Genomic DNA, 115,343 nt, shown 5'->3' on the forward strand with positions numbered 1-115,343 from the left:
TGGAGGCGCTCGCCGCCAAAAAGGCGCGCGGTGCCCAGCTGGGCAATCCCCAGAACATGACGCCGGCCATCAGCCGCCAGGGGCAAGCCGCCATGCAGCGCAATGCCCGCGAGCACCAGGCTAACCGGCAGGCGGCGCAGTTGGCCGACCTCTTGCGGACCAAGGGGCAGACCTTGTGGCAAATCGCGGTAGCACTCAACGCGACGGGCTACCGCACCCGGCGCGGCAAGGAGTTTCATGCCACTACCGTGTGGCGCTTGCTGCTCACCAGCTACTAAGTAGGTTTGCACTAGCTCTTCAAACTGGCTCTTGCTGGCTCTTGGCTCTGGCCGATGTAGTCAGGCCACCTCAGCCTGCTGGTTGGCTTGGGCAGAAGCGAAGCCGCCGGCCGCTTAATCTAAAATTGCTACGGCCCCGTCTTTGGCTAAGGCGTAGCTGGCAGCACCAGCACGGGGATGGGGCTGTGCAGCAGCACGTGCGCCGTTACGCTGCGGTGAAACAGCTCGCCTAGGAAGCTGCGGGGGCGCGCCACCAGCACCACCCAGTCGAACTCGCCGCCGGCCACGGCTTGCAAAATACCGCCCGCCGGCGTGCCGTGCACCAACCCCTGCGTGCGTACTGCGGTAGCCAGGCCAAGGGCGAGGCCTGTGCGCTCAAGCGTTTCGCTGACCGCGGCCCGGCCGGCAGCTAGGCTGGCCGGGTCGTGGCCGACGTGCAACACAGTAAGCTCCGCATGCAGCGCAGCGAATAGGTGCCGGACGAGTCCGGCCTGCGCTCCCAGGCTGAAATCTTCGCCATCGAGAGCTAGTAGTATGCGACGCGGCACGCGGCTGGCGGGGGCACGAATAGGCACCACCAACATGGGCTGCGGGGCGGTGCGCAGGATATCCAGCGCGGCGGTCGACACCAGCTCGTCGGGTATGGCCTCGGTATTGCGGTGGCCAAGAACGACCAGCGCGGGCTGGTAGCGGCGCAACGCATTGGCCACGGCGTCGGCTACCTGGCCGTGCGCCACTTCGGCCACCACCGGCGCGGTCAGCTGCCGGGTTAGGCTGGCCAGCGCCAGGTCGATGGCCTCCTGGCTGAGATTATTTACCCGGCCGGTCAGGTACTCGGGGTCGAGGAGCGAGTCGCGGCGCACGTGCAGCAGCACCAGCTGCGCGCCGCTGGCGCTGGCCAGCGCATCGGCGTAGGCCAGGGCGTGGTCGGCGGGTTGAAAAAAATCGGTGAGCACCAGCAGCGAAAGGGTCATTTGGCAGGGGTAGGGAAATGCGATACTGCCCGCAAAGGACCGGGCGCCCGCGCCCGGCCACCATGCATATTATCAGCTAGGCGCCTGATTTTAATCAGGCGAAAGACCGGCGTACTGATGGAAACTTGGCCTCGCTGCGGTGAAGTGCGCCGGGTGGCGGGCGGCAGCCACTGGTTCAAGCTTTCAACTGCCAAGCGCCATGCGGCGCCAGGGACACCGCATCTGTACTCTTTTCTGTCAACCATGAATGTGACCGTTTTCAGCACCCTGGACTTCGAGCGCCCCTTTTTGGAGCGGGCGAACGCGGGCCGGCACCAACTGCATTTTTACGAGGCGCCGCTAACCGACCAGACCGTGCCGCTGGCCCAGGGGTCGCTGGCCGTCAGCGTGTTTGGCGCTGATGACCTGTCGGCCCCCGTGCTGGAGCAGCTGGTGGCGCACGGCGTGCGCTACGTGGTGGTGCGCGCCACCGGCATCGACCAGGTAGACCTGCCGGCCGCCCACCGGCTGGGCCTGCGCGTGGCCCACGTGCCCAATTATTCGCCCTATGCCATTGCCGAGCACGCCGTGGCCCTGATGCTGGCCCTGGCCCGCCACCTGCGCCAGGCCGACCAGCAGCTGCGCGCCAACGACTTTTGCCTGGATAAGCTCATCGGCTTTGAGCTGCACGGCAAAACGGTGGGCATTGTGGGGGTAGGGCACATCGGGGCCGTGCTGGCGGGCATTCTGCACGGCTTCGGCTGCCGGCTGCTGGGCGAAGACGTGCAGCCCAACGACGAGCTGCGCCGCCGCTACGACCTGGAGTACGTGGCGCTGCCCGAGCTGTGCGCCCGGGCCGACATCATCAGCCTGCACGCGCCCTTAACGACCCAAACCCGGCACCTGTTTAATGACGAAGTAATGAGCCAGCTGAAGCCGGGTGCCATGCTCATCAACACCGGTCGGGGTGGCGTGCTCGACACGGCCGCCGCACTGCGCGCCCTCGACAGCGGCCAGCTCGCCTACCTGGGCCTCGACGTGTACGAGGCTGAGAAAGGGCTGTTTTTTACCGACCACACCCGCGACCCGCTGCGCGACGCCACGTTTGCGCGGCTGCTTACCTACCCTAACGTGCTCGTGACCGGGCACCAGGGCTACCTCACCCGCGAGGCCCTGACCACTATTGCCACGGCCGTAGCGGCCAGCCTCGACGCCTGGGCCCTGGACCAGCCCGCGCCGCACGAGCTGTAGAACCGGCTCTTTTTTTACCCTTATTCCGTACCCGTGGACCTCTATCACCTCATCTACCAAAGCCAGGCCCTGGGCGAATTCGGCGAGGCCGAGCTGGCGGCCTTGCTGCGGCGGGGCCGAACGCACAACCAGGACGCCAACATCTCGGGCGTGCTGCTGCACACAACCGACGGGCGATTCCTACAAGTGCTGGAAGGCCCCAAAACGGCCGTGCGCCACCTCTACTACCACCTTATCCTGTCCGATACCCGCCATTTTCACTGCCAAGTGATAAGCGAGGGGTCGTGCGACCGGCGCAGCTTTGCCGGCTGGGCAATGGGCTGCCGCCTGGCCCAGCTGGCCGACTTGCGCACGCTGCTGGGCGAAGCGCCGGCCGACGACCTGGGGCTCACCCACCGGCCCTACCCCCGCCCCCAGCTGCTGGCGCTGCTGGAGGGCTTCGTGGCGCAAGGCCCCGTCGAAACGGGGCAAGCACATGCGCTGGACAGCCAGCCAACCCGCCATTACTAACCCCACTTCGCCCGTGGCGCTCTTTCCTGACATTCGGCTGCTGGGCTGCTGCACTGGCTTGCTGCTGGCCACGCAGTGCGGCTCTACGCCCCCGCAAGAGCAGCTACCGACCACGCTGACCTTGGCTGTTAAAGCGCAGGATAACAGGTTTATAAACCCCATAATCCGGGCCTTGCTGGATACGGCCGCAGCTGGCAGCACTGGCCGCGCCGATGAGCAGCTAGGCTTGCAAGCGGGCGCGGAGGTACGGGCTTTCTACGGCGCGGCCTGCGCGCCCGCCTGGCTGGTGGCCGATAGCCTCGGGCCCGATGCTACGGTGGCCCTGGCGCTGCTGGCGCAGGCCCCCGCGCACGGCTTGCGCCCGACGGACTACGGCAGCGAGCGCCTTCAGCTCCTGCGCGATTCGCTGGCCCAGCCCGGCACGCCAATGGGCCGGGCCAGCCAGCGGGCGCGCCTCGACGTGTACCTAACCGATGCCGTGCTGGGCTTTATGCGCGATGTCGGCCGCGGCCGGCTGCACCGCTACACGGCTTCGATGAGCGAAAAGGCCGTCGGGCCGAGTGGCCAGCCGGCGGCCCGGCTGCGGGCGGCGCTGAGCCAGCACGCGGTGCCCGCCGCTATGCTGGCCGGCCAGCCCGCCAACCGCGAGTATCGCCAGCTGCAGCGGGCGCTGGCGCAGTGGCTGGCACTGCCCGGCGCTCCTGATTCGGCGGCTCAGCGGCGGGGCCGGTACGAGCAGGCGGCCGTCAACCTGGAGCGCTGGCGCTGGGACGCCCTGCCACCCACGCCCGACTATGTGCTGATTAACATTGCGGCCTGCGAGCTGCTGGTGGTGGTCCCCGACTCGGTGCCCCGCCGCTACCGGGTGGTGGTGGGCAAGCCCACCACGCCTACCCCCACCCTCAGCAGCAGCATCGACCACTTCACCCTGGCCCCCGACTGGCACGTGCCCCGCTCCATTGCCACCCGCGAGATGCTGCCCCGCCTCAAGCGCGATGCCAGCTACCTGGCCCAGCATAAGTATGCCCTCTACGATGCGCGCGGCCGGCTGCTCGATGCGCGCAGCGTCAACTGGGCCGGCGTCACGGCCCGGAACTTTCCCTACACCGTTCGCCAATCGGCCGGCTGCGATAACGCGCTGGGCAACATTGTGTTTCGCTTTACTAATCCGTACTCGGTATACGTACACGATACGCCGGAGCGCCAGGTATTTGCGCAGCCGTACCGCGCCCTGAGCCACGGCTGCATTCGCCTGCAAACCCCCTTCGAGCTGGCGGCCTACCTGCTGCGGCGCGGCGGCCAGCCGGTGCAGCTGCCCAGCGAGGCCGAGTGCGCCCGCCAGCCCCGCCCCCGCGATGTGCAGCTGCGCCGCCCCATGCCGCTGTTCGTGCGCTACGCCACCTGCACGGCCGAGGGTGGCCATCTGCGCTTTCTGCCCGACCTCTACCACCGCGACGAAGTAATCCGCCAGGGCTTGTTCGGGCCCAAGTCGTAGCCCGGCCTGGTGAACCCCTGCGGCCTTGAAGATTATGATAAAATTCTTCATATCAGTGCATTATTAATAAACGCAGTGGCTGAATGCTACTGACAATTTACAAGCGTTTCCGGTCAATGCGTAGCCGGTTAGCGCCTGGCCTACCCCCGGTTTTCCTGACGAAGCTCATGCCCAGGGCATGAGCTTCGTCAGGAAAACCGGGGGTAGGCGCAGCTACTTTTAGGTGGCCTGTTCTTTCCACTCCAATGACGCTTTCTCTCCCTAAAATAGTTGCCGCTACGCTGGTTAGGTGGCTGCCACTAGCCGCCGCGGCTCCAGCGTGCAGCACAGCACCCGCGCCAACACCCCAGCCGTGGTAGCCCCGAGGCCGGAAATACTGCCCTTGGGCCAACCGGCAGCGCGGCGTGGCGCAAAGCCTCGTGCCTGGGCAGGCAAGAAGCTCCTTTGGGTGCTTTGGGCGGCCCTGTTGCCGGGCCCGGCCGTGCACGCGCAGGCTATAGCAACCGCAGATGTGCCCCCGCTGGCTTACGGGGCAATGTTTCGGCAATATCCGCAGGCCCGGCAGGTGACCTGGCGAAGGTTTCAGGACTGGTACCAGGCCAGCTACTCCCAGGGCCACACCCGCCGGCTGGTGCGGTTCAACAGCAACGGCGATGTGGAGGCTACGGGCCAGGATATGGCGCTCAGTGCGCTCTCGCTCCCCATAAAGCACACCCTGGCCACGTACTACCCCACCCGCACCTTTTGCCGCGCCATAGAGGTGACCAATGCCCGGACCGGGGGTCTCACCTACGAGATGGCCACCTGCGAAACCGCCCTCAGCCGAACCGTCACGCTGACGGCCAACGGCCGGAAAATACCCCGTCCCGAATAGCCGGAGGGCATCCACTTTGCCCAAGGCGCTGGCCTGCGTGCTGGCCTGTGCGGCCGGCTGGCGCGGGGCAGCCACCGGGCGGCTACCTGACAAACATCAGGTAGTAAGACAATAATCATCAGGGCATTGCGGGGTAGAAGGGCGGAATTTTGTGGCCTGCTTACTTCCTCACCCCGGTCGGGCAGCGGCCAGCCTTTATTCCTTTTCCCATGCAAACCCTGGAAACCTTCGCGCCGTTTGCTACGGCCGACCACCTGTCGGACGCCGACATTACGGCCGCCATCGAGCTGTTTTTCATGACCAAAAAAGGTGTGCCCACCCACCTGATTGACGTGGCCGCCCACGACGGTATTGTGAAGCTAACGGGCATCACCGACAACCTGCTGGCCAGCGAGCGGGCCGAGGAAATCGCCCTGGCCGTGCGCGGCGTGCGGGGCGTGGTCAACGAGGTAATCATCAGCACGCCCGACGTGCCCAACAGCGAGCTGTACCAGGCCGTGACCCAGGCCCTGGCCACCGACCCTGCTACCACCGACTACAACGTGGCCTGCCGCGTGGCCGAGGGGGTAGTCACGCCCACCGGCGTGGTGCAGTCGTGGGCCGAGCAGCAGCTGGTGCTGCGCGTGCTGCGGGGCGTGCGCGGGGTGCGCCGCCTGGTAACCGATGAGCTGATTATTCGCTGGGGCGAAATGCAGAACTCGGACGAGGAAATCAGCGCCCAAATCCGCGAGCTGCTGGCCTGGGACATCCGGGTGTTCAGCGACCAGATAGTGGTGCGCACCAACGACCGGGCGGTGCACCTGAGTGGCACGGTGGGCACCGCCGCCGAGCGCGCCCAAGTAGTAGCCGTGGCCTACCAGGCCGGCGCGACCCGCGTCGATGCCCTCGACCTGTTTGTGGCCTACTGGGCCATCAGCCCCGAGCTGCGGCGCGAGAAATTTGCCCAGCGCGCCGATGCCGACATTGCCCAGGCCGTGCTCGACACCTTCCGCTACGACCCGCGCGTGCTGTCGTACCAGCCCGTGGTGGTGGTGCACGATGGCGTGGTAACGCTGACCGGCCAGGTGAGCAGCCTGCGCGCCAAGCAAAGCGCCGAGCACGATGCCCGCCACGTAGTGGGCGTCTGGAACGTATACAACCTGCTGAAGGTGCGCACCCGCTGGTTTACGCCCGATGTGGAGGTGCGCCAGGCCATTCTTGATGCGCTGGCGCGGGACCCTTACGTGAGCATCTTCGATTTTCGGGTGCGGGTGACCAATGGCCGGGCCCACCTCGATGGGCTGGTTAACAGCCACTTCGAGCACGCCCAGGCCGCCGAGGTAGCCAGCGGCGTAAGCGGCGTGGCCGAAGTTGAGAACAACGTGCGCGTGCTGGGCAGTACCGCTTTTGCCGGCCCGGCCGCCGCCTGGTACCCCGGCGCGCTGCGCCCGACTGCTCGTCCAAACTCCGATTTTGCCCTGGCTGAGCGCATCCGGACGCTGTTTTTCTGGTCGGCCAGCCTGCACAATCAAGACGTGGAGGTGCTGGTGGAAAACGGCCGCGCTACCCTCACGGGCACCGTCGATACGTGGCTCGACCGCGAGCAGGCCACCTTCGATGCCTACGAGGCCGGCGCCCTCGCGGTAGACAATGACTTACTAGTTTCCACCGCCAGTGGGCTATAGGGTAATGCCATGCGTTCTTCTTCTCGCACCAGCGCTACTGGCCTGCCGCGTGCGGCTAGCCGCCACGACCCCGGCACCGTGAGCCCGGCTACCCTGCACATTGCCCAGGAAGCCGACGCCAGCATGTCGCCCGATAGCTGGGAGTCCAATTACGCTCCGCCGGCTTTTGTAGCCGAAGCGTCGGCGGCCAGCCCCGTTTTCTCCGTGGCTGGGGCGTCGCCGGCTGCTTAGGCAGTTGGTGTTACGCAGTTTTTTTCGCCCTCGGTGTGCGCCTCACCCCCTAGCCCCCTCTCCGAAAAGGAGAGGGGGGAACCAGCTTTAGTTTAAAGCTATAAAAATCAGTAATTTATACTAACTTAACCCAAGTTGCGAGGCATGCTCCCCGGTCCGTCGGCGCGAGCCGGCCGACCGGTTGTCGTTGACAAATGCGAACTGCGCAACGACAACCGGTCGGCCGGCTCGCGCCGGCGGACCGGCCAGGCGGCCCCGCCAGCTGAAACTTTCGCCCGCTCCTTTTCGGAGAGGGGGCTAGGGGGTGAGGCGCATGTGAGAACGACCCGCCGGCGTAACATCAGTTAGGCAGCTGTGCAGCAGCACAGCTACTTAGGGTGGTTTTGCAACGGTAGGCGCGCAGCCAGCAAATTACCCGAAAATTCAACGTACCAGTCCCTACCCTCTATCCCCTTCCGAGCTATGAATTCCTCCATTCTCGTACTGGCCAATTTGCCGGAGGCCGCCGCTCACACGGCGCGCTATGCCGCCGCCCTGGGCCGCCCGCTGGGCCTGCGCCTAGCGCTGCTGCATTGCTACCTCTACCCGACACTGCTCGAACCAGAATTGGTGGGCGAAGTAGTGGAGCAGCTCGACCGCAACGAGGCCGAAACCCTGGCCGCGCTGCGCGCCCTGGCCAGCCGGCTGCCCGTGCCCGCCGAGGTAATAGAGGCAAGTGGACTGGTGGAAGACGACGTGGCCGCCGCCATTGGCCGCTACCAGCCGCTGCTGCTAGCCATGGGCCTGGGCTGCGCGTACGGCCTGCTCGATGAGCTGCTACGCAGCCAGGTGATGCCCGTGCTGCGGGCCACCGGCCGGCCGGTGCTGTTGGTGCCCGCCGCTCCGCTGGCTACGGCAGTGGCCCCGGTGGCCCCGCGCCGGGTGCTGCTGGCTGTCGATGGCGGGCCCTTTGCCCTGGCGGCGGCTTCCCTAAATCTGCGCCCGCTGCTGGCTTCCTGGGGGGCTGCGTACACGGTGGCGCACATTCTGCACGGCCCCGACGAGGCGGCCCGGTCAAGCCACCTGGCTTTGGCCGACGTGCAAGCCACTGGCCTGCTGCCGCCCGCCGCTCCGCTCCGACTATACCAGGAAATTTACGCCTCGCCGGTGGCGGGCATTTCGCAGGCCTTGGTCGACACCCGCGCCGACTTGCTGGTGCTCATTGCCCGGCCGCGCAGCTTTTTAGGGGCGCTGTTTCACCGTAGCGTTACGGCCGCTGTGCTACGCCACAGCCAGGTGCCGGTGCTGCTGCTGCCAGCGGTGGAATAGGGGGTAGGGCCGCCGCCAGTTCCTTCTGTTCGGTTTTCTCTTCTAAAAACAGGGATGCTACCCGACCTCCTCATTGCCCGCCCGGCATTGGCGCGCAGGGCCCCTGTTTTGAGGCCCTGGCCACCACTGGCCCCCTCAGGCTTGCCGATTTTGCGCCCGGCAAGTGGAGGCTTTTCTTGTCGCATCCGGCCGATTTCACTCCCGTTTTCACCCCCGAGCTGACCGGTTTTACCAAGCGCTAGGCCCTGCAATACGTGGGCGAGCACCTGCTGGCCCAGCTGCCCCCATTACCCTGGCCCAGCTCGATGTGCGCCTGGCCGACGAGTCGGGAAAGTAGCTGGACTTTCACCTGGCCGAAACCCACGTGTAAATAGCCCCGGCCACTTGCCAAAACCCCGGTTTCCCAGCAGCGGAAGCTGGGGTTTTGGGCTAGGTTAGAGCGCCACCCAACGCGTAACCTGACAAAAATCAGCCAACCAGCTAATTGTTGTCAGGGCCTTGGCAAGCCCTACCCCGGACCTTTATGCCCAGTCTGCCAACTGTCCTTAACGGGGCGGCGTCGGGCATTTGCGGCATAAAACACCTACTTTATGGACATGGATTTGCAAGGAAAAACGGCCCTGGTTACCGGGGCGGCGTCGGGCATCGGCCGGGCAGTAGCGCTGCTCTACGGGCAGCACGGGGCCAAGGTAATGGTGTCGGATATCGACGAAGAGCAAGGCCGGCAGGTGGTGGCCGAGCTGCAAGCCACCGGGGCCGAGGCCCGGTTCTACAAGGCCGACGTGGGCGACCCCGCCCAGTGCCACCAGCTGGTGCAGGAAACCGTGGCCGCCTTCGGCACCCTCGACGTGGCCTGCAACAACGCCGGCATCACCGGCGAGCTAAGCCTGACCGCCGACTACTCGCTTGAAGGCTGGCAGAAGATTATCAACGTGAACCTGAACAGCGTGTTTTTCTGCCTCAAATACGAGCTGGAAGTGATGCTGAAGCAGGGCCACGGCTCCATTATTAATATGTCATCCATTCTGGGGCAGGTGGGCACGCCCACGCTGGCGGGCTACGTCACGGCCAAGCACGGCGTGGTGGGCCTCACCCAAACGGCCGCCCAGGAGTACGCCGCCCAGGGCATCCGCATCAACGCGGTGGGCCCCGGCTACATCGACACGCCGCTGCTGGGCGCGTTTTCGGCCGAAACCAAGGCCGGGCTGGTGGCGCTGCACCCCATTGGCCGCCTGGGTACGTCGGAGGAAGTGGCCGAGCTGGTCATCTGGCTCAGTTCCGAAAAAGCGTCGTTTGTGACAGGCAGCTACTACCCCGTCGATGGCGGGTATTTGGCCCGTTAGGCTGCCTGTAAAACGGAGTGGCACTCCGTTTCTGTGCGAACGACTTGTTCAACGCCAAACGGAGTGCCACTCCGTTTTACAATCCTTCATTCCCTACCCCATGAAAATCGTCGAATCCACCCTGGAACAGGAACTCGCTGGCAGTCTGGAAGCTAGCCTCAGCGGCCTCACCGAAAAGCACGCCCGCCAGATGCATAAGGAGGTAACTGGCTCCGTGAAAAAACTGGCCAAAAGCTTTGCCCGCCTGCTGGCCAAGGAGCAGCGCGCCCGCGACAAGCAGCAGCGGCGGGCCACCAAAGCCTCGGTCGAAAACCTGGTGCTGAAGCTGCACGAAGTGCTCGGGACCCCGGCCGCCGCTCCCCTGCGGCGGGCCAGCGGCCAGTAGCCCGCCCCCCTTAGATGACTGATTCTTCCCCTTCCCCGGCGCGCGCGCGGCCCATCACTACGCTCTTCGTTGACATTGGGGGCGTGCTGCTCGGCCCCGGCTGGGGCCATGTTTCGCGGCGGCTGGCGGCCGATACCTTCGGGCTGGATGCGGCCGAAATGCAGCAGCGGCACCACCTGCTTTTCAGCACCTACGAGCTGGGCCGGCTCAGCCTGGCCGACTACCTCCGGCAGGTGGTTTTTTACCGGCCCCGGTCATTTAGCGAGGCTGATTTTCGGGAATTCATGTTCGCCCAGTCGCGGCCCTACCCCGAAATGCTGGCCCTGATACCGCAGCTCAAAGCCCGCTACCAGCTCAAAATAGCCGTGGTTAGCAACGAGGGCCGCGAGCTGAACGCGCACCGCATTCACACGTTCGGGCTGGCCGGCTTCGTGGATTTTTTCGTGTCCTCTTCCTTCGTCGGCCTCAGCAAGCCCGACCTCAACATCTTTCGCCTGGCGCTTGATTTGGCGCAGGTGCCGGCCGCGCAGGTACTGTACCTGGACGACCAGCCGCTGTTCGTCGGCATTGCCGCCGGCCTGGGCATTCAGGGGATTTGCCACCTCGACTACCCCACCACCTGCGCCGAGCTGGCCGCTTTTGGTCTGTCCGTGTAATGCGCCATCCCAGCAGTGGGGCGGGCATGCTTGCGCGGCTCGTCCACTAGCTTTTGCTGGCTGGTGAAGTCAAAACCGCCTAACCCCAAATCCTATGCAAACCAACACCTTAGCCCCGCCGGCCGTGCGCCTGGCCCCTACCCCCCTCACAGCGGAGGAAGTCGCCCTTATCGACGCCTACTGGCGGGCCGCCAACTACCTCTCGGTGGGCCAGATATACCTGTGCGACAACCCCTTGCTGCGCGAGCCGCTTACGCTGGCGCACATCAAAAAGATGCTGCTGGGGCACTGGGGCACCACGCCGGGCCAGAACTTCATCTACACCCACCTCAACCGGGCCATCAGGCAGCACAACCTGAACATGATTTACCTCTCGGGCCCCGGCCACGGCGGGCCGGCGGTGGTGGCGGGCACGTATCTGGAAGGCACCTACAGCGAGGTGTACCCCAATATCAGCCAGGATGAAATCGGGCTGAAACGGCTGTTTACGCAGTTTTCCTACCCCGGCGGCATCTCCAGCCACGCCTCGCCCCAAACGCCGGGCTCCATCCACGAGGGCGGCGAGCTGGGCTACTCGCTCAGCCACGCCTTCGGGGCGGTGTTTGATAACCCCGAGCTTATTGTGGCCTGCGTCATTGGCGACGGCGAGGCCGAAACCGGCCCGCTGGCCACGTCGTGGCACTCCAATAAGTTTCTCAACCCGGCCAGCGACGGCGCAGTGCTGCCCATTCTGCACCTCAACGGCTACAAGATTTCCAACCCCACGGTGCTGGCCCGCATCACGCACGAAGAGCTGGACCAGCTGTTGCGCGGCTACGGCTGGACGCCCTACTACGTGGAAGGCCACGAGCCCGCGCTGATGCACCAGGCCATGGCGGCGGCCCTGGAAGAAGTCGTTACCAACATCCAACAGATTCAGTATGAGGCCCGTGAGAACGGCGACCTCACCCGGCCGCGCTGGCCGATGCTGGTGCTGAAATCGCCCAAGGGCTGGACCGGCCCCAAGGAAGTGGACGGCGTGCCCAACGAGGGCACGTTCCGGTCGCACCAGGTGCCGCTGGCCGTGTCGGCCAGCGCGCCGCCCGCGCACCTGGCCCAGCTCGAAGGCTGGCTGAAAAGCTACCGGCCCGAAGAGCTGTTCGATGATGAAGGCAAGCTGCGGCCCGAAATAGCCGCGCTGGCCCCGCAAGGTACCCGCCGCATGGGCGCTAACCCCCACGCCAACGGCGGCCTGCTGCTGCACGATTTGCACCTGCCCGACTACTGCGACTACGCCGTGACGGTGCCCGCGCCGGGCGCCGTGGAGGCCAGCGATACTGGCACGGTAGGCAAGTTTTTGCGCGATGTGCTGCTGCTGAACGCCGCCCCGCGCAACTTCCGCGTTTTCGGGCCCGATGAAACGATGTCGAACAAGCTCGAAGCCGTGTTCGAAGCCACCAACCGCCAGTGGGACGCCGCCGTGGAAGTCAACGACGAGTTTCTGGCCCCCGATGGCGGCGTGCTAGAAATGCTGAGCGAGCACCAGTGTGAGGGCTGGCTGGAAGGCTACTTGCTCACCGGCCGCCACGGGCTGTTCAATTGCTACGAGGCGTTTGTGCACATCGTGGACTCGATGTTCAACCAGCACGCCAAGTGGCTGAAGCTGACGCTCGAAATTCCGTGGCGCCGCAAAATTGCCTCGCTCAACTACCTGCTCACCAGCACCGTGTGGCGGCAGGACCACAACGGCTTCACGCACCAGGACCCGGGCTTTATCGACCACGTTATCAACAAGAAAGCCAGCATTGTGCGGGTGTACCTGCCGCCCGATGCCAACTGCCTGCTCTCGGTGATGGACCACTGCCTGCGCAGCCGCCACTACGTGAACGTGATTGTGGCCGGCAAGCACCCCGCCCCGCAGTGGCTGAGCATGGACGCCGCCCGCACCCACTGCGCCGAGGGCATCGGCCTCTGGCCCTGGGCCAGCACCGACGCCGGCCAGGAGCCCGACGCCGTGCTCGCCTGCTGCGGCGACGTGCCCACCCTGGAAATTCTGGCCGCCGCCAGCATCCTGCGCGAGCACCTGCCGGAGCTGAAAATCCGGGTCGTGAACGTGGTCGATTTGCTGAAGCTGGAGCGCAGCACCGAGCACCCCCACGGCCTGGACGAGGCCGACTACGACGCGCTGTTTACCCGCGACAAGCCCGTCATTTTTGCCTTCCACGGCTACCCCTGGCTGGTGCATCGCCTCACCTACAAGCGCGCCAACAACCAGCACATGCACGTGCGCGGCTACAAGGAGGAAGGCACCATCACCACGGCCTTCGACATGACGGTGCTCAACGACATGGACCGCTTCCACCTGGCCATGGACGTGCTCGACCGGGTGCCCCAGCTCGGCAACAAGGGTGCCTACCTCAAGCAGCATCTCAAGGATAAGCTGGTGGAGCACAAGCGCTACATCGAAAGCCACGGCGAGGATATGCCCGAAATCCGCAACTGGCAGTGGAAAGCCTAGCGCCGGCTGCGTGAGTCAACCAGAACGTCATGCTTCGACAAGCGGCTGCCAGCTGAGGCATGACGCTCTGGTTGACTTCCCCAAACTTCTAAACAGCTTCCTCTCCCTACCCCCCCTTATCATGAAAAAAATAACGCACTTCCTGCCTTTGCTGCTCCTCACCGCCATCGGCAGCCCCGCTTATGCGCAGACTACCCCAAAGCCGGCGCACGCCGCAAAGAAGGCCCCGGCCGACTACTGCATGATGAAAAACGGCAAAATGACCATGATGAAAAATGGTAAAGCCATGCCCATGATGGCCAGCATGACCATGAGCGACGGCACCAAATGCCTCCCCGACGGCACCTGCCAGAGCAAGGACGGCACCACCCACAAAATGAAAGAGGGCGAATGCATGATGATGAACGGCAAGATGACTATGCATCCCGACTCAACCAGGCACCCCGGCATGATGAAAATGGGCAACATGAGAATGTAGGGGTAGGCGCGTGGCCGGCTCACTGGGCCGGGCGTCACCGTTGGCAGCGGGCCCGTAGCGGCCCGCTGTTTTTGTTACTTTTTAGCCGCCTCCGGCACACATGACGCATCAACCCGAACCCACGACCGCCCCACCAAAGCCCGCCCTAGCTACCCCGGCCAAGCCCGCCGCCCCAGCAGGGCTCCCGACTAAGCCCATGAGCCACAGCAAAATGGACCACCGCCAGATGGACCATAGCAAAATGGCCGGGCACGACCACGGGGCCATGCTGGCCGACTTTCTGCGCCGCTTCTGGGTGTGCGTGGCGCTGTCGGTGCCCGTCATCGGCTTGTCGAGGATGTTTCAGCAGCTGGTGGGCTACCACTTGGTGCTGCCCTATGGCACACCGGTGGTGCTGGTGCTGGCCACGGTCATCTACGGCTACGGCGGCTGGCCCTTCTTCAGCGGCACGGTGCGGGAGCTGCGCAGCCGGCAGCCGGGCATGATGTCGCTGGTGGCGGTGGCCATTACGGTGGCTTATGGCTACAGCGTGGTGGTGCTGCTGGGGTGGCTGCGGGGCACCGACCTGCTGCTGGAGCTGGCCACCCTCCTCGACATTATGCTGCTGGGCCACTACCTCGAAATGAAGTCGGTGGCCGGGGCCTCGCGGGCGCTGGAGCTGCTGGTGCAGCTGCTGCCCGCCGAGGCCCATCAAAAGCAGGGCGATGTCCTCAACGACGTGCAAGTGAGCGCCTTGGTGGTGGGCGACGTGGTGCTGGTGCGGCCCGGCGAGCGCATGCCCGCCGATGGCGAGGTAGTGGCCGGCAGCAGCGCCGTAAACGAAAGCATGCTGACCGGCGAGAGCACGCCGGCCCCCAAGCAAGCGGGGGCCAAGGTCATTGCCGGCTCGCTCAACGGCACGGGCGCGCTCACGGTGCGCGTCACGCACCAGGGCGCCGACAGCTACCTGAGCAAGGTGGTTCAACTGGTGGCCGAGGCTCAGAATACCAAGTCGCAAACCCAGACCCTGGCCGACCGCGCCGCCGGCTGGCTCACGGGCCTTTCGCTGGTGGCCGGCCTGGGCACGCTGGCCGCGTGGCTGTGGCTGGGCAAGGGCGCGGCCTTCGCCATCGAGCGCATGGTGACGGTGATGGTGACGGCCTGCCCGCACGCGCTGGGCATGGCCATTCCGCTGGTGGTGGCCATTTCTACCTCCATTTCGGCCCGCAAGGGCCTGCTCATCCGCAACCGCACGGCCTTCGAAGAGGCCCGCAAAATCACGGCGATGGTGTTCGACAAAACCGGCACCCTCACCGAAGGCTCCTTCGGCGTGACCCGCGTGCAGGTGCTGGCCGCCGGCCTCGACGAGGCTGCCCTGCTGGGCACCGCCGCCGCCCTCGAGCAACAGTCGCAGCACCCCATTGCCCAGGGCATTGTGGACGAAGCCAAGAAGCGCAGCCTGCCGCTACCGGCCATCCAGAATTTCAACTCCCTGACTGGCAAGGGGGTAGCTGCCACCGTAACTGGCCAGGCGGTAGTGGTGGCCAGCCCCGGCTATTTGACGGAAAAGAACATCGCCCTACCCCCCGCCGCCGTCAGCAACGGGGCCGAGACGGTGGTGTTTGTGCTAATTGAGGGACAGCTGGCCGGCTACATCGCCCTGGCCGACCGCATCCGCCCCGATTCCCAGGACGCCGTGCGGCGCCTGCAACAGCAGGGCATCAAGGTGTACATGGCCACCGGCGACAACCAGCAGGTGGCCGATGCCGTGGCCAAAACCCTGGGCCTCGACGGCGTGTACGCCGAAGTACTGCCCGGCCAGAAAGTTAAGATTATCAAAGACTTGCAGGCTAAAGGCCAGTTCGTGGCCATGACCGGCGACGGCGTGAACGACGCGCCCGCCCTGGCCCAGGCCAACGTGGGCATTGCCGTGGGCTCGGGCACCGACATTGCGGCCGAAACCGCCGACATCATCCTGGTCAACAGCCGGCCCACCGACATCACCAACCTGGTCGAATTTGGCAAGGCCACCTACGATAAGATGCGGCAGAACCTGTTCTGGGCCACGGGCTACAACGTCATCGCCCTGCCGCTGGCGGCGGGGGTGCTCTACCCGCATTTCGTGCTCAGCCCGGCCATGGGCGCGGTGCTCATGAGCGTGAGCACCGTTATCGTGGCCCTGAACGCGCAGCTGCTGCGCCGCAAGCTGGCGTAGCGCGCAGTAGGTTTTGGGGTGGCCCAGGGTTTTGCGGGCGCTGCGGAGGGGTAGGCGAACCGCTCTCATGTTAAGGCGAGCGCCAGCCGCGCACTTTGCCAGCGTCTCAAAAAACGGGCGTGGGCCGGAGCCACCGGCCACCGGCCCACGCCCGTTTTTCTCACCATCCTGGCCCATGACCATAACCTGAATTTCAGCTGATTCTGGTCATGCTTTCCGGCGCGACGCTGGCCGAACTTACCGCCAAAACCCGGCGCTCCGGCGGAGCCGGCAGCCGCTTGCTTGCCCATGAATGTTACCCGCTACCCGCTGCCTTGCCCGCCCGCCATGCCGCCCGGGCGCTGGTTGCTGCTCATCCTGCCGATGCTGGGTTTGCTGGCTGGCTGCCGCGACAAGGCCGAGCGCGTGAAACCAATCTGGTCGGCCATTTCGGAGTCGGTGTACGCGGCCGGCACGGCCAAAAGCGGGCGGCAGTACCAGGCGTTTGCCAGCGCGGGCGGCATTATCCAGACGGTTTTTGTGCACGAGGGCGACTCGGTGCGGGCGGGCACGCCGCTGCTGGCCATTGCCAGCGACGTGCCGCAGCTCACCCAGCAAAACGCCGCCCTGGCTGCCCGCTACGCTGCCCTGGCCACCAACCAAAGCCAGCTCGAAGAGGCCCGCCAGCGCATTGCCCAGCAACGCCGCACCATGCAGAACGACCTCTTGCAGCGCACCCGGCAGCGCCAGCTCTGGCAGCAAACCATCGGCACGAAGCTGGCGCTCGAACAAAAAGAGTTGGCCTACGCCGGCTCCAAAACCGCCTACGAGTCGGCCGTGCTTAGCTACCAGACGCTGAAAAAGCAGCTCGATTTTGCCGCCGCCCAGGCCCGCAAAAACCTGCAGATTGCCCAGAGGCAGGCCAGCGACTTCGTGCTGCGCAGCAAAATCGACGGCCTTGTGTACCAGCTCTACCGCGAAAAGGGCGAGGCCGTGACGCCCCAAACGCCGCTGGCCCGGGCGACGCCCGCCACTTCGTGCTCGAAATGCAGGTAGACGAGTCCGACATCGTGAAAATCCGCCCCGGCCAGCTGGTTTTGGTAACGCTGGACAGCTACAAAGGGCAGGTATTTACGGCCCGCGTCAGCACCATTTCGCCGATGATGAACACCGGCAGCCGCACGTTTCAGGTAGCTGCGGCCTTCGTGCGCCAGCCGCCGGTGCTGTACCCGTTTGTGAGCTTCGAGGCCAATATCGTGCTGCAAACCAAGGCAAAAGCACTCCTGATTCCGCGCCGCCTGCTGGTCGACGACTCCACGGTGCAGAAGGCCGATGGCCAGCTGGCGCGGGTGAAAACCGGCCTGCGCGACTACCAGATGGTGGAAATCCTGCGGGGCCTCACGCCCGCCGACGAACTCACAGCCCCCGCGAAATGAAACTGCCCCTGCTCTACGACGTGGCCCTGTCGCTGCTGCTGGCCCGCGGGCGGCAGTCGCTGGTGGCGGCCATCGGGGTCACGTTCAGCATCACCATGTTTATTGCGCTGCTCAGCTTCATGGCCGGCCTCAACCAGCTGCTCGACGGGCTGGTGGTCAACCGCACGCCCCACATCCGCCTCTACAACGAGGTGCAGCCGGCCCCGCAGCAGCCCATCGACCGGTACAGCGGCCTTGACGCTGTGCATGCGCGGCAGCACAATTTCATCCGCTCCATTAAGCCCAGCGACGAGCTGCCGCGCATTCGCAACGTCGGGGCCATCATCGCGGCCCTGCGCCGCGACCCGCGCGTGCGCGGCGTGGCCCCCAAAACCCAGGCCCAGGTGTTCTACAACGTGGGCACCATCAACCTCACCGGCACCATCAGCGGCATCGAGGTGGAGCAGGAAGACCGGCTCTTCGCCTTCGGCGACTACGTGACGACCGGCGACCCACTCAGCCTCAAAACGGTAGCCAACAGCATTATCCTCGGCAAAGCCGCCGCCGACATTATGCTGGTGGGCGTGGGCGACATTGTGCAAATCACGACCGTGAAGGGCAGCCACGTCCAGCTCAAGGTGGTTGGCCTGTTCGAATCGGGCCTGCTGGAGATAGATAAAGTACAGAGTTACACCTCCCTGTCCACGGCCCAAAAGCTGCTCGGCGAAGCCAACAACTACGTCACCGACGTGCAGGTGAAGCTCCACGATTTCAGCCTGGCCCCGCCGCTGGCCAAGGAATACGCGCAGCGCTACGAGGTGCAGGCTCTGGACATCCAAACCGCCAACTCGCAGTTCGAAACCGGCACCTTCATCCGCACCCTCATTTCGTACACCGTGGGCATTACGCTGCTGATTGTGGCGGGCTTCGGGATTTATAACATCCTGAACATGATGATTTACGAGAAGATGGACACCATTGCCATCCTCAAAGCCATCGGGTTTTCGGGGGCCGATGTGCAGCGGCTGTTCGTGGTGGTGGCGCTGGCCATCGGGCTGTCGGGCGGCGCGGCGGGGCTGCTGTGCGGGCTGGGGCTGTCGGTCCTGATTTCCTACGTGCCGTTTCACCCGGCCTCGCTGCCCACGGTGCACTTCTACCCGGTCAGCTTCAACCCGGTTTTCTACGGCATCGGGGCGGTGTTCTCGTTCATTACTACCTACCTGGCGGGGTATTTTCCGGCCCGCAAGGCCAGCCAGGTCGACCCGGTCGACATAATCCGAGGCAAGTAATATGAACACGCCCGCAATTGAAGCCCGCCAGCTTATCAAGTATTTCGCCGACCCCGTGCGGGTGCAGGTGCTGCACAGCGTGTCGTTTGCCCTGGGCCGGGGCGAGTTTGCGGCCGTGGTGGGCAAGTCGGGCTGCGGCAAGTCCACGCTGCTCTACATCCTCTCCACCATGGACACGGCCTACGAGGGCGAGCTGCTGATTGACGGCGAGCCCATGCGGGGCAAAAAAGAGGCCGCGCTGGCCCGCGTGCGCAACGAGCAAATTGGCTTCGTATTCCAGTTTCACTACCTGCTGAACGAGTTTTCGGTGCTGCGCAACGTGATGCTGCCCGCCGAAAAGCTGGGCAAATTACCGGGCCAGGAAATCGAGCACCGCGCCTACGAAAAGCTAAAAATCCTGGGCATCGAAAGCGAGGCGCTCAAGAAGCCCAACCAGTTGTCGGGCGGCCAGAAGCAGCGCGTCGCCATTGCCCGGGCCCTAATAAACGACCCGCTCATCATCCTCGGCGACGAGCCCACCGGCAACCTCGACCAGAAAAACGGTGAAATCGTGTTCGACATCTTCAAAGAGCTGGCCGAAACCTACCACCAGGCCCTGCTCATCGTGACGCACGACAACGACTTTGCCGCCAAAACCCACCGAATTATTGAGATGGAGGATGGACGCATTATCCAGTAGCGGCCAGTGGCGGAAGGAATTAACCTGAATTACTTAACTATCATTAATTCAACTAGTTAGCGATAAATGAAACCTGCCAGATTTTAACCCCCAATCCTATGAGCATAAGCACCTTAACCGCCACCGCCCAGGCGCTGACGACTCCCGGCAAAGGCCTGCTGGCCATGGACGAAAGCACCGGCACCTGCAACGCCCGCTTCGCCGCCCTGGGCATTCCCGAAACCACGGAAGCCCGCCGCGCCTACCGCGAGCTGCTGGTCACTACGCCGGGCCTGGGCGAGGGCATCAGCGGGGCCATTCTGTTCGATGAAACCATCCGGCAGCACACCGTGGCGGGCGTTTCGTTTGTAGAAACCTTGCAGCAGGCGGGCATCATCCCCGGCATTAAGGTGGACCTGGGCGCGCACGAGCTGGCCGGCTTTCCCGGCGAGCAAGTGACCGAAGGGCTCGACGGCCTGCGCCCGCGCCTGACCGAATACGCGGCGCTGGGGGCCCGCTTTGCCAAGTGGCGGGCGGTGCTCACCATCGGCCACGACCGGCCCAGCCGGGCCGGTATCGCGGCCAATGCCCACGCCCTGGCCCGCTACGCCGCTCTGTGCCAGGCGGCTGGCCTGGTGCCCATCGTGGAGCCCGAAGTGCTGCTGACCGGCCCCCACTCCCTGGCCCGATGCGCCACCGTGACCGAAGAAGTGCTGCACGAGGTATTCGCTCAGCTGCGTACCCAGGGCGTGGCCCTGGAAGGTATGCTGCTGAAGCCCAGCATGGTGCTGGCCGGCGCCGACTGCCCCAAGCAGCCCACCACCGCGCAGGTAGCCGATGCTACCGTGGCTTGCCTGCTGCGCACGGTGCCAGCGGCCGTGCCCGGCGTGGCGTTTTTGTCGGGTGGACAGTCGCCCGAGGCTGCCACGCGCCACCTGGCGGCCATGCACGAGCGGTTTGCCGGCCGCCTACCGTGGGCACTGACTTTTTCGTTTGGCCGGGCGCTGCAACAGCCGGCCCTGGAAATATGGGCCGGGCAGGCGGCCAACGTGGCCGCCGCCCAGCAGGCGCTGCTAGAGCGGGTGCGCGGCAACAGGGCGGCAATTACGGTGGGTAGCGCAGTGACTGCGTAATTGGCCCTGGTAGCTGACGCAATGCGCGTTCAACATCTTGACGATTTGGCGCTTGCATTTGCCTAGCTTACTCAAGTTGCGAGGCAACGACAACCGGTCGGCCGGCTCGCGCCAGCGGACCGGCTAGCTGGCCCCTCCAACTGAAACTTTCCCCCGCAGCCAGCTACGCTGCAACTTGAGTTAGCTTGGCTTGCAAGCGGCCCACCAGCTCGTGGCCTTTGCCTTCCACGTAGGTCAGGTCCTCGTCGGTGAGCTGGGTATACACTTGCTGGAGCTTGCCTTTGGGCTGGTTCTATTCGCCGCGTAGGTACAGGCGGTGGTCTACGCGCAGGTTGCGGAATTTGCGGCGGCGCTCACTACCTTTTTGCGAGTAGAGCAGGACCCCGGCGAGGGCGGTGAGCAGGACTTTACCGGTTTTGTTTTTAGGAGTTTCGCACGTCATGGGGAGCAGTCTAAAGAGGGGGTAGGAGGCCGCCGCCGGCCAACGGGCGTGCTGGCCGGCGGCAGTTTAGCAACGGTTCCGCCGCCGGCGGCCCGGCCAACCTGACTATCGTCAGGTCAGCGCCTGATGTTCGTCATGGGCCGGCCAGGGTGCCGGCCGGAACCTTGCAGGCAGGCAGCTGCTGCCCCACTGCCTGAAGTCACCGCCACATCTCGCTACCCCTTCCCGGCAACCCGCAACCACTTTTGATGGAGTATTACCTAACCCCCGTGGCCGAGGTGGCCGCCGCGCTGCACACCGCGCCCACGGGCCTCGATGCGCCCACGGCCGCCCGGCTCCTGGCCGAGCACGGCCCCAACCAGCTGGCCGACACCAAGCAAAAAACCTGGTGGCGCCTGCTACTGCACCAGTTCACGGACGTGATGATTCTGGTGCTGCTGGCGGCCGCCGTCATCTCGGCATTAGTAGGCGAAACGCAGTCGGCCTACGTCATTCTGGCCATTATTATCCTGAACGCGGTCATCGGTTTCGTGCAGGAATACCGGGCCGACAAGGCGATGGCCGCCCTGCAGCAGCTGGCCCCGCCGCAGGCCCAGGTGCTGCGCGCTGGCCAGCCCCAGGCCGTGCCGGCCGCCGCCCTCGTGCCCGGCGATGTGCTGCTGCTCGAAGCCGGCAACATCATCCCGGCCGATGTGCGCTTTTTCGAAACGCACGCCCTGAAAGTGGATGAGTCGTCGCTGACCGGCGAATCGGCCAACGTGCAGAAAAACCCCGACCCGCTGCCCCCCGGCGACTACCCCCTCGGCGACCGCCTGAACCTGGGCTACAAGGGCACCAGCGTCACCAGTGGCCGGGCCACGGCCTACGTGGTGGCCACCGGCATGGGCACCGAGCTGGGCAAAATCGCCGCCCTGCTGCAAACCGCCGAAACTCCGACGCCGCTGCAGCAGCGGCTGGGCACGTTTGGCAAGTGGCTGGCGGCGGGCGCGGGCGGCATCTGCCTGGTCTTTTTTGCGGCCGGCTGGTGGCGGGGCGAGCCACTAGGCAACCTGCTGCTGGTGTCCATCTCGCTGGCCGTGGCCGCCATTCCGGAGGCCCTGCCGGCGGTGGTCACCATCGCCCTGGCGCTGGGGGCCAAGCGCCTGGCCAAAGACCACGCCCTCATCCGCAAGCTGCCGGCCGTGGAAACGCTGGGCTCAGTCACCTACATCTGCACCGATAAAACGGGTACTCTGACCCTCAACGAGATGACGACCCAGGAGGTGTACGCCGACCCGGCGTTTAGCCTGCCGGCGCTGGAGAACACCGACGCCCTGCTCACCGCCATGGCCCTGAACACCGACGCCAGCCAGGGCCCCGACAACCAGTGGCTGGGCGACTCGACCGAAGTGGCGCTGGCCCGCTACGCCGCCGACCACGCCTACCCCCGCCCCGCGCTCGAAGCGCGGTTTCCGCGCCTCGCCGAGCTGCCCTTCGACGCCGAGCGCAAGTGCATGAGCACCCTGCACCAAACCAGCCAGGGCGTGCTGCTGCTCACCAAAGGCGCGCCGGGCGTGCTGTTTGCCCAGCTCGCCGCCGACCAAAAAGCCCAGCTGCCCGACCTCGAAAAGCGCGCCGACGCCCAGGCATCTCAGGGCTACCGCGTGCTGGCCTACGCCGCCAAAATGCTGCCCGCCATGCCCGGCAAGCTCGACCCGGCTACCCTCGAAACCGACCTGGCCTTCATCGGCTTCGCCAGCCTCATCGACCCCGCCCGCGAGGAGGCGCGCCAAGCCGTGGCCGACTGCCAGGCCGCCGGCATCATCCCGGTCATGATTACCGGCGACCACAAGCTCACCGCCCAGGCCATTGCCCGCAAGCTGGGCATCCTGGGCGGCCCCGACGAGCTGGTGCTCACCGGCCCCGAGCTCACGGCCCTCGCCGAGCCCGCCTTTGCCGCCATCGTGGAGCAGGTGCGGGTGTACGCCCGCGTCGACCCGGCCCAGAAGCTGCGCATTATCAGCGCCTTGCAGGCCAAGGGCCAGTTTGTGGCCATGACCGGCGACGGCGTGAACGACGCCCCGGCCCTCAAGCATGCCGACATTGGCGTGGCCATGGGCATCGGCGGCACGGAGGTAGCCAAGGAGGCCGCCCACATGATTTTGCTCGATGATGACTTCGCCACTATCGTGCTGGCCGTGAGGCACGGGCGGCGGATTTACGATAACATTCTCAAGTTTATCCGCTACATTTTATCGGGTAATGTGGGCGAAATCTGGGCCATTTTTCTGGCGCCGTTCTTCGGACTGCCCATCCCGCTGCTGGCCATTCAAATCCTCTGGATTAACCTGCTCACCGACGGCCTGCCCGGCCTGGCGCTGGCCTACGAGCCGGCCGAGGCCAACACCATGCAGCGCCCGCCCCGCCCCCCCAACCAGTCCATTTTCGCGGACGGCCTGGGCTGGTTTATCGGCTGGGTAGGGCTGCTGGTTGGGGCGCTCACGCTGGGCACCCAGGCCTGGGCCATCCGCGATGGCGACGCGCACTGGCAAACCATGACGTTCACGGTGCTCTGTTTCACGCAGTTAGGCAGTGCCCTGGCCATCCGCTCCTCGCGCGAGTCGCTGTTTACGCTCGGTCTTTTTTCCAACAAGCCCATGCTGGGCGCCGTGGCGCTGTCGGTAGCGCTCCAGCTACTGATTATCTACCTGCCGTTCCTCAATAAGATATTTACTACCAGCCCCTTATCCTGGTCCGAGCTGGGGCTGACGGTAGCCATTTCGAGCATCGCATTCTGGGCCATCGAGCTGCAAAAGCTCATCAGCCGGCGGCGGGCCGGGTCTTAAAGCCTATCCAAACAAGCTTTTGAAATGGAGAAAGTGTGCCCCTAAAGGGCGGCGAAGGAAAAGCTTCAGCCGGCGGGGCCGCCTGGCCGGTCCGCCGGCGCAAGCCGGCCGACCGGTTATCGTTGACAAATGCGGCCCCAGCAACGACAACCGGTCGGCCGGCTCGCGCCGGCGGACCGGGGAGCATGCCTCGCAACTTGAGTTAGTTACCACATCTATCCTATGGTCCTCCCCACTACCACCGCGCTCACGCCCGGCCTCTCTAGCGAAGCCGTGCTGGCCGCCCGCCTCGCTCACGGCCGCAACGTGCTGGCCGCCGCCACCCGCTCGGGGCTGCTGGCCACCCTGCGCGAAGTAGTGACCGAGCCCATGTTTTTGCTGCTGCTGGCGGCCTGCGCGGTGTATATCGGGCTGGGCGAAGGAGCCGAGGCCATCACGCTGGGCGTGGCGCTGCTGGCGGTGGCCGGCATCTCGGTGTACCAGGAGACCCGCAGCAACCGGGCGCTGGGCGCCCTGCGCGAGCTTACCCAGCCCCGGGCTCAGGTGCGCCGCAACGGCCTGGCAGCCAGCGTGCCGGTTGAAGACCTGGTAGTGGGCGACGCGGTGCTGGTGGCCGAAGGCGCCCGCCTACCCGCCGACGGCACCGTGACCGAGCTCAACGACTTCTCGGTGGACGAGGCCATTCTGACCGGCGAGGCCGTGCCGGTGGCCAAGGCCGTAGGCGACCCGGTTTTTGCAGGCACCAGCACCGTGGCGGGCAGCGCCTGGCTCACGGTTACGGCCGTGGGCACCAGCACCAAGCTCGGCCGCATTGGGCAAAGCATGCAAGCAATTGACACGGAGAAAACGCCCTTGCAGCTGCAGGTGCGGCAGTTTGTGCTGCGCATGGCCTGGGTGGGGGCAGGCGCGTTTGTGCTGGTGTGGGGCGTGAATTTCGCCCATTCCGGCAACTGGATTACGGCCCTGCTCTTTGGCCTCACGCTGGCTATGTCCATCTTGCCTGAGGAAATTCCGGTGGCATTCAGCAGTTTCATGGCCCTGGGCGCGGCGCGGCTGAGCCGGCTGGGCGTGCTCACCAAGCAGCCCCAGACCGTGGAGAGCCTGGGCTCGGCCACGGTCATTTGCGCCGACAAAACTGGTACCCTCACCCAGGAAGGCATGCGCGTGGCGCAGCTCTACGACGGCGCTACGGCCAGCCTCGTGCCGCTGCCCGGCCCGCTTGCATCCACCGCCGCCCAGGTGCTGGCCTGCGCCCGCTACGCCAGCGAAACTGAGCCCTTCGACGCCATGGAACAGGCCATTGTGGCCGCCTTCGCCGCCGCCGCGCCGGCCGAGGCCGCCGCTCCCAGCCCCATGCTGCACGAGTACCCGCTGGCTGGCACCCCGCCCATGATGACCCACGTGCGCCAGGTAAACGGCCGGCCCCTGGTGGCCGGCAAGGGCGCCGTGGAGCATGTGCTGGCCGTATGCCGCCCGGCCCCGGCCATGGCCGAAGAAATCCGGCGGGTCGCCAGGGAGCTGTCGGGCCAGGGCTACCGGGTGCTGGGTGTGGCGCGGGCGGCCCAGGCCGGTCCCGATTTTCCGGCCGCGCAGGATGATTTTGCCTGGGAGTTTCTAGGGTTGATTGCCCTCGAAAACCCACCCAAAGCCAACGCAGCGGCCGTTATCAAGAAGTTTCTGGCGGCCGGCATTCAGGTGAAGATGATAACCGGCGACTTTCCCGAAACCGCCCAGGCCATTGCCCGCCAGGTGGGACTGCCGGGGGCCGACACCCTGCTCACCGGGGAGCAGGTAATGGCGCTGAGCCCGGCCGACCTGCGCCCGCAGGCCGCCACCACGGCGGTATTTGCCCGCATGTTTCCGGAGGCCAAGCTCAAAGTGGTAGAAGCCCTGAAAGCCAACGGCGAAGTAGTGGCCATGACCGGCGACGGCGTGAACGACGGCCCCGCCCTCAAAGCCGCCCACATCGGCGTGGCCATGGGCCGGCGCGGCACCGAAGTGGCCCGCCAGGCGGCTTCCCTGGTGCTGGTCGACGACGACCTGGCAGGCATGGTCACGGCCATTGCCCAGGGACGACGCATTTACCAGAACTTCAAAAAAGCGGTGTTTTACGTCGTTTCCATTCACATTCCCATCGTGCTCACCGTCACGGTGCCGCTGCTGGCCGCCTGGCAGTTTGCCAACCTGTTTTCGCCAATCCACATCATCTTTCTGGAGCTGGTGATGGGGCCCACCTGCTCCATTGCCTTCGAAAACGAGCCCGCCGAAGCCGGCCAGATGCGCCAGCCGCCGCGCCCGCTCACCAGCACCTTCCTGGCCGGGGCCGAGCTGGGCCGCAGCGTGGCGCAGGGCCTGGGCATTGCGGCGGCCGTGCTGGCCGTGTACTACGTAGCCATGCGGCAGGGCGCAGCCCTGCCGGTGGTGCGCACGCTCACCTTTGCCACGCTGGTACTCAGCAACCTGGGCCTCACGCTGGTCAGCCGCTCGTTCACCCAATCCGTTTTACAGACGCTGCGCGTGCCCAACCGCATTCTCTGGCTGATGCTGGGCCTCACGCTGGCCCTGCTGCTGGTCACGCTATTTGTGCCGGCGGCGCAGCGGTTGTTCGGCTTCGCGCCGGTATCGGCGGGTGCGCTGGGCGGGTGCGCGCTGGCCGCGCTGGTGGGGGTAGGCTGGATGGAGGTATACAAGGCTATGCTGCGCAGCCGCACCAGATAGCAAATAATTGACTTATAGTACTTTAATATCGTGAGTCGTCATGTTCAGCCGTGTGATATATTCGGCCTGACTACTTGTGAGGCGCTACGTGCCGTTGGGCAGGCTGGTGGCTTTTCGCCCAAATGCTTCCTCTGATAAGCCTTGGGCAGCCGCCCTGACCAACCTGATAAAAATCAGCTTGCTGCTCGCCTTTCGTCATGCGCGCCAGAGGCGCAGCCTGATACTTTTGCTGCAGTGGCGGCCTGCTTTGCCGAGGTGCTTCTACTGCCTTTTGGCTGCCGCTTGGTGGCTGTCGGCATTGCGTTGGCCGAAGCGGGCAGCATCCCAAAATACTGCTCTGCTGGCCGGCCACCTTCCTTTTTCCTTACTGCCATGCTGAAACCAAGCTTTGTTGTGCTCACCACTGCCGCGCCCGACGACGACCCCACGCTGGCCTATGCCGCTGCGCTGGCCGCGCCGCTGGGGGCCACCCTGCACCTGGTGCACGTAGTGTCGATGCCGCCCATTGCGACGCTGGAGTACGGCCTGCCGCTGCTCGACACGAGCTACGTACCGGCCGTGCGGGATGGCCTACGGCTGGCCGCCGCCCGCCTGCCCGTGCCCACCACCGTGCAAGTGCTGGAAGACGACTGGCACGAGGCCCTGGCCCAGGTGCTGGCCGCCTACCAGCCGGCGCTGTTGCTGGCCGGCATCACCGCCACCGACGGCCCCTTCGACGAGCTGCTTAGCAACCGCGCCCTGCCGCTGGCGCACCAAACTGGCTACCCGCTGCTACTGGTGCCGCAGTACCTGCCCGCCGCTGCCCAGCGCCCGCCGCGCCACCTGCTGCTGGCCGTGGAGGACCAGCCCTTCCGGCTTACGCCGCCCACCCGGGCGCTGGCCCCGCTGCTCGATGCCCTGGCCTGCACCATCACGCCCCTGACGGTGCTACCCCTGCACCACCCCCTGGCAACTGGCGAAGCCGGGCTGCTCGCCGCCCAAACCTGCGGGCTGGCCGCCGCGCTGCCGGGCGCCAAGCTGCACCGGGTGGTGGGCGTGCGCCCCGCCACGGGCATCTGGCAGGCGGCAGACGAGCTGGGGGCCGACCTGGTAGCGCTGCTCGACCAGGGCCATGGCTGGGCACATAAGCTATTCAGCGGCAGCGTTATTGCCGATGTGCTGCGTTACTCCCAAGTGCCCGTGCTGCTGCTGCCCGTGGCAACGGACTAGCGCCCGGCGCTGATTAGCGCCGCCTCTGTTTCACGTTTTTTCCTTCCCTTGCCATGTCCCTGACGCTCGTTGTTTTTGCCGGTTTTTACGAGGCGGCCCGCCACGCGGAGCACTACGCCGATGCCCTGGGCCAGGCCCTGCACGGTAAGCTGGTGCTGCTGCACGTCAACCGCGCTTCGCTCTTCGACCCCTACCTGGTAGTGGGCGAGCGCTACCGCCAGGCCGAGCTAGCCACCGAAACCGACACCACGGCCGCCCTGCACCGGCAGGCGGCGGCGCTGCGCTCGCCGGCTACCGTGGTCGTCACCACCGACTTGCTGCCCGCCATCGCCCACGACCTGGCCACCGGCTACGAGCCGGCCCTGTTCGTGCTCAGCCAGCCCGACGCCGAGCACCCCGCCGCCAGCGTGGTAGCCGACTGCGCCGAACTGCTGCGGGCCGGCCAGCATGCGCTGCTGGCAGTGCCCCTCGCCACCCCAGCAGCAAAGGCTCCCCGGCGCATCCTGCTTGCTGCCGACCGCGAAGCCTTTGCCCTGGCCCCGGCGGCGCTGGCCCTCCGCGAGCTGCTTGCCCTACCCGGCACCGAGCTGCTCGTAGCCCACGTGTCGGCTGGGGTTGAGGATGATGCTGGCTGCGCCGCTGCCCTGCGCGCCGTGCAGGATAGCGGCCTCCTAGCCGGGCTGCCCATTCCCGAGCTAAGAGGCTATAATCAAGATGATTACGCCGAAGGCGTGCTGGATGCCGTGCGCAACACGCAGGCCGACCTAGTGGTGGTATTTGCCCGCCAGCGCAGCTACCTGAGCGAAGTATTTCATAGCAGCGTAACGGCCCGGCTATTAACCGATTGCCCCGTGCCGATACTGGTGCTGCCCACCACCCTGGCCACCGTGCCCGCCGCTGGGCCCGAGGTTTCGGCCACCGTAGTCCAGTCTGCCACCAGCGTGCTCCAGGGCCTCAGCCCAGCCTACTGAGGAGCAATTTCCAAGTTTAGGATACCCGCTCCGGTCCGACGCCGAAGGCGTCCGACCGGTTGTCGCGTGCGCCAGTCGCGCGCCGTGTGTGACAGTCGCGCGCCGCATGCGCCAGTCGTTCGGGTATCGTTGCCACGACAACCGGTCGGACGCCTCCGGCGTCGGACCGGAGCGGGTATCCTAAACTAAAAACCACAGCAAGACGAACAACCAGCTAACAACCAAGTAGTTGAATTTAAAATATCATGAAAAAAAAGCCCTCCACCCCAGCCCCCCTTACCCCCGCGCTGGCCACCGCAGCCCACGAAGGCACCCCCGCATACGGCGACTACGGCCACCAGCATGCCGCCCCCGCGCCCCTACCCCCCGACCACCGCGCCGAAGGCGGCAACGTGTACGACCTCACCAAGGAGCAAACTGCGCTGTGAACTGGCTGGCCTACAGGGGCCGGGTCAGGCGCACGCCGCCGTAGGCGTAGCCGTTTACGTTTAGGCCCTGAATGGGGGTTAGAGACAAGTCTTTGCCGTGCAGCTTCTTATAGAAGTGTAGCACCGCTACCCCTGCCGTGGCACCCACCGCGCAGCCAATGAGCGCGTCGGCAAAGTGCTGGGGGGGTAGGGCCGCGCCGTCGTACCCGGCGGCCGTGCGGTGCAGCCGGGGCACCAGCACGCCCACGGTGGCCCCCACGGCGTAGCCCACCAGGTTGTCGGTGAGGAAGTGCTTGCCGGCTTTGATGCGGAAGTAGGCCACCACCACCGGCACGGCCGCCGCCGCGCCCCACACGTAGGGCTGGACCCGCGAGCCAGGGTTGAAGTCGTGGAAAATCTGGGCCGCGAAAAACGTGGCCGTGGCCGTGTGGGCCACGTGCCCGCCAAAAAACGAGTTGGCCGCCACGGCCCCGCTGCGCCGGCTGCCGCCCGCTGCCCCGTAGAGGTAGGGCCGGTAGCGGTACACGGTACCCACGGTGAGCGTAAAGATGGCGGCCGTAGTAGCCATCGTTTCCAGGTAGAGGCCCGCCACCTGGCCGTAGCGGCCGTGCACGGGCGCATCGAAGGCCAGTAGGGCGGGCACCAGTACCAGGGTGCTATAGCAGAGCGCGTCGCTGGTTGCCTGAGCCCGCGCGCTGTAGGTGCCGGCCGAAAACCGGTCGAGGCCGGGCACGCGGGCGCGGTCCAGCGCCGCCAGCTCGGCGGCTGGGGCTACGCGCTTGTGCTGCACCAGGTAGAGGCCCGTGGCGCTCAGGCCCGCCAGCCCCAGCGTGATGGGCGCCTCCAGGACAAACCGGGTTTGGTAGGGCGACGGCGCCTGCTGGGCCAGGGCTGCCATGGCTGGCCCCAGCCCCAGCAGCCCGGCCAGGACGGGCACCGCTAAACGCTGCATGGGAAAATTGTAAAGACGAATACGCCGGCCGCGCACCACCGGAAGTTACCGGCAAGTACCGACCAGACGGGTGCGCCGGGGGTGATAAAAATCAAGCTTTCTGGTGATTTGTGTCAAGTGGGGGGGTAGGGAGAGGCGCTAGCTTTGAGCTAGTCGGTGTGACCAGGTAATCCTGATAGCTTACCCTCCGTAGCACCTCCCCCCTAGCCCCCTATCCAAAAAAGAGGGGGCTAGGGGGGAGGCTCACGCGCAGGCCGCCGGCCAGTTCCCCGCTCTTTCCCTATGCGCCACCGCCTCTTATCTGAATCTGCTACCCTCGTGCTCGACTACGACGCCTTAGACGACCTCCTGCACGCCCGCTGGGGCCCCGAGCAAACGCTGGCCTCGACCCAGGCTGGCTACGAGCAGATACTAACCGTGCTACCCACCCAGCACTGCCACCGCCTGCTCGACGACCGCCGCGCCGCGCACCTGATGTGGGACGAGCTGGCCACCTGGATGGCCACCGACTGGTACCCGCGTGCCCACGCGGCGGGCCTGCTGCGCCACGCCGTGGTGTTTGCCAACGACTTTTTCGGGCACCTCGCCACTGAGCTGGTGCTGGCGCGGGTAGCTGGCAACGGCCACCTCGTGGGCTTCAGCTCGGAGGCGGCGGCCCGCCAGATGCTGCTGGCCGCCTAGGCCCCGCGCCCTTTCCTGCCCGCACCCGCTATGCTGCTCGATACCAAGCTCCCGGCCGCCTACCTCTTCCGGGGCATCCGCCCCGACCTGGTGCGGGTGCTGCTGATTTCCAGTTTCTTTCACCTGCTCAAGCTCTCGATTGGGGCCTTCCTGCCGCCCGTGCCGCTGCAGCTGCCCACCATTCTGGGTAGCCTGATTTCGCTGCTGCTGGCCTTCAAAACCAACCAGTCGTACGAGCGCTGGTGGGAGGCCCGCAAGGTGTGGGGCGCCATCGTCAACGACTCGCGCGCGCTGGTGCTGCAAGCCAGCGGCTTCGTGCCCGATGCCGTGCTGGCCGCCGCCCCGTGGCCACTGCGCGCGCTGGCCCACCGCCAGATAGCCTGGTGCTACTGCCTCGGCGAAACCCTGCGCGGCCTCGACAGCACCGCCACCCTCACGAAGTTTCTACCCCCCGACGAGCTGGCGTACACGCACGACCAGGATAACAAGCCCCTGGCACTGCTGGCCCTGCACACGGCGCAGCTCAAAAAGCTCTACCAGGAGGGCGCGCTCAACGCCTACCAGCAGGTGCAGCTGGATGCCACGCTGCTGCGCCTCTGCGATGCGCTGGGCCAGGCCGAGCGCCTCAAGAGCACGGTATTTCCGGCCAGCTACCGGCGGCTGGTGCATTTTTTCATCTACCTGTTTCTGCTCACGCTCTCGCTGGGGCTGGTGCAGGCCATCGGGCTGTGGGAAATTCCGGTGCTGCTGACCACCGCCTCCACCTTCTTCCTGCTCGAGCGCACCGCCCGCTACCTGCAAGACCCCTTCAGCAACCAGCCCACCGATACGCCGGTCACGGCCCTGGCCCGCACCGTGGAAATCAACCTGCGGCAGCTGTTGCACGAAAGCGCCGTGCCCGCGCCGCTCGCCCCCGAAGCATTCTATTTGCTGTGAGGCGGCGGCTGGCTTTTGGGGTCGAAGCCCATTTATCCCTACCCCCCCGCCGCTGGCCAAGGCTACCAACTACCCTTGCAGGAGTAGTTCCCCCGCTCCTTTTCGGAGAGGGGGGTAGGCGCACGGTAGAACGACCCGCCTGCGTAACAGCAGTTACTAACGTGTCAAGCGCAAGTAGGCTGGGTGGGCAACCAGCTATTAGCCAGCGCATAAGACCAGTAGACTAAGAAAGACTAAATCGGGTGCGCGGCAGCCGGTTTCTGGCCGCCGATGGCTGGGCACAACGAGGGCCAGACGGAATCCGCCTGGCCCTCGGCTAGTAGCACTATAACTGGCTACGCCGCAGCGAGCTCGCCCACACCCAGGATTTCGCGGGCCCGCGCTATCTCGGCCGACGTGCCGTGCGCGATGAGCAGAAATTTACCGGCCTTGATTTCCGTCTCGTACTCCAGCACGCTGTTTTCTGGGATGCCGATGCTGGCCAGGGCCCCGGCCAGCGCACTGACGGAGCCGACCACCACCGCCCCTTCGAAGGCGGCTACCAGCGCTGCTATAAATGGCCCGGCAATAAGCAGCGGCCCTACCCCCGGCACCAGGAAAAACGCGGAGCCGAACAGCAGGCTCCAGATACTACCCCAGAATGCGCCGGTGCTGCCCCAGCTCAGCATCCGGTCGCCGAGATTATAGTAGCCCACCACCTTTTCCTCGGTGTGCATGCCCTGGCCCACGATGGAGAGGCGCTTCATATCGAAGCCGCTGGTTTGCAGTTCCGCCACGGCCTGCTCGGCCTGCGCGTGGGTGTCGTAGAGGACGGACAAGAGAGGTTCGTTATTCATTGGAAAGGGGATAATACCTGGTGAGTGCTGCCCGCCCGGGCCAACGAGCCCGGTGCTGGTAGAGCAGGACAAGATTACGCCCCGGCTTGAGGGGGCATCCTGACGAAAATCAGCCTGTGGGAGTGATAATTGATAGCTTCGCCCTCCGCGGCACCACACTGCTACCGCCCCTTCTCCTTTTTCAACGCCTCAAACCCGGCAACCACATCAAACAGCTCTTCGTCGATGGCGCTCTGCCGCTCGCGGTAGTACTGGTGCGAGAGGTCATCGAGCAGGGAGTTGATGTTTTTTTCGGCGCGCTGCATGGCTTGCAGGCGGCTGGCATTCTCACTGGCCAATGACTCGGCGCAGGCCTTGAACAGGGACACAAACAGCAGCTCGTGCAGCAGGGCCGCCAGCGTGGGGGGCCGCCCGCCCGCCACCTGGGGCACCGTGTTGGTGGGCCAGGCAAACTTCGCTATTTCTGCCCGCCACGCGGCGTCCAGCGGCAGCAGGCGCTGCTGCACGGGCTGGTAGCCAGCTGCTTCGGTAGGCTGGTTGTGAAAGATATAGAACTCCGTCAGCGCGCCTTTAGCCAGGCTCTGCTGGGCTTGCAGCAGTATTTTGCCCACCAGCGGCGTAACGGCTTTAATCGAGCCCGGCACCCCAAACCGGGAGGTGACCGGCAGGCCCCGGTCGGCCAGCAGCAGCTGCACCCGCTCGCCCACCGCCCAGACTTCCTGGGGCCCCGACAGGGCGTGCAGGGCCTGACCCACAAAGTCGGCCAGCGCGCCGTTGAAGGAGCCCACCAGGCCCTGGTCAGACCCAAAAACCAGGGCGCAAATGCGGGGCGGGGCGGCCTTGGGGGGGGTAGGCTCCGGGGCCCGCGGCCTGCGGGGCTCCGAGGCAAAGTAGGCCACCAGACCCAGCGCCACGGTTCGGTGATACTCCCCGAGCGCGCCCACCGCCAGCTCGTACTGGCCGATATTGGCCGCCGCCATGGCTTTCATGGTCCGCACCACGGATTTAATATCCTGGGCGCCCGCCATTTTGCGGGTCAGTTGTTCCAGCGTATCCATCGTTAGGCCGGTTGCGTGGGAGGTGCCGGGGGCTGGTCCTGAAAAGGGGCCAGCACCGCCTGGGCGTGGGCCAGCAGCGCGTCGTGGTCGGCCGGAAGCATGGGCTGCTCGGAGGCAAGGCGTTGCAGCAGGTCGGGGGGTAGGGCCTGGCTGCTTTGGCTGAGCTGGGTCTGGGCCGCGGGCATTTTCTCCACGGGCACCTGGTCGAAATAGCCGCTGGTGAGGGCCAGCAGCACCACCAGTTGCTCGGGCACCGATAGCGGGTGCAACTCCGACTGCTTGAGCCAGTACCGGATGCGCTTGCCGTGCTCGATAACGGTTTGGGTGTGCTCATCAAGCCGGGTGCCGAAGCGGGCGTAGTTTTCCAGCTCCTCAAACTGCGCGTAGGCCAGCTTCAGGGTGCCGGTGGTGGCGCGGTAGGCAGGCAGCTGGGCCTGGCCGCCCACCCGCGACACGGACTTGCCCACATCAACGGCCGGCAGAATGCCCGCCTCAAACAGCTTGGGCGAGAGGTAAATCTGGCCGTCGGTGATGGAGATGAGGTTGGTCGGAATGTAGGCCGCGATGTTCTGGGCTTCGGTTTCGATGATGGGTAGGGCCGTGAGCGAGCCGCCGCCCAGCGCCGGGCCCAGGTGCGTGGCCCGCTCCAGCAGGCGCGAGTGGATGTAGAAAATATCGCCCGGAAACGCCTCCCTACCCGGTGGCCGCCGCAGCAGCAGCGACAGCTCGCGGTAGGCACGGGCGTGGTTGGTAAGGTCGTCGTACACGATAAGCACGTCGCGGCCCTGCTCCATAAAGTGCTCGGCCACGCTGGTGGCCGCGTAGGGCGCAATGTATTTCAGGCCCGGCGCGTCGTTGCCTTCCGCCACCAGCACCACGGTGTAGGCCAGGGCCTGGTGCTGCCGCAGGGTAGCAATCACCTTCGCCACCGACGACGCCCGCTGCCCAATGGCGCAGTAAACGCACAACACGTTCTTGCCCTGCTGGTTGAGAATGGCATCGAGGGCGATGGCGGTTTTGCCGGTCTGCCGGTCGCCCAAAATCAGCTCGCGCTGGCCCCGCCCGATGGGAATGAGGGCATCGAGCACTTTCAGGCCGGTTTGCAGCGGCACGGCAACCGCGGCCCGGTCCATGATGGCCGGCGCGGGCCGCTCGATGGGCAGGCGCTTGGCGGCGCCGATGGGCGGCAGGTCGTCGAGCGGCTCGCCCAGCGGGTTGATGACCCGGCCGAGTAGCGCGTCGCCCACCGGCACGTCCATGACCCGGCCCGTGCGCTCCACCTCGTCGCCCACGTTCACCCGCGCGTCCTCGCCCAGCAAAATAACCCCGATTTCGTCGGCATCCAGGTTGTAGGCAATGCCATACAGGCCGCCGGGAAACGCCAGCAGCTCCTCAAAGCCCGCCCCCGGCAGCCCCGCCACCCGCACCACCCCCGCCGATACGCTGCTGACCGTGCCCAGCTCGCGGGGCACCAGCGCGGGCACAAACGCGTCGCTGGCCCGCAGCAGCTCGGCCAAGGTGGCGCTCAGGGGCTCGGGCAGCTTACTCAACGGCATGGGGCTCAGGGTTGGGCACGGGGGAGGGGGTAGGCGCGGGTACGGGCGCGGCTTTTTCCAGCGCTACCAGGTAGTCGGCCACGTCCCAGGCCAGCCGAAAGCCGTTCGCGTTCAGGCTGATGCCACTGATAAGGGCCGGGCTGGTGGTAAACACCAGGTTCGGGGCCGCCCCCAGCAGGCCCCCCAGCGTTGTGCCGATAGCGGCCCGCTGCTCATCGGTGAGGGCGAAGGCGCTCTGCACCTGCATCGGCTTTTTATCGGCTTGAAACGCGGCCAGCAGGGGCTGCCGGTCGGCGCGGCTCAGCTGTTGCAGGCGCTGCACGAATACGGCCACGGCCTGCGCTTCCAGGCTCGCCGAAGCCAGGTCGGCGAGGGCTTTTTTGGCCAGCGCAAAAACGGTTTGCCGGGTCTGGCGGGCCGTGTCGGCCTGCTGGGTGGCCTGGCTTTCCTGCAAGGCTTTCAGCTGCTTGGCGCGCTGGTCGTCGGCTTCCTGCCGGCCGGCGGCCAGCAGCTTTTGGCGCTGGGTTTCGGCGTCGGCCTCGGCGGCAGTGAGCAGGGCTTGCTTTTGGGCGTCGAAGGCCGCGGTTTTCCGGGTCAGCTCGTCGTGGGCAGCGTGGGCCTGGTCTTGCTGGGTTTTGGCGGCCGTGAGCTGCGCCGTAATCTGCTGCTCGCGCTGGTCCATGGCGGCCAGAATGGGGGCATATAAAAAGCGCTTCATCAACCACGCCAGCAGGGCGAAATTGAAGAGCTGCGCAATGACCGTGAACCAGTTAATCTGCATAACAGGCGCGTTAGTTGGCGATGACGTGGTTCCAGAACGGGTTGGCGAAAATGAGAATCATCGACACCACAAAGCAGTAAATGGCCGTCGATTCAATCATGGCCAGGCCCACAAACAGGGTGCGCGTAATGGTCGAGGAGGCATCGGGCTGCTGGGCCAGCGCGTTGAGGGCCGTGGCCACGGCCTTGCCCTCGCTAGCGGCCGGCATCATGGTGCCAAGGGCGGTAGTGAGGCCCGCCGTGATGATGGAAACGATGGCAATGAGGGTGATGCTGTCCATAATTAAGGTACTGATTGAAAGGTGTGTAGGGCACGCAAAACGCTCATGCTGCGCGCCGCGGAGTCGAAGCATAGCCGCTCCGTGTTTAGGCACTCTGAGCAGTGGCTTCCGCTGCTTTGGGAATTGGTTTGGCTACGGCCGCCGCGATGTACACCGTGGCCAGAATACTAAAGATGTAGGCCTGCACTATGCCCGTGAGCAGCCCCAGCAGGTTCATTAGTACAGGGAAAAACAGGGGCGTAATACTCAGCAAAATGGCTACGATGAGCCCCCCGCTCATGATGTTGCCAAACAGGCGCACGGCCAGCGCCAGCGTGCGGGTAACTTCACCAATGAGGTTGAAAGGCAGCATGATGAAGGTGGGCTGCACGTAGGTTTTCAGGTAGTGGCGCAGGCCCATCTGCGAAATACTGAAGGCCGGCACGGCCAGAAACACCGCCAGCGCCAGCGCCACCGTGGTCGAGAGCGAGCCGGTAGGCGGCTCGTAGGCCGGCAGCACAATGCCGACATTGGCAATGGCAATAAACAGAAACAGGGTGCCGATGAAGCCGATGTACTTGGCCGGCTGCGGCAGCCCCACCTGCTCGATTTGGCCGTTGATGCCCGACACGATTATTTCGAGCGCGCACTGCCAGCGGGCCGGGTGGAGGCCGGGTGTGAGGCGTCGGGTGCCCCAGGCCGCGGCCCCCACCATCACGAGCATAATGCCCCAGGTAGTAACCAGCGTGAGGTTGATGGTCACGAAACCAGCCTGCCAGAAGATGACCTCGTCGGAGCTAAGATGCATGGGGTAGGGAATTGGAAACAGGTGGGTTTGGGGGCCCCGCCGGCCGAGTGCCGGCCGCCACCAGGTAGCGCGCGGCCACAAAGCCGAACAGGCAGCCAAGCAGCGCCCGCCAGTCGCCCCCCCGGCCCACGTAATAAAACCCCGCCCCCGCCGCCCCCACGCGCAGCCAAAAGCTGCCCAGCACCCACAGGGCCGGCACGCGGGAGGCCAGGGCCAGCCGCACCGTTAGCCAGAGGCCGTAAAAAAACACGGTGCCCAGGGCCAGGCCGGCTACCAGGGCCAGGGCCATTCTTAGTGGTTCAGTCATCGGTTTTGGGCTTTGAGGGGGGAATTTCCTGGTCTTGCTGCTTCACCCAGACCCACGCCATAAGGCAGCCCGCCACCAGGCCCAGCAGCAGCAGCGTCAGGGTCCAGGACAGGGGGGCGGGCGCGGGCGCGTGCTTATCCAGCCACCGGCCCAGGGCCGCGCCGCCCAGCGTCGGCACCACCACCGTCCAGCCAATAATGCCCATCAGCGTCAGGCCGTGCCAGATGGCGGGGCTGCCGTCGGGCTCCGCGTTGCGCTTGCGGCGGGCCTTAGCGCCGACCAGGCGGCTGAAGGGTGACTCGGGGTGGGGGGTAGGGGGTAGCATGGCTAGGCAGATGGAAATTTTTCGAGCCGGGCGATAAAGCCGCGTTCCAACTGCGTCATGGCCCGGCGGGTAATGCGCTCGGCCTCGGCCTGCGCCACAAACTGCTTTTCGACCGCAGCTTGCAATTGCGCCAAATCAGAGCCGGCCAGGGCCTGCCGCACCGCCACCGACACCTGCGCCCCGGCCTTGGTCAGCACACCTTCATCCACCGCCACGTACTGCACCGGGCCGTTTTCCGTCTCATACGTCAAAATGCCGGGCACCAGCGCCGCCACGCAGTCGAGGCGGTGGGGTAGCAGGCCATACGCGCCTTCGCTCGTCTCAAACACCACGCGGCGCACCCCCGCCACATCGAGAAAAACCTCGGACGGCAGCAGCACTTTCACGCGCATCAGGTCATCGCTCATCGGTGGGGGTTGGGTAAGTAAGTAACTGAATTTTGATAATCAGTATCCTGTAAAAAGTCGTCTGCCATGCTTCGACAGGCGCAGTATAGCGTTCTTTATCAAACCTTTAGCCAGCACTAACTGCCACTGCTTTCGGCACTGCCGCCGCAGGCGGAGTAGCCGGCTTTGGCGCCTGGCCAGCGGCTTTCTTTATCACCTCCTCAATGGTGCCCACCATGTAAAAGGCGCTCTCCGGCAGGTCTTTAAACTCATCAGCCAGAATGCGCTCGCACCCGCTCAGGGCATCTTCTAGGCGCACATCAACACCGGGCAGGTTGCTGAACTGCTCGGTGGTGAAAAACGGCTGCGTCAGGAACCGCTCCAGGCGGCGGGCGCGGTCTACCAGGCTGCGGTCGGCGGGCGAAAGCTGCTCCAGGCCCAGCATGGCGATGATGTCCTGCAGGTCTTCGTACTGCGCCAGCACCCGCCTTATTTCCTGCGCCAGCGCATAGTGCCGGTCGCCGATGATGCCGGGGGTAGCCATTTTAGAATTCGACTGCAACAGGTCGATGGCCGGGTACAGGCCCTCGCTCGCCCGCTTGCGCGAGAGCACCAACGAGGCCGACAGGTGCGAAAACGCGTGCACGGCCGCCGGGTCGGTCAGGTCGTCGGCCGGCACGTACACGGCCTGAATGGAGGTAATGGCCCCGGCCTCGGTGTTGGCAATGCGCTCCTCCAGCTTCGAAAGCTCGGTGGCCAGCGTGGGCTGGTAGCCCAGGCGCGAGGGCATCTGGCCCAGCAGCCCCGACACTTCCATGCCCGCCTGCATAAACCGGAACAGGTTGTCGATGAGCAGCAGCACGTCGCGGTGCTCGTCGTCGCGGAAATACTCGGCGATGGTGAGGGCCGCGTGCCCTACCCGAAACCGGGCGCCGGGCGGCTCATTCATCTGCCCAAACAGCATCACCATATTTTTCAGCACGTCGGCCTGCTGCATCTCGTGGTAGAGCTCGTTGCCCTCGCGGCACCGCTCGCCGATGCCGCAAAACAGGCTCACCCCGTTGGTGTGGCCCACCATGTTGTGAATCAGCTCGGTAAGCAGCACGGTTTTGCCCACGCCTGCGCCGCCAAACAAGCCGGCCTTGCCGCCCCGCTCCAGCGGCACCAGCACATCAATGGCCTTGATGCCGGTGAGGAAGACCTCGGAGCTAGCCAGCCGCTGCGCCAGCGGCGGGGGCAGCTGGTGAATGGACCGCCGGGGCAGCGCGGGCAGCGCCGGCCCGTGGTCGATGGTGTTGCCAAACACGTCGAACATCCGGCCGATGATTTCCTTGCCCACCGGCACCGTAAGCTGCTGGCCAGTAGTCACTAGCTGCATGCCCCGGGCCAGGCCCTGGGTGGGGTTGAGGGCAATGCCGCGCACCGTGTGCTCGTCGAGCTGGGTCGCTACTTCAAGAGTGACCGGGGGCGCGGCGGTGGTGTGCAGCACGGCGTAAATCGCGGGCAGGTCGTGTTCAAACCAGACATCGACCACGCTGCCCCGCACCGCCACCACGCGGCCCTGGTTGCGGGAGTCGGGCGGGGTAGGGCCCGCTGACGCGCCCGCTTCCGGCAAGTGGCTTGGAGAATTCATAGGGGTAGGCGAGTAATCCGGCAATCAAACCTCAGCCCCGACCAGCGGGGTGGCCCTGGCAAAGTTGGCCGTTTCCTAAAGCCCATTCGCTGACGATAATTTGCGGAAAACCTGACGTTTATCATGCCCGCGGCTGGGGCCCGGCGGCGAGCGCGAGCACTCAGCGGCCCTGGGCCAGGGGGTAAGGCGCTCAGGCAGGCCGACTGCCGGCAGAAGGCAACGGCTCTCTGCCCGCGAAGCAGCGGGCCAGCGCCTACCCCAGCACCTGCGCCGCGCCCGCCGAAACCGGCGTGTCCACGGTTTCGGCCCGCGGAATTTCGATGGTGAACGTGCTGCCCTGGTCCGGCTGGCTGACCACGAAAAGGTGGCCGTGGTGCCACTCCACAATGGTTTTGCACAGGGCCAGGCCCAGCCCGGTGGTGGGTTCGCCGCGCAGGCCCGGCCGGCGGGCCTTGGTAAACCGCTCAAACAAGTAGGGCTGCATGGCGAGCGGAATGCCGATACCATCGTCCACCACCTGAATGCGGACCACGCCGGGGCCCGGCTCGATGTGCACCGTTACGTGGCCGGCATCGGGGGTAAATTTGAGGGCGTTGCCAACCAGGTTGATGAGCACCTGCGTAAATTTATTGACGTCGAGGTTGGCGTATATCGGCTCGGTGGGCAGCGTGTAGGTGAAGGCGTGGCCAAGCACCCGCTGGCCGGTCTGAAGCTGGTCGAGGGGCACGCGCAGCACGGCCCCCACGTCCACGCGGTCCACTTTCAGGTCGGTGTTGGCCGAAGTCAGAAACTCCAGGTTGATGAGCTCGCGAATCATCTTTACGCTGTCGCGGCTAGTGGTTTCCAGCACGCCCAGCATGTCGGGCACCCGGCTAGCGAGCGGCGAAGTGACTTCCTCCCGCAGAAATTCGGCAATCTGCTGCACCAGGATAAACGCGCCGCTCAGGTCGTGCGACAGAATTTCGAGCGTGGCGTTTTTGCGGCTGTTAAACAGGTCGGCGTTTTCCTGGTAGCGCTTCATCACGCTCACATCGCGCAGGCTGCCCCCGAGCAGTACCCGGCCCTTCGCATCTTGCTGGTAAGAGGGCGTGAGGCAAAACCACTGGTGCGGCTGGCCCTCGTGCAGCAGGCGCACTTCTACCTCATTGGCGGGCTGGCCCTGCTGCCACAGCGCCCAGTAGTGCGCCAGGTAGGCCCGGTCGTCGGGGTGCAGGCGCTGGAGCAAGTCGGGCAGCTCGGCCTTCACCAGGCCTTTAGTACCCCTAAAAACCTGCTCATACGCGGCGTTGATGAATACCAGGCGGCCCGCCGCGAGGTCATACACAAACTGGACGTGGGCGCTGGCTTCCGCCTGGTCCAGAAAGAAGTCGGCAAAGTCGGGCATAGGTAGTAATTCGCTAAAAAAAGGCTGGTGAGGCTGCGCGCGCGGCGCCGGCACTAGCTGCGCTGGAGCGGTACTGCTTCCCGAAGGGGGGGTAGGGGCACGCAAAAAATGCCGCTCGCCAGCCCAGCGGGCGCAGTGCGCGTGACCCACTACAAGATTACGCCCGCCCTAAAGCGGCCCCCATGATGAAAATCAGGTATCAGGGGTGACAAGTCGCAGCCTCTGTGCTACTGCGGCTGCCGGGTCAGGCAGGGCACGGGCGCCGGTCCGGCAGCCTAGCCATCCGGCCGGTTGACGCCAGAACGAGGACTGCGCGACTGGCCAAGCGGCGCACCCGCCACAACCGGTCAAATGACTTCGCCATCGGACCGGCGCCCGTGCAGCAACTCAAAAATTACTATAATTATCTAGTAATCAGCTGATTATAAATAGTCGGCAGGCTCCAATTCGTGGTGGGCCACAAAATCCAGCAGCAGCTTTAGCATCTCGGGGCGCACGCGGGGCTGCGGGGCAAACAGCACCAGCGAGTGGGGCGTGCCGGCGGCCAGCAGGGCGTGCAGCTCCGCAGCGTTGGCCACGCGGAAGCCCATGTTCCAGTCGGCAAAGCTGCGCTCGGCGCAAGCCCCGGCGCCCAGCAGGTGGCAGTGGTGGTGGCGGGGGTCGACCGCAATATGGTCGTAGTAGAGTGCCCGCACCACGGCTTCTTCCCCCTCCAGAATCTGCAAAAACCGCCCGTCGGGCGTGTGCAGCAACAGGCCCGACAGGTGGTGCTCCCGGTTGAAGGCGCGGGCCTGGTGCAGCAGGGCCGTTAGCGCCGGCGTGTTGAAGGGCTGCAAGGCCTGGCTGTGGTAAAGGAGGTGATACAAGCCCATAGTGGCAGCAAGTGAATGAAAGCCCATCGGTGACGGGTACCCTTCCTGGCCAGTGCAGCGCTTACGGGTAGGGAAGCTACGCACTAAGCTTGATAATCAGCGTATATCAAGCGTGCTAAAGGTTCAGCTATCCTGGCCGATGGCCTGCCCGGCGGGGGGTAGGGCGAGGTGGGTCAGCAGCTGGGCCACGATAAACTCGCCTTCGGGCAGGCCCTGCTGGCGCCACAGCTCCACGCCCCGGCGCACCAGCACGAAGGCCGGTAAATCGGCCGGCTGAAAGCTGCGCACCACGGCCGGATGGCTGGTATCGTCCACCGAAAGCACCCGGATAACGCTGCCCAGCTGCTGCTGCAATACCTGGAGCGCCGTTAGCGTAGCCGCCCGCACGGGTTGGGCCGTGCCTATCGGCGGCAGCAGTACCAGCAGCACCGCCGCATCGGCGGCCAGGGCAGAACTTGGGGTAGGGGTAGAACCAGGCATGACAAGAAAAGTAGCAGCAGCAGAGGTATGCACCGGCAAAACTAGTGCCGTACCGCGCTCATCAACATGAGCCTGCCTGCTTAAACGGCTGACATCTATCATATTAATCCAGGTTAAGGTTAACGGCAACTGCATTCAACCTGCCGAAGGTGACCAGCTTAGCCAGCGGGCGGGCAATGTGGTATTGGGGCGGGTGGCGGGGGCCGGCGCGCCAACGCCGCCGCGCCGCAGGCGCAGATTCTGGTTGCGGCGGGCAGGGTCGCAAAGCTATCGGGCCATTTTGGCGGCTGGCATGACGGCTGCCCGCCAACTAGCTGACATTCGTCATGGGTAGCAGCCCACTTACCGCCGACCTTTGACAAGCATGAGGTGCCGCCTTGTGCTACATTCTCCCCTTGCGCCCGCCCATGCTTTCGGCTTCCTACACCACCATTCTTTCCAACCTGCTCTACACGCACTCGCGGGATTTTGTGGGTATCTATGACGTGGCGCTGGGCTGGTTTACGCAGGTCAATCCCGTGGCCGTGCAGCTGCTGGGCTACACCTCGGAAGAAGCTTTTCTCACCGACCCTAACCACACCCTGCGGGAGCCGCCCTGGACGGTAGCGGAGTGGCACGACCTGTGCGAGCTCACGCAGCGCGAAGGCCACCACGAGCTGGAAACCACCATCCGCCGCCACCGCGGCGAGCCGTTTCTGGCCTACCTGCGGCTCACGTATTTCGAGGCGGAAGGCCGCGAGTCGCTGCTCGTGTGCCTCACCGAGCAAAGCCCGCTGCAACGGGCCGAGCGCGACCTAGCCCACAGCGTGCGGCGCTTCGAAGCCGTGTTTACCAATGCCACCATCGGTATTGTCGTCTGCGACAAAGCCGGTATTATGGTGTCGGCCAATGAATTGGTGGGGCATCTCTTCGGCTACACGCAGCCCGAGCTGCTGGGCCAGCGCATCGAAGTGCTGGTGCCCAAGGCCGCTGGCCGGCACCACGAACAGCTGCGGGAGTCCTTCCACCAAAACCCGCAGGTGCGCAGCATGGGCGCGCACCGCGCGCTGCAGGGTCAGCGCCAAAACGGCTCCGTGTTCCCGGTCGAAGTCAGCCTGAGCTACTTCTACCTCGACGCGGAGCTGTACGTGGTCGCTTACATCCTCGACACCAGCCTCAAGCAGGCGGCCGAGCAGGAATTAATTGCCCAGCACCAGCAAGTGGCCCGCCTCAACGCCGAGCTGGAGCAGAAAGTGGCCAACCGCACTCACGCCCTGCTCAGCACCCTGGCCGAGCTCGAAGAGCGCGGCCAGGAGCTGGCCCTGGCCCTGGCCGCCGAGCGCGAGCTGGGCGAGCTCAAGTCGCGCTTCGTGAGCATGGCTTCGCACGAGTTTCGCACGCCCCTCACGGCCGTGCTTACCTCGGCCGCCCTCATCGGCAAGTATGCCGGCGGCGACCAGCAGACCCAGCGCGTGCGCCACTTGGAACGCATCGCAGCCTCCGTTAACCACCTCAACGCCATCCTGGAAGAGTTCCTGTCGGTGGGCCGCATTGAGGAAGGCACGATGGAGGCGCGGCCCACGAACTTCGACTTGGCCACGCTGCTCACCGAAACCCTGGCCGACGTGCAAAGCCTGTGCAAGCCCGGCCAAACCATCGTGCGGCTGGTGGAGTGCCGCGTGGTGCGCCTGGATGCCTCGCTGCTACGCAAAATTCTGGTCAACCTGCTCTCCAACGCCCTCAAGTACTCGGGCGACAACTCGACCGTCACGGTGCGGGCCAGCTGCCTCGATAACACCTTGCTGCTGAGCGTAGAAGACCAGGGGGTAGGGATTTCCAAAGAAGACCAGGCCCACCTGTTTGAGCGCTTTTTCCGGTCCCGCAGCGTCAGTACCGTGCCGGGCACCGGGCTGGGCCTCTACATTATTGCCAAGTACCTGGAACTGCTGCGGGGCACCATTGCCCTTAGCAGCACCCTGGGCCAAGGCACCACCGTCACCGTCACCATTCCCTATGAAAACGATTCTGCTGATTGAGGACGATACCTTCATCCGGGAAAATACGGCCGAGCTGCTCGCCCTGACCGGCTACACCGTGCACACCGCCGAAAACGGCAAAACCGGGGTGGAAAACGCCCTGGCCGCCCGGCCCGATTTGGTCATCTGCGACATCATGATGCCGGTGCTCGATGGCTTCGGCGTGCTGCACATCTTCAACCAGAACCCCCAGCTGGCGGGCGTGCCGTTCATCTTCCTCACCGCCAAAACCGAGCGCGCCGACCAGCGCCGCGGCATGGAGCTGGGCGCCGACGACTACCTCACCAAGCCCTTCAGCGAGAACGAGCTGCTGAGCGCCGTGAGCGGCCGCCTCGACCGCTTCCAGCACCTCAAGCCCGACTACGACCTGCAAGCCGGCGGCCTGGGTGAGTTTCTGGACGATGCCCGCGCCGTGGGCAACCTGGCCGGCCTCTCGGCCGACCGCCGCGCGCACCCGGTGCGCCGCAAGCAAGACGTGTACCTGGAAGGCGACGAGCCCACGCGGGTGTATTTCGTGCAATCTGGTCGCGTCAAAACCGTGAAAACCACCGAGGGGGGTAAGGAGCTGATTACCGGCTTCTACGGCCCCGGCGAGTTTTTCGGCTACCTGGCGCTGCTGGGCCAAACGCCGCACGCCGACTCGGCCGTGGCCGTCGACGACTCGGAGCTGGTCTACATTCCGCAGGATGATTTTTCGCAGCTGGTGCTGCGCAATCCGGCCGTGAGCCAGCAGTTTATTCACCTGCTGGCGGGCCGCGTGGGCGAGCGCGAGCAGCAGCTGCTGGCCATGGCCTACAGCTCCATCCGCCGGCGCGTGGCCGACACGCTGCTGCGCCTCTACGAGCCCACGGCCGCCGACCCCGAGGCCACCATCCAGCTCACCCGCGAGGACATGGCCGCCATGGTGGGCACGGCGCCTGAGTCCCTCATTCGCACTCTGAGCGAGTTCAACCAGAATGGCCTGATTGAGCTGACACCCAAGAATATCCGGGTGATAGAGCCCGAAAAGCTGCGCCGGGCGCACTGGTAAGCCCGCGCTGCGGCAGCGCCGCCGGCTTCGGCCCGACTGCCGCCGCCACGGCAAGCATCATGACAAAACGCCCCGCCAAGCCGAGCCCCAAAACGGCCGCGTAGGCCACGCCTACACCAAACACCGCCCAGGCCGCCACCTGGCCCAGGGTGCGGTGCTGGGCCGTGAAGCCCGCGGGTGCCCCGGCGCAGTAAGGGGGGGTAGGCGGGTTGCGTATCAAGCGCTGACGCGCAAGTGGTTATTCACATCCGTGGCGCCGCAGGCGTAGGCTTCGGTTACGGCCTGCTGGCGGGCCAGCCACGAGGCTACGGTGCCGCTGAGCGTGACGCGGCCGGCCCGCACGCCCAGGTCAATGGGCTGGTCGTGGAGCAGGGCCGACCAGCGGTAGTGCTGGTGCAGGCGCTGGGCCAGCTGGTCATCCAGTGCTTCGCGGCTGAGCAGCGCCTGGGTAACGGGCACTTTCTCGCCGGTAATGGGGGCTACCTGGGCGCCGGGGGCCGCCACCAAGTGCACGTGGTTTACCACCTCCACCACCCCGTTGATACCGGCGGCCACGTCGGCTGCCCGCTCCCGGTCGAAGTGGTCGGGCACCACGCCCGACAGCTGCACGCGCCCGTTGGCCACCTGCACCGTAAAGCCGCGGCGGCTCACGTGGGGGTCGTGCAGCAGGGCCGCCTGCACCTGCGCCAGAATGTGCGCATCAGGTTCGGGGCGGGCGCTGCGCACCTTCAGCAGGTTGTACACTTCCCAGGTACCCACCACGTTGCGGGCATCCTGCTCGGCGGCTTGCCGGGCCCGTAGGTTGCTGAGCGTGCCCAGTAGCGTAACCACCCCGGCGCGCACCTGCACCGTGGGCAGCAGCGCGTCGAGGCGCGGGTCGTAGCGAAACGCATCCTGGATGGCCTGGGCCACGTCGGCATCGGCCTTGGGAGTGAATTTCTGGCGGCTCAGGGCCGGGTCCTGGGCCCAGTAGGCAACGTGCAGCTCGGCGGCTTTTACGCAGCGGGCACCGGCCACGTAGGCCGTGGCCACCACCTGGTCGTGCTCGGCGGCCGAGCCTACCGTGCCGGTGAGGTACACCACGCCGTCGATGGTCAGCACCTGCACCCGCGTGCTGACTACCCGAATATCCCAAGCCAAAAAGGCCTGAATCTGGGTCGTGATTTCCGCGTCCGAATTGCTGAGTGGGCCGCCGCGCACCACCAGGTGGTTGTGCAGCTGGCGCAGGCCGGGCACCCCAAACAGCACCTGGAGCACCAGTTGCGCTTCGGCCCACGACTGCACGATGCCTTCCACCGTCACGGTTCCGGCGCAGGCCCGGCAGTCGAGGGGGTAGGCGCCCACGGCGGGGTCCTGGTCCAGGGCCTGCTGCACGCGGCGGCGCAGCTCGCCGTCGGGCACGTTGGGGGTGCGCACGCACAACTCATTTATCACCCCGCGCACGCCACGAATGGCCTTGGCCAGCTCGGTGGCCCGCTGCCGCGCCAGCAGGCTGTCAGTAAAGCCCGTGAGCTCCACAATGCCCTTGTGGCAGGCCGTGGCAATGCGGGCCGCGCCTACCCCCTTCGGCTGGTCGAAGAGCCGCGCCACGGCGCTGAGGATGTCGGCATCCGCTAGGCGGGCTTCGATGGTGGGCATCTCAAGGGACATATACATAGCAGGGGGTGGAAAAGGGGCGCTGGCTGCCCAGCCGCCAGGATAGGATAGTAGCAAAGCTCCCCTCTGGCCAGCGCCGGCGGACTGACAACCGTCAGGCAGAAACCTGATTTCCATCATGCTCGCCGCCCCGCCCGAACCTCATCTTTGCGCTATAAAATCTTTGATACTTAACGGGTTATTTGGAGTCGGCTGCGGTTGCCCCCCGTGCTGCCTACCCCCCCATGCTGCCCGCTCATCAGCCCCGCTACCCCCATGCCCGCCAGCACCTTCTTCACCGAATTCCGGGCCATGACGGGCTTTACCGGCCGGTTCTTCCGCGAGGGGTTTCGGCCGCGCTACGAGTGGCTGGAGCTGCTGAACCAGTGCTACGCCATTGGGTATCAGTCGCTGCCGCTGGTGGGTATCACCAGCTTCATCATGGGGCTGGTGCTCACGCTGCGGCTGCGGCCCACCATGGTGCAGTTCGGGGCCACCTCGTGGATTCCGGTTATGGTCGGGCTCACCATTATTCAGGAGCTGGGGCCCATCATCACGGGGCTGATGGTGGCCGGCAAAGTGGGCTCCAGCATCGGGGCCGAGCTGGGCTCGATGCGCGTGAGCGAGCAGATTGACGCTATGGAAGTATCGGGCACCAATCCGTTTAAGTACCTGGTAGTCACGCGCATTCTGGCCGCCACGCTCATGGTGCCCATTCTCACGCTGCTGGCCGATGCCGTGGGACTGGGGGCGTGCTACCTGGGCATCAACCTGCAGGGCGTGACCTCGGTGGCGCTGTTTACCAACAACATTCTGGGCCGCCTCACCTTTGGCGAGGTGCTGCCGGCGGTGGTCAAAACCTTCTTCTTCGGCTTCGCCATCGGCCTCATTGGCTGCTACAAAGGCTACCATGCCAGCAAGGGCACCCAGGGCGTGGGCGTGGCCGCCAACTCGGCCGTGGTGCTGTCCTCGCTCATGATTTTCCTGCTCGACCTGGTAGCGGTGGGCGTCAGCACTGCCTTCGGTCTTATTTGAAATTAAAAATGTGCTGACTGAATTTTTAATTAACTGAAAAATAAGTATTTGCTTTGGAATCCACAGTACCTCCTGCCCCGGCCGCCGCGCTCCCTACCCCCGCCCCGGCGGCCGAGGTGGTGCTGACAGTGGCCGGCATCAGCAAATCGTTTGGCGACAACCACGTGCTGAAGGACTTCTCGCTGACGCTGCGCCGGGGCGAAAACGTGGTGGTGCTGGGCAAGTCGGGCTCGGGCAAGTCGGTGCTGATTAAGTGCATCATCGGCCTGCTCAAGCCCGACGCGGGCACTATCACGGTGCTGGGCCAGCCCGTGGCCACCCTCAGCCACGTGGCCCTCGATGCGCTGCGGGCCAAGGTGGGCTTCCTCTTCCAAAGCAACGCCCTCTACGACTCGATGACCGTGCGCGAAAACCTGCTGTTTCCCCTGCGCCGGCACTGGCTGGCCGACCACCAGGGCCAGGAAGACCAGCTGGTACTCCAAGCCCTCGACGATGTGGGCCTGCCCCAGACCATCGACCAGCTGCCCGCTGAGCTTTCGGGCGGCCAGCGCAAGCGCATTGCGCTGGCCCGCACGCTCATCGTGCCCCCCGAAATCATTCTCTACGACGAGCCCACCACTGGCCTCGACCCCGTTACGGCCCGCGAAATCGACCAGCTCATCCGCCACGTGCAGCAGAAATACCACGCCTCGTCCCTCATCATCTCGCACGATATGAGCTGCGTGCGCCTCACCTCCGACCGCGTCATCCTGCTATCCGAAGGCCGCAGCTACGCCGAAGGCACCTACGCCGAGCTGCTGGCCAGTACCGACCCCATCGTGCACGCTTTTTTCGAATAAGTTAAAGCTGTTCAACCAAATTCACCCCTCACCCCTCATACTTAAAAAAGATGCCCACTGCCAGCCATCATATTCGCCTCGCGCTGTTTGTGCTGGCCGGCCTGGCTTGCCTGGCCGCGACGCTCGTGCTGCTGGGGCAACGGCAAAACCTGTTCGGCTCCTCGCTGGCGGTGCAGGCCGATTTTCGCAACGTGTCGGGCCTGCTCACCGGCAACAACGTGCGCCTGGCCGGCATTACCGTGGGCACGGTGAAGGAGATTAACATCCTCAACGACAGTACGGTGCGCGTAATGATGCACCTCAATCGCGACGTGCAGCCCTACGTACGCAAAAACGCCGTAGCCTCCGTGGGCACCGATGGTCTGGTGGGCAACACCATCGTGAACCTGACCGCCGTGGCCGCCCCCGCCCCGCTCATCGCCGAAGGCGACGTGCTGCGCACGACTACCCCCCCGGCCATCGACGAGATGCTGGCCACGCTCAGCATCTCGAACAAAAACCTGGTCGGCATCACCGAAGATTTGCACCAGATTACGGGCAAGCTCAACGACAGCCGGGCGCTCTGGCAGCTGCTCGGCGACCAAAAGGTAGCCGCCAACGTGCGCCAGACCTTACGCCACGCCGCCAGCGCCACGGCCACCCTTCAGGCCTCGGCCAACGATATCGGCCACCTCACGCGCGGCATCCGCCAGGGCCGCGGGCCGGCCGGCTACTTATTGACTGATAAAGAGTTTGCCAAACAGCTGCGCCACACCACCCGCCAGCTGGCCCGCAGCTCCGACACCCTGGCCGGCACCCTCGGCAGCCTGCAGCAGCAGGTACAATCCGGCAACGGCCCGCTGCACACGCTGCTCACCGACACGGCCATGAGCGGGCAGCTGCGCCAAACCCTTGGCCACGTGGAGCAGGGCACCGACGGCTTCAACCAGAACATGGAAGCTCTGAAACACAACTTCTTGTTGCGCGGGTACTTTCGCAAGCAAGCTAAAAGAAAAGCGAAGGCCGCCGCACAGTAAGCCGGCCAAATTAGCCACCCCGGTCCGCCGGCGCAAGCCGGCCGACCGGTTATCGTTGACACGCCTGGCGCAGTTTGCAGGTTGGTTTCCAGTCCGGACCCCAACCTAAAACAAACAACCAGCGCAGCGAACCGAATTGCAGCATAATTTGCACACATGAAATATCTTTCATACCTTTGTGCTACTTATGACGCTTCTAGCTCCCGCCCTTTCCGTTGACCTTGGCCTCGACATCGAGAAGATGGAGAAGGTGGCGTTTATTCTCAAAACCACGGCCCACCCCATGCGCATTGCCATCGTGCAATTGCTGGCGGCCAACGACAGCCTGTCGGTGACCGAAATCTGCGAGCGGCTCAATTCTGAGCAGTCCCTCATTTCGCACCACCTGGCTACGATGAAGAGCAAGGGTATTCTGGGCAGCTCGCGCAGCGGCAAGAACATCTACTATTCGCTGAAAATGCGGGAGGTTATTGATGTGATTCAGTGCCTGGCCGCCTGCACGTTTCTGTAAGCGGCGCCCTTTTTTTGTTAAAATACATGAACATTCTTTCATAATTTCATACGTTTACCCCCTACCCCCATGCTGCACTACTTTGGCTATTTCGCCGCCATCTTCATTGGCCTTGCCCTCGGCATCATGGGCGGCGGGGGCTCCATTCTCACCGTACCGGTGCTGGTGTACCTGATGGGCGTGAACCCAGTGCTGAGCACCGCTTACTCGCTGTTTGTGGTGGGTGCAACCTCGGTGGTGGGTGCGGCGGGGTATTTCCGCAAAGGGCTGGTGTCGCTGCCCACGGCAGTCGTGTTTCTGGCTCCCTCGCTGGCCTCGGTGTTTCTGGTGCGCAAGGTGCTGATGCCGGCCCTGCCGCACGAGCTATTCACGGTGGGCAGCATCGTCTTTACCAAAGACCTGCTGGTGCTGGTGGCTTTTGCCGTGCTGATGGTAGTGGCGGCCGTGTCGATGATTCGCAGCCAGCCGGCCAGCGCAGCCACCGACGACCGGCTGCCTACGCAGTCCCTTCATTATCCGCTTATTCTGGGCATTGGCCTGGTGGTGGGCGCACTCACGGGCTTTGTGGGAGCGGGCGGTGGCTTCCTCATCATTCCGGCGCTGGTGCTGGGGGCGCGGCTGCCCATGAAGCTGGCGGTGGGCACTTCGCTGGCCATCATTGCCCTGAACTCGCTCATTGGCTTTATGGGTGATTTGAGTGCGGGCACGCCCATTGCGTGGTCGTTTATCCTGGGTTTTCTGGCCTTTGCGCTCGGCGGCATTGTGCTGGGCACTTACCTGGCGCGCTTTATTCCGGGGGCCAAGCTGAAGCCGGCTTTCGGCTGGTTCACGCTGGCTATGGGCACGTTTATTCTCACCAAAGAGCTGCTGTTTCATCACGCCTAAACGCCCATTTGGGCCTATTCTCTCCCCCGTTTTTTCGTTGCATCCCATGAAAATCGAACAGTTTGAAGACAAGGGCCTGGCCCATTTCTCCTACGCCATTCTCAGCGACTGCGCCCGCGAAGTCGTGCTCATCGACCCCGCTCGCAACCCGCAGCCCTACTATGATTTTGCCCAGGCGCACGAGGCGAAAATCGTGGCCGTTATCGAAACCCACCCCCACGCCGACTTCGTGAGCAGCCACCTGGAAATTGCGCAGAAAACCGGCGCGACTATCCGCGTGAGCAAGCTACTGGGCGCTGATTATGAGCACGAAGCCTTTGATGAGGGCGACGCCTTCACGGTGGGCAAGCTCACGTTCCGGGCCCTGAACACGCCCGGCCACTCGCCCGATTCCATCAGCATCGTGCTCAGCCGGGAGGGTAGGGACGTGGCCGTGTTCACCGGCGACACGCTCTTTATCGGCGACGTGGGCCGGCCCGACCTACGCGAAAAAGCCGGCAACCTCCAGGCCAAGCGCGAGGAGCTGGCGGCCCAGATGTACCACAGCACCCGCTACAAGCTCATGCCCCTGGCCGACGACGTGCTGGTGTACCCCGCCCACGGCGCGGGCAGCCTCTGCGGCAAGGCCCTGAGCGGCGCCAACAGCAGCACCATCGGGGCCGAGAAAATCGGCAACCCCATGCTGCAGCCCCTAAACGAAGCGGCGTTTGTGGCCGAGCTGCTGGCCGACCAGCCCTTTATTCCCAAGTACTTCGGCTACGATGTTGCCCTCAACAAGGCCGGCGCGCCCGACTACGCGCCTAGCGTGCAGCAGGTGATACGCTTAGCTACCGGCACTGCGCTGGCAGCCGGCGTGGTGGTGGTTGATTCGCGGCCCGAGGCGGAGTTCAAAAAGGGCCACGTTGCGGGGGCCATTAATATTCAGCAGGGCGGCAAGTTCGAAACCTGGCTGGGCTCCATTGTAGCTCCGACGGAGTCGTTTTACCTGCTGGCCGCCGACGCGGCCACGCTGGAGGACCTGATTCAGAAAACGGCCAAAATCGGCTACGAACCGCTCATCCAGGGTGCGCTGGTGGGCACGCCGGCCATCGGCGCGACGATGCTGGCGTTGGACGTGGCGCAGTTCCGTCAGCACCCGGAGCACTATACCATCGTGGACATCCGGAGTGCTTCGGAGCACCGCGACGAGCCCATTTTTGAGGGCTCCCTGAACATTCCGCTGCCCGAGCTGCGCGAGCGGGCCCAGCAGATTCCGGCCGGCAAGCCGGTGGTGGTGCACTGCGCCGGCGGCTACCGCTCGGCGGCCGGCAGCAGCATAGTGGCCGCCGCCCTACCCGGCACCGAGGTGCTCGATTTGGGCCAGGCCGTGAAGTCCTTCCAGCCCGCTGTGGCGGCCCACTAGGCCTGACTGGCACACTATGTTTCTCCTCATTCTCCCAACTACTCCGCCATGTTTGGTTTCCTTAAACCTGCCGCGCCCGCTTACCACAACCTGACGCCGGCCCAGTTTGGCCCCGCCATGCGCCAGCCCGGCGCCGTGCTGCTCGACGTGCGCCGGCCCGACGAGTTTGCCCAGGGCCACCTGCCCGGCGCCGTTAACATCGAAGTGACCGCGCCCGACTTTGGCCGGCGCGTGGCCGCCCTGGATAAAACCAAGCCTACCTACGTGTACTGCCGCAGCGGGGCGCGCTCGGCGAATGCGGCCGGGCAACTTACTGCCGCCGGCTTTGCGCAGGTAAGCAACCTGCTCGGCGGGGTGCTCGACTGGCCCGAGCCGCTCACTACTACATCATAATCTCCCTGTAGGGTAAGCTTCAGCTTGCCGGCGATAGGTTTGCAAAGCACTATTTAGCAAGTATATACAAAATAGTTGCTGGCAAGCTAAAGCTTACCCTACAGGTTGACTTTCTTTACTTTTTATGCTTGAACTCTTGCAAAATCCCTGGCCCTGGTACGTGGCCGGGCCCCTGATTGGCCTCACCGTGCCGGCGCTGCTGCTGGTGGGCAACAAAGCGCTGGGCATCAGCAGCTCGCTGCGCCACGTGTGCGCCGCCTGCGTGCCGGCCGGCATCCCGTTTCTGACTTATAACTGGCGGGCCGAAATGTGGAACCTGGTGTTCGTGCTGGGCATTGCCCTGGGCGGCTTCCTGGGCTATCAGGTAATGGGCCACCCCGAGGTGGTGGGCATTTCGCCCGAAACCGTGCATGACCTTAAAACCCAGCTGCACCTCACCGATTTTACCGGCCTGCTGCCGCGCGAGCTGTTTGCCCTCGACAACCTGGCCAACTGGAAGGGCTGGGTATTTATGGTACTGGGCGGCTTTTTGGTGGGTTTTGGCACGCGCTACGCCGGGGGCTGCACCTCGGGCCACGCCATTTCGGGCCTCTCAAACTTGCAGTGGGTGTCGCTGGTGGCGGTTATCGGTTTTTTCGCCGGCGGGCTGGTGATGACCTGGGTGGTTTATCCGCTGCTGTTTTAACTCCCTACCCCCCTGTTCTATGGAAGCCGCTGCCCCTAATCCCGCCGATTTCTGGGATGCCCGCTACGAGGCCGAAGCCTACGCCTACGGCACCGAGCCCAACGCCTATTTCCGCCGGCAGCTCGGCGCGTTGCCGCCCGGCCGCCTGCTGCTGCTGGCCGAAGGCGAGGGCCGCAACGCCGTGTACGCCGCCCAGCAGGGTTGGCAGGTGACGGCCGTGGACTTCAGCGATGAAGGCCGCGCTAAGGCCTTGCGCCTGGCCGCCAGCCGGGGCGTGCGCCTCGACTACCAGGTGGCCGACCTGACGGCCCTGCACTGGCAGCGCCCCGGCTACTACGACGCCATCGGGCTGATTTACGCCCACCTACCCCCGGCCGACCGCCAAGCGGTGCACGCGGCGGCGGCGGCCAGCCTGGCCCCCAGCGGCCACCTGGTGCTAGAGGCCTTCAGCCCCCGGCAGCTGGGCCTGGCATCGGGCGGGCCGCGCGCAGCCGAGCTGCTCTACGAGCCGGCCCTGCTGGCCCCTGACTTTGCCGGCCTGACCCTGCTCGAAAACGAGGAGCTGCGGGTGGTGCTGCACGAAGGCAGCTTCCACGCTGGCCCGGCCAGCGTGGTGCGCCTGCTGGCCCGCCGCCCCGCTTCCGAACCTTACACCGAACTTACACCCTTGATATGAAATACCTTAAATACCTGGTGCTGGGCACGTTGTTTGGCATCATTCTCACCAAAAGCGAAGTTATCAGCTGGTTTCGGATTCAGGAGATGTTCCGTTTCCAGGCCTTCCACATGTACGGCGTCATTGGCTCGGCCATTGTGGTAGGCATGATTTCGATTCAGCTCATCAAGCGCAACCACCTCAAAACCATGAGCGGCGAGCCCATCGTCATTGCCGACAAGAAATTCAACCACGGCATCTGGATTGGCGGCTTTATTTTCGGGCTGGGCTGGGCCATTACGGGGGCCTGCCCCGGCCCGCTGTTTGCCCAGCTGGGCAGTGGCGTGGGCGGGGCGGCCGTGATGATTCTGGCCGCTCTGGCCGGCACCTGGACCTACAGCGCCCTGCGCGAAAAGCTGCCCTACTAAGGCGGTGGGGCGTCTTCCGGTCCGACGCCGGAGGCGTCCGACCGGTTGTCTTCGCCTGGCATCGGCAGCACGGCGCTTACGGCAACCGGTCGGACGGCTGCGCCGTCGGACCGGAAGACGGAACCTAATTGCTTTCGTGCCGGCTCACCTGCGTTACTTGTTGCTCGCTTAGCCTTCCTTGTGTGATGATGCCTTCTAAAGAACCCGGCCGGCAGCTTAAGCTGGTGGTGCGTTTGCTTTTGCTGCTCACGACCGTGGTGGTGCTGGTGGCCGTGGCGCTGGTGAGCCAGCTTTATGGCCTGGCTAGCCCGCCCGCGCCAATAGCCGTGGCCGATGAAGCCACTGACGGCCCGCCGCCGGCCGGCAGCTACCACCGCCCCGCCACCCCGGCCCCCGACACCACCACGATTCCGCGTACGGCGGCGGGCCGCCAGATTCGCTACGGGCGCGAGTTGATAGCCCGCACGGCCGCCTATCTCGGGCCGCAGGGCACGGTGGCGCACCTCACCAACGGCATGAACTGCCAGAACTGCCACCTGCAGGCCGGCACCCAGGGCTTCGCCAACAACTACCTGGCCGTGGCTTCGACGTATCCTAAAATGCGGGCCCGCTCGGGCACCATGGTCACCACCCAGCTGCGGGTAAACGACTGCATCGAGCGCAGCCTCAACGGCCGCGCCTTGCCCGACAGCAGCCGCGAGCTGCGCGCTATGGTAGCCTACATCAACTGGCTGGGGACAGGCATTCCGAAGGGGAAGAAAGTCTACGGCACGGGCTTCGTGAAGCTGGCCTACCTCGACCGGGCTGCCGACCCGGTGATTGGCAAGGCCGTGTTTGCCAGCAAGTGCCAGAGCTGCCATGGGCCGGAAGGCCAGGGCCAGCCGCTGGCCGACAGCACGGGCTATCAGTACCCACCGCTGTGGGGCCCGCACAGCTACAACGACGGCGCGGGCCTGTTTCGGGTGAGCAACCTGGCCAAATACGTGAAAGCGGCCATGCCCTTTGGGGCCACCTTCGACCACGCGCAGCTCACCAACAAGCAGGCCTGGGACGTGGCAGCCTTCGTTAACTCGCAGCCCCGCCCGCACCTGCCTACCCCCCACGACTGGCCCGACATCCGCAAGAAACCGGTCGACCACCCCTTCGGCCCCTACGCCGATGCTTTTTCCGAGCGGCAGCACAAGTACGGGCCGTGGCCGCCTATTGAGGCCGCCTACCCCTCCAAAACCAACTAACTCCCGCTGATGAATCGCCTCCTTCGTCTCTGCGCGGCCGGCCTGCTACTGGCCTCCTTCGCCGCGCGGGCGCAGCAGGCCGAGCCCGCCCCTACCCTCCCCACCACCGGCCGGCCGGTGCTGCAGCCTTATGCCGCCCCGGCTGCGGCCGACACGGTGCAGGCCCGCACGCTGGCCGAAGCCTTCGGGCGCGGGCAGTGGCAGGGCCGGGTGCGTAACTACTTGCTGGCAACCAACAACCGCGGCAGCCTGCCCGACTACTACGCCAATGGCCTGGGAGCGGGGGCGCGGTTCGAGACGGCCCCGCTACACGGGTTTTTGGTGGGGGCGAGCGGCTTTTTTTGGGTGAGCCTGGCCGCCAATAACCTGGCCACGCCCGATGCGGCCACCGGCGCGGTGAGCCGCTACGAGGTGGGTTTATTTGACGTGAGCAGCCCCGGCCGGCGGCAGCTCACGGGCCGGCCCGAGGAGCTGTTTGCCCGCTACCGCTGGCGGCAGTCGACGGCCACCTTCGGCCGGCAGCTGCTGGTGACGCCCCTGCTCAACCCCCAGGATGGCCGCCTGAGCCCGAACTACGAGCAAGGATTATGGCTGGAAGTCAACGAGCTGGCTCACACCCGCTTCACAGCGGGCTGGCTCACGCACATCGCCGTGCGCTCTACTTCGGAGTGGGCACCGGTGGCCAATTCCATCGGCCTCTACTCGGCGGGGGTGGATGAAACCGGCCGGCGCGCCGCCTACCCCGGCCAGCTGAGCAGCCGGGGCCTGGGCGTGCTGGGCGCCAGCCGGCAGCTGGGCACCCGCACCCGCGTGCAGGCCTGGAACTACTACGCCGACAACCTCTTCAACAGTTTCTTCACGGAGCTAACTACCGGCCGGGCCGTGGGCGCGGGCCAGCTCACCGGGGGTGCGCAGTACCACTACCAGCGCACGGTGGGCACCGGCGGCAACCCCGACCCGCGCCTAGCCTACAGTGCCCCCGGCCGCCAGGCCCACGCCCTGAGCGCCCGCCTGGGCTACCAGCGCGGCCCCTGGAGCCTGAGCGCCAACTACACCCGCATCACCCGCACGGGGCGCTTCCTTTTTCCGCGCGAATGGGGCCGCGAGCCGTTTTATACGTTTCTGCCCCGCGAGCGGGAAGAGGGCTTTGGCGGCCTTACGGCAGCCGCGCTGCTGGCCAGCTACGCGGTGCCGACCGCGCCGGGGCTAAAGGCGGAGGCCGGCTACGGCCACTACTACCTGCCCGATGTGCAGGATTTTCGCCTCAACAAGTACGGCATGCCCTCCTACAGCCAGCTCAACGCCTCGCTCAGCTACCCGTTGCGGGGCTGGGCAAATGGGCTGCGCGGGCAGGTGCTCTACATTTACAAAGCGCCGCTGGGCGACACCTACGACGAGGCCCGCTACGTGGTGAACAAAGTAGACATGCACCAGCTGAACCTGCTTATCAACTACGATTTCTAACTCACTTTCCACCTGCTGATGAACTTCTTTCCCCACTTGCTCTCCGCCGCGGCGCTGTTGGCTACCATCGGCACCGCACAGGCCCAGACTATGCCCGCCGCCACACCCACGCCGCCTACCGCCGCCCCGACTCCCGCCCCGGCCCTGACGCCACCCAACGCCGCCTTTGCGGCCAAAGCGGCTACTTACGCCGGGGCGCCGGCTACCAAGAGTCACTACCGAGCTGTGTATCAGCTCGACAGCAACGACCCCAAGCTCATCAACCAGACGCTGCACAACATGAAAAACGCCCTGGAAGACCCGCGCCTGAAAGGCAAGCTGGAACTGGAGCTGGTGGTGTTCAGCGGCGGCACGGTGGTGTTTAAAAAGGAGCAGCCCTACGAGGCCGACGTGCTGGCTTTGCAGCAGGCGGGCGTGGTGCTGGCGCAGTGTGCAAATTCGATGAAAGCCTACAAGCTGACCAAGGACGACATGCTGCCCTACATCTCGGTGGTGCCCACCGGCAACGGCGAGCTGATTATTCGCCAGACGGAGGGCTGGGTGCTGGTGCATCCGTAAACCCACCGGGCCACTCGCCCGGGCAGTTTCGCGCCAATCGTTGCTTCGTGGGTAAAACGCCCCGTTTCATGTCTGTATGGGGTTTCTGGAGGGCGGTGCATTTGCCTATGTGTCAGCGCAATATCCTCGTGCAGTTCCCGGCGGGCTCGCTGCAACGCCGTGGGGCAGTCCGCCAGGGTTTCCCCTGACAAATGGCAGACTAAGCGTTGATTTTTATCAGGGCCCCGGCGCTGGCAGGGGGTGACTTTTGTCGTGGCTGCCCCGCTGGGAACGTGAAGTGGCCCACGCCCATCGAAGGGAAGCCCGGCAACTAGCTACTTAAAACGCGGCGCTGCTGCTGCTGACGGTGGCGGCGGGGCTGTTTCCGGTGCTGGTGCGCTCCACCCTCAACCCGGCCTGGAACCTGACGATTTATAATGCGGCCTCGTCGCACAAGTCGCTGGGTATCATGCTGACCATCGCGGCCATTGGGGTGCCGCTGGTGGCCATCTACACGGGCTTCGTGTTTTGGGTGTTTCGCGGCAAGGTGCGCCTCGACGACGCGAGCTATTAGCCTGTAGGTATCCCTACCCCAGGTAATCTGCCCAAGGGTCGCATTTTGCTGAACGCCAGCTTGGCTTACCTCGCAACTTGCTTGTTATCAGATATTTGATAGTGTATGACACAATTCTTCGTTCGCAGTCGAGCTGCTTTCGCGGGCGCAGGTACCCAGACTTGGTAATTACGCTAAGCTGCCTCGGTTACCATTTGGGGGGAAGAGTTTTGCAGGTCAAGCTGAAGCCTTGCACTGGTGGCGGACTGCGATGCGGGGTAGCGCTGCCATACGCCTAACCCTACCCCCAATGCCACGCCCAGGAGAAGTAGTGCGCTGAGCAGCACCGCATTGCCCAGGTAAGCATAGTGTGACACGACCAGTAGGAGGGCCAGGTTGAATAGCCCCAGCGTTAGCACTACGCCAATTTGGGAGAAGCCCAGGGCCAGTAGGCAGTGGTGCACGTGGTTTTTGTCGGGGCGGAAGGGCGAACGGCCCGCCGCCATGCGCACGAGAAACACCCGGGTAGTATCGAAAAGCGGCACAAACAGGATAGCCACAGCCAGGGCTGGGGTAGCGTAGCCGGTGAGCTGGTGCCCGGTATTGCCCAGCTCAATAAACCGAATAGCCAGCACCGACACGATAAAGCCGCACACCAGCGAGCCCGTATCGCCCATGAAAATGCGGGCGTGATGAAAATTGTAGCGCAAAAAGCCCACCGTGCCGCCCAGCAGGCAAGCTGCCACAAACGCGTAGTTGCCGCTGTCGCTGCCACCGTAGCGAAAAAAATAGTAGCCAAAGGTGCTGGCGCTTAACACTATTAGCGAGCCGGCCAAGCCGTCGAGGCCGTCAATCAGGTTGATGGCATTGGTAATACCTACAATCACAAGGAAGGTGAAGCCGTAGCTGAGGCCCACCGGCAGGGTGCCAATACCCATGATGCCCTGGAAGCTGGTGATGCGCACATCGGCCATCAGCAGCACAATGCCGGTGGCCAGCAGCTGCCCCACAAATTTTTTGGCCACGGAAATCGTCACCAGGTCGTCCTTCACGCCCACGAAAAACAGCAGCAGGCAGCCTGCCAGCAGGTGCTGCACGCCGTTGGCCAGCGGGGCAAAGATGGTTAGGGCCGAGAAGAAGCCCGCCAGCACGGCTACCCCACCCAGGCGCGGCGTTAGGGAGCGGTGCACAGTGCGCTCGTTGGGGGCATCGAGCAGGTGTTTGAGGTGCGCGACATACACGATAGAAGGCACGGCGAACAGCGCGATGAGCAGGGCCCACAGCGTGGCCAGCACCAGCGGTAGCAGCGAGGAAAGGGGGGTAGTGAGTGGTATCATATCTAGATAAGGAGGCTGAGAGCGGCTAAGAAGCAGGCCTTGAGTACCAGCCTAATGCCAGGCTGCTGAGTACACCCAAACTAGCTTTCTATCAATAGCTTGGCGCCACCAGGCAGTGGCCGGTACGTCCGGCTTTTAGAGTTGCCGTCTGAATGCTGGAAATTCCTGCGCCGCGGTGGTGAATGGGGTGGCTTGGCGCGGCCCCGGCCCTACCCCCCCAGGTGGGGGTAGGCGCTCCGCATTCCGGACTCAATTCTAGAAACTGGAAGCTGGCAGGAAGCTGCAAATTTTTATTTTACTGGCAATCAGTAAGTTGTGCTTAGTCGTGTGCCTTGGCACCGCGTTGGCCTTAGCCGGGCCAAACCAATCGACATGCTAACTACGCCTCAAAAAGTATTCCTGGTCGACGACGACCCTTTCTGCCGTCAGCTCATTGAGCATGCCGTACGCAGCTGTGGCTTTCACGATGTGCAGGCCTTCGATAATGGTGCGGCTTGCCTGGATGCGCTCATCGAGGAGCCGACTATCATTTTTCTGGACCAGATGATGGGCAGCGTGTCGGGCACCGATGCGCTGAAGGCCATTAAGCGCTTTAACCCCGACATCTACGTGGTGCTGGTGAGTGGCCAGCAGCAAGTGCAGGTGGCCGTGGACTCGCTCAAGTACGGCGCCTTCGACTACGTGGTGAAGGACGAGCGCTTAGACGAGCGCCTGGCAACGGTGCTGGCCAAAATAGCGCACGTGCAAACCCTACTGGCAAACCGCCCCAAACCTAAATCCCGCTTCTTATCCCTGTTTTCGCTCTGACACTATATAGTATGACCAACACCTTACCCTTACCCGTGGCGCTGCGCTGGGTGGCCCTACTCGTGCTGGGCCTGCTGAGCAGCTGTACTCAAAACCTCTTTACGACCAAGAAAACGCTGCCCCCGCCCGCCACGCTGGCCGTGGGGGCCGACTACCAGTACCGGCTGCGCAAAGATGACAAAATCAGCATCAGCATCTTAGACCACGAAGAGCTGAGCATGGGCTCGATTTATAGCCACTACAGCGTGAATGAAAACGAGGGCAAGTGGGAGCTGGTGGATGCCGCCGGCAACCTCAACGTGCCCAAAATCGGGACTTACCACGTGGAGGGGCTCACGCTGCTCGAAGCGGAAGACCAGCTCGAAAAAATTCTGAGCAAGTGGATTGTCAATCCGCAGATTACGCTAAAGGTGCTCAACAAGGAAGCTACCGTGCTGGGCGAGGTGAACACGCCCGGCAACATGCGCCTCGATAAGGAGCGCAATACCCTGGTGCAGGTGCTGGGCAAGGCCGGCGATTTTGGGGTGTACGCGGATAAGCGCCACGTCAAGATTATGCGCCAGAATGCCACCGGCACTTTTGCCACGGAGGTAGACCTGACTACCCTCAGCGGTTTCGAGCGCGAAAATCTTATCATCCTGCCCGGCGACGTGGTGTACGTGCCGAGCAAAAGCGGCAAGCAGTTCGACCGCAAAGCGCCCTCGGTGCTGGGGGTAGCCTCCATGGTCAGTGCCTTTTTCATCATCCTTCGCTACGTTCATCCCTAAGCTGCTATGAGTGAATTTACTCAAAATATGCGGGCCCTGCGGCCGCTTTGGCGGGGCCTACCCCTGGTAGCCCTCACCACCGGCCTGAGCCTGACGGCCGCCTGGCAATACCTGCGCTACGCCACGCCGCTCTACGAGAGCACGTCTAAAATCAAGCTGGCCGACGTGAATGAGGGGCCCATTAACACGACGCTGATAAAGAACCTGGATGCGTTTTCGGGCGATAACCGCACCAGCGCCGAAGTGGAACTGGTACGCTCGCCCCTGCTGCTGGGCCGCGCCCTCGACCGCCTACCCTTCGACCTGAGCACCTACCGGGTGGGTAAGGTGCGCACCTCCGAGCTGTACCGGGCCAGCCCCGTGCTGGCTACCGTGCAGCTGCGCAACCCCAAGTGGGCCGAGGAAACGTTTGATATGCACGTGGATGCGGCCGGCGGCGTGCGCCTGAAGGCCCCCTCGGGCGAGCTGGCCGAAGGCCGGCTGGGCCAAACCCTGCACCTGACCGGCGCCGACGTGCACCTGGAGCGCAACGATTCGCTGCTGACGCGCCGCCCCGACCTGTCGGTGGCCGACCACTACCAGCTGGTGCAGCACGACCGCAGCCAGCTGATTGACGCCGTGGTTAGCCGTCTCGACGTGACCAGCACCGACCGCAACGTGCCGGTGCTGCGCATCAGCTACCAAAGCACGGTGCCGCAAAAGGCGGCCGATTTGGTGAATGCCCTGTCGGAGGTGTACCTGCAAGACTACCTGGCTACTAAGTACCGGGTAGTAAACTCGGCGGCCGAGTCTATCGGGGAGCAGCTCAAGACGGTGCGCCGCACCCTGGCCCACTCCGAAGACACCGTGGAGCGGTACCGCGACCGCAAGCGCATCGTCAACATCAAGCAGGAAACGGATACCGACCTGCACAAAGTGGCGGAGCTGAAGATACAGCGCGCCAACCTGCAAATGAGCCTGGCCGCCGCCAACGACCTCTACCGCTACATGAGCGCCGGCAAGCGCTCGGCCCTGGACCTGGCCCCCAACTTCGAGGCGTTCAACGACATGCTCTCGACGGACATCGTTAAGAAAATCAAGGACCTGCAAGCAGAAAGGCACGATTTGCTGCTGCGCTTCACGCCCGAGGATGACAAGGTAAAATCGGTGGACATGAAGCTGGCTGACCTCAATGGCTACCTGCTCGAAAGCATTCGCAACACGCGCAACAACCTCATCGTCAAGAGCCACGAGCTGGACCGGGCCATTGGCCAGGCCGAGGGCGTGTTTGTGGGCCTACCCACCCGCGAGAAGAACCTGAGCATTTTGCAGCGCGACTTTCAGCTGAACGAAAAGCTCTACACTTTTCTGCGCGAGAAGGAAACGGAAGCCGAGATTGCCAAGGCCTCGCCCACTTCGTACCACCGCATTATTGCCCAGGGCGTAGTGCCCGTGGAGCCCGCCACGCCGCGCCGCACCTTCGTGCTGATTTTGTCGGGCTTTTTGGGTGCGCTGGCCGGCGTAGCACTGGTGTACCTGCTGTCGGTGGTGCGCTCGACGCCCGGCGACGCCCACGACGTGCAGAAGGAAACCCGCACCCCGCTGGCGGCTATTATTCCGCACCTGGAGGGCGGGCTATCCGGGCAGCTGGCCTTCTTTACCCAGCTGGCTACCAAGCTGGCCCTGAAGGGAATGCTCAATCCTGGCACCAAGCTGGTGGTGAGCGCCTTCACGGAGCGTGAGGGCCAGCGCTTCTTCTTCGAAAACCTGCGGGCGGCCCTGGTGGCCCAGGGGTTGAAGCTGCGCGCCTTAAGCATTCAGGACGCGCAATCGCCCAACCCGGCGGCCCAGCCCGACGAGATTTTGCTGGTGCAGAACCTGCCCCTCGACCAGGACAGCCTCGCGCTGGCGGTGATGCGCGGGGCGGCCGTCAACCTCTTCGTAATTGATGGGCTGCGCACCCCTACCCCCCGCCTGGCCGAGCTAGAGCTTCTGACCCAGGAGTTCAACCTGCCCGATGTGCAGCTCTGCCTCAACCATGCGGGCTACTCGCCCGGCCCGCTGCGGCTGCTGGCCCAGCGCTTGCGCCGCCGCTTTGCGGGGAGCCGCGCGGCCCAGCCGGTGGCTACCCCCCTGGCCATGCCGCTGGCCGGCCTCGACCTGCAAGCGTGAGCCAGTCGCTGCCCCTGCTTTTGCCGCCCTGGGCCACGCGCCTGGGGCGGCTCCGGGTGGCCCCGCGCTACTGGGCGGTAGCTGGCCAGGCCGTGGCCAGCGCCACCAGCTTCCTCACTAATATCTTCATTGCCAAGCTGTGTGGGCTGGCTACTTTTGGCCAGTACAGCGCCTGGCAGTTGCTGCTGCTGCTGGCGCTGGCCGTGCAGGGGGCGCTTATTACCCAGCCTATGCAAGTGGTGCTGGGTACCCTACCCCCTGGCCGCCGGGCCGCCTACGGGCAGCTGGTGCTGGGCTGGCAAGTGGTATTCAGCGCGCTGGTGGTGGGGGCTACGGCCTTGGGCGCGCGCCAGCTGCCGCAGGCGGCGGCGGTGCTGCCGGCCTTCGTGGTGCTGCTGCTAACCAGTGGCGGGCAAGATACCCTGCGCAAGCTGCTGCTGGCCAAAGGCAACGTGCAGGCGGCCCTGCTGGCCGATGTGCTCTCGGGCGGCGGGCAGCTGCTGGTGCTGCTGGCCCTGGCCCTGCGGCCTACCCCTACCACGCTGCCCCAGGTGATGTGGGCCGTGGGGCTCACTACCGTGCCCGCGCTGGTGGTAAGTGGCTGCGTGCTGGGTACCTGGCCCAGCCTGCGGCTCACCTACTGGCGGTGCCTGGGGCGGCGGCACTGGCGGCAGGCACGCTGGCTGGTGCCCACCGCCCTGCTGCAATGGGGCTCGGCCAATGTGCTGCTGGTGTTTGCCGGGTGGGTAGGCTCGCCGACCATTTTGGGCGTGCTGCGCCTGGCCCAAACGGCCATGGGCGTATTTAACCTGGGCCTGCAAGCCGTGGAAAACTACGCGCTGCCGCGCCTCAGCCAAAGCTTTGCGCAGGCCCCGGCCGTTTTTGTGGCCCAGCGGGCTGCGCTGTGGCGCCAGATGCTGCTGGCGGCCGGGCCGGCACTGGTGGTGCTGGCCCTGGCGGCCGGCCCGCTGGTGGCCCGCTTTGGCCCGGCCAACGGGGCTGCTTACGCAGACCTGCTGCGCTGGTGCTGCCTGCTCTACGGCGTGATTTTGCTGGTGTACCCGCTGCGCCTGACGGTGCGCCTGCTCGGCGACTCGCGCCACTATTTTGGAGGCTACGTGCTCAGCATTGGGGCCTCGCTGGCCAGCGTGCGCTGGCTCACGGCTCACTACCAGACCAGCGGCGTGGTGCTGGGCTGGCTGCTGGCCCAGCTGGTGCTGGGGGCCTACTGGGCGTGGGCCGTGCACCGGGCGGGCACGGGGGCTCGCAGCGGCCTTCCGTTGGTGGCTTGAATTAACAGAAGCGCGTCTCAACGCCGCTTTACCTTCTCCTTTTGCATGAAAATTATTCACTTAATATTAGGTAAAGCCAACCCCGAGCGCATGAACGGGGTGAACAAAGTAGTGCACGCCCTGGCTACCCACCAGCACCGCGCCGGCACCGACGTGGCAGTGTGGGGCATCACGGCCGACCTGCGCGACAACTACCCGGCCCGCGAGTTTGCTACCCGGCTGTTTCAGGCCCGGCGCAATCCGTTTGGGCTGGCGGCCGAGCTGCGCACGGCGCTGCGGCAGCTGGCGGGCGCGGGGCCAGCGGTAGTACACCTGCACGGGGCGTTTATTCCGGCCTACTTCTCGGTGGCGCGGTGGCTCACGCGGCTGCGGATACCCTACGTGCTCACCCCCCACGGCAGCTACAGCCCGGCTGCCCTGCGCAAGAGCCGCCTCCTCAAGCTGGCCTACGGGTATCTGATTGAGAGCTACGTGCTGCGCCAGGCGGCGCGGGTGCATTGCCTGGGCGAGAGCGAGGTTATCGGCGTGCGGCGCCTCCACCCCGCCCTCCTCACCGCCCTGCTACCCTATGGCTTTGAGCCGCCCCAGCCCGTGGTGCCGGCCACGCCCGCGGCCCCCGGCCGCTTCCGGGTGGGCTTTTGCGGGCGCCTCGACGACCACCACAAGGGCTTAGCCTGCCTGCTGGCGGGCTTCGCGGCCTTTGCCCGGCAGGTGCCGGCGGCCGAGCTGTGGGTAATCGGCGATGGGCCCGACCGGGCGCGGGTGGCCGCCTGGGCCGCAACGGCGCCGGCCGGCACGGTGCAACTGCTGGGCAGCCGCTTCGGGGACGAAAAAATTGCGCTGCTGGGCCAGCTCGACGTGTTTGCCCATACGTCACACTACGAGGGCCTGCCTACCGCCGTGCTCGAAGCCGTGGCCCTGGGCGTGCCCTGCGTGGTTACGGAAGCTACCAACCTGGGCGGCTACGTGCGTGATTTTGGCTGCGGCGAGGTGTTGCCCACGGCCGACCCTGCCCTGCTGACCGCGGCGCTGCACCGGCTGCACACCGCCTGGCTGGCCGGCGCCAGCGACCTGGCCCCCAGCTGCCACCAGATGATAGGCACGGCCTTTCACTGGCCCAAACTACTGCCGGCTTACCAGCAGCTCTACCACCGGGCGCTGGCGGCCTAGGGCTCGGCCACTATCCACTTTTATATGAAGGAAGCTACTACCCCCCTGGCCCACCGCCGCTTTCTGCGCACCATGAGCGTGGTGCTGACGCTTATCGTGCTCATTAAGCTGGCGGGTTTCTTTACCTGGAACGAGGACATAGCCGTGACGCGCCTGCTCAAGCTGGGGAGCCGGCTGGCCATGACGGCCGCGGCCTACGGCGTGTATCGCCTCATTATCAGCCGGGGAGCGGTAGATTCTTTTCGGTGGCAGCACGCCTGGTCGCCGCTCCTATACGGGGCCTACCTGGCGCTGGGGCTGGTGTCGCTGCTGTGGTCGACCAACCCAGGCTACTCGCTTTTGCAGTGGCTCATGGACCTCGAAACGCTGGTTTTCGCCTTCTACTTTGCAAAGTGCTTTTTGCTGCTTGAAGAGTTTTTTCCGGGCAGCCCGGTGCGCTTCTACCACGTGCTGGGCAATGCCATCTTCTTGATTTTGAGCGTGTTTCTGGTGGGCTTGCTGGTGGCTCCCGATACGTTTTACCGCCTCACCCACGACGGCGAAGAGGCCCGCCTGGGCGGCTTTATCATGAACCCCAATGAGCTGGGGATGCTGTGCGTGGTGGGCATTGCCTGCCTTCTGTTCAACTTTTACCGGCGGCACCGGCTGGTGTGGACGTTCGTTAAGATTGGCCTGCTGCTGCTGGCGCTCGTTCTCACGGGGTCGCGCTCGTCGCTGGTGGGCTTCCTGCTGATTGTGTTTTTCCACATCCAGCAGGCAGGCAACCCGCGCCTGAAAATCGCCGCCAACCTGGCGGCTCTATTGGCCGTGCCAGCGCTGGTGCCGCTCGTGTTCATCAAGCAAGGTGGCCTGGATGAGGTGCTGAGCATGACGGGCCGCCTACCCTTCTGGCACGCCCTGCTCACCGAAGGGCTGCCGCGCGAGCCACTGCTGGGCTACGGCTTTATGCGCATCAGCTACGGCGAGTATTTCCAGAGCGTGCACACCTACGCTGCCCAAATGGCCCACAATACGTTCATTCAAGTGCTGATGAACCTAGGATTGGTTGGGTTTTTGCTGGTCATGGTTCAGCTGGGGGCTACCATCCGGGCTTTTGTGCAAGCGCCCAATGCGCAGCTGCGGCTGCTGGGGGTAGGGCTGCTCATTCCGATTCTAATTAATTCCTTCACTGAGTTTGGCATTTTCGGCATGACCAACTACGGCATTCTCTTCTACCAACTACTGCTCTTTTTTGGTAGTCTGCGCTACCACGCCTTGCTCTCGCCCCGCGAGCAGCAGTGGCTGCTGCGCCGCCGCCCCGAGCTGGCCGTGGCCTAGCCGGCCCTACCCCCCCTTTTTGGGCCCACCTGCGCGCAAGGCCCGCCGGCAACCCGACCGCTCAGCCAGAAAACCACTATGCTTTACACCACCTGAAATCAAGGTATTTTTTTAACGCACAACTTTCTCACCACCAAAGCTATCAATCCCCTTTTCCTTTTCATATGAAACTACGCTTTATTCACGCTGCACCCGCTGCCCTGGCTGCGCTGGCTTTAGCTAGCGGCTGCGCTACTACCACCGAGAGCAAGCGCCCGGGTGCTACCAGCACTTCCATGTCGATGTCTAGCCAGCCCCTTGCGGGCGAGGCTTCAGCAACGGACCTGGCTTCCCTACCCCTGCCCGACGCCGCGGCGCGGCCCAATGCGCCGGCGATGTCGGCAGACGCCCTGGATGCGCCCTCGGCCGAGGCGGCCGGTGCCACCATCGACGCCAATGCCCTGTCGACCCAAGCTGCGGAGGCGGAGCGGGCTGCGGAGCGCAAGATGACGGCGGCCGATTATAAATACCAATTGGCACGGGCCAGCCTGGTGCTCAAAAAGACCCCTAAAAATGGCCGCGCCCTGTTTGAGCGCGCCAAAGCCAACTCCAATCTCAAGAACTACCACGAGGCGAAGCTCGACTACATCGCCGCCCTACGCACGCTGCGCGGCAACCCCGACGTGTATTACAACAAGGCCGTGAACGAGCTGATGCTGCACGAGTACAAGCCGGCCGCCAACGACTTCAGCGGCACCGTGCGCCTGCGCCCCGACGACAAGGAGGCCTTTTTTGGGCGCGGGGTAGCCAAGATGCAGATGTACCAGTTTAAGGCGGCCGTGTCGGACTTCACCCGCGCCATCGCCATCGACTCCATGTATGCCGATGCGCTGGAGTACCGGGGTATCAGCTACGCCAACTTCGACCGCGCCAAGGAAGCCCGCAAAGACCTCGAACGGGCCGTTAAAATTAACCCCGAGGCGAAGAAGAGCCTGCGCCGGTACAGCACCAGCATTGCGCAGAAATAAAGCTACCCCGCCTACCCCGGCAGGCGGGCTCAGCCTTGCAACTCCTTGCTACATAAGCGTGCTACACCCACATGCACCTGCTTGCCACGCTGGCGGTAGCCAGGTAGTGGCGTAACAGAGGAACAGCGTTAGGAAAAAGGCTTTCGGCAGTGGCTGAAAGCCTTTTTTTGGAGGCGCGGGTTATTACGCAGCCCTATGCTGCCACCAACGCACGCCTGGCCCGCCACAGCCTGTTCCAGATGCTGGAATGCGACTCCAGGCAATAGAGGTCTACTCGTCGGCACTTATTATTATCTTTTGATTATCAATTGATTAAAAGTAGTTAGTTCTTTGGCACCGCGTTGGCCTGAGAGCTGACATGACGCATTCGATACCCCCTCCCTGCCCCACCGACCTGCCCGGCCTACTGGCCCGCCTGGGCTACGCGCCGGCTACCAGCGGCGGCGTGCGGCTGCGCGGCTGCCACAACCCCGATGGCAGCCTGCGCTGGGTGTGGCCCAGCACCCTGCGGCGGCCACTCTTTCTGGAGTTTTACAACGCGGCTACCCCTAAGGCGCGGCTGTTTAGCGCGCTGGTGCGGGTGCTGTTCTGGTGCCGGCTGGAGGGGCTGTTTTTCCGGCGGCTGGCGGGGCGGTTTGCGCCTACCGGCGCGCAGGCGTGGCCCCAGGGCGAATTTGCTCTTTTTACGGGTACGCCGGGCCCCAACCGCAAGGCCGTGTGCTGCTACCCCCTATCGCCTGGGCAACTGGCATTTGCCAAGCTGCCGCTGGGGCCAGCCGCTACCGAAAAGGTGCGGGCCGAAGCCGGCTATCTGCGCCAAATGGCGGCCCTGCAGCTCGATGCCTTTACCCTACCCCGCGTGCTCGACTCGCAGCCGGGCTTCCTGCTGCAAAGTGGCGTGAAAGGTCCGCGCGCCCGCCGCGCCACGGCTTTTGGCCCGGCGCACGCCGGCTGCCTGGCCCAGCTGCTGCACGCTACCCAGGTGCGCCAGCCGCTGGCCGCCAGCGCCTGCTGGCAGACTATCACGGAGCAGGTGGCGGCGCTGGAGACTTTGGCAGATAGCCGCGTGCCGTTTGGCCTGCGCACCAAGCTGCGCCACTTGTGCGCCGCCCTCGACCCGCAGCAAACGCTGACGTTTGCCTTTGCCCACGGCGACTTCACGCCCTGGAACTGCTGGCTGACGCCCGAGGACCTGGCCATTTATGACCTGGAGCTGGCGCAGCCCGAGGCACCGCTGCTCTACGATTTGTTTCATTTCGAAACCCAGCAGGCGCTGCTGGTGGCGCGGCGGCCGGCCGGGGCCATTCGGGCGCGGGTGCTGGCCGTGGCGGCCGAGTATTTTCCGGCCGTGCCCGCCCCCGAGGTGGCGCTGGCCTGGCAGCTCTACCTGCTGCACCAGGTAGCGGGCGGGGCGCTGCTCTACCATGCCCAGCCCGACTGGCACGCGCAGGTAAGCTGGCTGCTGACTGGCTGGAATGCCCTGCTGACCCTGGAGCTGGCCCCCACCGTGGCGCACCGCCAGCTGGCCATCTACGACCTGCTCGACTACGTGCAGCTGCTGCCCCGGCCGGGGGTGCTGCTCAAGCCCCGCGCTGCCAACCCTTACTACCCCGCCCCCAACTCTGACCTCGACCTGCTGCTAACCCAGGCCGATACCCAGGCCGGGGTGCGCTTTCTGCAAGGCTGGCCGCTGGTGCAGTCGGCCGCGGTGCGCCGGGCGGCGCACATGGTGTCGGTCGATTGCCTGTTTCAGGATGGCTCGCTGCTCTCGGCCGACCTGCTGCACCAGCTGCACCGCAAGGAGCTGCGCCTGCTCGATGCCGCGGCCGTGCTGGCGCAGGCCAAGCGCGGGGCAGCTGGCCTGCCGGTGCCCACGCTGGCCCACGACTTTGCCTACACCTGGCTGTTTTATTGGTTGAATCAGAGCAATTTACCTACCGGGCACCTGCATTATTTTCAGCAGCAGAGTACCACCCAGCAGGTAAAGCTGCTTAGCTCCCTGCAAAGTAGCTACGGGCTCTTTTTCAGCAGCATAGCCTGTGCCAGCGTGTGCCAGCCCGCCAAGCTGGCCCTGCTGCACTACGCCCTGCGGCAGGAGGCTGCCAATAGCCGGGCGGTGCGCAAGTGGCGCGGCCTGCGCTACCTACTGAGCACGGCGGCTGAGTTTGTGCGGCCGGGCGGCCTCATCATCACATTTAGCGGGGTCGATGGCGCGGGCAAATCCACGGTGATTGAGTGCGTGAAGGAGCAGCTTGAAAAGAAGTGGCGCAAGCGCGTGGTGGTTATTCGCCACCGGCCATCGGTGCTGCCCATCATCAGCGCCTGGAAGTACGGCAAGGCTGGGGCCGAGGCGCGCAGCGTGCAAAGCCTACCCCGCCAGGGCCAAAACTTTGGGCTCGGCTCGTCGCTGGCGCGCTTTGGCTACTACTACCTTGACTACGTGCTGGGCCAGGCCGTTATCTGGCTGCGGCACACCCGGCGCGGCCACGTGGTGCTCTACGACCGGTACTACTTCGATTTTATTAATGATGGGCGGCGCAGCAATATCAGCCTGCCCGTGCGCTTCACGCGGGCGCTGTATGCCTTCGTTAATAAGCCCCGACTCAACTTCTTCCTCTACGCCGACCCGCAGGAAATTCTGCGCCGCAAGCAGGAGCTGTCGGCGGGCACCATTACGCAGCTCACGCAGCAGTACCAGGCGCTGTTTGGCCAGCTGGGGGCGCGCTACCGGCGCTCGCGCTACGTGCCCATCGAAAACCAGGACCTGGACGCCACGCTAAGCCTCATCGGAAGCTACATCCAGCAGGAGCTGTAGGGTAGCGGCCAGTGGCGCCTACCCCCCCGCGCGGCACCCAAGCCGCGCAATCTTCAAATTCTATCCTTTGAATGACAAGTACTCGTGAAGGCTATTCTGGAATCATTCGTGCGGCGGCGCAACCCACAGTTTGCCCTGCACCCGGTCGTGGGCAGCCGGGTGCTGCTGAGCTTTGGCCTGCAAACGGCCGCGGGCCTGCTGCGCGGCGGCAAGCTGTGGCTGCGGGGCCGGGCCAGCGGCGGGGCCATGCTGGGGCGTGGGGTGCGGTTTCAGTACCTGGCCCGCATTCGGTTTGGGCAATGGCTGAAAGCAGGTGATGGCGTGCGCTTTAGCGGCCTGGGCACGGGCGGCCTCACGCTGGGCGACCGCGTGAGCATCGGCGCCTTTAGCCAGGTTATCGTGTCGACTTCGCTGGCCGAGCCGGGCCAGTTTATTCGGCTGGGGCACCGGGTGGGCATTGGCGAGTTTGCCTACCTGGGCGGCGGCGGCGGCCTGAGCATCGGCGACGACTGCATTATTGGCCAGTACTTCAGCTGCCACCCCGAAAACCACCTGCACGGCGACCCTGACCAGCTTATTCGCCTGCAAGGGGTAACGCGCCAGGGCATTAGTATTGGGGCCAACTGCTGGATTGGCAGCAAGGTAACGGTGCTCGATGGCGTCAGCATCGGGGCGGGCTCGGTGGTGGCGGCCGGGGCGGTGGTCACGCGCTCGGTGCCGGCCGGCAGCGTGGTGGCGGGGGTGCCGGCCCGCATTATTAAGCGTCGGGCGGCCCTGCCGACGCCCCAGGCACCCCTAACTGTTGCGCTGGCCGCCGCCTGATTATGAATACGATACTCATCACGGCCTACGCCGTGAACCCTTACAAAGGCTCGGAAGATGGCATGGGCTGGAACTTCATTCTCCAGGCCGGCCGCTTTCAGAAAGTCATTGCGGTGACGCGCGAAAACAACGCCCCCCATATCCGGCGCTACCTGGCCGATAACCCGGCCGTGGCGGCCCAGGCGGCGGGCATCGAGTTTCTGTATTTTGACCTGCCGGCCTGGACGCGCTGGTGGAAAAAAGGGCCGCTGCTCTCGCTCATCTACTTCTACATGTGGCAGGCGGGCCTGGCCGTGTGGCTGCGCCGCCGCCGGCTGGCCGTGGACGTGGTGCACAACCTGAACTTTCACAACGACTGGACGCCCTCTTTTCTGTGGCTGCTGGGCCGGCCGCTGGTGTGGGGCCCCATTGGGCACCACCCGCCCATTCCGGCCAGCCACCTGGCCCAGTACGGCCAGGTGGCCTTTGTGAAAGACCGCCTGCTGGGCAGCCTCAAGCACGTATTCTGGGCGCTGGACCCGTTTCTGCGGGTCACGCGCCGCCGCGCCGGGCAGGTGCTGTGCATGAACTCGACCGTGGCCCCGCGCCTGCGCCTGCCCGCCAGCCGCTTCGAGATAGTGCCCTCGGTGGCCATTACCCTACCCCCTCCGCCGGAAGCGATGGCCGCCGACGCCCAGTTTACGGTAATGATTGCCGCCCGCATGGTGCCGCTTAAGGGCTTCGACATGGTGATTCGGGCATTTGCGGAATTTTACCACGCCCTACCCCCCGCCGAGCAGGCCGGCGCCCGCCTGCTGCTCATTGGCAGTGGGCCCGAGGAAGGCCGGCTGCAGCGGCTGCTGCACGAGCACCACCTGGCGGCCTGCGCCGTGCACCGCCCCTGGCTCGCCCACGCGCAGCTGCTGGAAGTGTACCGCGAGGCTTCGGTCTTCTTCTTTCCTTCGCACGAGGGGGCGGGCATGGTGGTGGCCGAGGCCATGAGCTACGGCGTGCCGGTGCTGTGCTACGAAAACGAGGGGCCCGGCGAGCTGACGCCCGCCGCCTCCAGCCTGAAGGTGCCTTACCGGGCCTTTACGCAGAACGTGGCCGACTTTGCTGAGCACCTGCGCTGGCTGCACGACTCGCCTCCCCTGCTGGCCGCCGAAGCCGCCCTGTGCCGCCGCCACGTGGCCCAGCACCACACCTGGGAGCACCGCGGCCAGCAGCTGCGGCGCATCTACGAGCAGGCCCTGGCCGCGTGATGAGTTAGGAGTTAGGCGTTATGAATTATGAATTAACTTATTATTAATCAGTATTTTGATTAACGACTGCGACTTACCATTCATAACTCCTAATTCAAAATTCCCCATTCCCCAGCTATGGCCCGCCTTATTGCTGTTCATTTACTCAACGACCGGAGCGGCAGCCCGCTGGTGCTGCGCCAGGCCCTGGAGGTACTGCGCGATGCCGGCTACACTATTGACCTGCTCACGGCCACGCCCGGCGACCCTGGCTTTCTGAGCGACCTGCCAGGGGTGCAGCTGCATCCGCTGGCCTACCGCTGGTCGGCCCGGCAGTGGCGCACGCTGCTGGCTTTTGCGCTGGTGCAGTGGGTACTATTTTGGAAAGTGCTGCGCCTGGCCGGGCCGGACAGCGTGGTGTATGTCAACTCCCTGCTGCCGGCGGGGGCGGCGCTGGCGGCCCGCTGCCGGGGCGCGCGGGTAGTGTACCACTTGCACGAGGTGTCGCTACGGCCGGCCCCACTACGGCGGCTGCTGTGCGCCGTGGCCCAGCACACAGCCCACCGGGCGCTGTGCGTATCGGCGCACGTGCGCACTACGCTGGCCCTACCCCTGGTTGAGCAGGCCGTGGTGCACAACTCGCTGGGCGACGCATTTCTGGACCAGGCGCTGGCCGCCCAGCCCTACCAGCAGCCCGCGCCCTTTGTGGTGCTCATGGCCTGCTCGCTGCGCGACTACAAGGGCGTGCCGGAATTTGTGGCCCTGGCCTGGGCCTTGCCCGAGATGAGCTTCGAGCTGGTGCTCAATGCCACGCCGGAAGCGGTCGCCTTCTTTGCCACCCGGCAGGCCCTACCCCCCAATATCACACTCTTCGCGGCTACGGCCAACATGCACCCTCACTACCAGCGGGCGGCGGTGGTCGTGAACCTGTCGCGGCCCGACGAGTGGGTAGAAACCTTTGGCATGACGGTGCTTGAGGGCCTGGCCTACGGCCGGCCCGTGGTGGTGCCGCCGGTGGGAGGCGTGGCCGAGGTCAACGTGCACACGCGCACGGGCTTTGCCATTAACGGCCGCAACCTGCCGGCCCTGCAGCAGGCCCTGCGGCTGCTGTATACCCAGCCCCGCCTCTACGCCCGCATGGCCGCCGCGGCCCGGCAGCGGGCCCTCACCTTCGCCCCCGAGCGCTTTGCCCAGCAGCTGCGGGAAGTATTTGCCGGCCTGCTGCCCGTGGCACAGCCGCAGCCGCAGCCGGCCGCGCAGCCGCGGCCCGTAGCCCACGCGCTGCGCGTTGCGGCCTAACTCATCAGCCCCTACCTCTCCTACCCTATGCCTACCCCTACCCCCCGCAAGAAAGTCGCCATCATTGGCACCGTAGGGCTGCCCGCCTGCTACGGCGGCTTCGAAACCCTGACAGCCTACCTCGTTAAGCACCTGCACCACGAGCACGAGCTGACGGTGTATTGCAGCGGCAAGAAGTACCCCAAGGCCGAGCGCCGCTCGCACTACGAAAGCGCCCGGCTGGTGTACCTACCCTTGCAGGCCAACGGGGCCCAGAGCATAGTCTACGACTGCCTGTCTATTTTGCACGCCCTGTTTTTTGCGGATGTGCTGCTCATTCTGGGGGTGCCGGGGGGCATTTTGCTGCCCTTTGTGCGCTGGTTTACCACTAAGAAGATTATCATTTCCATTGATGGAATAGAGTGGCGGCGCGACAAGTGGAACCGCTACGCCAAGTGGTTTTTGCGCTGGTCGGAGCAGCTGGCGGTGCGTTTCTCGCACGCCGATATTTCCGACAACGACGCGATTCAGAATTACACGGCCCGCGCCTACAGCACCCGCAGCCGCGTAATTGAGTACGGCGGCGACCACGCTCAGCCGCAGCCCATTACGGAGGCGTACCGGCAGCAGTACTCCTTCTTGGCGCAGCCCTACGCCTTCAAGGTATGCCGCATCGAGCCCGAAAACAACGTGCATCTCGTGCTCGGGGCCTTTGCCGAGCTGCCGAGCTACCCGTTTGTGCTGGTGGGCAACTGGCACAACAGCGCCTACGGCCGCCAGCTGCGCCAGCAGTACAGCATTTACCCCAATCTGCATTTGCTCGACCCCATCTACGACCAGACGCAGCTCGATATGCTGCGCAGCAACTGCTGCGTGTATGTGCACGGCCACAGCGCCGGCGGCACCAACCCGTCGCTGGTAGAGGCCATGAGTCTGGGCCTACCCGTGCTGGCCTTCGACGTTTCGTTCAACAAAGCCACTACCGAGCACCAGGCGCTGTACTTTGCCGATAAGGCCGCCCTGAAGCGCCACATCAACACCACCAGTATCAGCACCTGGAAGGGCCGGGGCCTGCAAATGCGCGCCATTGCCGAGCGCCGCTACAACTGGGCCGTCATCGCCCGGAAGTATAATTTCCTCATTCAGCAAGTATCGGCCGCCGTGCCCGGCCATGCTAAGGCCGGCCTACGCCCGCAGCTCAGCTATTTGCCCAATACCGAGCTGGTGAAACACCAGCTTGGGCAGTACAATGCCCTCCGAATGTTTTACGAAGAAGAGCAGTAATTTAAGAATAGCCTATCCTCGTTATTGCTGAATAATCCTATTCTATTCCGTGCCAGGCCTGTTATAAAACCGGGCCTGGACTTTCGTTTTACTAATAGTGCAAAAGTCACATAAAACATAAATTTTAGCTGTAAATATTGTTTGAATCAACTTTTCTTTACGGAATAGTTATCTTTGCTAAGTTGGGTCGCCTTTGCAACCCGGCAATTAATACAAGGCTACTATTACTAATGCTAAAGTGCAATTTTTACAAACTATTAGTTCAGGGTTTTCTTTCGTGTGTGTTTGGGTATTTTATGCCCCTGGCTTTAACCGCCACCCCAGCAAAGCGTCTTTCACCTTTTTGGCTTTTTTCTGTAAATCAACCGCCTGTTAGCACTGGGTGCTAGTGGCACGGGTAGGGTAGCAACCCCTATATCGGTGGTCTTCGGGGCTGGCAACAGTCCTGCAATCACTGATTTTCAAGTATTTACATAAAAGAGTAGCTTAGCCAGAATGGAGAAACCCTTTACTATTTTTATTGTGGAAGATGACCCGTGGTACGGCCAGCTACTACACTACCATCTTTCCCTCAACGAGGAAGACACCGTAATGCTATGGAATAATGGGCAGGAGTGCCTGAATAACATGCACTTACAACCCGATGTGGTCACCATTGACTTTTCGCTCCCCGACATCAGCGGCGATAAGCTGCTGGCTAGGCTGCGCCAGCGCTGGCCCGAGATACCCGTTATCATTATCAGTGCGCAAAGCAAGATAACCACAGCCATAGAGCTGCTCAAGGCGGGGGCGACGGAGTATTTGGTTAAGGATGACAACACAAAGGACCTGCTTTGGAACACCATTCAAAAACTGCGCGAAACCAGCAGCCTGCGCGAGCGGGTGAAGAGCCTGGAAGAGCAGCTCCAAAGCAAGTACGAGTTCAGCAAAATCCTAAAGGGCCACAGCGCAGCCATTGAGGGCATGTTTGGGCTCATGGAGAAAGCCGCCCAAACGCCGATAAACGTGTCCATCACCGGCGAAACGGGCACGGGCAAGGAATTGGTAGCCAAGGCTATTCACATGAAATCGGGGCGGCACAAAAAGCCCTTCGTGGCCGTGAATATGGCGGCCATTCCGGCCGAGCTGCTGGAAAGCGAGCTGTTTGGGCACGAGAAGGGCGCCTTTACCAGCGCCGTGGCCCGCAAGATTGGCAAGTTTGAGGAAGCCAACGGGGGCACCCTGTTTCTGGACGAGATTGGCGATTTGCACCCCGCCATTCAGGCCAAGCTGCTGCGCGTGCTGCAAGAGCGGGAATTGCAGCGGGTAGGGGGCAATGGGCACATTCGGCTGGATGTGCGCCTCATCACGGCCACGCACAAGAACCTGGCCGCAGAGGTTAAAAACGGCAATTTTCGCGAAGATTTATATTACCGCGTCATCGGGCTGCCACTGGCTTTGCCTCCCTTGCGGGACCGGGGTAATGACGTCCTGTTTCTGGCCAAGCACTTCGTGGATGAGTTTTGCCACGAGTACCACAAGGCGCCCCTGGCCCTGCACCCGGCGGCGCAGGAAAAGCTTCAGGCCTACCCCTACCCCGGCAACGTGCGCGAGCTGAAGACGGTGGTGGAGCTGGCGACGGTGCTCAGCAACGGCCTGGAGATTCAGCCCGACGACATTGTGTTTGCCCCAGCCGGGCACGAAGCGGGCTTTCTCGATTCGGAAAAGACCCTGCGCGAGTACACCCGCGTCATCGTGCGGCACTACCTGGACAAATACCAGGACAGTGTGCCGGTAGTAGCGCAAAAGCTCGACGTAGGTAAGTCTACGATTTACAAGATGATACAGGACGGGGAGGTATAGCCTACCCCCCCGTTTGCCTTCCTTAGCGCGCCCATGTGTTCCGAGACTTCCTACGTAGCCTTGCAGGCCGTGCTGCAGCAGCGTGATGCCGAATTAGTCACGTTGCGCAGCCAGCTGGCCGCTGCCCAGGCGGCGGCTACCAGTCCGCACCTGGGCGACCTGCCCAACTTCGTGGCCCAGATGCAGGGCTTGTTTGTAGGAGTGCTTACGGCCGATAAGCAGGGCCGGCTTACCTGGGCCAACTCCCGCTTCCAGAAGCGCTGTGGCCGCCGCCTACCCCAGCTGCTGGGCCAGCCGCTAGCCAGCCTGCTGGGCGGCCCACCCCTCGACGGCGCGACGCAAACCTTGATTGCAGTGGGCCTGGCGGGTAATCTGTCCTTCCAGTTTGACCTGCCCGACCCGTGCCCTGGCTACGCGGGGGGCTGGCTGCGGGTGCGCCTGCAGCCGCTGCGCCAGCCGGCCCCGGCCCAACCGCTGTTTGTGGGCATGCTGGAAGACATCACCGAAGAGAAGCGGGCCCAGCTGGCGCTGGCCGAGAGCGAGCGCCGCTACCGCGGCCTGGCCGAGCAAGTGCCCGGGGTGCTCTACCGCTGGCGCAAAAACAACGATGGCAGCTTTAGTACGCTGTATGTCAGCCCTAAAATGCGCGACCTGTTTGGCGTAGCGACTGATGATGCCGACAGTTTTTCCACGTTGATTCACCCCGACGACCAGGCCCGGTGGCTGAAGTCGGTGGTTGATGCAACGGCCGAAGGCAGCACCGTGCCCTGGCATTTTGAGGGCCGCATGCTGGTGCCGGGGCGGTCGCTCATTTGGTGGCGCGGCGATGCGGTACTCTCCTACCACGACGAATACGGCGCAGTGTACAGCGGCATTGTGCAGGATATTACCCAGCTGAAGCTGGCCGAAGAAGCCGCGCGCCAGAGCCAACTGCGCCAGCGGCTGGCATTTGATGGCCTCAGTGACAGCATGTGGGAATTTGACTGCCAGACGCAGACACTTTCTTTCTCGTCGGAAACACACCCCTTTCTGGCCTACCCCAGGGATGACTGGCCACGGGTATGCACCGACCCCAGTGTGTACACCCACCCTGATGACCTGCCCCAGATGCTCAGGAACTGGAATAATTACCTTTCTGGCCAAACGTCTATTTTTGCTAGTGAGCACCGGTTGCGCTGCCACGACGGCTCTTATCGATGGGTGCTGAGCCGCGGCTTTATCACCAAGCGCAACGAGCAGGGCCAGCCACTCCTGATGACGGGCCTCAGCCTCGATATTACGGCCAGCAAGCAGTCGGAAGAGGCCCTTATTGCGGCGGCCCTGCGCCTGTCGGCTACCATTAACAGCTTGCAGCGGGGTATTTTGCTGGTCGATGAGCAGCAGCTTATCGTGCAAACGAACGCTTCGTTCTGCCGCATGTTTGAGCTGGATGTGCTGCCCGAGCGGTTGGTAGGTTTCACCGATTGGCAGCTTGCCCGGTATGCCAAGCGAAGCTTCACCGACGGAGAGGAATTTTTACGCCTGGTAGAAGGCGCCATCACTCACCGCGAGCCATTCTACGACAACATTGTGACCCTGCGCAACAGCCAGGTAGTACAGCTCTCGTTCATTCCTATTTGGCAGCGGGGAAAAAGCATCGGACACTTGTGGACGTTTGAGGACATCACCGAGCGGTACAAGGCAGAGCAGGCGTTAAAACGGCAGGAAGAGAAGTACCGCAGCATTATCGAAAATATGCAGTTGGGACTGGTGGAAATGGACCTTGGCTACCGGGTCAAATACGCCAACCAGAGCTACGCACAGATGGTGGGCTACACCACAGAGGAGCTGCTAGGACAGCCGCTGCACCCACTCATTATGTCGGCAGATACGGTGGATTCGCTCCGTAACCAGCTGCTTGACCGGCAGCGGGGCATCACGGGCTCGTATGAGCTGGAAGTCAATACCAAGCAAGGGGAGCGCAAATGGCTGTTTGTGGGAGCGGCCCCGCTCTACGACGAAAATAAGCAGCCGGTAGGCACCATCGGCATCAACCTGGATATTACGCACCAGAAGCAGCTGGAGCAGCGCCTACGCGAGGCCAAGCAGCAGGCCGAGGACTCGGCCAAAGCAAAAGAGCAGTTCCTGGCCAACATGAGCCACGAAATTCGCACGCCCATGAATGCCATTCTGGGCATGAGCCAGCTGCTGGCTAAAACGTCCCTGGCCCCGCGCCAAAGCAACTACCTGCACGCCATCACGACTTCGGCCCAAAACCTGCTGGTTATCATCAACGACATCCTGGACCTCTCCAAGCTCGACGCTGGCAAGATGACCATCGAGCGGGTGGGCTTCAACGTGGTGCGCCTGGTAGAGCAGGTAACCAAAACCCTGCTCTACAAAGCGGAGGAAAAGGGCCTGCACTTCGTAACCCGCGTTAGTCCGCTCATTCCCGACGTCGTTATCGGCGACCCCTACCGCATTACGCAGGTATTGCTGAACCTGGCCAGCAACTCCGTAAAGTTTACGGAAAAGGGCGAAGTGACGGTGGATTGCGACGTAGCCGGCTACTTCCAGGGGCATATTATTGTGTCGTTCACGGTACGCGACACGGGCATTGGGATTGACCCAGCCTACCTGAAGGACATTTTTCAAGAGTTTTCGCAGGAAGACAGCTCCGTTAGCCGCAAGTTTGGGGGCACTGGCCTGGGCTTGAGCATCAGCCGCAGCCTGGTTAGGCTAATGGGCTGCGAGCTGGCCATTGAGAGCGAAAAGCACCAGGGCACGGAGAGCTATTTCTGCCTAACGCTGCCTATTGGCACCGTAAACGACCTACCCCAGCGCAAAACCCTGGCCCTGGGCACCCTGCAAGAGCTGCGTGGCCGGCGGGTGCTGCTAGTGGAAGACAACGAGTACAACCGCCTGTTGGCCAGGACTTTTTTGACTAACGCAGGGCTGAGAGTAACCGAAGCCGAGCACGGCGCTGCCGCTCTGGAACGGGTGCGCGAGCAGCAGTTTGACTTGATATTGATGGATGTGCAAATGCCGGTAATGGACGGCTTTGAAGCCGCGCGGCACCTGCGCCAGCACTTAAAAATCACTACCCCCATTGTGGCGCTCACCGCCTCGGCCCTCAACGGGGAAAAGCAGAAGTGCCTGGATGCCGGGATGAATGACTACCTGACGAAGCCTTTCTTCGAGGATGAGCTGCTGCAGCTGGTGCAAGACTGGGTGCTGCATCCGGCCGCGGGCGCGGCGGATAGCGCGGCCCCGGGGGCCAGCCCCGCTGCGCCCGCGCCGCGCTACAACCTGGCCATTCTGCTCAATACGGCTCGCGGCAATGAGCAATTTGTGGCGTCGATGCTGCAAACCTTCCTCGATGGCACTGCCAACGCCATTCGCGACCTAAACCGTGCCCTGGCCGTGGGCAACCTGCAGGGGCTGCGTGCTACGGCCCATAAGCTGCGCCCCAGCCTGGTGCACCTGCAGATTCATCCGGTTGTGGCCCTCATGGATAGCCTCGAAAACTGGGAGGGTGATTTTAGCTACGACGACTTGCAGCCCCTGGTAGAAAGCAGCGACCGCCTGCTGCGCCAGGTACTGGCAGAAATGGCTATCGAGCTGGAAGCCCGCCGCGCCGCCGGGCCGGGCTAGGCCAGCGGTCCAGTTTTCAGAGCACTCGTCTGAAAACCAGATAGCCAATTCCTCCTACCCCTACTCAAGTAGTTGATTGTAAATAGCTTATTTCAAAAGCAAAAGCTGGTACGTCTCTGGCATGGGTAGTAAAAAAAACTCCTATGCCCCCAAGTCTATCTTCTGTCACCCTGGCTGCTCCGGCAGCTGAGGCCACGCGCCGCACCGGATGGCTGCTACCAGCCGGGCTCTTGTTTTTGTTGCTGCTAGTGGGCCGCTGGGTCCAGCACCCAGTCGCCGCCGCGCCCAGCCGGGACCGGGTGCTGAGCAGCCTGCCCCGAGCCGTGCCACTGCCCATTGCCATCAGGGCCTTGTGAAGCGGAAGCTGGTTGTAGCGGGCCTTGTGCTTGCCGCCGCGCGCGGGGGTAGGCACAAGGCCCGCTAGGCGCTTTGCGCTTAGCCTGTGGGCCGACGTGCACAACGTCCTCGGCACCGATAATTCGTGGAGCAAGGGGCGAAGGGCGCGGGCTAGCTGGGCCGCAAACGCGGTTTTCGCAGTGCTGCTGGGCAGCCGGCGGGCCTGGCGCCCTACCCCCCGCCCAGCGCGCTACGCTGGCAGCAGCCCTGCCCCCGCTGGGGCCGCTTACGTTTTTTGGCAGCATCAAAAACAACTATGTCCTGATGCCGGCCGCCGCGCTGGGCAGAGCCGCCCGCTACGCTAGGCGCCTCTGGCTACCTCATTTACTGGCCTTGCTTTCTACCCGCAGTACTGCGGGTAACTGCCCCCATTTTGCCCAAACTCCCGTTTGCTCCCATGTTTAAAATCTGTACGAATACCCTTAGCCGGAGGCTTGGGCGCCGGGCTGGGCTGCTGCTGCTGCTGCTGCTGCTGGCAGCGCCGGCCGCCGCCTGGGCCAGCGACTACTACTGGGTGGGGGGTAGCGGCCAGTGGGACGACCTGAGCCACTGGGCCACCACGAGCGGGGGCAGTGCTACTTACGCCCAGGTACCCCAGAGTACCGATGACGTGCATTTTGATGGTAATTCGTTCACGGCCAGCGGGCAAACGGTGACCATCGGGGCAACTGTGACCTGCCAGGACCTGGACTGGACGGGGGCCGTGCACACCCCGACGGGCGGCCCGCTGGTGAGCGGGATGCGCCTGGCAGGCGGCACGGTAGAAGTAAACGGCAACCTGCGCCTGGCCGCCGGCCTGGGCCAGCAGAACGCCAACTTTCGCCTGCTGGCCCCAGCGGCCGGATACGAGCTGGATTTGCAAGCAGTACCCATCAACGGCTGGCTGAGCTTTGAGAGCGAGGCCGGGGGCTGGACGTTTAGCAGCAACGTAAACCTGGTGCAGTACGGGGCCACGCCCAGCCTGCTGCTGGCGGCCGGCAGCGTAGACTTTGGCAGCGCTACGGTGGCCTGCTACGGGGTGCGGAGCACCGGCTCGATGGTGCGCGATATCTACCTGAACGCGGCCACCTTCAACCTGCTGGGGGCAGTGAATGCCTGGGAAGTGAGCGGCGCAAACCTGACGCTGGAGGCGGGCACCAGCACGCTGCGCCTGGGGCCTACCCCCCGCGCCACGGCCAACGCCTATTCGTTTCTTAGCTCGGCCCAGACCTACTACGCCGTAGAAGTAGCGGCCGGCGCCAGCGCTACGCTGGGCGTAGCGGGCTCTACGTTTACCAACCTGGTGGTGAAAGGAAATGCTACGCTAACCAGTGGCGCTACCATCACGGGCACACTCACCGTGGGGCCCGAAGCCATTCTGCGGGCGGCGGGCGGGCAAACGCTGGCGCTGGCCGCTCGCGCCGTGCTAGCGGCTACGGGCAGCTGCGCGGGACTGGCCCAGCTGCAATCGAGCGTGCCGGGGCTGGCGGCTGTGCTGCAGCGGGCCGGCAGCTGGGGTAGCACCACGCTCAGCTACGCGGCGGTGCAGGACATCACCTTTAGCGGGGGGGGTAGCGTGCGGGCAACCAGCTCGTTGAACCGGGGCAACAACCAGAACATCACCTTTACCGCCTTGCCTATGAGTGAGTTGTACTGGGTAGGCGGTAGTGGCAGCTGGCACGACGCCAACCACTGGGCCAGTAGCAGCGGCGGCGCGCCCACCACCAGCGGCTGCCTACCCACCCTGGCCAGCAACGTGCACTTCGACGCCAATTCTTTTGCGGGCAGCGGGCAGGTGGTAACGCTCGACGGGCCCAATGCCTTTTGCCGCGATATGGACTGGACGGGCGCAGCCAATGCGCCTACCTTCGGCACGGCCGCTACCGACCTGGGCCAAAAGCAGCTGGGCATTGGTGGCTCGCTGACGTTGAGCAGCGGCCTGGCGCTGCCCCTTAAGGCCGACCTGGTATTCTACGGCCACGAGGCGGGCAATGTGCTGGCTACCGTGCGCACGGCCGGGCTGCCGCTGCTGGGCAATGCGTATTTCCGGGCGCCCGGCTGCACCTACACCTTGCTCGATGCGCTGGTGCTGGCGCCCGGCGCTACTTCGCCCAACGGGCGGCTATACGTAGAAGCCGGTACGTTTAATACTAATAACCAGAATATTACTGCCCAAGGCTTTACCAGTGGCTACGCCGCCACGGGCTCGGTTTTTACGACCGGCAGCGGGGCCAGCGGGCCAGTGAGCGCGGCGGCGGTGGCCGTGCAGCTGGGTAGCAGCCTCGTGGCCCTGACGCCTGCCTCGGCGGCCAGCGATGTGGGGGTGCGCACTACCTACACCTGGGATGTGGCCGCGGGCGCCACACTCGATGCGGGTACCAGTACCATTCGCCTGGGCTCGAACGCGACCCGCAACCAGCCGGCTATTTTCCGGGCGGGGCTGGGGCTGCTATATAACGTAGTGGAGTTTACGGACCCTGCGGCGGCTTCGCTGCCCACGGTGGTGCCCGGCAGCGGGGCGGTGGCCACCTTTACCCGGCTCAGCTTTGCCGGCTCGGCCAACATGAGCGCTAGCAATAACTTCACCCAGCAGCTCACGCTGGCGGCGGGGCGCATCTATAATTTCTATAATTCGACCCAGCGCCTGGGGGCCGACGCGCAATTGGTAGCGGGGGGCGACTGCTCGGGCTACGCCACCCTCAACGGCGGCACGGGCACGGCGCGGGTCACCTTCAGCAAGCCCGCGGGCGGGGCGGTAGCCAATCAGACCCTGCACTACACCACGCTACGCAACGCCACCTTCACGGGGGGGGCTAGCTGGGTGGCCAGCCAGAGCTTCGACAACGGCGGCAACTCGGGCATTACGTTTACCAACCCACCCACGCCGCGCACCCTGTACTGGGTAGGCGGCACCGGCCGCTGGAGCGACCCTACCCACTGGGCCCTGAGCAGCGGTGGGGCCGGCGGCATCTGCGTGCCCAATCAGCTCGACGACGCAGTACTTGACAACCAATCATTTACTGCTACGGGGCAGGTAGTAACCCAGGATGCCGTGCTGGCCACCTGCCGCAGCCTAAGCTGGGCGGCCGTCACCAATGCCCCCACCTTCAGCGGGGCGGCCGCCAACTCCCTGGCCGTGCACGGCTCACTTGCCTGGAGCCCCGCCATGAGCCAGCAGCTGCTGGGCGAGGTGCAGCTGCTGGGCGGCGGCACGCTCACCAGCGCCGGCCAGCCCTTCGGTGGGGCGTTGACTATTGATGCCCCCGATGCTACGCTTACCCTGGCCGATGCGTTGACGCAGCCCCGCACCGGCGGTCGCGGCCTGACCCTGACGGCCGGTACCCTCCGCACCAACGACCAGCCGCTACTGCTGGGCAGCCTCACGAGCAGCCCCGTGGATGGCACTCCTACCCCCCCCGCCCGTGCCCTATACCTGGGGGCCTCGGCAGTGGAAATCACCAACGGGGCGTGGACACTCAACACCCCTGCTTCGCTCACCTTTGACGCGGGTACTTCCACCATCAACCTGAGTACCGGCGCAGCTTTTAATGGCAACGGCTTCAGCTACAACGTAGTGCAGACCGGCACGGGGGCTACCCACACGGTGGGCGGCAGCGGCAGCACGTTTGCCAGCTTGCAGCTGGCGGGCGTCAGCTACGTAACGGGTAGCAACACCATCAGCCAGCAGCTGACGCTGGCGCCTGGCTCAACCTATCAGTTTGGGGCGGGCACTACCACCACCTTTGGGGCCAGCGCTACGGTGCAGGCCAACGGTACGGGCGCCAAGGTCATTACCCTGCAAAGCACCACCTTCGGGCAGAGCTTTGTGTGGAGCAAGCCCACCGGCACAGTGTGCGCCAGCTACATCTACCTGCGCGACAGCCAGGCCCAGGGCGGTGCCTACTTCGAGGCGGGCCAGAATACGAATAACCAAGGCAACACTACCGGCTGGAGCTTCGCGTCCCTACCCCAGGCCAGCTACCTCAGCCAGCAGGTGTGCCCGCAGCTGGGGCCGCATGCGCTGCGCTTCACCTTTGCGGGGCTCGACCGCCTTACGCAGCAGCCTACCACGCTGGCGGCGGCACAGTTTCCGCTAACGGTATTGCTAAAAAACCTCACCGCTGGCACCACCGAAACGCTCGCGGTGCCCGGCGCCACCTACGATTACCCGGTGCCAGGTAGCACCGCCACCACCCAGTACCAGGTGCTGAGCGTAGCCACCAACCGCGACAGCTGCGCCCCACTCGTTAATAGTGGCCCCTACCCCGTGGTAACGGACGCCCCGCTGAGCGGCCCGGCCGGGCAGTGGACCGGCAGCGGCGCCACCGCCAGCTGGCTCGACTGCCAGAACTGGGCCAGCGGCACGGTGCCCACTCTTACTACCGATGTAACGGTGGGGCCCGCTACTCAGGCTCCGGTACTCGATGCGGCCGGTGCCTCGGTGGGTACGCTATACATTGCGGCGGGCGGCCAGCTTACGCTGAGCAGCGCGGCCGAGCTGGCCGTGGGCGGCGACTGGCTGAACCAGGGCACGGCCAACGTGGCGGCCGGCAGTCAGGTATCCTTCGTGGGCACTAGTCCGCAAGCCGTTGCGAGAGGCAGCTTTGGCCGGGTAGTGGTGAATAATCCGGCCGGCCTTGTGCTCCAAAGCGACGCTCAATCGGCCACCAGCCTGATACTTACCGCCGGCATTATCAGCACCGGCAACTACAAGTGGGTGCACACCAACTCGGCCGGTGCCAGCCTGGGTAGGGGTAGCGCCACGAGCTACGTAGCGGGTACCCTGCGCCGCTACCTGGCCGCCGGCAATGCCGGCATGTATGCCTTCCCGGTGGGCACGGCCGGCCAGTATGCCCCCCTCGACCTGCTGAGTAGCGAGCTTGCCGGCACCCGCTACCTCGATGCCAGCTTTGGGCCTAAAACCGACCCCGACGCCGGCCTCAGCTGTGCCGACACCAGCCCCAGCGCCCTGCGCTACACCAGCCTGCACTCCGCCGGCCGCTGGCTGCTGACGCCCGACGCCCAGCCCACCAGCGGCACCTATGCCGTGCGGGCATATCTGCTGCCATTTGGGAGCTTAACCGACAACCTGTTTGCCCTTATCAAGCGGCCCGATGCCAGCACCAGCGCGGCCGACTGGAGCACCGGAGGCGGCACCCTGAGCCCCGACGACGGTGACGGCCGCCGCGTGGCCGATGGCTATGCCCTGCGGAGCGGCCTCAGCAGTTTCAGCCAGTTTGGCCTGGGCCTGGCCGCGGCCCCTACCCCCCTTCCCGTCACGCTGGTTTCGTTCCGGGCCACCCCCCAGGGCGGAAGCATAATCCTTAGCTGGATAGTAGCGCAGGAAGTACACCTAACCCGCTATGTAGTAGAGCGCAGCCTGGATGGCAGCAACTTTTATTCGGTGGGCCAGGTAGCCGCCCGCGGCCTCGCAAGCGGCAGCTATTCCTTCACGGATGTGCCGCCCGCCAGCCGCCCGCTGCTCTACTACCGCCTCCGCCTGGTAGAGCCCGGCCAGGCCGATAGCTTTAGCCCCGCCATAGTGGTGCAGCTGGCATCTGCCGGGCCTGCCCTGACCGTGTGGCCCATTCCCTTCGCTACCGAGCTGCATATAGGGGGTAGTAGCTTGGGCGAGGACCTACTGCACGTAGAGCTAGTGGATGCGCAAGGGCAGTTAGTATATGCGCAGGCCTTTCCGCCGGGCACTAGCACTGCTACGCTAGCGTCCTTACACTTTGCACCGGGCTTGTACCTACTGCGCGTGTCCACTACTGCTCACCAATACCAACAGCGCTTATTGCGTGAGTAAGTGAAAGGATATGTTTCACTGAACAAACAGCCTTAACAAGCTGTAAAAGCGGACGCCAGATGGGCAGGACGGCCTTTCTTCATTTTTTGCTTATTCGGAATCGGAAACAAGTCTGGTGAGTACCACGCTTTGCAGCGACTCACTTAACCTCTGTCCCAAACTTTCAACCGAGGCCACCTCTCTTGCTGCATTCGCTCGCCAAGCAGCTAGAAAGTTATGACTAGCTACGCCAAATATTTTACCTGAAAGCACAACTTTCCGATAAGCTAAGCAGACATTAAACTCCGCTTCTCCACGCTTTTTGATGCGCTCATTGCGTGCTCGGCAAATATTTTTCAACACATAATCCCACGGCAGCAATCTTCAAAATTGTAACAATTGTTACAATTTTGAAGATTGCTGCCGTGGAACAAGTTTCTATTATTTAATCCAGTGCAATGCGGAAAAGGTTTTTCGTGAGAAATTCTATTTCAATTTTATTTAGCACAAAATGCTAATAATCAAAATTCTATAGCCATAGTAACCATAGTAGCCACAGTAACAATTGTTACTGTGGCTACTATGGTTACTATGGCTATAAAGGTAAACATTGTTTAAATAGAAATTATTGACTTTATTTGTGCCATGCGAACAATTGTAATGGCTAACCACAAAGGCGGTACTGGCAAAACAACCAGCTGTCTAAACGTTGCGCATGCCCTTCGGGAACAAGGGCACAGTGTATTGATGCTGGACTGCGATAGCCAGTGCAACCTTACGCAGAGCTTTACGCTACCCACGCCCGCTGGCAAACGGCTTGATGCCGTACTACTGGGCCAAGCGAGTCTGTCGGATACAGTGCAGGAAGTTGGGCAAGGGCTTTACCTGATACCTAGCTCGCCCGATTTAGCCGAAGCTGAAGAGCGCATCGGCAAGAAGCCGGGTGCCGAGTTTGCCTTGAAGGAATTGTTGGAAGAGGTAGAAGCTATCGACTTCTGCCTGATTGATACGCCAGGAGGTCTCGGTAAATTGACCTACGCAGCTCTAACGGCAGCCACTGCAGTTTTCATCCCAGCGCAGCCGGAGTACTACGGTATCGAAGGCCTTGTAGGTTTGCTTGACGTTTGCCAGCAGGTACAAAAGCGCCTGAACAAAGACTTGAAGGTAGGGGGGTTGTTTTTTACGCAGTACAATCGGAGTGACCGGCGCCGTGCTCAGAAGGATATGGTAACCCTTCTGGAGACCCACCCTGTATTCGGGCCCCTGGTTATGCGCACTACTATTCGCCCTAATGTGGCGCTGGTAGAAGCCCAGATTGAGAAGGAAAGCATCTTTACCTGGGCCGGTCACTCTGCCGGAGCCCAAGACTATACCGCCCTCACGGCCGAAATTCTTACCCGTCTATGAGCACCAAACCCACCTTCGGTAAAAAAGTACTCTCTTCCATAAACGAGCGAATTGAGCCAGTCCCGGCCCCAGCTCCCGAGTCGGTATCCACTGATGGAGAAGAGCAAACGGTCTGGGTATCGTTTACCACTGCAGTAACCCGCGAAACGTACCTGAAGCTGAAGCAAGCTGAGTACTGGGTACCTGGCTTCTTAATGAAGGAGCTAACCGAGGCCGCGTTGATAAAGGAGCTGGCGGCCTATCCCGAAGCCGATAAGCCCTTGCCCGATGCGCTGCTGCAAAAGCTACTTCGTACCAGTAAAAAGATGCGCGGATAATGTTACCTACATGTAGCTTTACTAACTCTTTGATTTAAAGGCAACAAGCCTAATTTACCATCTTATTCGTGTTTGAGATAAAAGCAGATTCATCAAAAAAATAGTTACTATAGTAGAAACTGTTAAAATTTTTGTTATAGTAACTATTTTAACAATTGTTAGAATTACAAGAGTGGTTAGCTGTTTTGTATATACTTCTTTCGTTGAGGATTTTCCCTCTTGAAGTCGGTATCCTCCAGTCGGCAATCCCTAGCCAGCGTTGACAAGCAGCTAAGTAACCTGGGGGGGGGTAGGGGCTAGGCTTCCAGCTGTTGTAGCTGCTGCTCGAGCTCGGCAATTTTGCTTTTAACCTGCATAATAAATGCCGGGCGGGTTTCATCGGTATACAGCAACGACGTTTGGAAGAATGATAAACTGTTACGAGCATCCTCCATTTCACTGAGCAGCTTTTTGCGCTGGCTGTTAAGCGTCTGGTTTGACTTGGTCTTTGGCTTGGTAGAAGAAGCCAATTGCGCTTTTTGGTAGGCAGGCAGTAGGTAGCCATCCACTAAAGCCTTGAATATGGCACCGGCTGGTTTTTTTACTTTACCACTATCTACCTGCTTCTGGACTGCCTGGAGTACGAAGTATATGTAGCCCTCGTCGTAGGTCCCGTCGACTAACCGCTCGCGCACCGTCTCCAGACTTTTGGCGGCTACACCAGCGGTTAATAGGGCTGTAGCCCAGGCTTCGGTTGGGGGTAGCAGCTCAGGCAGGGCCGGGCTTGTGGGAGCAAAAAGAAATCGGATTTCCGTGATAACGCGCCCCTGTTTGAGGAGTTCGTAGGTAAAGGGCAAGTCTGTTTGTGCCAGTTCTTCCTGAGCCGGGTCAAGCACTCGGGTGCGGAAGTGGTCGAAGCGGTCAGCATATTCGTCCTTCAGCCCTAGCACGTGCCGCAACTCGCTGACGCTAACGGTACGCTTGCCAAAAGCGGCGTACTCACGCAGCAGCCAATAGATGCGGTGCGAGGCGGGCCGCTTGATTTTGAGTACCTGGCTTAGCTGGGCCTTGGTGAAGTTGTTCTTGAGCTCTAATAGGTAAGGCCTCAGGTGCTCATTGAAGACTGCTTCTACCACGCCCTCGCGCTTCAAGTAGTCAATGGCTCCCATTAGTGGCCGGTTCTTGATGTCAGGCTCTTTCAGGCGTTCGCCATTCGGCCCCAGCACTTCCAGGAGCAGGAAACGGCTGGCCATCTTTTCCGTCATCGCCCGCACTTCGGTGTAAACGTTTTTGCTGGTGCTATCTGCGCACAGCTCCCGCACAGGAATTCGACATACTGACAAGGCCGTATCCTCGCGACCAATGCGGCTAATCATGGCTAAAAAACAGCGCATCTCCAGCGCTGACATAGTAAACCCGGCGTTTACCATAGCATTATGTTGCACTACCAGCGGGTTGGTAGTAGTTATAAGCTCTTTGGTCATGAGTGCGTTAGGAGATGCCTAGTAAATGCAAAGGCAATTTAGTGCATTCCCCCACAACTAATTTTATTCTGTGGGGGAGTCACCCCATTTTTGTGGGGGTATTATCCCCTTCTGACCCCATTTCTGTGGGGGAGTCACCCCATTTCTGTGGGGGAGTCACCCCATTTCTGTGGGGGAGTCACCCCATTTCTGTGGGGAAATGCCCTTATAAATTACTGAAAAACAGAGCGTTATGGCACCCGTAAACTTAATAAACTTATTAAACAAGTAACTACTGTTTCTTGAGTAGTTTTTTCTTTTAGGAGTTTGTTTCTCAAAACGGACCCGTTACCCTTTGAGCAGCAGGTGAGTCCCGGCGACCCCATTTTTGTGGGGGAATAACATAGAATACTGCTCTATTCGCTGGAAATGCAACATTAGCTTTTCTATTCCCCCACAAAAATGGGGTCCTAATCTTTGCATTCCCCCACAAAAATGGGGTCAGTGCCGTCGGTTATGTCACAGCCAAACGTGGGGGTTGGTTTTTGCTGTTGGTTATAAGCTAGTTATAGTTGGACCCCATTTTTGTGGGGAAAAGATTATCCAGGTGCCCGCTACTCAGATATGGGTATATTGTTTGGCTATCAAGTAGTTATCACGAGTATATAGTTAAACTAAAAGAAGTTGGTTTGGGGAGTACTTAAGAGTATAAAAATTATTAAAAAATTGTACTTATTTATACTTCAAATGTATTTGTTATTATCAGTTTCAAGACGATAATGCTTTACAAAGCAGTTTATTAATTCGAAAAATGCTTTTCTATGTCCTTCTTTTTTCCGTTAAGTTTCGTTACAAAAATTAGCTTATTCGGAGCAGACAAGTAAGCCAGGGTTCAGATTGGCTGCGCTAACCAAGCGTTCGGCCATCGGCCCCGGGGTAGGCCTACCAGTCATCTGGTTGGATTGGCGACCTTTGTAAAAAAAATGCACCCCTTGCCAGAAGAATTGCGACAAGACCCGGCGCCGGCTTTGCCGGTCCTTATCATTGGCGCCGGCCTGGCGGGCCTCACGGCAGCCCAGGCTCTGCACGCGGCCGGCCGCCCGGTGCTGGTCCTCGAAGCCCGCGACCGAGTGGGCGGGCGTACCCTGGCCGTTCCCGCGCTGCCTGGCTCGCCAGAAGGGGAGGGCCTAGACCTGGGTGCCACCTGGGGGTGGTCGCACCACCCCTATCTGCTGGCTTTATACCAGCAACTGGGTCTGCAACCTTTCGTGCAGCCCAGCACTGGCGCCACGGTGTACGAGACGGCCGCTGACACGCACCGCCTGCCGCATCACCCGTCCGGCTCAGCGGGCTACCTGCGTTTGCCGGGAGGAGCGGGTGCGCTTTGCCGCACGCTGGCTCAGCAACTGCCAGCGGGCAGTCTGCTGCTCTGCACGCGGGTAACGCAGCTGCACGCCCCGGCAGGCCACACGGATGTCGTGGTGGAGGCCCTGCACGAAGGGGCTCCGCGCACTTACCGGGGTTCGGCCGTTATCGTAGCCCTACCCCCACGCTTGGCGGCGCATAGCCTGCACTTCACGCCGGGCTTACCGGTGGCGCTGCAGCAGGCCCTGCGGGACGTGCCCACCTGGATGGCCCATTCGATGAAGGCTGTGGCCGTGTATGCCACGCCCTTCTGGCGGGCAGACGGCTGGTCCGGTTTTGGGGCCAGCCAGCGGGGGCCGCTGGGGGAAATCCACGATGCCTCCCCGGTTAGCGGGCCGCTGGGGGCTTTATTCGGCTTCTTCGCCCCGCTGCACCCGCTGCGGGATGCGCCGCGTGCGCAACGGCAGGCGGCCGTGGTGCAGCAATTGGGCCGCTTGTTCGGCCCGGCCGCCCTGCATCCGTTGGCTTACCACGAACTGGATTGGAGCCAGGAGCCACTGACCAGTATTCCCGGCGATGAGCAGTTACCCGACCAGATTCCCTTGCAGGGTCCGGTCCTGCTGCGCCAGCCCTACTGGGAGGGCCGACTCTACTGGGCCGGGGCCGAAACGTCCACCAGCGAATGGGGCCGGCTGGATGGCGCCATCGAGTCCGGGCACTGGGCGGCTACGCAGGTGCTGGCTGGCTTGTAGCCGCGCCGGGATAGAGGTTCTTGTAATAATGGGGCGTAAGCTTACGGTAAGAGCTTCACTTACTTGCCAAGTAGTCTATTGCCCTTTAAATTAACCGTAGGCAAAGTAGCCCGCTGCGAGTGGAGCTGCGGCATCCAAGGCCGCAGCACGGTCTTGACCTGGTGTAGCAGGCATGCGAGGCACTTTGCTGCCTTTCAGCAGGCCAGCCGCACTTCCGCTGGTCGCCAAGCCGCCATGGACCAATCGCCGGAACAGCGCATCAAACAGCCCAAGACCAAGCTGCTTGAGCAAAAGTACTTTCATACCAGATAGCGGGTAGAGCCTGAATCTGCTCTTACGCACGATGCTAAGAGTGGTGAAGGAGGCTCAGGGTAGCCCGGCGCAAAAAAAAGTCTTTCCGGCGGCCGTTTCCCGGTTGAGAGCCGCCCAGCTTCCCACGCCTGCCAGCTCTATGGTGTAAGCTGCCAATTGCCTGTATCAGCGCCGCCAGCGTGCCAGCTGGCACGGCTGGGCGCGCGCAAGCTGCTGCATAAGATTGCCGGCGTCTGCGGGCGCTGGACCTACTCAGGGAGCGCTATACGCTTTTTAGGCTGCTACGTCAGCAGGGCTGGCTAGGGCCTAAAAAGCACAGCTTTTGGACACCACTCATTTCTTGAGCTACTTCTTGCCCATCCACCTCGGAATCCGGCTTTAGCCCATTTCTCAACGTGTGCTGCATAGCTTGAGCACCTCAGTAAATCCCATTTTCAGTGGTGCCACTGATGCATAAGGCTCTCCTTTTTTTCGTACTTGCCCGCCTATATACTCTTCCATTTTTCTGCCAGATAAATCGCCGCAGCAAGACCACGGACCGATAAGAAAGGGTAGCGCACCAGATACATTAGGGCTACCCCAACAACCGGCATCAATAACTGGATTGTAGGCTGCACACGGCGCGGCAAAACACAACCTAAAAATTTATAAATCAGATAGATAACCTCAATACTTAGCAAAAGGCTCCCTCTTTAAAACGCCCTGTATCTATGAAGACAAATTTACTTCTCGTAGAGATGTTCGTGTCGTCCGGGCGCTCGCTGATGGCCCAAATGCTGCCGCTGACAGTGCATGCCCCATGCACGCCGACCGCATGTACAACTAACAGTTTTACGACGGTGGAGACGACCACGCAGGGCAGGGTTTGGAACAGTTCGCCCGGGCAAGGTTTGTGCCTCCTGCATACCGCTACTCCAACGGCCCAATGGGCCAGCCCGAATCAGCGGAACCCCCACAACATTCAGTACCTGAAGCAGGACGCAAATGGCGGGGTAGGGGTGGCCCAAGCCGGCTACTCTGGCGGAGAAATGCGGCCCACCAACGGCGGGGCTGCTTGCTTCAACGCGGCCGGTACCACTATGACGTATGACGGCCCTTTGAGCAGCTCGCGCAGCTTATAAAGCAACCAATAGTACGTCCAGGAAGACTGGCAGCTTGTACCCGTTTGCTGTGCGGCGCCTTGACCAGAGCGCTACGCGTGGGGGCGAGCTACCGCTGGCTGGGCCAAGGGCTGCGCCCTACCCCCCTGATTGGCCGCAGGCGGATTGCTTGTTGTAAAAGTCGCTATTGATTGGCTGGCAACAGTCCATTACTACCCAAGCACCTCATTCTTTCACTAATCCCCACCACTCCACGCCATGGCAAATGTCGACCCTTTAACTATTTGTCCATCAAGGGGCAGTAGCGTATCCTCGGTAGCTGAGTGCACGCGCCAGCGCACCCGTTTGTACCGCGTCTGGAAAGCCCGGGTTACTCTTTTGCTAAGCCTGCTGCTGTGCGGCCTGAGCAGCCGCAGCTTTGCGGCGGCCGACAGCAAGGGCACCGATTTCTGGCTGACTTTCCCCGGCAACCTTTCCAGCGGTACTACCCTAACCCTGTTTATTACGGGCGAAGTAGCAACGACGGGCACCGTAAGCATCGCAAGTCCAGCTTTCACCACCACGTTTTCGGTCACACCGGGTGCGGTAACCTCCGTCGTTGTTCCGGCCGGAGCGGAGCTGTTTACGTCTGATGTGGTGGCCAATAATGGCATTCACGTTACGTCGGGGCAGGAAGTAACCGTGTACGGCCTAAACCGACAGCAGTACACCACCGACGCCTACCTGGCCTTGCCTACTGATGTGCTCGGCACCCAGTATATCAACCTGGGCTATTTGAATTCGGAATTGACCAACGTAATGGGGACGCAGTTTGCTCTCGTCGGGACCGTGAACGGGACGGTAGTGACCATCACGCCAACCGTAACGGCCGGTACTCGCGTGGTGGGTGTGCCTTATAACATTACGCTGAACCAAGGCCAGACGTATTTGCTCAGAAGCACGGGGGCTTATCCGAGTGACCTGTCGGGCACCCTTATTTCGGCTACCCAACCCATCTCCGTCTTCGGTAGCAACAAGTGCGCGAACGTCCCGCATAACCACGAAGCCTGTGACTACTTGGTCGAGCAGCTGCCTCCCACTACTGCCTGGGGCAAGCAGTTTGTATCGGTACCGCTCAAAACCCGTCTCAACGGCGACACCTTCCGCTTTCTGGCCTCTACCAACAACACTCAGGTACGCGTGAACGGCACGCTGGTGGCTACCCTTAATCGCGGGCAGTATCACGAGCGCGTTATTACTAGCTCCGCGCAGATTACGTCCACAGAGCCTATCCTGGTGGCCCAGTACTCGAACAGCTCGTCATATGACAACGTGGTTTCTGACCCTTTCATGATGCTCATTCCGCCTCTGGAGCAGTTCCTGGGCAGCTATACCGTTACCACGCCAGCTTCGGGCTTCTTAGGCAACTATATCAACGTAGTGGCCCCAAACGCCGCGGTTGGTACCGTGCGCCTCGATGGCGTAGTAGTGCCGGCGGGCAGCTTCAGTGCCATCGGCAGCAGCGGCTACTCGGGCGCGCAGCTGACCGTGAGCCTGGGGGTGCACCAGTTAACGGGAGGTATCTATCCGATTGGTGCCTTCGTCTATGGCTTCGATACGTACGACTCCTACGGCTACCCCGGTGGGCAGTCATTCGCCCCGGTGGCTACAGTGAGCAGCCTTGCGCTGACCCCGGCCACCGGCACGGCGCAAACGGGTAGCTCCTACTGCGTGGCGGCGGCTGTCAAAGACCAGTTTAATAACCCGGTAGTGGGCGTGCGGGTGGACTTTGCGGTTAGCGGCGTGAACAGCACTTCTGGGTTTGCTACGACCGATGCCGCCGGGGTAGCGCCTTTCTGCTATACCGGCACCAATGCGGGCGCCGATAACGTAGTGGCGAGTCTTGGTGGGTTAAGCAGGACCGTCCAGGTCACGTGGTCGGGGTCGTGCCAGGCACCCACCAACGTAGCCGTAACCAGCGTAACGTCCACGACGGCCAGCGTCGGCTTCAACGGTAGTAGCACGGCCTCGGGCGGCTACACGGTGCGCTACACCCCTAGCGGCGGTGCCGCTCAGACCATGCCGGCTACCGCCTCGCCCGTGGTCCTGACCGGCCTCACGCCTAACACTACCTACGCGGTTACCGTCACCAGCAACTGCGCGGGCACCCAAACGGCTACCTCCACGCCGGCCGTGAGTTTCACTACCTCCCCACTCTCGCCGGTGTGCAACCGCAATGTGAACCAGCCCGTGGCGACTCCTGACCAGCTGGTAGCGAGCGCGGGCCCGCTGACCTTCACGGCCGCGCAGCTGCTGGCCAACGACTCGGACCCGCGCAACCGCGCCCTGCGCGTGTCTCACGTCGGCGAGCCCAGCGCGGGCACGCTGGTCACCAACGCCGATGGCACGTACACCTACACCGCGCCGTATCCGGGCTATACGGGCCCGGTCACCTTCTCCTACACCATCGAGGGAGCTGGGCCGGTCATAGCCTCCTCGGGTACGTATCACTACTATGAATTTGTGAGCGCCCCGGGTATTTGCTGGACCGATGCCGCCGCCGCCGCCGCTGCACACACCTACGAAGGCATGCAGGGCTACCTGGCCACCGTCACCTTTGCCGGGGAGAAAGACTTCCTGACGGGCCAGGCCATGGGCCAGTATTGGATTGGCGCGGCAGATGAGGCGGTGGAAGGGGAGTGGCGCTGGAAAACGGGGCCGGAGGCCGGGCAGTTGTTCTGGCGCGGCGCGGCTACCGGTATCGGCTCGGCCTACGCAAACTGGAGTCCGGGCCAGCCCGATGACTTTCACAACTTCGGGCATCCCGAGGGCGAGGACTACGGCATCTTCTACGGCAACTCGGGCTACTGGAACGACGTGAACAACTGCAACACCGGCGGCACGACCGCCGGCTACCTAGTCGAATACGGCGGGCTGGAGCCGTGCGTGCCAATTCTCTACTCCCTCGGCACGGTCACCATCATGGTGGGTCCCTCCATGCAGCAGTCGATAAAGGCGACCGCTATCGCGGCGTTAAGAACCGCTACTGGCGAGCAGACGCTACAGGTAACGCCGAACCCGAGCACGGGGCAGTTTCGGGTGCAGGTGCTGGCAGACATGGCTGGCCCGTCTCAGCTGGACTTGTTTGATATGCAGGGGCGCTTGGTGCGCTCGCTTTTCACGGGTAGCCTGCTAGCCGGCGAGTCGCGCGAAGTGGCCGTGGACGCCCCCGACCTGAGCGCGGGGATTTACATCATGCGTCTGCAAAGAGGCCAGCAGGTACAGCACCTGCGCATGCTCATTCGAAAGTAAAGCAGCAGCCACCCAGCAGTTGCCCTTACGAACAAAGTGCCTGTTCTGACTAAAAACTCAAAATCCCCGACCCCAAGGACAATGCCTTGCGGTCGGGGATTTTGCCAGTGGTAGCCCCACGCCGAGCCGGGTGCTACCGCCCAGCGAATTGCGCAGTTACCGCGTGCACCACGGCCGCAATGGCCGCCGCTTTTAGGGGGCTCATCGGGTCGATACCAGGTACTGGACCATCAACTTGCGCAGGGCGCCGCAAAACGGCCAGAATGCCATAAGTTGCCGCAAAGCCCGCGGCGATGGAAATAAACTTTTTCATGAGGATGAAAGGGGATAAATGAGCCGCAAACGTATCTCATCTCCCAACTGCTTACATCAGTGCCAATACTGATTTTTAGCACATTACGCACCGCCTACCCCACCATGCCCCGCCGACAGGCCGGGACTTTTTGCTGGCCGGCACCTCAATACTCGTTTCGGTTACCAGCGTGGTTAAATGCGACTTTTGGACCAGCCCTTTACCCGAGGCCCTTCAGGCAGCCAGGCGTTTGGGTCTTCAACCTGTCCCGCCTGCCTACCCCACCAGCCTGCTACCCCCTTTGCAGGGATGAACATCGGCTATCCGCAGGGACTGATGCGGCCTGTCGTGGGGCACCTTGGTAAAAAAAACAGGGGCTACTTGACAGTAGCCCCTGTTGTTGGTGCAACGGATTAATCCCGCCTTAGTGATTGACGGCTACGCGCTGCGTTAGGGTCTTACCCACCGTCAGCAGTCGGCATTCGTAGAGGCCATTGGCGAGCGACTGGGCAGCAAACGGTAATTGGTAGGTGCGACCATCTTCCACGGTGCCGTCGTAGAGGGTGGCGACCAGCTGGCCCAGCGGATTGAATACCTGCACCAGGGCCCGGCCGGCCTGCGCCGCCCGAAACTGGACGGTAGTAGCCGAAGCCACAGGGTTGGGGTAGGCTTCCAGCAGCGCGTCCTGGCTGGTGGCCGGGGTAGTGGCTAGCGTGGTGGCTGCCCCCACGGTGCGAGCGGCAGCCGAAGCGGCGCCGGGCTCGATACCATACACCAGCTGGCCCTGATAGTAGGCCGTGACGTGGTCATTGAGCGCGTAGTTCCAGGGGGCGCGGTACGACCAGTCGTTGTCTTCCATGAAGTTAGACCAGTCGCTCTTGGCCAGCCGGAAGCGGACATCGCCGGTGCTGCTGAGGGGGGCTAGCTGGCCCAGGCTCGGGGAAAAGCTCGTTTCAAAATAGAACTCGGCGCCTTTTTGTCCTACCTGGCCGCTCACATTGCTGGTGCCCACCTGCGCCCAGTCAAACCAGTAGTTGAGGCTGGCCGCGCCTTCGGGGCTAAACCAGTAGCGCACTTTCAGGTCGGCGTAGTTCACGGGTTGGTTGCCGGTGTTGCGCACGTTCAGGTACTCGCTTATGGTGTTGCCGCGCGAGTAGCCATTACGGTTTTGGGCCAGTACTTCCAGGCTTGTGGTTGGGACCACCGTAGTGGGCTCGGTACCATACACCAGGCGGCCGTTGCGGTAGAGCGTGATGTGGTCGTTCAGGGCGTAGGCCCCGGCATTGGGCCGGTAAGAGTAGTCGTCGGTTTCGTTGAGGTCGCCGTAGGCCAGGTTGTTGAAGCGCGAGCGAATTTCACCCGAAGTACCGCCCGCAGCGAGGTTACCCAGATTAGTATCAAAGGTGTACTCTACGTACCCCAGGGCTCCCTGGCGAGGCTGGGCCAGCGGCACGTAGCGGGCATGCACCTGGCTGGTACCTAAGGCGGCATAATCGATGCTGGTGGCCAGGCCGCTGTAGTTCTCGGGCGTGAGCCAGTAGCGAGCGGTGAGGCTGCCGTAGTCCACCGCCGTGGGGCCCTGGTTGTCGAGGCGCAGCGTGGGCTTGATATCCTGCCCGGTGGGGCGGCTGTTGTCATCGTCTTTGTACTGCACTTGCACCAGCACCGGCGCAACGGTCAGGGTCTGGTTCACGGCGGCGGGCTGATTCACGGCATTACCGGCCTGTAGTGCCGTGATGGTGGTAGTGCCGGCTTTGAGTAGCTGCACCATGCCATTGGTCACGGTAGCCACCGTGGGGTCGGAGCTGATGAAAGTGATGGGCAGGCCCGAGCTGGCCGTGGCGGTGAGCGCGAAGTCGGCGTCGCCATAAAGCTTGGGGGGTAGGGCCGCAAAGCTGATAGTTTGGGAGGTTTTGCAGTTATCAGCGGCGAGCCCTTTACCCGTAATAGGCAGGTTGGAAGAGGTAACTAACAGTTTATCCAAGCCCGCATTGCCGCCGGCATTGTAGCCAATGGTTAATGTGTGCGGACCCGGACTCAACGCGGCATCTTTTAACTTTATCCAGCGCCAACCAGCGGTTGCCCCCACTTCTTTTATGCTGGCATCATCGATGTAGTAGGTGTTGGCCACTTGCCCCATATCAAACAAAAAAGTGGTGGAAGTGAGGCTCGCCGTGATGGTCCAGGAAACCTGCTGCCACGCCGTACCAATTGCCTGGTCGGCCTGGTACTGTGCACTCGAAGGCCCGCTAGAAAGCCGGATAGAACCACCGGCTGCCGCCGCTCTTACCCAGTACGAAATCACGTACTGCTTGCCAATGGCAGTCGGGAAGGCCGCGCTCGATACTTGCACTCTCCACTGGCTGCCGGGTTGGGCCGTGGGGTTCACTACCTTCAGTGAGCCGGTGCCGGTATGGGCATCAGCCGCCACATTATTCGCCGTAATGGTGGCGCCGCTCGAATTGAGCGTGGTCCAGCCGGTTAAGCCACTCTCAAAACTAGGATTCGTCGCTAATTGGCTGCCGACAGCCTGGAAAGCGCCATTATCCAGTTGCACCCAGTAGCTATAATCCTCCGTGGGCGGGATGTTCAGCCGGGCCAGCACATTGTAGGTGCCGGCACTGTCAATGGTGAAGGGCGTCGTGAGGACGGCAGCTGCGCCAGAAGGGGGGGTAGCCGTGCTGCTCAGGCCGCTTTTTACCTTCACATAAGCTCCGGCGGCGGCGGCCGTGTCGGCCACCACGCTCCAGCTCGAACCTACCGTAGCGCACTCAGCTTCCAGCCAGATTCTTTTTCCCAGCGGCTCAGGCGGCAGGGGGGGTAGCACGGGGTTGTTGGTGCCCCACCACTTATACCAGCGCTGGTAATCCAGGGTGGGGTAGGGATTGGTGGTGATGTTCGTGTTGACACTGGTGTTGCCCAGCAGAAACTTGTCCACGAAGGCCTGCATGGCCGGCACCTGGGTGGTGGGCACAGCGCAGTGGTTGTGGCCCCCGTCGATATAGAAGCCAAACCGGTCGCCCAGGCCAAACGTCTTGTATACCTCGTGCGTGGCGCGGGCCGAGACGTAGGCCGCCGGGTTGGCCAGCCATTCAAAATCGGTGTTGCCCGTCACCAGCAGGGCGCGGGGCGCCACCATCGCCATCAGCTCGTGGTGGTCTTCCGGCAGCTTAGACACGTTGGCATCGGCAAACTGCTTCATATCGTCCTTGAACCAGCTGTAGTCCGTGGCGCCCAGCTTTTCTACCGCGCCCAGCGTTTCCGATACGCGCCAGGCCGGCGCGCCGCCCCCGCCCGATTCCTGGGCAATAGTCAGGGCAATGCGCTCGTCGAAGGCCCCGGCAAACAGAGCCATCTTCCCGGCGTAGGAGCAGCCCGTGACGCCAAGGTGTTTCAGGTCGATAGGTAGGCTGGCCTGCACCAGCTCCAGGCCATCGATGAGGCGGCTCACGCCCCAGGCCCAGGCCGCGTACTGCCCCGAGTTAGAGAGATTCTGGTCGGGGTAGAGCTGGTAGAAGGGGTCTGTCAGCTGCGGGTTGCCATAGGTGGTAACGTTGTTGTGGTTGTAGCGAATAGTAGCCACGTTGCGGCCGGTAAAAACCGAGGCCGGGACACTGCCCGTCGGGCTGTTCATGCCAATGATGGCCGGAAACGGGCCCGCCCCTGCGGGCAGCACCACCTGCGAGGTCAGCGTGGCCGTTTTGCCGTTTACCGTCACGTTTACCGTGAGGGTGCCATTGGCGTAGCTGGCGGTAATATTCTGAGGCCGAGCAGGTTTCTTTCCTATCTCGTAGTTTTCAATCTGGGCTTTTATTTCATTGCGCCGGCATTCCCAGTCGCTGAAGCTTGTCGAGCGTCCGCTGCCATTTGCCCACAGAAAAGGGTCGGGCAAGGGTTGGATGGCGGGCAGCTGGCTGAAAGCGGGTAAGGGGGGCGCCGCGCAGCTACCCCCCGTATTCTCGGCCGTGTACACAAGGGGGGCCTGCGCAAATAAGCTCAGGCAGCTAAAGCTCATAAATAGAGCTATGACAGTACTTTTGCCTTTCATTTTCTGCTGGGTGGGGTTAAAGAAGTGTGGAAAAAGGAGTAATGAGTTTTCTATATTCAGACGTGCATTAAGGGGTGTTTTTGCATAAGCAGTAGGTTAGGTGAAAGAAGAAATGAATTACAAGTGATAGTTATTTAAAATACTGATAATCAAAATATTATTTAATTTTTCTTTATTTTCACTATCCGTTTCCGATGAAAGTGCAATTAGTGTCCTACCCCCTGCCAGCCGGCGCCATACGCGCCAAAGGTGCCTTTACAGGCCTTTCAAGCTATCTACTTTGAAGTTAGAGCGCGCTTGTAAGCGAATGGCCATGATTTTAGTCCTGACATAAAAATGAAAGTATCGGAATCGTTGCCGGAATCGATTGCACCCCACTTACCAGCCAATAATTTATTGCTCAAGGCATTGCTTCTTTTTTGCAGCGTATTGCTATAACCGCTTGGGTTATTCCCACTGCAAAAGAAAAATAATCTAATTTCAAGCCGACCTACAAGTGAGTGAGCAGTTACTCAAGTAAGTAGTAGCTGTATACTGATATGCCCCGGACTCACTAAGCCGCCCTTGAGGAAGCCCCTACTTCCCACTCCTTATGAGATAAAGAATATTATTGCAAAACGCTTAGCATCTGGCCACTGCTCTACTTGGGACTGTACCATCGCCTTCTTCAGGGTACGCCAGCGTCTCCACCGACTTTTACATTTGTCTCGTTTTTTCTCAGCAGCCGGACGTTTTGTTCTGGAGTCTCTCACCTATTTGGTAGGCGGAGCTGCTTAGACCCTTCTTATATGAAACAACTTTTAGGCGCTTCTATGGCCTTATCCTAGGGCCGCCTTTGGATAATCGGGTTGCCGCTGACGCTGCTGGTGCCGCCTGCCCGCGCGCAAGCCCCTACCGTGGCCGTAACGCCCGCTGACCCGCTAACGCTGTGTGCGGGCGGTAGCCAGACGCTGACAGCCACGGCTACCGCTAGCCTAGCCGGCGTGAGCTATACTTGGAGCAACGGAGCCACCGGGCCAAGTATCAGCGTCGACCAGCCGGGCCTGTACCAAGCCACGGCTACTACTGCCAGTGGCACCGCTTATAGCAACGTAGTGACGGTGAATGCCCCACCGCCCGTGAAAGTACAGGTCTCCCCCGACCCGCTGGTGCTGCCTTTCGGTGGCAGTCAGACCCTGACGGCCACCGCCACCATGCTGGGCTTTAACGTGGGGGGTAGCGGTCTTGATAACTCGGTAAATAAGGTGCTGGTGCAGCCCGATGGGAAAGTATTGGTGGGGGGTTACTTCACGAGCTACAATGGCAACGCGGCGGCCCCCGACAATCTGCTACGACTTAACGCTGACGGCAGCCTCGACACCAGCTTCAACCCAGGAGGGACTGGGGTGGGTGGCACCGTGAGTGCACTGGCGTTGCAGCCCGATGGCAAAATAGTAGTGGGCGGCTTTCTGCGGGTCTATAATGGCAATGCCGCCGCCCCCGATATGGTGCTGCGCCTCAACGCTGACGGGAGCCTTGACGCCACCTTCAACCCAGGCGGCAGCGGCTTCGACAATGGCGTGCGGGCCCTGGCCTTGCAGGCCGATGGCCGCATCCTGGTTGGGGGAGGCTTCAGCAGTTACAACGGCAACGTGGCCGCTCCCGACTTTCTGCTGCGCCTCAACGCCAACGGCAGCCTCGATACCAGTTTCAATAACGGCAGAGCTAGCGCCAATAGCAATGTGTATGACCTAGCCGTGCAGCCCGATGGCAAAGCATTGGTGGCCGGCAACTTTACGGGCTATAACGGCAGCCTTACCGCCCCCGATTACATAATGCGGCTCTATGCCGATGGCAGCCTCGATACGGGCTTCAATAGCGGTGGCACCGGGATAAGTGGCGACGGAAGGCCCGGAAATACCTACGTAAGCGCGCTAGCCGTGCAGGCCGACGGCCGCATCCTGCTAGGAGGAGTTTTCCTTAGCTACAACGGCAACGCGGCTGCCCCCGACTACCTGCTGCGCCTAAACCCCGACGGTGGTCTCGATGCCAGCTTCAACAACGGCGGGGCCGGCTTCAATGAAGGCGTGTTCACGCTGGCTGCGCAGCCCGATGGGAAGGTGCTGGTAGGTGGCTACTTTACCGACTACAACAGCGCCACCGCCCCCGACTACGTGTTGCGCCTCAATGCTAATGGGACACTCGATACGGGCTTTAACGCGGGCGGCACCGGGACCGACGCCTATGTAAATTCGTTGGCGCTGCAGCCTGACGGCCGGGTGCTGGCCGGGGGCTGGTTTGCTAGCTACAATGGCAACGCGGCCGCCCCCGACAATCTGGTGCGACTTAACGCTGACGGCAGCCTCCACCACCTCGACCAGGCCCTGCCGGGAGCCACCTTCGTTTTTAACCCTGGGGCTAGCAGCGGAAGCAACCGCACCGTAAGTACGGCCGGCTCCTACGCGGCTATCGCTACCGATCCCACTACCGGGTGCCATTATGGGTCTAATGCGGTAGTCGTGACCGTTCAGCAGGCGCTAGCAACCGTGCCCGCTGCCCTGACCCAGCAGATCAAGCTTTATCCTAACCCCTGCCGAACGAGCACATTCGTAGAGTTGCCTGCCAGCCTCGGCCACCAGGCCGTGACGGCTACCTTACTCGATGCGGTGGGCCGGGCCGTGCGCACGGTAAGCCTACCCGCCCAAGGCTCGACGGCGCACCAGCTCGACCTGCGCGACTTGTCCAGCGGCGTCTACGCGCTGTGTCTGCGTACCAGCGCTGGCACTGTGGTGAAAAAGCTACTTATTGATTAGCAGGGTTGCTATTTAGCTGATAGCCGACGGCATTTTTTTGCTATGGTAAGTACTTGCTTAGCAATTGCTTGATGCGAAAATTTACCTCCCGGTTGCTACAAGCAGGCTGCAACGCCCGGTAGCGGCACCGTGTTTTGGCAAGCAAGCGGCCGCGATGCCGCTCGCTATTCACGGCAAATCCCTACCCCCCTCCGCTCCGGCCATTGCGGTCCGGGAGGAGGAAGGGGGGTAGGGATTAGCTGCCGAAAGCGAGCGGGCCCCTTGGGCTAGCCGCCGTTTACTTCTGAATGGCGACGCGCAAATGCTGCACCTGCTGGCCGCTCTGCAGCCGCACCAGGTAGATGCCGGCGGCCAGCTCCGGCGCCTCGACATCCAGCTCACGCACCTCGCCCGCCCGCAGGTTGCCCGTGAATACGGCCTGCACGCGGCGGCCTTGCAAGTCATATAGGTCCAGTTGAGTCGGGCCGTCGGTGGCGGCCGTCACGCGCAGGCGAAACTGCCCACCATTGGGGTTGGGTGCCGCTTCGAGCGTGGCCGGAGCCGCCGCCTTACCAGTGGCCTGGACCACAGCAGGAGCGCCCACGACGGTGAAAAACGGGGAATACGGCACCTCGACGGTGACCGTACCGACGCTGTAGAGCACGGGCGTGCAGGCTTCTAGCCCGCCGTATTCGACGAGGTAGCCGTCAACCGAACTGCCCTCGCCGCAGGCAGCTAAATCATTCCACTGGCCCGAGCCGCCGTAGACCATGCCGTAGTTTTCGCCGGCGGGCCGGAATTCATTTTGGAAGTTATCGGGCTGGCCGGGGCTCCAGTTGGCGTAGCCTAGGGCCGTGCCGCCGGGGCCACCGCGCCAAAAGAGCTGCCCGGCTTCGGGGCCCGTCTGCCAGCGCCACTCGCCCTCCACCGCCGCATCCGAGGCCCCAAACCAGTTGTGGCCCGCGAAGCGCTTGAGAAAGTCAGTTTCGGCCGCCGAGGTAATGGTAGCCAGGTAGCCGCCCATGCCCTGGTAGGAGCGGGCGGCGGCCGCTTTTTGCGCAGCGGCCCAGCAAATGCCCGGCGCGCTCACATACTCATAGTAGTGCCCGGTAGCCGGCAGGGCCAGCACCGGCCCGGCCAGTTGCAGCAGGTAGGTGAACGTGGCCTTGCCCACAAAGCCCGTGGGGGGGCTGTAGTTGTAAGTGTACTCGCCGGTGGGGCCGGTTTGGAAAACAAAAAACTGCCCCACGTTGGGGGGATTGATATCGCGGACCTGCAGGGGCCGCCCCAGCGGGTCGGTGTCGTTGCGCAGCAGGTCGGCGGCAGTCAGAAACAGCTGCTGCTTTGGGCCCCGGCTATAGGTATAAAAGTCCGGGTTGGCGACGGGGGCGGGGGTAGGGGCCGCCACGTCGATGGTGACCGTGCCAATGGCGTAGAGAATGGGCGTGCAAGCTTCGAGTCCGCCGTATTCGACGAGATAGCCCGCCACCGAAGCGCCCGTCCCACACTGGCTCAGGTCGTTCCACCGGGCACCGGCACCCGCGTAAAGAATAGCGTAGTCTTCCCCTTCGGGACGAAACTGGTTCTTGTAGTCGTTGGGCTCGCCGGGGCTCCAGTTGGCGTAGCCCAGGGCCGTACCGCCGGGGCCGCCGCGCCAAAAGAGCTGCCCGGCCTCTGGGCCCGTCTGCCAGCGCCATTCGCCCTCCACCGCCGCATCCGAGGCCCCCAGCCAGAACGGCCCCGCGTTGCGGTTCATTAGAAAGGCGGTTTCCGAGCTGGAAGTAACCGTGGCCAGGTAGCCCTTCAAGCCCTGATAGGAGCGGGCGGCGGCGGCATCACGCGCGTCGTTCCAGCAGATACCCGGCGCCGATACAAACTCGTAGTAATGACTTGTCTCAACCGAGGCCAGCACGGGCCCGGCTAGCTGCACCACATAGGTGAAGCTGGCCCGGCCCGTGAAGCCCGGTGTGGGCGTGAAGGTGAACGTCCCATCGGGGTTCGTCACCACAGTGGCATTCGTGCCGAGGCCCGCCGCCGCTACTTGCAGGGGCCGGCCGAGCGGGTCAGTGTCGTTGGCCAGCAGCTGGGCGGGCGAAATGGGTAGCGAGCCTCCGCAAGTAGTGGTAAACCGGTCGGGGTTAGCCACGGGCTGCGTGGCCGTCGGATTGCAAGCTACCGCCGCCGTCACCTGGATGTTGAGGGGTAGGGGAGGGGTATTGCTACCGCCGCTGTCCTTTCCAAAAAAAGTAACGACATACGTTCCGACCTGCGCAGCCGTGGGCATCCAGGTGAAGGTAGTTTCGACAGGGTTGCCGCTTGGGGTAGGGCCGGGCGTGAGCACTGAGCCCACTGGCAGGCCCTCGGCCCGCAACGTCACGAGGTCGCCCGCGTCGGCGTCCGTGGCCCGTACCGTGAACTTAAGTTGCTGGTCGGCCGCCACAATGAACTTCTGATTATCGGACGGCGTGGGCGCCACAAACACGGGCGGCTTGGGCACTATGGGGTTTCGCACATTAATTCGCACCCGCGTGGCCGCCACGGAGCCCAGCGCATCCTGCACCTCAAAAAGCTGGTCAAAAGTGCCCGCGCTGAAGCTGTTCGGGGTCCAGGAGAAGGTCGCTTCCACGGAGTTGCCGCTCGTGGGCAGGCTGGGCGTAAGCGTGGCACCGGGCGGCAACCCGAGGGCCGTGACGTTGCGCAGCGTCAGGCGTTCGCCGTAGGTATTCACGTCGCTGGCTTTCAGCGTGAAGCTGACCGTCTGACCCGGCACCACGTTGAACTCCTGCATGTTGGGGGGGGTAGGGGCCACGAACACGGGCGGGTCGGTGCCAAACACCTCGAACGTGACGGTCGTCGTCGTCTGCGCCCCCCGGCTGTCCTCGGCCGTGAACGTGGTGGTGTACAGTCCTTCCGTCGTGGCGGTGGGTGTCCAGGAGAAGACAGCTAGCGCAGGGTTGCTGCTGCCGGGGGTGGTAGGCGTAAACGTGGCGCCCGGCGGCAGGCTCGCGGCCTGCAGCGTCACCTTGTCGCCCGCGTCGCCATCGGCGGCTTGCACCGTGAAGCTGGTGGGCGGGGTCTGGCCCTGGCCCTGGCGCGGCGCATACACCGTAATCTTCACTCCCTTATCCGGCGTGGGCCCCGTGAATACCGGGGGATTGTTCGTGGAAGTAGCGCCCACCAAGTCGGGGCGAGTAGTCGCCGTTGCTTGCGATACCTTGACTGCGAGAGGGTTGCGAAGCTCGGTAAGGATGGTGTTAGCTTGTTGAACCCTGAGCTGCACCTGCCGGTTGTTGGCCGCACCGGTGGTTTGGTAGCTGAGGGAGCCGGGGTTGAGGAAGGTGCTCTGGGCCTGAGCCAGCCAGCTCACACCGAGTAGCGGCACGAGCAGCGCCGCCCGGCGCAATAGCAGCGGTAAAGAAGGAGTAAATGTTCGCATAGGGGGCGGGAAAAAGGGGAGAGTGAAGAAGTAGGTAGCTGGTAGCTAAGGCGAAGAATCCGCCACGCCGGGCCCGCCACTTGCGGCTGGCCGATTATCCGAGGCGGCCAGACATATAATTATTCACTGATTTTTTAGGCTCTAAATCAGAGCTACTGCAAATGTAGCGAGCGCAGCATCATTCCAAACTTAAAAATGATGATTATGAGGGCTTTACTCAATAAATTAGAAGCTGCTGCTCCCGACTGCGCGTCCCCTGCACTTTAGCTAACGCAAGGGGGTAGGGCGGGCAGAGGAACACAAAATCTCGCTGAGTGAGCAGGATTTGAGTACCCGTTGGATATTTGCCGGAGTAATCTATGCGTTGGCGGGCCATAGCGTTGCGCCAAATGCTCCCGAAAGATGCCGCTAAACGAACTGCTCACGCAGATAGCTTTCCCCAGCAAGTCAGGCGGTGGTCAGGCTCGGCCACCACTAACCTGCTCCATTTAGCAGTTGGCGGCGAGCGCGTAGCACCCCATTATTCATCGTAAATTCATTTTGTAACATGTTCGTCACATTGTGATAACAGGGCCACCGGAATTTTGTGGCCGTTATGCAAGGAACACTTACTGGAAAACTTTTCATCCTGCTTCTATGCGTGACGCCCGCCGGAGTCGTGCTGGCGCAGCGCACCGGGAGCATCGAGGGCACCTACAAAGACGGCAAAAATCAGGAGGCCATCATCGGCAGCACGGTACGCCTGGAGAACACCACCATCGCCGGGCCAACCGATGAAAAGGGCCACTACCTGCTGACCAACGTGCCAGCCGGTACCTACACGGTAATTATTACGTCGGTGTCGTACAAGCCGCTCACGGTGCCCAAAGTGGTGGTGACGGCCGGTAAAACCACCGCACTGAGCGGTAAGCTGGACCCCGACAATACCCAGCTCAGCGAGGTAACCGTGAGCGGCGTGCGCCGCACGAACACGGAAGTGTCGGTGATTAATGAAATCAGGCAGGCCAATGTGGTGGTGAGCGGCATTTCGTCGGAGCAGATTGTGAAAACCCAGGACCGCGACGCGGCCGAGGTGGTGCGCCGCATTCCGGGTGTCACAATTGTGGACAACCGCTTTATCCAGGTGCGCGGCCTGAGTGACCGCTATAACACGGTGTGGCTCAATGACGTAACGGCTCCCAGCTCGGAAACTGACCGCAAGTCATTCTCCTTCGACATCATTCCCAGTTCGCTCATCGACCGGGTGCTGGTGTTTAAAGACCCCTCGCCCGAGCTACCCGGCGACTTTGCCGGCGGCCTGGTGAAAGTGTACCTCCGCAAGCCCGTATTCAACGAGCGGCAGTTTACGGTGAATTACTCGTCGGGCTACCGCCAGGGCACCACCGGCCGGGAGTTTTACACCGACCAGCCGCACAGCGGCGATGCTTTTGGGTTTGGGGCGACCAAGCGCGATTTGCCCAACGGCATGCCGCCGCTGAGCACCGCCTACCAGCAGTACGAGCGCGATTTCTACGCCAAGCAGCTCGACAACAACTTCGGGATTTTCAAGACCCAAGCCATGCCTGATATGCGCTTCAACGCGGCGTATCTCGACCAGATAAAGGTGGGCGGGCTCGAAATCGGCAGCGTGTCGTCGCTTAACTACACCAATACCTACACGCATTTCAACGTCAACCGCAACCTGTATGATGCCTCGGGCGGGCGCACCGACCAGTTTCGCGACGACCAGTCGACGCAGAATATCCGGCTCGGCGCCATCCAGAATTTCAGCCTCGTGCTACCCCACGGCGGCCGCCTCGAGCTGCGCAACCTTTTCAGCCAGCAGGCCCGCAACCAGCAGGTGACCCGCGAGGGGCGCGACGATGCCGGCGTGCTCAACCGCCGCAGCTACCTGCAGGGCTACCAGGGCCGCACCACCTACACCGGCCAGCTGGCCGGCACCCACAAGGCGGCCGATGAGAAAACCAGCTTCGACTGGGTAGGCGGCTACGGCTACTCGGCCCGCAACGAGCCCGACCTGCGCCGCGTGAGCTACCAGGTAACGCCCGGCACCGACACTACGCCCGAGGTGCAAACCGTGCTCACGCCCGCCGCCGGCCAGGTCGATGTGAACAACGCCGGCCGCCTGTATCAGAAGCTTAATGAGCACATTTTCACCCTCAATGCCAATCTGAAGCGCACCGTGCCGGTGGCCGGCCGCCAGGTGGAAATCGGGGCGGGCACCTACCTCGAGTACCGCCGCCGCAGCTTCAACGCCCGCGCCTTCGGCTACTCGCTCAACACGGGGGGGGTAGGCGGGCTCAAGAACGAGGACGTGGGCAACATCTTCGCGCCCGGCAACATCGGCACCGATGGCTACCGGCTGGATGAAGACCTGAACTCGACCTACCGCTACTCGGCCCACAACGAGCTGGAAGCCGGCTACTTGTCGTTCAATATTCCCTTCACCGACCAGCTGAAGCTGGTGACCGGCGCCCGTTTCGAGCGCAACGTGCAGGCCATCAGCACGGGCCTGAACGGCCAGCCGGTCAACCAGACGGTGACCACCAACTTTTTGCTGCCCTCGGCCAACTTCAGCTACAACTTCAACGCCACCAACCTGGTGCGCGCCTCCTACGGCCGCAGCCTCAATCGGCCCGAGTTTCGGGAGGCCGCGCCGTTCTTCTACTACGACTTTGATTTCAACGTGCTGAACTACGGCTCGTTGTACCTCGCGCCCGACACCCCGCTGAAGGTAGCTACCATCGACAACTTCGACCTACGCTACGAGTGGTACCCTACCCCCGGCGAGCTGGTGCACGTGGGCGCGTTCTACAAGAACTTCCAGAACCCCATCGAAAACGTGGTGGTGCTGACTTCCAACCTGGCCTACACCTTCGCCAACGCGCCGAGCGCCTACGCCTACGGCGTGGAGCTGGACCTGAAAAAGAACCTGGCCTTTGCCAGCGACCGCCTCAAAAACCTCTCGCTGGTGTTCAACGCCTCACTCATCAAAAGCCAGGTGACGCTCGGCGACGGCATCGTGGCCTGGAACAACAAGCGCGCCCTGCAGGGCCAGTCGCCCTACGTGTTCAACGGCGGCCTGTACTTCAACACCCCCGACAACGCGTGGCAGGTGACGGCGCTCTACAACGTGTTTGGGCCGCGCATCCTGTTTGCGGGCTCCGACCAGTACCCCGACGTAGTGGAGCTGCCCCGCCACACCATCGACTTCTCGCTGACCAAGACGGTTTCGCGCGGCATATCCATCAACGCCGGCATCCAGGACCTATTCAACCAGCGCGTGAACCTGGTGCAAGACTACGGCCGCGACCTGAAGTACAACGTGAGCGACCCCTCGCTGACCAACTACCGCCGGGGCACCTACTACACGCTGGGCCTGCGCTTTAGCCTGGAGCCGCGCCCGGCCACGCCGGTGCCCTAGCCCCCTCTCTTTTCGATTTCTTCCCCACTTTTCTTTCTTTTGATGAAAAAGAACATCCTTTCCGTGGCCCTGCTCGCCACCCTGCTTGGCCTGGGCGCGTGCCAAACGAAAGACATTACGCCGGCGCCCAACACCACAGGCAGCGGCACCAGCACTGGGGGCACTACCACGCCGGTGGCCGGCACCACCGTAACGGTGACTGGCGGCCGTGCGAATACCATTACCACCAACACTACCTGGACGGCCGCCAACAAATACCTGCTCAAAGACTACGTATACGTGGGCAGCGGTGCCACGCTCACCATTGAGGCGGGCACCATCATCAAGGGCGATAAGGATACCAAGGGCGCGCTCATCATCGAGCCCGGCGCCAAGATTATGGCCATCGGCACGGTTGATAAGCCCATTATCTTCACCTCCAACCAGCCCAAGGGCTCGCGCAACTACGGCGATTGGGGCGGGGTCATTATCGCCGGCAACGCGCCCGTTAACTCGGCCGTGAACGGCGCTCTACCCACCATTGAGGGCGGCCCCACCACCAAGTACGGCAGCATGCCCACCGTGCCCGTCAACGCGGCGGCCGTGGCCGATAACTCGGGCATCATGCAGTACGTGCGCATCGAATTTGGAGGGGTAGCCTTTTCGCCCAATAATGAGGTGAACGGCCTGACGCTGGCCGGCGTGGGCAATGGCACGACCCTCGACCACATCCAGGTATCGTACTCGGGCGATGATGCCTTCGAGTGGTTTGGCGGCACCGTGAACGCCAAGTACCTAGTGGCTCATCGCACCTTCGACGACGACTTCGACACCGACAACGGCTTCTCGGGCAAGGTACAGTTTGGCGTGTCGCTGCGCGACCCCTTGCAGGCCGACCAGTCGGGCTCCAAGGCGTTTGAGTCGGATAACGATGGGACTGCCACGGCCAATAACCCGCAGACGATGGCCGTCTTCTCCAACATCACCGCCGTGGGCCCCATCCTGAACCCCGGCGCGGCCAACTACAGCCCGCAGTACACGGCCGGCGCGCACATTCGCCGCAACTCGGCCCTGAGCATTATGAACTCGGTGATAATGGGCTACCCCACGGGCGTGCTCATCGACGGCAACCCCACGGCGGCAGCCATCGGCCGCAACGATGCCCGGTTCAAGAACAATATTGTGGCCGGCTCGCTGGTGGGCTCCAACTCGGTGGGCGGGCAGCGCAGCATTCTGTTTATAGGCGGCGCGGCCGGCGGCGCGGGCAGCCTCACCACCAACAACGTGATGAGCGCCGACTCGTCGGCCTGGGGCGCGGCCGTGGGCCCGCTCACCTGGCTCAAAGCCAACACCAACCGCCGCTACGCCACTGCCGACAACGTGCAGCTGCTCAACCCCTTCAACCTGACGTCGCCGAGCTTCCTACCCCGCACGGGCTCGCCCATCGTGACGGTAGCCCCAGCCACGGCTCCGGTAGCGCCGGCCGACTTTGGCGACGCCAAGCTTAATGACCCCTTCTTCACGAACGTCAACTACATCGGCGCCTTTGCCGACCCCAACGCGGCCGGCGCCACCAACTGGCTGGCTACCTGGACCAACTTCGACCCTCAGAATACGGATTACTAAACCAGCTCTCACCCCCAGCGGCTGCCTCCGTAGCGTACTACTTAGAAAGTCAGGGCCGCCCCGCAGCCCTGGCTTTCCGTTTTTGAGGCCGCTTCGGCTCAGGTGGCTGCCCGGTACTCACGTGCCGGGTACTATTCTTTTCGCTCCTTGTTGGCTACCTTTTCTTCCTCCGCAGCCCTGCTAGAGCAGGTGCGCCAGCGCTTGCAATGCAGCTTGGCTATTCCTGTGTGGCCCCAGCTAGCCGGCCCGGCCGAAACCCAGGTTTGGCACATAGGCTCGGAGGTGCGCTTGCTGGCCACGCCACCCGCCAGGGTTTCTGCGCTCACCGCGCCCACCCGCCCGGCATTGACGGGGACTTACCCTACGCTACTTGTGTTCGACTATGTATCGAGTAGGCTGGGTGCCCAGCTGCGCGCCCAGGGCCAGTACTACGCCGATGCCGCAGGCAATGCTTGGCTGCAACACCCAGGCTTGCTGCTAAGCGTGCAGGGCTGTGCCCGCCCCAAGGCGCCCGTCCCCGCTACCCCCGTCACGCCGGCCGGGCACGTGCACCTGCTGCGCTTACTGTTTCAGCTGCTACTGGAGCCGGCCCTTGCCACCTATTCGCCCACCAACCTGGCGGCCCGTACCCAGCTGCCCTTGGCAAGAGTTGGGGCAGCCCTTCGCAGCCTGGCTAAGCTTGACTGGTGGCAGGCGGCTGCGCTGCCGCCCGCCAGCCCGCTGCCCCAGCCCGCCGCTACCCAGCACTGGCTGAGCCACTACGCCAGGGTGCTGCGCTGCCGCCTCAATCCGCACCGCTATCGCCCCCGCGACCCTGCCGCCCTGGCTGGCTGGCCCCAGCGCGCCCTACCCCCCGAGTGCCTGTGGAGCGGTGAAAACGCCGCACACTTGCTTCTGAGCCGCTCGGAGCCACCCACCAGCCTGACGCTCTATAGCCAAATGCCCCGCTCGCAGCTGGTGCAGCAGCTCGACCTGGTACCCTATGCCCAAGGCACCATCGAGATTCTGAATTCCTTTGCTCCGGCGGCCTGCTTTGCCTCCGCTGACCCGCGCTGCGTACCAGCCTTACTCGTGTATACCGACTTGCTGGCCAGCCGGAAGCCGCATTGCGAAACCCTGGCACACGAAATGCACGCCCGCTACCTGGGGTCACTAGTGGGCGTTGTTGATTGACCAGCGCGTGCGGATACTGGTGAGGTGGCCGAGTAAAGCGGGGCAGAACCGGGCTTTACGTGCAGTGGTCGAGGCTACCTGGGTAGAAACGCGACAGTCTCTGCGTGGACTCAGGTTAGGTTTGTTAGCTGTCCGCTTCCGCTAGACCACCTCAAGCCCCCGCGGCCGGCGCGTCAGTGACAGAAAAATAGACGAAAAAGGTGGTGCCGGTGCCCTCCTGGCTGTGGACTTTGATGCGCCCCCCCGCGTTTTCGACCATGCGCTTGACCATGTAGAGGCCAATACCGGTGCCCTCCACGTGGTCGTGGAAGCGCTGGAACATGCCGAACAGGCGTGGCTGCTGGGCCTGCGCAATGCCTAGGCCGTTGTCGTGGACTTCGAGCACCTGATAGCCCGGCACCGCGTGGCAGCTGACGGCCACATGGAGTGTGCGGTGCGGCGAGCGGTACTTGAGGGCATTGCTGAGCAGGTTGTAGAGCACCGAGCGCAAGTTCTTTTCCGGGAACAGTAGCGGCGGGCACCCGGCCACGTCGCGGGTGAGGCGCACGCCCGGCGCGGCAAGCAGCCCGTCCAGGTCGAAGCACACGTCGTCGAGCACGGCGGCCAGGCTGACGGGCGCAACGACCGGGTCGTGCGCCCGTTGCAGCCGGGTAAGGTCGGTGAGGCTATCGAGCGTGCGCTGGAAGCGTTCCACCGACTCCACCATGCGGTCCAGGATGGGACCGACCGGCCCGCTAGGGGCCCGCAGGGCGGCGGGCAGCTCCTCGTTCAGGGCATCGAGCAGGCCCTCAATGTTGGCGATGGGGTGTTTTAAGTCGTGCGAAGCGGTGTAAATGAAGTTGTCCAGGTCTACGTTCACGCGGGTGAGCTGGCGGTTGGCGGCCGTGAGCTGCGCGTTGGCCAGCGCCAGCTCCCCGCGCGCTCGTACCTCGTCGGTCACCTCGTGG

The 115,343-nt window shown here is 63.2% G+C and carries 90 protein-coding genes (1 of these 90 running past the window's edge); 65 read left to right on the plus strand and 25 right to left on the minus strand.

What is annotated here, in order from left to right; translation table 11 throughout:
* On the plus strand, positions 1–278 hold a 278-nt coding region (locus E4631_RS21020), incomplete at its 5' end, for a recombinase family protein (RefSeq protein ID WP_205704284.1).
* A gap of 146 nt (positions 279–424) precedes the next feature.
* On the opposite strand, the gene E4631_RS21025 is transcribed toward E4631_RS21020, so the two are convergent.
* On the minus strand, positions 425–1,252 hold the full coding sequence (locus E4631_RS21025; protein ID WP_133656979.1) for a universal stress protein: 828 nt from the start codon (positions 1,250–1,252) through the stop codon (positions 425–427).
* Between the two features lie 243 nt (positions 1,253–1,495).
* Here E4631_RS21025 and E4631_RS21030 point away from each other — a divergent pair, with 243 nt between their 5' ends.
* The 18 genes from E4631_RS21030 to E4631_RS21110 all read left to right on the plus strand — a co-directional run bounded on the left by E4631_RS21030 (position 1,496) and on the right by E4631_RS21110 (position 20,591).
* Positions 1,496–2,482, plus strand: coding sequence for a 2-hydroxyacid dehydrogenase (locus E4631_RS21030; protein WP_133656980.1), 987 nt, complete (start codon positions 1,496–1,498; stop codon positions 2,480–2,482).
* Between the two features lie 33 nt (positions 2,483–2,515).
* Positions 2,516–2,992, plus strand: coding sequence for a BLUF domain-containing protein (locus E4631_RS21035; RefSeq protein ID WP_133656981.1), 477 nt, complete (start codon positions 2,516–2,518; stop codon positions 2,990–2,992).
* Positions 2,993–3,005: 13 nt separating this feature from the next.
* Entirely contained in the window at positions 3,006–4,487 is a 1,482-nt protein-coding gene (locus E4631_RS21040) for a L,D-transpeptidase family protein (RefSeq protein WP_166648027.1), read from the plus strand.
* Between the two features lie 511 nt (positions 4,488–4,998).
* On the plus strand, positions 4,999–5,361 hold the full coding sequence (locus E4631_RS21045) for a hypothetical protein (RefSeq protein WP_133656983.1): 363 nt from the start codon (positions 4,999–5,001) through the stop codon (positions 5,359–5,361).
* 209 nt (positions 5,362–5,570) lie between these two features.
* Positions 5,571–7,025 carry a BON domain-containing protein gene (locus tag E4631_RS21050; protein WP_133656984.1) on the plus strand — a complete coding sequence of 485 codons (1,455 nt, stop codon included), beginning with the start codon at positions 5,571–5,573 and terminating at the stop codon, positions 7,023–7,025.
* A gap of 9 nt (positions 7,026–7,034) precedes the next feature.
* Positions 7,035–7,256 carry a hypothetical protein gene (locus E4631_RS21055; protein ID WP_133656985.1) on the plus strand — a complete coding sequence of 74 codons (222 nt, stop codon included), beginning with the start codon at positions 7,035–7,037 and terminating at the stop codon, positions 7,254–7,256.
* Between the two features lie 462 nt (positions 7,257–7,718).
* A complete protein-coding gene (locus E4631_RS21060; protein ID WP_133656986.1) occupies positions 7,719–8,564 on the plus strand; it encodes a universal stress protein in 846 nt (281 codons plus the stop codon).
* Between the two features lie 590 nt (positions 8,565–9,154).
* The gene (locus tag E4631_RS21065) at positions 9,155–9,907 is read left to right on the plus strand and encodes an SDR family NAD(P)-dependent oxidoreductase (RefSeq protein ID WP_133656987.1); all 753 of its coding nucleotides are present in this window, start codon (positions 9,155–9,157) and stop codon (positions 9,905–9,907) included.
* Positions 9,908–10,007: 100 nt separating this feature from the next.
* A complete protein-coding gene (locus E4631_RS21070) occupies positions 10,008–10,292 on the plus strand; it encodes a hypothetical protein (RefSeq protein WP_133656988.1) in 285 nt (94 codons plus the stop codon).
* 14 nt (positions 10,293–10,306) lie between these two features.
* Positions 10,307–10,948, plus strand: a complete 642-nt coding sequence (locus E4631_RS21075) for an HAD family phosphatase (RefSeq protein ID WP_133656989.1) — start codon at positions 10,307–10,309, stop codon at positions 10,946–10,948.
* 94 nt (positions 10,949–11,042) lie between these two features.
* Positions 11,043–13,445, plus strand: coding sequence for a phosphoketolase (locus tag E4631_RS21080; RefSeq protein WP_133656990.1), 2,403 nt, complete (start codon positions 11,043–11,045; stop codon positions 13,443–13,445).
* Positions 13,446–13,566: 121 nt separating this feature from the next.
* Positions 13,567–13,923 (plus strand): DUF6799 domain-containing protein, encoded by a 357-nt coding sequence (locus tag E4631_RS21085; RefSeq protein ID WP_133656991.1) that lies wholly within the window; start codon positions 13,567–13,569, stop codon positions 13,921–13,923.
* Between the two features lie 211 nt (positions 13,924–14,134).
* Complete coding sequence (locus E4631_RS21090; RefSeq protein ID WP_240735148.1) at positions 14,135–16,117, plus strand: heavy metal translocating P-type ATPase; 1,983 nt, start codon at positions 14,135–14,137, stop codon at positions 16,115–16,117.
* 288 nt (positions 16,118–16,405) lie between these two features.
* Positions 16,406–17,152 (plus strand): hypothetical protein, encoded by a 747-nt coding sequence (locus tag E4631_RS26630; RefSeq protein ID WP_240735133.1) that lies wholly within the window; start codon positions 16,406–16,408, stop codon positions 17,150–17,152.
* Complete coding sequence (locus tag E4631_RS26635; RefSeq protein WP_240735135.1) at positions 17,143–17,532, plus strand: efflux RND transporter periplasmic adaptor subunit; 390 nt, start codon at positions 17,143–17,145, stop codon at positions 17,530–17,532. Before E4631_RS26630 ends, E4631_RS26635 begins: the two co-directional genes overlap by 10 nt.
* Complete coding sequence (locus E4631_RS21100) at positions 17,529–18,800, plus strand: FtsX-like permease family protein (RefSeq protein ID WP_133656992.1); 1,272 nt, start codon at positions 17,529–17,531, stop codon at positions 18,798–18,800. The genes E4631_RS26635 and E4631_RS21100 overlap by 4 nt, the downstream gene beginning before the upstream one ends.
* A gap of 1 nt (position 18,801) precedes the next feature.
* On the plus strand, positions 18,802–19,479 hold the full coding sequence (locus E4631_RS21105; RefSeq protein WP_133656993.1) for an ABC transporter ATP-binding protein: 678 nt from the start codon (positions 18,802–18,804) through the stop codon (positions 19,477–19,479).
* Positions 19,480–19,577: 98 nt separating this feature from the next.
* Positions 19,578–20,591: a class I fructose-bisphosphate aldolase gene (locus tag E4631_RS21110; protein WP_133656994.1), complete on the plus strand. Its 1,014-nt coding sequence runs from the start codon at positions 19,578–19,580 to the stop codon at positions 20,589–20,591.
* A 292-nt stretch (positions 20,592–20,883) separates the two neighbouring features.
* Here E4631_RS21110 and E4631_RS26980 read toward each other — a convergent pair whose 3' ends face one another.
* Positions 20,884–21,033, minus strand: coding sequence for a hypothetical protein (locus E4631_RS26980; protein ID WP_317129140.1), 150 nt, complete (start codon positions 21,031–21,033; stop codon positions 20,884–20,886).
* Between the two features lie 248 nt (positions 21,034–21,281).
* Between E4631_RS26980 and E4631_RS21120 the strand changes: the two genes are divergently transcribed.
* The 5 genes from E4631_RS21120 to E4631_RS21140 all read left to right on the plus strand — a co-directional run bounded on the left by E4631_RS21120 (position 21,282) and on the right by E4631_RS21140 (position 29,184).
* A complete protein-coding gene (locus tag E4631_RS21120) occupies positions 21,282–23,858 on the plus strand; it encodes a cation-translocating P-type ATPase (RefSeq protein WP_133656995.1) in 2,577 nt (858 codons plus the stop codon).
* A 222-nt stretch (positions 23,859–24,080) separates the two neighbouring features.
* Entirely contained in the window at positions 24,081–26,576 is a 2,496-nt protein-coding gene (locus E4631_RS21125) for a cation-translocating P-type ATPase (RefSeq protein ID WP_133656996.1), read from the plus strand.
* A gap of 372 nt (positions 26,577–26,948) precedes the next feature.
* Complete coding sequence (locus E4631_RS21130) at positions 26,949–27,785, plus strand: universal stress protein (RefSeq protein ID WP_133656997.1); 837 nt, start codon at positions 26,949–26,951, stop codon at positions 27,783–27,785.
* 53 nt (positions 27,786–27,838) lie between these two features.
* Entirely contained in the window at positions 27,839–28,756 is a 918-nt protein-coding gene (locus E4631_RS21135) for a universal stress protein (RefSeq protein WP_133656998.1), read from the plus strand.
* Between the two features lie 245 nt (positions 28,757–29,001).
* Positions 29,002–29,184 carry a hypothetical protein gene (locus E4631_RS21140; protein WP_133656999.1) on the plus strand — a complete coding sequence of 61 codons (183 nt, stop codon included), beginning with the start codon at positions 29,002–29,004 and terminating at the stop codon, positions 29,182–29,184.
* 10 nt (positions 29,185–29,194) lie between these two features.
* Here E4631_RS21140 and E4631_RS21145 read toward each other — a convergent pair whose 3' ends face one another.
* Positions 29,195–30,136, minus strand: a complete 942-nt coding sequence (locus E4631_RS21145) for a phosphatase PAP2 family protein (protein WP_133657000.1) — start codon at positions 30,134–30,136, stop codon at positions 29,195–29,197.
* 282 nt (positions 30,137–30,418) lie between these two features.
* Between E4631_RS21145 and E4631_RS21150 the strand changes: the two genes are divergently transcribed.
* Both E4631_RS21150 and E4631_RS21155 read left to right on the plus strand, forming a co-directional pair.
* Positions 30,419–30,817, plus strand: coding sequence for a hypothetical protein (locus E4631_RS21150; protein WP_133657001.1), 399 nt, complete (start codon positions 30,419–30,421; stop codon positions 30,815–30,817).
* 30 nt (positions 30,818–30,847) lie between these two features.
* Positions 30,848–31,753 carry a bestrophin family protein gene (locus E4631_RS21155; RefSeq protein WP_133657002.1) on the plus strand — a complete coding sequence of 302 codons (906 nt, stop codon included), beginning with the start codon at positions 30,848–30,850 and terminating at the stop codon, positions 31,751–31,753.
* Between the two features lie 335 nt (positions 31,754–32,088).
* Here E4631_RS21155 and E4631_RS21160 read toward each other — a convergent pair whose 3' ends face one another.
* The 13 genes from E4631_RS21160 to E4631_RS21220 all read right to left on the minus strand — a co-directional run bounded on the left by E4631_RS21160 (position 32,089) and on the right by E4631_RS21220 (position 42,438).
* Positions 32,089–32,589, minus strand: coding sequence for a general stress protein (locus E4631_RS21160; RefSeq protein WP_133657003.1), 501 nt, complete (start codon positions 32,587–32,589; stop codon positions 32,089–32,091).
* A gap of 161 nt (positions 32,590–32,750) precedes the next feature.
* Positions 32,751–33,647, minus strand: coding sequence for a F0F1 ATP synthase subunit gamma (locus tag E4631_RS21165; protein WP_133657004.1), 897 nt, complete (start codon positions 33,645–33,647; stop codon positions 32,751–32,753).
* A 2-nt stretch (positions 33,648–33,649) separates the two neighbouring features.
* The gene (locus E4631_RS21170) at positions 33,650–35,203 is read right to left on the minus strand and encodes an alternate F1F0 ATPase, F1 subunit alpha (RefSeq protein ID WP_133657005.1); all 1,554 of its coding nucleotides are present in this window, start codon (positions 35,201–35,203) and stop codon (positions 33,650–33,652) included.
* Positions 35,190–35,984 carry a F0F1 ATP synthase subunit B gene (locus tag E4631_RS21175; protein WP_133657006.1) on the minus strand — a complete coding sequence of 265 codons (795 nt, stop codon included), beginning with the start codon at positions 35,982–35,984 and terminating at the stop codon, positions 35,190–35,192. Before E4631_RS21175 ends, E4631_RS21170 begins: the two co-directional genes overlap by 14 nt.
* Before the next feature lie 10 nt (positions 35,985–35,994).
* Positions 35,995–36,264 carry a F0F1 ATP synthase subunit C gene (locus E4631_RS21180; RefSeq protein ID WP_133657007.1) on the minus strand — a complete coding sequence of 90 codons (270 nt, stop codon included), beginning with the start codon at positions 36,262–36,264 and terminating at the stop codon, positions 35,995–35,997.
* A gap of 85 nt (positions 36,265–36,349) precedes the next feature.
* On the minus strand, positions 36,350–37,051 hold the full coding sequence (locus E4631_RS21185; RefSeq protein WP_133657008.1) for a F0F1 ATP synthase subunit A: 702 nt from the start codon (positions 37,049–37,051) through the stop codon (positions 36,350–36,352).
* Positions 37,041–37,358: an ATP synthase subunit I gene (locus tag E4631_RS21190; protein ID WP_133657009.1), complete on the minus strand. Its 318-nt coding sequence runs from the start codon at positions 37,356–37,358 to the stop codon at positions 37,041–37,043. Before E4631_RS21190 ends, E4631_RS21185 begins: the two co-directional genes overlap by 11 nt.
* Entirely contained in the window at positions 37,351–37,683 is a 333-nt protein-coding gene (locus tag E4631_RS21195; RefSeq protein WP_133657010.1) for an AtpZ/AtpI family protein, read from the minus strand. The genes E4631_RS21190 and E4631_RS21195 overlap by 8 nt, the downstream gene beginning before the upstream one ends.
* 2 nt (positions 37,684–37,685) lie before the next feature.
* A complete protein-coding gene (locus E4631_RS21200; RefSeq protein ID WP_205704285.1) occupies positions 37,686–38,090 on the minus strand; it encodes a F0F1 ATP synthase subunit epsilon in 405 nt (134 codons plus the stop codon).
* A 106-nt stretch (positions 38,091–38,196) separates the two neighbouring features.
* A complete protein-coding gene (gene atpD, locus E4631_RS21205) occupies positions 38,197–39,702 on the minus strand; it encodes a F0F1 ATP synthase subunit beta (protein WP_133657011.1) in 1,506 nt (501 codons plus the stop codon).
* A gap of 253 nt (positions 39,703–39,955) precedes the next feature.
* The gene (locus tag E4631_RS21210) at positions 39,956–41,086 is read right to left on the minus strand and encodes an ATP-binding protein (protein ID WP_133657012.1); all 1,131 of its coding nucleotides are present in this window, start codon (positions 41,084–41,086) and stop codon (positions 39,956–39,958) included.
* Positions 41,087–41,508: 422 nt separating this feature from the next.
* Positions 41,509–41,958 carry a BLUF domain-containing protein gene (locus E4631_RS26300; RefSeq protein ID WP_205704286.1) on the minus strand — a complete coding sequence of 150 codons (450 nt, stop codon included), beginning with the start codon at positions 41,956–41,958 and terminating at the stop codon, positions 41,509–41,511.
* A gap of 123 nt (positions 41,959–42,081) precedes the next feature.
* Entirely contained in the window at positions 42,082–42,438 is a 357-nt protein-coding gene (locus E4631_RS21220) for a thioredoxin (RefSeq protein ID WP_174805450.1), read from the minus strand.
* Between the two features lie 407 nt (positions 42,439–42,845).
* Here E4631_RS21220 and E4631_RS21225 point away from each other — a divergent pair, with 407 nt between their 5' ends.
* Both E4631_RS21225 and E4631_RS21230 read left to right on the plus strand, forming a co-directional pair.
* Entirely contained in the window at positions 42,846–44,453 is a 1,608-nt protein-coding gene (locus tag E4631_RS21225; RefSeq protein ID WP_133657013.1) for a PAS domain-containing sensor histidine kinase, read from the plus strand.
* The gene (locus E4631_RS21230; protein WP_133657014.1) at positions 44,431–45,483 is read left to right on the plus strand and encodes a response regulator; all 1,053 of its coding nucleotides are present in this window, start codon (positions 44,431–44,433) and stop codon (positions 45,481–45,483) included. The genes E4631_RS21225 and E4631_RS21230 overlap by 23 nt, the downstream gene beginning before the upstream one ends.
* A gap of 216 nt (positions 45,484–45,699) precedes the next feature.
* On the opposite strand, the gene E4631_RS21235 is transcribed toward E4631_RS21230, so the two are convergent.
* A complete protein-coding gene (locus tag E4631_RS21235) occupies positions 45,700–47,139 on the minus strand; it encodes a BON domain-containing protein (RefSeq protein WP_166648028.1) in 1,440 nt (479 codons plus the stop codon).
* Positions 47,140–47,346: 207 nt separating this feature from the next.
* Here E4631_RS21235 and E4631_RS21240 point away from each other — a divergent pair, with 207 nt between their 5' ends.
* The 14 genes from E4631_RS21240 to E4631_RS21305 all read left to right on the plus strand — a co-directional run bounded on the left by E4631_RS21240 (position 47,347) and on the right by E4631_RS21305 (position 58,777).
* Positions 47,347–48,153 carry an ABC transporter permease gene (locus E4631_RS21240; protein ID WP_240735137.1) on the plus strand — a complete coding sequence of 269 codons (807 nt, stop codon included), beginning with the start codon at positions 47,347–47,349 and terminating at the stop codon, positions 48,151–48,153.
* Between the two features lie 53 nt (positions 48,154–48,206).
* A complete protein-coding gene (locus E4631_RS21245) occupies positions 48,207–48,992 on the plus strand; it encodes an ABC transporter ATP-binding protein (RefSeq protein WP_133657016.1) in 786 nt (261 codons plus the stop codon).
* A 50-nt stretch (positions 48,993–49,042) separates the two neighbouring features.
* The gene (locus E4631_RS21250) at positions 49,043–50,008 is read left to right on the plus strand and encodes an MlaD family protein (RefSeq protein WP_133657017.1); all 966 of its coding nucleotides are present in this window, start codon (positions 49,043–49,045) and stop codon (positions 50,006–50,008) included.
* Between the two features lie 187 nt (positions 50,009–50,195).
* Positions 50,196–50,519 carry a helix-turn-helix transcriptional regulator gene (locus E4631_RS21255; protein ID WP_240735139.1) on the plus strand — a complete coding sequence of 108 codons (324 nt, stop codon included), beginning with the start codon at positions 50,196–50,198 and terminating at the stop codon, positions 50,517–50,519.
* Between the two features lie 69 nt (positions 50,520–50,588).
* Positions 50,589–51,404: a sulfite exporter TauE/SafE family protein gene (locus E4631_RS21260; protein WP_174805451.1), complete on the plus strand. Its 816-nt coding sequence runs from the start codon at positions 50,589–50,591 to the stop codon at positions 51,402–51,404.
* A 46-nt stretch (positions 51,405–51,450) separates the two neighbouring features.
* The gene (locus tag E4631_RS21265; protein ID WP_133657018.1) at positions 51,451–52,806 is read left to right on the plus strand and encodes a rhodanese-like domain-containing protein; all 1,356 of its coding nucleotides are present in this window, start codon (positions 51,451–51,453) and stop codon (positions 52,804–52,806) included.
* Between the two features lie 48 nt (positions 52,807–52,854).
* Positions 52,855–53,199 carry a rhodanese-like domain-containing protein gene (locus E4631_RS21270; RefSeq protein WP_133657019.1) on the plus strand — a complete coding sequence of 115 codons (345 nt, stop codon included), beginning with the start codon at positions 52,855–52,857 and terminating at the stop codon, positions 53,197–53,199.
* Between the two features lie 124 nt (positions 53,200–53,323).
* Positions 53,324–53,884, plus strand: coding sequence for a YeeE/YedE family protein (locus E4631_RS21275; protein WP_133657020.1), 561 nt, complete (start codon positions 53,324–53,326; stop codon positions 53,882–53,884).
* 19 nt (positions 53,885–53,903) lie between these two features.
* Positions 53,904–54,560: a bifunctional 2-polyprenyl-6-hydroxyphenol methylase/3-demethylubiquinol 3-O-methyltransferase UbiG gene (locus E4631_RS21280; RefSeq protein ID WP_133657021.1), complete on the plus strand. Its 657-nt coding sequence runs from the start codon at positions 53,904–53,906 to the stop codon at positions 54,558–54,560.
* The gene (locus tag E4631_RS21285) at positions 54,557–54,967 is read left to right on the plus strand and encodes a DUF6691 family protein (protein WP_133657022.1); all 411 of its coding nucleotides are present in this window, start codon (positions 54,557–54,559) and stop codon (positions 54,965–54,967) included. Before E4631_RS21280 ends, E4631_RS21285 begins: the two co-directional genes overlap by 4 nt.
* A 185-nt stretch (positions 54,968–55,152) precedes the next feature.
* A complete protein-coding gene (locus E4631_RS21290; RefSeq protein ID WP_317129141.1) occupies positions 55,153–56,202 on the plus strand; it encodes a c-type cytochrome in 1,050 nt (349 codons plus the stop codon).
* A 9-nt stretch (positions 56,203–56,211) separates the two neighbouring features.
* Positions 56,212–57,666, plus strand: a complete 1,455-nt coding sequence (locus E4631_RS21295) for an OprD family outer membrane porin (RefSeq protein WP_133657024.1) — start codon at positions 56,212–56,214, stop codon at positions 57,664–57,666.
* Between the two features lie 18 nt (positions 57,667–57,684).
* Positions 57,685–58,224 carry a DsrE family protein gene (locus tag E4631_RS21300; protein WP_240735141.1) on the plus strand — a complete coding sequence of 180 codons (540 nt, stop codon included), beginning with the start codon at positions 57,685–57,687 and terminating at the stop codon, positions 58,222–58,224.
* 340 nt (positions 58,225–58,564) lie between these two features.
* Positions 58,565–58,777, plus strand: a complete 213-nt coding sequence (locus E4631_RS21305; RefSeq protein WP_262709807.1) for a cytochrome d ubiquinol oxidase subunit II — start codon at positions 58,565–58,567, stop codon at positions 58,775–58,777.
* A 173-nt stretch (positions 58,778–58,950) separates the two neighbouring features.
* Here the strand turns inward: E4631_RS21305 and E4631_RS21310 are convergent, their stop codons facing one another.
* The gene (locus tag E4631_RS21310; RefSeq protein ID WP_240735146.1) at positions 58,951–60,093 is read right to left on the minus strand and encodes an undecaprenyl/decaprenyl-phosphate alpha-N-acetylglucosaminyl 1-phosphate transferase; all 1,143 of its coding nucleotides are present in this window, start codon (positions 60,091–60,093) and stop codon (positions 58,951–58,953) included.
* Between the two features lie 372 nt (positions 60,094–60,465).
* On the opposite strand from E4631_RS21310, the gene E4631_RS21315 reads away from it, so the two are divergent.
* The 15 genes from E4631_RS21315 to E4631_RS21390 all read left to right on the plus strand — a co-directional run bounded on the left by E4631_RS21315 (position 60,466) and on the right by E4631_RS21390 (position 87,682).
* On the plus strand, positions 60,466–60,900 hold the full coding sequence (locus tag E4631_RS21315) for a response regulator (RefSeq protein ID WP_133657026.1): 435 nt from the start codon (positions 60,466–60,468) through the stop codon (positions 60,898–60,900).
* Positions 60,901–60,911: 11 nt separating this feature from the next.
* Entirely contained in the window at positions 60,912–61,667 is a 756-nt protein-coding gene (locus tag E4631_RS21320; RefSeq protein ID WP_133657027.1) for a polysaccharide biosynthesis/export family protein, read from the plus strand.
* Between the two features lie 6 nt (positions 61,668–61,673).
* Complete coding sequence (locus E4631_RS21325; RefSeq protein ID WP_133657028.1) at positions 61,674–63,818, plus strand: GNVR domain-containing protein; 2,145 nt, start codon at positions 61,674–61,676, stop codon at positions 63,816–63,818.
* Positions 63,815–65,110, plus strand: coding sequence for a lipopolysaccharide biosynthesis protein (locus E4631_RS21330; RefSeq protein WP_133657029.1), 1,296 nt, complete (start codon positions 63,815–63,817; stop codon positions 65,108–65,110). Before E4631_RS21325 ends, E4631_RS21330 begins: the two co-directional genes overlap by 4 nt.
* Before the next feature lie 45 nt (positions 65,111–65,155).
* Complete coding sequence (locus tag E4631_RS21335) at positions 65,156–66,280, plus strand: glycosyltransferase family 4 protein (protein WP_133657030.1); 1,125 nt, start codon at positions 65,156–65,158, stop codon at positions 66,278–66,280.
* A 24-nt stretch (positions 66,281–66,304) separates the two neighbouring features.
* Complete coding sequence (locus E4631_RS21340) at positions 66,305–67,597, plus strand: O-antigen ligase (RefSeq protein ID WP_133657031.1); 1,293 nt, start codon at positions 66,305–66,307, stop codon at positions 67,595–67,597.
* Positions 67,598–67,761: 164 nt separating this feature from the next.
* Positions 67,762–68,604, plus strand: a complete 843-nt coding sequence (locus E4631_RS21345) for a tetratricopeptide repeat protein (RefSeq protein ID WP_133657032.1) — start codon at positions 67,762–67,764, stop codon at positions 68,602–68,604.
* A 358-nt stretch (positions 68,605–68,962) separates the two neighbouring features.
* Positions 68,963–71,419 carry a hypothetical protein gene (locus tag E4631_RS21350; protein ID WP_133657033.1) on the plus strand — a complete coding sequence of 819 codons (2,457 nt, stop codon included), beginning with the start codon at positions 68,963–68,965 and terminating at the stop codon, positions 71,417–71,419.
* An 84-nt stretch (positions 71,420–71,503) separates the two neighbouring features.
* Positions 71,504–72,241, plus strand: a complete 738-nt coding sequence (locus E4631_RS26830) for an acyltransferase (protein ID WP_302476325.1) — start codon at positions 71,504–71,506, stop codon at positions 72,239–72,241.
* A 2-nt stretch (positions 72,242–72,243) separates the two neighbouring features.
* A complete protein-coding gene (locus E4631_RS21360) occupies positions 72,244–73,482 on the plus strand; it encodes a glycosyltransferase family 4 protein (RefSeq protein WP_133657034.1) in 1,239 nt (412 codons plus the stop codon).
* A 117-nt stretch (positions 73,483–73,599) separates the two neighbouring features.
* Positions 73,600–74,760 carry a glycosyltransferase gene (locus tag E4631_RS21365; protein ID WP_133657035.1) on the plus strand — a complete coding sequence of 387 codons (1,161 nt, stop codon included), beginning with the start codon at positions 73,600–73,602 and terminating at the stop codon, positions 74,758–74,760.
* 27 nt (positions 74,761–74,787) lie between these two features.
* Positions 74,788–76,023 (plus strand): DUF1972 domain-containing protein, encoded by a 1,236-nt coding sequence (locus tag E4631_RS21370; protein ID WP_133657036.1) that lies wholly within the window; start codon positions 74,788–74,790, stop codon positions 76,021–76,023.
* 495 nt (positions 76,024–76,518) lie between these two features.
* Positions 76,519–77,865, plus strand: a complete 1,347-nt coding sequence (locus tag E4631_RS21375) for a sigma-54 dependent transcriptional regulator (protein WP_133657037.1) — start codon at positions 76,519–76,521, stop codon at positions 77,863–77,865.
* A gap of 33 nt (positions 77,866–77,898) precedes the next feature.
* Entirely contained in the window at positions 77,899–81,498 is a 3,600-nt protein-coding gene (locus E4631_RS21380; protein WP_133657038.1) for a PAS domain S-box protein, read from the plus strand.
* Positions 81,499–82,291: 793 nt separating this feature from the next.
* Positions 82,292–87,682, plus strand: coding sequence for a T9SS type A sorting domain-containing protein (locus tag E4631_RS21390; RefSeq protein ID WP_133657040.1), 5,391 nt, complete (start codon positions 82,292–82,294; stop codon positions 87,680–87,682).
* Positions 87,683–87,772: 90 nt separating this feature from the next.
* Here E4631_RS21390 and E4631_RS26305 read toward each other — a convergent pair whose 3' ends face one another.
* Positions 87,773–88,024, minus strand: a complete 252-nt coding sequence (locus E4631_RS26305; RefSeq protein ID WP_205704287.1) for a hypothetical protein — start codon at positions 88,022–88,024, stop codon at positions 87,773–87,775.
* A 282-nt stretch (positions 88,025–88,306) separates the two neighbouring features.
* Between E4631_RS26305 and E4631_RS21395 the strand changes: the two genes are divergently transcribed.
* Together E4631_RS21395 and E4631_RS21400 are read left to right on the plus strand one after the other, a co-directional pair.
* Positions 88,307–89,068, plus strand: coding sequence for a ParA family protein (locus E4631_RS21395; RefSeq protein ID WP_133657041.1), 762 nt, complete (start codon positions 88,307–88,309; stop codon positions 89,066–89,068).
* Positions 89,065–89,385 carry a hypothetical protein gene (locus E4631_RS21400; protein WP_133657042.1) on the plus strand — a complete coding sequence of 107 codons (321 nt, stop codon included), beginning with the start codon at positions 89,065–89,067 and terminating at the stop codon, positions 89,383–89,385. Before E4631_RS21395 ends, E4631_RS21400 begins: the two co-directional genes overlap by 4 nt.
* Before the next feature lie 296 nt (positions 89,386–89,681).
* Here the strand turns inward: E4631_RS21400 and E4631_RS21405 are convergent, their stop codons facing one another.
* Positions 89,682–90,848, minus strand: a complete 1,167-nt coding sequence (locus E4631_RS21405; protein WP_133657043.1) for a replication initiation protein — start codon at positions 90,846–90,848, stop codon at positions 89,682–89,684.
* A gap of 962 nt (positions 90,849–91,810) precedes the next feature.
* Here E4631_RS21405 and E4631_RS21410 point away from each other — a divergent pair.
* Positions 91,811–92,944: an NAD(P)/FAD-dependent oxidoreductase gene (locus tag E4631_RS21410; protein WP_133657044.1), complete on the plus strand. Its 1,134-nt coding sequence runs from the start codon at positions 91,811–91,813 to the stop codon at positions 92,942–92,944.
* A gap of 90 nt (positions 92,945–93,034) precedes the next feature.
* Here the strand turns inward: E4631_RS21410 and E4631_RS21415 are convergent, their stop codons facing one another.
* Positions 93,035–93,247 carry a hypothetical protein gene (locus E4631_RS21415; RefSeq protein ID WP_133657045.1) on the minus strand — a complete coding sequence of 71 codons (213 nt, stop codon included), beginning with the start codon at positions 93,245–93,247 and terminating at the stop codon, positions 93,035–93,037.
* A gap of 1,487 nt (positions 93,248–94,734) precedes the next feature.
* Here E4631_RS21415 and E4631_RS21420 point away from each other — a divergent pair.
* Positions 94,735–97,647 carry a cadherin-like domain-containing protein gene (locus E4631_RS21420; RefSeq protein WP_205704288.1) on the plus strand — a complete coding sequence of 971 codons (2,913 nt, stop codon included), beginning with the start codon at positions 94,735–94,737 and terminating at the stop codon, positions 97,645–97,647.
* A gap of 133 nt (positions 97,648–97,780) precedes the next feature.
* Here E4631_RS21420 and E4631_RS21425 read toward each other — a convergent pair whose 3' ends face one another.
* On the minus strand, positions 97,781–97,960 hold the full coding sequence (locus E4631_RS21425) for a hypothetical protein (RefSeq protein ID WP_133657047.1): 180 nt from the start codon (positions 97,958–97,960) through the stop codon (positions 97,781–97,783).
* Between the two features lie 403 nt (positions 97,961–98,363).
* Positions 98,364–101,954 carry a cellulose binding domain-containing protein gene (locus tag E4631_RS21430; RefSeq protein WP_174805452.1) on the minus strand — a complete coding sequence of 1,197 codons (3,591 nt, stop codon included), beginning with the start codon at positions 101,952–101,954 and terminating at the stop codon, positions 98,364–98,366.
* Between the two features lie 881 nt (positions 101,955–102,835).
* Between E4631_RS21430 and E4631_RS21435 the strand changes: the two genes are divergently transcribed.
* On the plus strand, positions 102,836–104,779 hold the full coding sequence (locus tag E4631_RS21435) for a T9SS type A sorting domain-containing protein (protein WP_133657049.1): 1,944 nt from the start codon (positions 102,836–102,838) through the stop codon (positions 104,777–104,779).
* Between the two features lie 277 nt (positions 104,780–105,056).
* Here E4631_RS21435 and E4631_RS21440 read toward each other — a convergent pair whose 3' ends face one another.
* The gene (locus tag E4631_RS21440) at positions 105,057–108,194 is read right to left on the minus strand and encodes an Ig-like domain-containing protein (protein WP_133657050.1); all 3,138 of its coding nucleotides are present in this window, start codon (positions 108,192–108,194) and stop codon (positions 105,057–105,059) included.
* Between the two features lie 640 nt (positions 108,195–108,834).
* Between E4631_RS21440 and E4631_RS21445 the strand changes: the two genes are divergently transcribed.
* From E4631_RS21445 to E4631_RS21455, 3 genes are all read left to right on the plus strand, one after another.
* On the plus strand, positions 108,835–111,618 hold the full coding sequence (locus E4631_RS21445; RefSeq protein ID WP_166648032.1) for a TonB-dependent receptor: 2,784 nt from the start codon (positions 108,835–108,837) through the stop codon (positions 111,616–111,618).
* Between the two features lie 42 nt (positions 111,619–111,660).
* Positions 111,661–113,223, plus strand: a complete 1,563-nt coding sequence (locus E4631_RS21450) for a T9SS C-terminal target domain-containing protein (protein ID WP_133657052.1) — start codon at positions 111,661–111,663, stop codon at positions 113,221–113,223.
* A 147-nt stretch (positions 113,224–113,370) separates the two neighbouring features.
* Entirely contained in the window at positions 113,371–114,396 is a 1,026-nt protein-coding gene (locus E4631_RS21455; protein ID WP_166648033.1) for a type IV toxin-antitoxin system AbiEi family antitoxin, read from the plus strand.
* Between the two features lie 151 nt (positions 114,397–114,547).
* Here the strand turns inward: E4631_RS21455 and E4631_RS21460 are convergent, their stop codons facing one another.
* Positions 114,548–115,343 carry the end of a PAS domain-containing protein gene (locus E4631_RS21460; RefSeq protein WP_166648034.1) on the minus strand. The gene runs 2,291 nt beyond the window's last position, so 796 of the gene's 3,087 nt are visible here — the last part of the coding sequence; its start codon lies off the right edge, out of view — the gene reads right to left on this strand; its stop codon occupies positions 114,548–114,550.

This window comes from Hymenobacter sp. UV11, from assembly GCF_004684095.1.
In the GTDB taxonomy this organism is placed as follows: domain Bacteria; phylum Bacteroidota; class Bacteroidia; order Cytophagales; family Hymenobacteraceae; genus Hymenobacter.

What these genes read in the sequence shown, in the direction of transcription:
- E4631_RS21160 (WP_133657003.1), bottom strand. Translation starts at nt 32,589, where the DNA reads ATGAATAACGAACCTCTCTTGTCCGTCCTCTACGACACCCACGCGCAG.
- E4631_RS21170 (WP_133657005.1), bottom strand. Translation starts at nt 35,203, where the DNA reads ATGCCGTTGAGTAAGCTGCCCGAGCCCCTGAGCGCCACCTTGGCCGAG.
- E4631_RS21135 (WP_133656998.1), top strand. Translation starts at nt 27,839, where the DNA reads ATGTCCCTGACGCTCGTTGTTTTTGCCGGTTTTTACGAGGCGGCCCGC.
- E4631_RS21165 (WP_133657004.1), bottom strand. Translation starts at nt 33,647, where the DNA reads ATGGATACGCTGGAACAACTGACCCGCAAAATGGCGGGCGCCCAGGAT.
- E4631_RS21365 (WP_133657035.1), top strand. Translation starts at nt 73,600, where the DNA reads ATGGCCCGCCTTATTGCTGTTCATTTACTCAACGACCGGAGCGGCAGC.
- E4631_RS21280 (WP_133657021.1), top strand. Translation starts at nt 53,904, where the DNA reads ATGGAAGCCGCTGCCCCTAATCCCGCCGATTTCTGGGATGCCCGCTAC.
- E4631_RS21415 (WP_133657045.1), bottom strand. Translation starts at nt 93,247, where the DNA reads ATGAAAGTACTTTTGCTCAAGCAGCTTGGTCTTGGGCTGTTTGATGCG.
- E4631_RS21440 (WP_133657050.1), bottom strand. Translation starts at nt 108,194, where the DNA reads ATGCGAACATTTACTCCTTCTTTACCGCTGCTATTGCGCCGGGCGGCG.
- E4631_RS21110 (WP_133656994.1), top strand. Translation starts at nt 19,578, where the DNA reads ATGAGCATAAGCACCTTAACCGCCACCGCCCAGGCGCTGACGACTCCC.
- E4631_RS21410 (WP_133657044.1), top strand. Translation starts at nt 91,811, where the DNA reads ATGCACCCCTTGCCAGAAGAATTGCGACAAGACCCGGCGCCGGCTTTG.
- E4631_RS21450 (WP_133657052.1), top strand. Translation starts at nt 111,661, where the DNA reads ATGAAAAAGAACATCCTTTCCGTGGCCCTGCTCGCCACCCTGCTTGGC.
- E4631_RS21230 (WP_133657014.1), top strand. Translation starts at nt 44,431, where the DNA reads ATGAAAACGATTCTGCTGATTGAGGACGATACCTTCATCCGGGAAAAT.
- E4631_RS21220 (WP_174805450.1), bottom strand. Translation starts at nt 42,438, where the DNA reads ATGCCTGGTTCTACCCCTACCCCAAGTTCTGCCCTGGCCGCCGATGCG.
- E4631_RS21155 (WP_133657002.1), top strand. Translation starts at nt 30,848, where the DNA reads ATGCTGCTCGATACCAAGCTCCCGGCCGCCTACCTCTTCCGGGGCATC.
- E4631_RS21180 (WP_133657007.1), bottom strand. Translation starts at nt 36,264, where the DNA reads ATGGACAGCATCACCCTCATTGCCATCGTTTCCATCATCACGGCGGGC.
- E4631_RS21350 (WP_133657033.1), top strand. Translation starts at nt 68,963, where the DNA reads ATGACGCATTCGATACCCCCTCCCTGCCCCACCGACCTGCCCGGCCTA.
- E4631_RS21320 (WP_133657027.1), top strand. Translation starts at nt 60,912, where the DNA reads ATGACCAACACCTTACCCTTACCCGTGGCGCTGCGCTGGGTGGCCCTA.
- E4631_RS21295 (WP_133657024.1), top strand. Translation starts at nt 56,212, where the DNA reads ATGAATCGCCTCCTTCGTCTCTGCGCGGCCGGCCTGCTACTGGCCTCC.
- E4631_RS21050 (WP_133656984.1), top strand. Translation starts at nt 5,571, where the DNA reads ATGCAAACCCTGGAAACCTTCGCGCCGTTTGCTACGGCCGACCACCTG.
- E4631_RS21200 (WP_205704285.1), bottom strand. Translation starts at nt 38,090, where the DNA reads ATGAGCGATGACCTGATGCGCGTGAAAGTGCTGCTGCCGTCCGAGGTT.
- E4631_RS21360 (WP_133657034.1), top strand. Translation starts at nt 72,244, where the DNA reads ATGAATACGATACTCATCACGGCCTACGCCGTGAACCCTTACAAAGGC.
- E4631_RS21255 (WP_240735139.1), top strand. Translation starts at nt 50,196, where the DNA reads ATGACGCTTCTAGCTCCCGCCCTTTCCGTTGACCTTGGCCTCGACATC.
- E4631_RS21090 (WP_240735148.1), top strand. Translation starts at nt 14,135, where the DNA reads ATGGACCACCGCCAGATGGACCATAGCAAAATGGCCGGGCACGACCAC.
- E4631_RS21075 (WP_133656989.1), top strand. Translation starts at nt 10,307, where the DNA reads ATGACTGATTCTTCCCCTTCCCCGGCGCGCGCGCGGCCCATCACTACG.
- E4631_RS21375 (WP_133657037.1), top strand. Translation starts at nt 76,519, where the DNA reads ATGGAGAAACCCTTTACTATTTTTATTGTGGAAGATGACCCGTGGTAC.
- E4631_RS26980 (WP_317129140.1), bottom strand. Translation starts at nt 21,033, where the DNA reads ATGACGTGCGAAACTCCTAAAAACAAAACCGGTAAAGTCCTGCTCACC.
- E4631_RS21030 (WP_133656980.1), top strand. Translation starts at nt 1,496, where the DNA reads ATGAATGTGACCGTTTTCAGCACCCTGGACTTCGAGCGCCCCTTTTTG.
- E4631_RS21120 (WP_133656995.1), top strand. Translation starts at nt 21,282, where the DNA reads ATGGAGTATTACCTAACCCCCGTGGCCGAGGTGGCCGCCGCGCTGCAC.
- E4631_RS21275 (WP_133657020.1), top strand. Translation starts at nt 53,324, where the DNA reads ATGCTTGAACTCTTGCAAAATCCCTGGCCCTGGTACGTGGCCGGGCCC.
- E4631_RS21145 (WP_133657000.1), bottom strand. Translation starts at nt 30,136, where the DNA reads ATGCAGCGTTTAGCGGTGCCCGTCCTGGCCGGGCTGCTGGGGCTGGGG.
- E4631_RS21310 (WP_240735146.1), bottom strand. Translation starts at nt 60,093, where the DNA reads ATGATACCACTCACTACCCCCCTTTCCTCGCTGCTACCGCTGGTGCTG.
- E4631_RS21340 (WP_133657031.1), top strand. Translation starts at nt 66,305, where the DNA reads ATGAAGGAAGCTACTACCCCCCTGGCCCACCGCCGCTTTCTGCGCACC.
- E4631_RS21345 (WP_133657032.1), top strand. Translation starts at nt 67,762, where the DNA reads ATGAAACTACGCTTTATTCACGCTGCACCCGCTGCCCTGGCTGCGCTG.
- E4631_RS21130 (WP_133656997.1), top strand. Translation starts at nt 26,949, where the DNA reads ATGCTGAAACCAAGCTTTGTTGTGCTCACCACTGCCGCGCCCGACGAC.
- E4631_RS21195 (WP_133657010.1), bottom strand. Translation starts at nt 37,683, where the DNA reads ATGCTACCCCCTACCCCCCACCCCGAGTCACCCTTCAGCCGCCTGGTC.
- E4631_RS21150 (WP_133657001.1), top strand. Translation starts at nt 30,419, where the DNA reads ATGCGCCACCGCCTCTTATCTGAATCTGCTACCCTCGTGCTCGACTAC.
- E4631_RS21425 (WP_133657047.1), bottom strand. Translation starts at nt 97,960, where the DNA reads ATGAAAAAGTTTATTTCCATCGCCGCGGGCTTTGCGGCAACTTATGGC.
- E4631_RS21080 (WP_133656990.1), top strand. Translation starts at nt 11,043, where the DNA reads ATGCAAACCAACACCTTAGCCCCGCCGGCCGTGCGCCTGGCCCCTACC.
- E4631_RS26300 (WP_205704286.1), bottom strand. Translation starts at nt 41,958, where the DNA reads ATGGGCTTGTATCACCTCCTTTACCACAGCCAGGCCTTGCAGCCCTTC.
- E4631_RS21065 (WP_133656987.1), top strand. Translation starts at nt 9,155, where the DNA reads ATGGACATGGATTTGCAAGGAAAAACGGCCCTGGTTACCGGGGCGGCG.
- atpD (WP_133657011.1), bottom strand. Translation starts at nt 39,702, where the DNA reads ATGAATTCTCCAAGCCACTTGCCGGAAGCGGGCGCGTCAGCGGGCCCT.
- E4631_RS21125 (WP_133656996.1), top strand. Translation starts at nt 24,081, where the DNA reads ATGGTCCTCCCCACTACCACCGCGCTCACGCCCGGCCTCTCTAGCGAA.
- E4631_RS21105 (WP_133656993.1), top strand. Translation starts at nt 18,802, where the DNA reads ATGAACACGCCCGCAATTGAAGCCCGCCAGCTTATCAAGTATTTCGCC.
- E4631_RS21395 (WP_133657041.1), top strand. Translation starts at nt 88,307, where the DNA reads ATGCGAACAATTGTAATGGCTAACCACAAAGGCGGTACTGGCAAAACA.
- E4631_RS26630 (WP_240735133.1), top strand. Translation starts at nt 16,406, where the DNA reads ATGAATGTTACCCGCTACCCGCTGCCTTGCCCGCCCGCCATGCCGCCC.
- E4631_RS21190 (WP_133657009.1), bottom strand. Translation starts at nt 37,358, where the DNA reads ATGACTGAACCACTAAGAATGGCCCTGGCCCTGGTAGCCGGCCTGGCC.
- E4631_RS21025 (WP_133656979.1), bottom strand. Translation starts at nt 1,252, where the DNA reads ATGACCCTTTCGCTGCTGGTGCTCACCGATTTTTTTCAACCCGCCGAC.
- E4631_RS21325 (WP_133657028.1), top strand. Translation starts at nt 61,674, where the DNA reads ATGAGTGAATTTACTCAAAATATGCGGGCCCTGCGGCCGCTTTGGCGG.
- E4631_RS26635 (WP_240735135.1), top strand. Translation starts at nt 17,143, where the DNA reads ATGCAGGTAGACGAGTCCGACATCGTGAAAATCCGCCCCGGCCAGCTG.
- E4631_RS21260 (WP_174805451.1), top strand. Translation starts at nt 50,589, where the DNA reads ATGCTGCACTACTTTGGCTATTTCGCCGCCATCTTCATTGGCCTTGCC.
- E4631_RS21235 (WP_166648028.1), bottom strand. Translation starts at nt 47,139, where the DNA reads ATGTATATGTCCCTTGAGATGCCCACCATCGAAGCCCGCCTAGCGGAT.
- E4631_RS21370 (WP_133657036.1), top strand. Translation starts at nt 74,788, where the DNA reads ATGCCTACCCCTACCCCCCGCAAGAAAGTCGCCATCATTGGCACCGTA.
- E4631_RS21430 (WP_174805452.1), bottom strand. Translation starts at nt 101,954, where the DNA reads ATGAGCTTTAGCTGCCTGAGCTTATTTGCGCAGGCCCCCCTTGTGTAC.
- E4631_RS21225 (WP_133657013.1), top strand. Translation starts at nt 42,846, where the DNA reads ATGCTTTCGGCTTCCTACACCACCATTCTTTCCAACCTGCTCTACACG.
- E4631_RS21175 (WP_133657006.1), bottom strand. Translation starts at nt 35,984, where the DNA reads ATGCAGATTAACTGGTTCACGGTCATTGCGCAGCTCTTCAATTTCGCC.
- E4631_RS21100 (WP_133656992.1), top strand. Translation starts at nt 17,529, where the DNA reads ATGAAACTGCCCCTGCTCTACGACGTGGCCCTGTCGCTGCTGCTGGCC.
- E4631_RS21070 (WP_133656988.1), top strand. Translation starts at nt 10,008, where the DNA reads ATGAAAATCGTCGAATCCACCCTGGAACAGGAACTCGCTGGCAGTCTG.
- E4631_RS21390 (WP_133657040.1), top strand. Translation starts at nt 82,292, where the DNA reads ATGTTTAAAATCTGTACGAATACCCTTAGCCGGAGGCTTGGGCGCCGG.
- E4631_RS21265 (WP_133657018.1), top strand. Translation starts at nt 51,451, where the DNA reads ATGAAAATCGAACAGTTTGAAGACAAGGGCCTGGCCCATTTCTCCTAC.
- E4631_RS21400 (WP_133657042.1), top strand. Translation starts at nt 89,065, where the DNA reads ATGAGCACCAAACCCACCTTCGGTAAAAAAGTACTCTCTTCCATAAAC.
- E4631_RS21300 (WP_240735141.1), top strand. Translation starts at nt 57,685, where the DNA reads ATGAACTTCTTTCCCCACTTGCTCTCCGCCGCGGCGCTGTTGGCTACC.
- E4631_RS21315 (WP_133657026.1), top strand. Translation starts at nt 60,466, where the DNA reads ATGCTAACTACGCCTCAAAAAGTATTCCTGGTCGACGACGACCCTTTC.
- E4631_RS21335 (WP_133657030.1), top strand. Translation starts at nt 65,156, where the DNA reads ATGAAAATTATTCACTTAATATTAGGTAAAGCCAACCCCGAGCGCATG.
- E4631_RS21380 (WP_133657038.1), top strand. Translation starts at nt 77,899, where the DNA reads ATGTGTTCCGAGACTTCCTACGTAGCCTTGCAGGCCGTGCTGCAGCAG.
- E4631_RS21085 (WP_133656991.1), top strand. Translation starts at nt 13,567, where the DNA reads ATGAAAAAAATAACGCACTTCCTGCCTTTGCTGCTCCTCACCGCCATC.
- E4631_RS21140 (WP_133656999.1), top strand. Translation starts at nt 29,002, where the DNA reads ATGAAAAAAAAGCCCTCCACCCCAGCCCCCCTTACCCCCGCGCTGGCC.
- E4631_RS21270 (WP_133657019.1), top strand. Translation starts at nt 52,855, where the DNA reads ATGTTTGGTTTCCTTAAACCTGCCGCGCCCGCTTACCACAACCTGACG.
- E4631_RS21185 (WP_133657008.1), bottom strand. Translation starts at nt 37,051, where the DNA reads ATGCATCTTAGCTCCGACGAGGTCATCTTCTGGCAGGCTGGTTTCGTG.
- E4631_RS21210 (WP_133657012.1), bottom strand. Translation starts at nt 41,086, where the DNA reads ATGCCCGACTTTGCCGACTTCTTTCTGGACCAGGCGGAAGCCAGCGCC.
- E4631_RS21405 (WP_133657043.1), bottom strand. Translation starts at nt 90,848, where the DNA reads ATGACCAAAGAGCTTATAACTACTACCAACCCGCTGGTAGTGCAACAT.
- E4631_RS21055 (WP_133656985.1), top strand. Translation starts at nt 7,035, where the DNA reads ATGCGTTCTTCTTCTCGCACCAGCGCTACTGGCCTGCCGCGTGCGGCT.
- E4631_RS21290 (WP_317129141.1), top strand. Translation starts at nt 55,153, where the DNA reads ATGATGCCTTCTAAAGAACCCGGCCGGCAGCTTAAGCTGGTGGTGCGT.
- E4631_RS21285 (WP_133657022.1), top strand. Translation starts at nt 54,557, where the DNA reads ATGAAATACCTTAAATACCTGGTGCTGGGCACGTTGTTTGGCATCATT.
- E4631_RS21060 (WP_133656986.1), top strand. Translation starts at nt 7,719, where the DNA reads ATGAATTCCTCCATTCTCGTACTGGCCAATTTGCCGGAGGCCGCCGCT.
- E4631_RS21250 (WP_133657017.1), top strand. Translation starts at nt 49,043, where the DNA reads ATGCCCACTGCCAGCCATCATATTCGCCTCGCGCTGTTTGTGCTGGCC.